121 protein-coding genes and 4 tRNA genes (1 of these 125 running past the window's edge) are annotated in these 115343 nt (G+C 57.0%); 41 read left to right on the forward strand and 84 right to left on the reverse strand.

All coding sequences use genetic code 11. The features are described from left to right. Window positions 1-30: 30 nt before the first annotated feature. Entirely contained in the window at window positions 31-1008 is a 978-nt protein-coding gene (locus G411_RS0113270; protein ID WP_022959703.1) for an IS1595 family transposase, read from the reverse strand. 408 nt (window positions 1009-1416) lie between these two features. On the opposite strand from G411_RS0113270, the gene G411_RS21550 reads away from it, so the two are divergent. The 20 genes from G411_RS21550 to G411_RS0113380 all read left to right on the forward strand — a co-directional run bounded on the left by G411_RS21550 (window position 1417) and on the right by G411_RS0113380 (window position 11899). Next, window positions 1417-2133: a hypothetical protein gene (locus tag G411_RS21550; protein WP_157581321.1), complete on the forward strand. Its 717-nt coding sequence runs from the start codon at window positions 1417-1419 to the stop codon at window positions 2131-2133. Further along, on the forward strand, window positions 2133-2663 hold the full coding sequence (locus G411_RS0113285) for a PIN domain-containing protein (RefSeq protein ID WP_022959706.1): 531 nt from the start codon (window positions 2133-2135) through the stop codon (window positions 2661-2663). The genes G411_RS21550 and G411_RS0113285 overlap by 1 nt, the downstream gene beginning before the upstream one ends. 325 nt (window positions 2664-2988) lie before the next feature. Beyond that, entirely contained in the window at window positions 2989-3456 is a 468-nt protein-coding gene (locus G411_RS0113290; protein ID WP_022959707.1) for a response regulator transcription factor, read from the forward strand. A gap of 2 nt (window positions 3457-3458) precedes the next feature. Then, window positions 3459-3680 carry a hypothetical protein gene (locus tag G411_RS0113295; RefSeq protein ID WP_022959708.1) on the forward strand — a complete coding sequence of 74 codons (222 nt, stop codon included), beginning with the start codon at window positions 3459-3461 and terminating at the stop codon, window positions 3678-3680. Then, on the forward strand, window positions 3677-3859 hold the full coding sequence (locus G411_RS0113300; protein ID WP_022959709.1) for a hypothetical protein: 183 nt from the start codon (window positions 3677-3679) through the stop codon (window positions 3857-3859). The genes G411_RS0113295 and G411_RS0113300 overlap by 4 nt, the downstream gene beginning before the upstream one ends. Next, a complete protein-coding gene (locus G411_RS0113305; RefSeq protein ID WP_022959710.1) occupies window positions 3856-4134 on the forward strand; it encodes a hypothetical protein in 279 nt (92 codons plus the stop codon). Before G411_RS0113300 ends, G411_RS0113305 begins: the two co-directional genes overlap by 4 nt. After that, a complete protein-coding gene (locus G411_RS22155; protein ID WP_157581323.1) occupies window positions 4100-4405 on the forward strand; it encodes a hypothetical protein in 306 nt (101 codons plus the stop codon). The genes G411_RS0113305 and G411_RS22155 overlap by 35 nt, the downstream gene beginning before the upstream one ends. Next, window positions 4402-4929: a transglycosylase SLT domain-containing protein gene (locus G411_RS20455; protein WP_022959712.1), complete on the forward strand. Its 528-nt coding sequence runs from the start codon at window positions 4402-4404 to the stop codon at window positions 4927-4929. Before G411_RS22155 ends, G411_RS20455 begins: the two co-directional genes overlap by 4 nt. Then, the gene (locus tag G411_RS0113320) at window positions 4926-5183 is read left to right on the forward strand and encodes a hypothetical protein (RefSeq protein ID WP_022959713.1); all 258 of its coding nucleotides are present in this window, start codon (window positions 4926-4928) and stop codon (window positions 5181-5183) included. Before G411_RS20455 ends, G411_RS0113320 begins: the two co-directional genes overlap by 4 nt. Window positions 5184-5197: 14 nt before the next feature. Then, a complete protein-coding gene (locus G411_RS0113325) occupies window positions 5198-5563 on the forward strand; it encodes a hypothetical protein (RefSeq protein WP_022959714.1) in 366 nt (121 codons plus the stop codon). 13 nt (window positions 5564-5576) lie between these two features. Then, window positions 5577-5954: a hypothetical protein gene (locus tag G411_RS0113330; protein ID WP_022959715.1), complete on the forward strand. Its 378-nt coding sequence runs from the start codon at window positions 5577-5579 to the stop codon at window positions 5952-5954. 5 nt (window positions 5955-5959) lie between these two features. After that, entirely contained in the window at window positions 5960-6145 is a 186-nt protein-coding gene (gene csrA / locus G411_RS0113335; protein ID WP_022959716.1) for a carbon storage regulator CsrA, read from the forward strand. Between the two features lie 94 nt (window positions 6146-6239). Further along, window positions 6240-6521 carry a hypothetical protein gene (locus G411_RS0113345; protein WP_022959718.1) on the forward strand — a complete coding sequence of 94 codons (282 nt, stop codon included), beginning with the start codon at window positions 6240-6242 and terminating at the stop codon, window positions 6519-6521. Window position 6522: 1 nt separating this feature from the next. Continuing rightward, entirely contained in the window at window positions 6523-6777 is a 255-nt protein-coding gene (locus G411_RS0113350; protein ID WP_022959719.1) for a hypothetical protein, read from the forward strand. A gap of 673 nt (window positions 6778-7450) precedes the next feature. Further along, window positions 7451-7954, forward strand: coding sequence for a RadC family protein (gene radC, locus G411_RS0113355; RefSeq protein WP_022959720.1), 504 nt, complete (start codon window positions 7451-7453; stop codon window positions 7952-7954). A gap of 11 nt (window positions 7955-7965) precedes the next feature. Continuing rightward, window positions 7966-8691: a phage antirepressor KilAC domain-containing protein gene (locus G411_RS21555; protein ID WP_022959721.1), complete on the forward strand. Its 726-nt coding sequence runs from the start codon at window positions 7966-7968 to the stop codon at window positions 8689-8691. A gap of 357 nt (window positions 8692-9048) precedes the next feature. Continuing rightward, window positions 9049-9315, forward strand: a complete 267-nt coding sequence (locus tag G411_RS20465) for a hypothetical protein (RefSeq protein ID WP_022959722.1) — start codon at window positions 9049-9051, stop codon at window positions 9313-9315. 84 nt (window positions 9316-9399) lie between these two features. Next, complete coding sequence (locus G411_RS0113370) at window positions 9400-9582, forward strand: hypothetical protein (RefSeq protein WP_022959723.1); 183 nt, start codon at window positions 9400-9402, stop codon at window positions 9580-9582. A 48-nt stretch (window positions 9583-9630) separates the two neighbouring features. Further along, window positions 9631-10590: an integron integrase gene (locus G411_RS0113375; protein ID WP_022959724.1), complete on the forward strand. Its 960-nt coding sequence runs from the start codon at window positions 9631-9633 to the stop codon at window positions 10588-10590. A gap of 70 nt (window positions 10591-10660) precedes the next feature. Beyond that, window positions 10661-11899 carry a site-specific integrase gene (locus G411_RS0113380; RefSeq protein WP_169530701.1) on the forward strand — a complete coding sequence of 413 codons (1239 nt, stop codon included), beginning with the start codon at window positions 10661-10663 and terminating at the stop codon, window positions 11897-11899. A gap of 95 nt (window positions 11900-11994) precedes the next feature. Here G411_RS0113380 and G411_RS0113385 read toward each other — a convergent pair. Together G411_RS0113385 and uvrB are read right to left on the reverse strand one after the other, a co-directional pair. After that, window positions 11995-12071, reverse strand: a tRNA-Val gene (locus tag G411_RS0113385). A gap of 58 nt (window positions 12072-12129) precedes the next feature. After that, on the reverse strand, window positions 12130-14157 hold the full coding sequence (gene uvrB, locus G411_RS0113390) for an excinuclease ABC subunit UvrB (protein WP_022959726.1): 2028 nt from the start codon (window positions 14155-14157) through the stop codon (window positions 12130-12132). A gap of 197 nt (window positions 14158-14354) precedes the next feature. Between uvrB and G411_RS0113395 the strand changes: the two genes are divergently transcribed. Further along, a tRNA-Asn gene (locus G411_RS0113395) sits at window positions 14355-14430 on the forward strand. A gap of 125 nt (window positions 14431-14555) precedes the next feature. Continuing rightward, window positions 14556-14885, forward strand: coding sequence for a hypothetical protein (locus G411_RS0113400; RefSeq protein ID WP_022959727.1), 330 nt, complete (start codon window positions 14556-14558; stop codon window positions 14883-14885). A 26-nt stretch (window positions 14886-14911) separates the two neighbouring features. Here the strand turns inward: G411_RS0113400 and G411_RS0113405 are convergent, their stop codons facing one another. The 14 genes from G411_RS0113405 to gyrA all read right to left on the reverse strand — a co-directional run bounded on the left by G411_RS0113405 (window position 14912) and on the right by gyrA (window position 31143). Then, window positions 14912-16684 carry an SLC13 family permease gene (locus G411_RS0113405; protein ID WP_022959728.1) on the reverse strand — a complete coding sequence of 591 codons (1773 nt, stop codon included), beginning with the start codon at window positions 16682-16684 and terminating at the stop codon, window positions 14912-14914. A gap of 2 nt (window positions 16685-16686) precedes the next feature. Continuing rightward, window positions 16687-17658 (reverse strand): hypothetical protein, encoded by a 972-nt coding sequence (locus G411_RS0113410; protein WP_022959729.1) that lies wholly within the window; start codon window positions 17656-17658, stop codon window positions 16687-16689. Window positions 17659-17698: 40 nt separating this feature from the next. Then, the gene (gene pyrF, locus G411_RS0113415; protein ID WP_028968435.1) at window positions 17699-18400 is read right to left on the reverse strand and encodes an orotidine-5'-phosphate decarboxylase; all 702 of its coding nucleotides are present in this window, start codon (window positions 18398-18400) and stop codon (window positions 17699-17701) included. Window positions 18401-18407: 7 nt separating this feature from the next. Continuing rightward, complete coding sequence (locus G411_RS0113420) at window positions 18408-19568, reverse strand: hypothetical protein (RefSeq protein WP_022959731.1); 1161 nt, start codon at window positions 19566-19568, stop codon at window positions 18408-18410. Between the two features lie 5 nt (window positions 19569-19573). Next, window positions 19574-19849, reverse strand: coding sequence for a lipopolysaccharide assembly protein LapA domain-containing protein (locus G411_RS20470; RefSeq protein WP_022959732.1), 276 nt, complete (start codon window positions 19847-19849; stop codon window positions 19574-19576). 84 nt (window positions 19850-19933) lie between these two features. Next, window positions 19934-20227, reverse strand: coding sequence for an integration host factor subunit beta (locus G411_RS0113430; RefSeq protein ID WP_022959733.1), 294 nt, complete (start codon window positions 20225-20227; stop codon window positions 19934-19936). A gap of 103 nt (window positions 20228-20330) precedes the next feature. Beyond that, window positions 20331-22010, reverse strand: a complete 1680-nt coding sequence (rpsA, locus tag G411_RS0113435; RefSeq protein WP_022959734.1) for a 30S ribosomal protein S1 — start codon at window positions 22008-22010, stop codon at window positions 20331-20333. Between the two features lie 144 nt (window positions 22011-22154). Then, the gene (cmk, locus tag G411_RS0113440) at window positions 22155-22841 is read right to left on the reverse strand and encodes a (d)CMP kinase (RefSeq protein WP_022959735.1); all 687 of its coding nucleotides are present in this window, start codon (window positions 22839-22841) and stop codon (window positions 22155-22157) included. Then, entirely contained in the window at window positions 22841-24139 is a 1299-nt protein-coding gene (gene aroA, locus G411_RS22355) for a 3-phosphoshikimate 1-carboxyvinyltransferase (protein ID WP_028968436.1), read from the reverse strand. Before aroA ends, cmk begins: the two co-directional genes overlap by 1 nt. 23 nt (window positions 24140-24162) lie before the next feature. Then, the gene (locus G411_RS22360) at window positions 24163-25056 is read right to left on the reverse strand and encodes a prephenate dehydrogenase/arogenate dehydrogenase family protein (RefSeq protein WP_037509472.1); all 894 of its coding nucleotides are present in this window, start codon (window positions 25054-25056) and stop codon (window positions 24163-24165) included. After that, window positions 25053-26162, reverse strand: a complete 1110-nt coding sequence (hisC, locus tag G411_RS0113455) for a histidinol-phosphate transaminase (RefSeq protein WP_022959736.1) — start codon at window positions 26160-26162, stop codon at window positions 25053-25055. Before hisC ends, G411_RS22360 begins: the two co-directional genes overlap by 4 nt. 53 nt (window positions 26163-26215) lie before the next feature. Next, window positions 26216-27358 carry a prephenate dehydratase gene (gene pheA / locus G411_RS0113460; protein ID WP_022959737.1) on the reverse strand — a complete coding sequence of 381 codons (1143 nt, stop codon included), beginning with the start codon at window positions 27356-27358 and terminating at the stop codon, window positions 26216-26218. A gap of 3 nt (window positions 27359-27361) precedes the next feature. Next, window positions 27362-28441 carry a 3-phosphoserine/phosphohydroxythreonine transaminase gene (gene serC, locus G411_RS0113465; protein WP_022959738.1) on the reverse strand — a complete coding sequence of 360 codons (1080 nt, stop codon included), beginning with the start codon at window positions 28439-28441 and terminating at the stop codon, window positions 27362-27364. Between the two features lie 62 nt (window positions 28442-28503). Continuing rightward, window positions 28504-31143 (reverse strand): DNA gyrase subunit A, encoded by a 2640-nt coding sequence (gene gyrA / locus G411_RS0113470; protein ID WP_022959739.1) that lies wholly within the window; start codon window positions 31141-31143, stop codon window positions 28504-28506. Between the two features lie 281 nt (window positions 31144-31424). On the opposite strand from gyrA, the gene G411_RS0113475 reads away from it, so the two are divergent. Genes G411_RS0113475 through G411_RS0113490 form a run of 4 tightly spaced genes read left to right on the forward strand, consistent with a single transcriptional unit; the run spans window position 31425 to window position 34912 of the window. Continuing rightward, entirely contained in the window at window positions 31425-32753 is a 1329-nt protein-coding gene (locus G411_RS0113475) for a TRZ/ATZ family hydrolase (protein WP_022959740.1), read from the forward strand. A gap of 1 nt (window position 32754) precedes the next feature. Next, the gene (ubiG, locus tag G411_RS0113480; RefSeq protein WP_022959741.1) at window positions 32755-33474 is read left to right on the forward strand and encodes a bifunctional 2-polyprenyl-6-hydroxyphenol methylase/3-demethylubiquinol 3-O-methyltransferase UbiG; all 720 of its coding nucleotides are present in this window, start codon (window positions 32755-32757) and stop codon (window positions 33472-33474) included. Beyond that, on the forward strand, window positions 33474-34145 hold the full coding sequence (locus G411_RS20480; protein ID WP_022959742.1) for an HAD-IA family hydrolase: 672 nt from the start codon (window positions 33474-33476) through the stop codon (window positions 34143-34145). Before ubiG ends, G411_RS20480 begins: the two co-directional genes overlap by 1 nt. Before the next feature lie 2 nt (window positions 34146-34147). Then, entirely contained in the window at window positions 34148-34912 is a 765-nt protein-coding gene (locus tag G411_RS0113490) for a YciK family oxidoreductase (protein ID WP_022959743.1), read from the forward strand. Between the two features lie 5 nt (window positions 34913-34917). Here the strand turns inward: G411_RS0113490 and G411_RS0113495 are convergent, their stop codons facing one another. The 3 genes from G411_RS0113495 to G411_RS0113505 form a co-directional block, all read right to left on the reverse strand. After that, entirely contained in the window at window positions 34918-35763 is an 846-nt protein-coding gene (locus tag G411_RS0113495) for an HDOD domain-containing protein (protein WP_022959744.1), read from the reverse strand. A 134-nt stretch (window positions 35764-35897) separates the two neighbouring features. After that, window positions 35898-37076, reverse strand: a complete 1179-nt coding sequence (locus G411_RS0113500) for a pyridoxal-phosphate-dependent aminotransferase family protein (protein ID WP_022959745.1) — start codon at window positions 37074-37076, stop codon at window positions 35898-35900. Between the two features lie 95 nt (window positions 37077-37171). After that, complete coding sequence (locus tag G411_RS0113505; RefSeq protein WP_022959746.1) at window positions 37172-38569, reverse strand: 3'-5' exonuclease family protein; 1398 nt, start codon at window positions 38567-38569, stop codon at window positions 37172-37174. A 332-nt stretch (window positions 38570-38901) separates the two neighbouring features. On the opposite strand from G411_RS0113505, the gene G411_RS0113510 reads away from it, so the two are divergent. Then, on the forward strand, window positions 38902-39426 hold the full coding sequence (locus G411_RS0113510) for a glutathione peroxidase (protein ID WP_211218351.1): 525 nt from the start codon (window positions 38902-38904) through the stop codon (window positions 39424-39426). Next, complete coding sequence (locus tag G411_RS21560; protein WP_022959748.1) at window positions 39423-40472, forward strand: DUF3080 family protein; 1050 nt, start codon at window positions 39423-39425, stop codon at window positions 40470-40472. Before G411_RS0113510 ends, G411_RS21560 begins: the two co-directional genes overlap by 4 nt. On the opposite strand, the gene gspN is transcribed toward G411_RS21560, so the two are convergent. The 15 genes from gspN to G411_RS0113590 all read right to left on the reverse strand — a co-directional run bounded on the left by gspN (window position 40469) and on the right by G411_RS0113590 (window position 53115). Beyond that, complete coding sequence (gene gspN / locus G411_RS0113520; protein WP_022959749.1) at window positions 40469-41191, reverse strand: type II secretion system protein N; 723 nt, start codon at window positions 41189-41191, stop codon at window positions 40469-40471. The genes G411_RS21560 and gspN overlap by 4 nt on opposite strands. Next, on the reverse strand, window positions 41188-41670 hold the full coding sequence (gspM, locus tag G411_RS21565; protein ID WP_022959750.1) for a type II secretion system protein GspM: 483 nt from the start codon (window positions 41668-41670) through the stop codon (window positions 41188-41190). Before gspM ends, gspN begins: the two co-directional genes overlap by 4 nt. Beyond that, complete coding sequence (gspL, locus tag G411_RS0113530; protein WP_157581325.1) at window positions 41667-42845, reverse strand: type II secretion system protein GspL; 1179 nt, start codon at window positions 42843-42845, stop codon at window positions 41667-41669. Before gspL ends, gspM begins: the two co-directional genes overlap by 4 nt. Further along, on the reverse strand, window positions 42842-43825 hold the full coding sequence (gene gspK / locus G411_RS0113535; protein WP_022959752.1) for a type II secretion system minor pseudopilin GspK: 984 nt from the start codon (window positions 43823-43825) through the stop codon (window positions 42842-42844). Before gspK ends, gspL begins: the two co-directional genes overlap by 4 nt. Beyond that, on the reverse strand, window positions 43822-44436 hold the full coding sequence (gspJ, locus tag G411_RS0113540) for a type II secretion system minor pseudopilin GspJ (RefSeq protein ID WP_022959753.1): 615 nt from the start codon (window positions 44434-44436) through the stop codon (window positions 43822-43824). Before gspJ ends, gspK begins: the two co-directional genes overlap by 4 nt. 35 nt (window positions 44437-44471) lie before the next feature. Then, the gene (gene gspI / locus G411_RS20495) at window positions 44472-44822 is read right to left on the reverse strand and encodes a type II secretion system minor pseudopilin GspI (RefSeq protein WP_022959754.1); all 351 of its coding nucleotides are present in this window, start codon (window positions 44820-44822) and stop codon (window positions 44472-44474) included. Next, a complete protein-coding gene (gene gspH, locus G411_RS21570) occupies window positions 44822-45325 on the reverse strand; it encodes a type II secretion system minor pseudopilin GspH (protein ID WP_022959755.1) in 504 nt (167 codons plus the stop codon). Before gspH ends, gspI begins: the two co-directional genes overlap by 1 nt. Next, window positions 45300-45743: a type II secretion system major pseudopilin GspG gene (gspG, locus tag G411_RS0113555; protein WP_022959756.1), complete on the reverse strand. Its 444-nt coding sequence runs from the start codon at window positions 45741-45743 to the stop codon at window positions 45300-45302. Before gspG ends, gspH begins: the two co-directional genes overlap by 26 nt. A 9-nt stretch (window positions 45744-45752) precedes the next feature. Then, window positions 45753-46973 carry a type II secretion system inner membrane protein GspF gene (gspF, locus tag G411_RS0113560; RefSeq protein ID WP_022959757.1) on the reverse strand — a complete coding sequence of 407 codons (1221 nt, stop codon included), beginning with the start codon at window positions 46971-46973 and terminating at the stop codon, window positions 45753-45755. Beyond that, the gene (gene gspE / locus G411_RS0113565; protein WP_022959758.1) at window positions 46960-48444 is read right to left on the reverse strand and encodes a type II secretion system ATPase GspE; all 1485 of its coding nucleotides are present in this window, start codon (window positions 48442-48444) and stop codon (window positions 46960-46962) included. Before gspE ends, gspF begins: the two co-directional genes overlap by 14 nt. A gap of 1 nt (window position 48445) precedes the next feature. Next, entirely contained in the window at window positions 48446-50572 is a 2127-nt protein-coding gene (gene gspD / locus G411_RS20505) for a type II secretion system secretin GspD (RefSeq protein ID WP_022959759.1), read from the reverse strand. Then, complete coding sequence (gene gspC, locus G411_RS0113575; protein ID WP_022959760.1) at window positions 50569-51453, reverse strand: type II secretion system protein GspC; 885 nt, start codon at window positions 51451-51453, stop codon at window positions 50569-50571. The genes gspD and gspC overlap by 4 nt, the downstream gene beginning before the upstream one ends. A 176-nt stretch (window positions 51454-51629) precedes the next feature. Next, window positions 51630-51752 (reverse strand): DUF3012 domain-containing protein, encoded by a 123-nt coding sequence (locus tag G411_RS21895; protein ID WP_245542392.1) that lies wholly within the window; start codon window positions 51750-51752, stop codon window positions 51630-51632. Window positions 51753-51953: 201 nt separating this feature from the next. After that, complete coding sequence (locus G411_RS0113585) at window positions 51954-52127, reverse strand: rubredoxin (RefSeq protein WP_022959762.1); 174 nt, start codon at window positions 52125-52127, stop codon at window positions 51954-51956. A 163-nt stretch (window positions 52128-52290) separates the two neighbouring features. Continuing rightward, entirely contained in the window at window positions 52291-53115 is an 825-nt protein-coding gene (locus G411_RS0113590; protein WP_022959763.1) for a hypothetical protein, read from the reverse strand. A 71-nt stretch (window positions 53116-53186) separates the two neighbouring features. On the opposite strand from G411_RS0113590, the gene G411_RS0113595 reads away from it, so the two are divergent. After that, the gene (locus tag G411_RS0113595; RefSeq protein WP_028968439.1) at window positions 53187-54170 is read left to right on the forward strand and encodes a tRNA-dihydrouridine synthase; all 984 of its coding nucleotides are present in this window, start codon (window positions 53187-53189) and stop codon (window positions 54168-54170) included. Here the strand turns inward: G411_RS0113595 and G411_RS0113600 are convergent. The 9 genes from G411_RS0113600 to G411_RS0113640 all read right to left on the reverse strand — a co-directional run bounded on the left by G411_RS0113600 (window position 54167) and on the right by G411_RS0113640 (window position 64405). Next, complete coding sequence (locus G411_RS0113600) at window positions 54167-54640, reverse strand: DUF2505 domain-containing protein (protein WP_022959765.1); 474 nt, start codon at window positions 54638-54640, stop codon at window positions 54167-54169. The genes G411_RS0113595 and G411_RS0113600 overlap by 4 nt on opposite strands. 144 nt (window positions 54641-54784) lie before the next feature. Beyond that, the gene (locus G411_RS0113605; RefSeq protein ID WP_022959766.1) at window positions 54785-55195 is read right to left on the reverse strand and encodes a YeeE/YedE family protein; all 411 of its coding nucleotides are present in this window, start codon (window positions 55193-55195) and stop codon (window positions 54785-54787) included. Then, window positions 55192-55632 carry a YeeE/YedE family protein gene (locus tag G411_RS0113610; RefSeq protein ID WP_022959767.1) on the reverse strand — a complete coding sequence of 147 codons (441 nt, stop codon included), beginning with the start codon at window positions 55630-55632 and terminating at the stop codon, window positions 55192-55194. Before G411_RS0113610 ends, G411_RS0113605 begins: the two co-directional genes overlap by 4 nt. 114 nt (window positions 55633-55746) lie before the next feature. Then, the gene (locus G411_RS0113615) at window positions 55747-57240 is read right to left on the reverse strand and encodes a DUF3336 domain-containing protein (protein ID WP_022959768.1); all 1494 of its coding nucleotides are present in this window, start codon (window positions 57238-57240) and stop codon (window positions 55747-55749) included. A gap of 133 nt (window positions 57241-57373) precedes the next feature. Further along, entirely contained in the window at window positions 57374-58687 is a 1314-nt protein-coding gene (locus G411_RS20510) for a serine hydrolase domain-containing protein (RefSeq protein WP_022959769.1), read from the reverse strand. Between the two features lie 128 nt (window positions 58688-58815). Next, window positions 58816-60456 carry a putative bifunctional diguanylate cyclase/phosphodiesterase gene (locus G411_RS20515; protein WP_022959770.1) on the reverse strand — a complete coding sequence of 547 codons (1641 nt, stop codon included), beginning with the start codon at window positions 60454-60456 and terminating at the stop codon, window positions 58816-58818. Window positions 60457-60467: 11 nt separating this feature from the next. Continuing rightward, window positions 60468-61652, reverse strand: a complete 1185-nt coding sequence (locus tag G411_RS21575) for a sensor histidine kinase (RefSeq protein ID WP_028968441.1) — start codon at window positions 61650-61652, stop codon at window positions 60468-60470. Between the two features lie 30 nt (window positions 61653-61682). Further along, entirely contained in the window at window positions 61683-62912 is a 1230-nt protein-coding gene (locus G411_RS20525) for a sensor histidine kinase (protein ID WP_157581327.1), read from the reverse strand. A gap of 164 nt (window positions 62913-63076) precedes the next feature. Continuing rightward, complete coding sequence (locus tag G411_RS0113640) at window positions 63077-64405, reverse strand: ABC1 kinase family protein (RefSeq protein ID WP_084495547.1); 1329 nt, start codon at window positions 64403-64405, stop codon at window positions 63077-63079. A 157-nt stretch (window positions 64406-64562) separates the two neighbouring features. Between G411_RS0113640 and G411_RS0113645 the strand changes: the two genes are divergently transcribed. After that, window positions 64563-65393, forward strand: a complete 831-nt coding sequence (locus G411_RS0113645; protein ID WP_022959773.1) for an acetoacetate decarboxylase family protein — start codon at window positions 64563-64565, stop codon at window positions 65391-65393. On the opposite strand, the gene G411_RS20530 is transcribed toward G411_RS0113645, so the two are convergent. The 8 genes from G411_RS20530 to G411_RS0113685 form a co-directional block, all read right to left on the reverse strand. Then, entirely contained in the window at window positions 65383-66066 is a 684-nt protein-coding gene (locus G411_RS20530; RefSeq protein ID WP_022959774.1) for a MarC family protein, read from the reverse strand. The two genes, G411_RS0113645 and G411_RS20530, sit on opposite strands and share 11 nt — an antisense overlap. Beyond that, window positions 66059-67093 (reverse strand): quinone-dependent dihydroorotate dehydrogenase, encoded by a 1035-nt coding sequence (locus tag G411_RS0113655; RefSeq protein ID WP_022959775.1) that lies wholly within the window; start codon window positions 67091-67093, stop codon window positions 66059-66061. Before G411_RS0113655 ends, G411_RS20530 begins: the two co-directional genes overlap by 8 nt. Window positions 67094-67202: 109 nt before the next feature. Beyond that, window positions 67203-67832, reverse strand: a complete 630-nt coding sequence (locus G411_RS0113660; RefSeq protein WP_022959776.1) for a phosphoadenosine phosphosulfate reductase domain-containing protein — start codon at window positions 67830-67832, stop codon at window positions 67203-67205. Between the two features lie 137 nt (window positions 67833-67969). Continuing rightward, window positions 67970-70618 carry an aminopeptidase N gene (gene pepN, locus G411_RS0113665; RefSeq protein ID WP_022959777.1) on the reverse strand — a complete coding sequence of 883 codons (2649 nt, stop codon included), beginning with the start codon at window positions 70616-70618 and terminating at the stop codon, window positions 67970-67972. Between the two features lie 23 nt (window positions 70619-70641). Beyond that, window positions 70642-71484 (reverse strand): DUF2797 domain-containing protein, encoded by an 843-nt coding sequence (locus tag G411_RS0113670; RefSeq protein WP_022959778.1) that lies wholly within the window; start codon window positions 71482-71484, stop codon window positions 70642-70644. Next, window positions 71484-71756: a YeaC family protein gene (locus G411_RS0113675; protein WP_022959779.1), complete on the reverse strand. Its 273-nt coding sequence runs from the start codon at window positions 71754-71756 to the stop codon at window positions 71484-71486. The genes G411_RS0113670 and G411_RS0113675 overlap by 1 nt, the downstream gene beginning before the upstream one ends. Before the next feature lie 69 nt (window positions 71757-71825). After that, window positions 71826-72665, reverse strand: a complete 840-nt coding sequence (locus G411_RS0113680; RefSeq protein WP_022959780.1) for a rhomboid family intramembrane serine protease — start codon at window positions 72663-72665, stop codon at window positions 71826-71828. Beyond that, window positions 72658-73551: an NAD(+) kinase gene (locus G411_RS0113685; protein WP_028968445.1), complete on the reverse strand. Its 894-nt coding sequence runs from the start codon at window positions 73549-73551 to the stop codon at window positions 72658-72660. Before G411_RS0113685 ends, G411_RS0113680 begins: the two co-directional genes overlap by 8 nt. A gap of 162 nt (window positions 73552-73713) precedes the next feature. Between G411_RS0113685 and G411_RS21580 the strand changes: the two genes are divergently transcribed. Next, window positions 73714-74580: a DUF1853 family protein gene (locus G411_RS21580; RefSeq protein WP_022959782.1), complete on the forward strand. Its 867-nt coding sequence runs from the start codon at window positions 73714-73716 to the stop codon at window positions 74578-74580. On the opposite strand, the gene G411_RS20540 is transcribed toward G411_RS21580, so the two are convergent. The 4 genes from G411_RS20540 to G411_RS0113710 form a co-directional block, all read right to left on the reverse strand. Next, entirely contained in the window at window positions 74577-75470 is an 894-nt protein-coding gene (locus tag G411_RS20540; RefSeq protein ID WP_245542393.1) for a 1-aminocyclopropane-1-carboxylate deaminase/D-cysteine desulfhydrase, read from the reverse strand. The two genes, G411_RS21580 and G411_RS20540, sit on opposite strands and share 4 nt — an antisense overlap. A 1-nt stretch (window position 75471) precedes the next feature. Beyond that, complete coding sequence (locus tag G411_RS0113700) at window positions 75472-76800, reverse strand: hypothetical protein (RefSeq protein WP_022959784.1); 1329 nt, start codon at window positions 76798-76800, stop codon at window positions 75472-75474. A gap of 200 nt (window positions 76801-77000) precedes the next feature. Next, window positions 77001-77077: transfer RNA gene (locus tag G411_RS0113705), tRNA-Asp, on the reverse strand. 24 nt (window positions 77078-77101) lie between these two features. Next, window positions 77102-77177 (reverse strand) — tRNA-Val (locus G411_RS0113710). A 245-nt stretch (window positions 77178-77422) separates the two neighbouring features. Between G411_RS0113710 and queD the strand changes: the two genes are divergently transcribed. After that, window positions 77423-77785 (forward strand): 6-carboxytetrahydropterin synthase QueD, encoded by a 363-nt coding sequence (gene queD, locus G411_RS0113715; protein WP_022959785.1) that lies wholly within the window; start codon window positions 77423-77425, stop codon window positions 77783-77785. Window positions 77786-78289: 504 nt separating this feature from the next. Here the strand turns inward: queD and G411_RS0113720 are convergent. The 7 genes from G411_RS0113720 to G411_RS0113750 form a co-directional block, all read right to left on the reverse strand. After that, window positions 78290-80446, reverse strand: a complete 2157-nt coding sequence (locus G411_RS0113720; RefSeq protein WP_022959786.1) for a PQQ-dependent dehydrogenase, methanol/ethanol family — start codon at window positions 80444-80446, stop codon at window positions 78290-78292. A 75-nt stretch (window positions 80447-80521) separates the two neighbouring features. Continuing rightward, entirely contained in the window at window positions 80522-81097 is a 576-nt protein-coding gene (locus G411_RS0113725) for a lysophospholipid acyltransferase family protein (protein WP_022959787.1), read from the reverse strand. A gap of 125 nt (window positions 81098-81222) precedes the next feature. After that, entirely contained in the window at window positions 81223-82053 is an 831-nt protein-coding gene (locus tag G411_RS0113730) for a crotonase/enoyl-CoA hydratase family protein (protein WP_022959788.1), read from the reverse strand. Then, window positions 82050-82613 (reverse strand): nitroreductase family protein, encoded by a 564-nt coding sequence (locus tag G411_RS0113735; protein ID WP_022959789.1) that lies wholly within the window; start codon window positions 82611-82613, stop codon window positions 82050-82052. The genes G411_RS0113730 and G411_RS0113735 overlap by 4 nt, the downstream gene beginning before the upstream one ends. A gap of 2 nt (window positions 82614-82615) precedes the next feature. Beyond that, complete coding sequence (locus G411_RS20545; protein ID WP_022959790.1) at window positions 82616-83113, reverse strand: SRPBCC family protein; 498 nt, start codon at window positions 83111-83113, stop codon at window positions 82616-82618. Between the two features lie 103 nt (window positions 83114-83216). After that, complete coding sequence (locus G411_RS0113745; protein ID WP_157581331.1) at window positions 83217-83627, reverse strand: hypothetical protein; 411 nt, start codon at window positions 83625-83627, stop codon at window positions 83217-83219. Window positions 83628-83766: 139 nt separating this feature from the next. After that, on the reverse strand, window positions 83767-85638 hold the full coding sequence (locus G411_RS0113750; protein ID WP_022959792.1) for a beta-ketoacyl synthase: 1872 nt from the start codon (window positions 85636-85638) through the stop codon (window positions 83767-83769). Between the two features lie 106 nt (window positions 85639-85744). Between G411_RS0113750 and G411_RS0113755 the strand changes: the two genes are divergently transcribed. The 3 genes from G411_RS0113755 to G411_RS0113765 all read left to right on the forward strand — a co-directional run bounded on the left by G411_RS0113755 (window position 85745) and on the right by G411_RS0113765 (window position 88213). Beyond that, window positions 85745-86779 (forward strand): GlxA family transcriptional regulator, encoded by a 1035-nt coding sequence (locus G411_RS0113755; RefSeq protein ID WP_169530703.1) that lies wholly within the window; start codon window positions 85745-85747, stop codon window positions 86777-86779. A 158-nt stretch (window positions 86780-86937) separates the two neighbouring features. Beyond that, window positions 86938-87765, forward strand: coding sequence for a CvfB family protein (locus G411_RS0113760; protein ID WP_022959794.1), 828 nt, complete (start codon window positions 86938-86940; stop codon window positions 87763-87765). Window positions 87766-87796: 31 nt separating this feature from the next. Further along, the gene (locus tag G411_RS0113765) at window positions 87797-88213 is read left to right on the forward strand and encodes a pyridoxamine 5'-phosphate oxidase family protein (RefSeq protein WP_022959795.1); all 417 of its coding nucleotides are present in this window, start codon (window positions 87797-87799) and stop codon (window positions 88211-88213) included. A gap of 22 nt (window positions 88214-88235) precedes the next feature. On the opposite strand, the gene G411_RS0113770 is transcribed toward G411_RS0113765, so the two are convergent. Together G411_RS0113770 and G411_RS20550 are read right to left on the reverse strand one after the other, a co-directional pair. Continuing rightward, a complete protein-coding gene (locus tag G411_RS0113770) occupies window positions 88236-91355 on the reverse strand; it encodes an efflux RND transporter permease subunit (protein WP_022959796.1) in 3120 nt (1039 codons plus the stop codon). Then, window positions 91352-92617 carry an efflux RND transporter periplasmic adaptor subunit gene (locus G411_RS20550; protein ID WP_022959797.1) on the reverse strand — a complete coding sequence of 422 codons (1266 nt, stop codon included), beginning with the start codon at window positions 92615-92617 and terminating at the stop codon, window positions 91352-91354. The genes G411_RS0113770 and G411_RS20550 overlap by 4 nt, the downstream gene beginning before the upstream one ends. A gap of 107 nt (window positions 92618-92724) precedes the next feature. On the opposite strand from G411_RS20550, the gene G411_RS21585 reads away from it, so the two are divergent. Further along, a complete protein-coding gene (locus tag G411_RS21585; RefSeq protein WP_022959798.1) occupies window positions 92725-93348 on the forward strand; it encodes a TetR family transcriptional regulator in 624 nt (207 codons plus the stop codon). Between the two features lie 8 nt (window positions 93349-93356). Here G411_RS21585 and G411_RS0113785 read toward each other — a convergent pair whose 3' ends face one another. Beyond that, window positions 93357-95747: a CHASE domain-containing protein gene (locus tag G411_RS0113785; RefSeq protein ID WP_022959799.1), complete on the reverse strand. Its 2391-nt coding sequence runs from the start codon at window positions 95745-95747 to the stop codon at window positions 93357-93359. A 352-nt stretch (window positions 95748-96099) separates the two neighbouring features. Between G411_RS0113785 and G411_RS0113790 the strand changes: the two genes are divergently transcribed. The 3 genes from G411_RS0113790 to G411_RS0113800 are packed head-to-tail and all read left to right on the forward strand — an operon-like array spanning window position 96100 to window position 98900. After that, the gene (locus tag G411_RS0113790) at window positions 96100-97233 is read left to right on the forward strand and encodes an NAD(P) transhydrogenase subunit alpha (RefSeq protein WP_028968447.1); all 1134 of its coding nucleotides are present in this window, start codon (window positions 96100-96102) and stop codon (window positions 97231-97233) included. 9 nt (window positions 97234-97242) lie between these two features. Continuing rightward, window positions 97243-97533: an NAD(P) transhydrogenase subunit alpha part 2 gene (locus tag G411_RS0113795; protein ID WP_022959801.1), complete on the forward strand. Its 291-nt coding sequence runs from the start codon at window positions 97243-97245 to the stop codon at window positions 97531-97533. Beyond that, window positions 97533-98900 carry an NAD(P)(+) transhydrogenase (Re/Si-specific) subunit beta gene (locus tag G411_RS0113800; protein WP_022959802.1) on the forward strand — a complete coding sequence of 456 codons (1368 nt, stop codon included), beginning with the start codon at window positions 97533-97535 and terminating at the stop codon, window positions 98898-98900. The genes G411_RS0113795 and G411_RS0113800 overlap by 1 nt, the downstream gene beginning before the upstream one ends. A gap of 94 nt (window positions 98901-98994) precedes the next feature. On the opposite strand, the gene G411_RS0113805 is transcribed toward G411_RS0113800, so the two are convergent. Next, a complete protein-coding gene (locus G411_RS0113805; RefSeq protein ID WP_022959803.1) occupies window positions 98995-99462 on the reverse strand; it encodes a MarR family winged helix-turn-helix transcriptional regulator in 468 nt (155 codons plus the stop codon). A gap of 17 nt (window positions 99463-99479) precedes the next feature. Then, window positions 99480-99962 carry a glutathione peroxidase gene (locus G411_RS0113810; protein ID WP_022959804.1) on the reverse strand — a complete coding sequence of 161 codons (483 nt, stop codon included), beginning with the start codon at window positions 99960-99962 and terminating at the stop codon, window positions 99480-99482. Window positions 99963-100164: 202 nt separating this feature from the next. On the opposite strand from G411_RS0113810, the gene fliK reads away from it, so the two are divergent. Both fliK and G411_RS20560 read left to right on the forward strand, forming a co-directional pair. Then, window positions 100165-101478, forward strand: a complete 1314-nt coding sequence (fliK, locus tag G411_RS0113815; protein ID WP_022959805.1) for a flagellar hook-length control protein FliK — start codon at window positions 100165-100167, stop codon at window positions 101476-101478. Next, window positions 101475-101855 (forward strand): EscU/YscU/HrcU family type III secretion system export apparatus switch protein, encoded by a 381-nt coding sequence (locus G411_RS20560; protein ID WP_022959806.1) that lies wholly within the window; start codon window positions 101475-101477, stop codon window positions 101853-101855. Before fliK ends, G411_RS20560 begins: the two co-directional genes overlap by 4 nt. On the opposite strand, the gene G411_RS0113825 is transcribed toward G411_RS20560, so the two are convergent. From G411_RS0113825 to fliI, 16 genes are all read right to left on the reverse strand, one after another. Then, a complete protein-coding gene (locus G411_RS0113825; RefSeq protein WP_022959807.1) occupies window positions 101852-102274 on the reverse strand; it encodes a DUF2802 domain-containing protein in 423 nt (140 codons plus the stop codon). The two genes, G411_RS20560 and G411_RS0113825, sit on opposite strands and share 4 nt — an antisense overlap. A gap of 29 nt (window positions 102275-102303) precedes the next feature. After that, window positions 102304-103026, reverse strand: a complete 723-nt coding sequence (locus G411_RS0113830; RefSeq protein ID WP_022959808.1) for an RNA polymerase sigma factor FliA — start codon at window positions 103024-103026, stop codon at window positions 102304-102306. Continuing rightward, window positions 103023-103850, reverse strand: a complete 828-nt coding sequence (locus G411_RS0113835) for a MinD/ParA family protein (protein ID WP_022959809.1) — start codon at window positions 103848-103850, stop codon at window positions 103023-103025. Before G411_RS0113835 ends, G411_RS0113830 begins: the two co-directional genes overlap by 4 nt. Window positions 103851-103911: 61 nt before the next feature. Further along, window positions 103912-105153, reverse strand: coding sequence for a flagellar biosynthesis GTPase FlhF (flhF, locus tag G411_RS0113840; RefSeq protein WP_022959810.1), 1242 nt, complete (start codon window positions 105151-105153; stop codon window positions 103912-103914). A gap of 26 nt (window positions 105154-105179) precedes the next feature. Continuing rightward, window positions 105180-107285 (reverse strand): flagellar biosynthesis protein FlhA, encoded by a 2106-nt coding sequence (gene flhA / locus G411_RS0113845; protein WP_211218352.1) that lies wholly within the window; start codon window positions 107283-107285, stop codon window positions 105180-105182. A gap of 28 nt (window positions 107286-107313) precedes the next feature. Further along, a complete protein-coding gene (gene flhB / locus G411_RS0113850; RefSeq protein WP_022959812.1) occupies window positions 107314-108438 on the reverse strand; it encodes a flagellar biosynthesis protein FlhB in 1125 nt (374 codons plus the stop codon). Between the two features lies 1 nt (window position 108439). Continuing rightward, window positions 108440-109216 carry a flagellar biosynthetic protein FliR gene (fliR, locus tag G411_RS0113855; protein ID WP_022959813.1) on the reverse strand — a complete coding sequence of 259 codons (777 nt, stop codon included), beginning with the start codon at window positions 109214-109216 and terminating at the stop codon, window positions 108440-108442. 8 nt (window positions 109217-109224) lie between these two features. Continuing rightward, the gene (fliQ, locus tag G411_RS0113860; RefSeq protein WP_022959814.1) at window positions 109225-109494 is read right to left on the reverse strand and encodes a flagellar biosynthesis protein FliQ; all 270 of its coding nucleotides are present in this window, start codon (window positions 109492-109494) and stop codon (window positions 109225-109227) included. Window positions 109495-109501: 7 nt separating this feature from the next. Beyond that, complete coding sequence (gene fliP, locus G411_RS0113865) at window positions 109502-110248, reverse strand: flagellar type III secretion system pore protein FliP (RefSeq protein WP_022959815.1); 747 nt, start codon at window positions 110246-110248, stop codon at window positions 109502-109504. Then, on the reverse strand, window positions 110245-110697 hold the full coding sequence (locus tag G411_RS0113870; RefSeq protein WP_022959816.1) for a flagellar biosynthetic protein FliO: 453 nt from the start codon (window positions 110695-110697) through the stop codon (window positions 110245-110247). The genes fliP and G411_RS0113870 overlap by 4 nt, the downstream gene beginning before the upstream one ends. After that, on the reverse strand, window positions 110697-110960 hold the full coding sequence (gene fliN, locus G411_RS20565; protein ID WP_084495552.1) for a flagellar motor switch protein FliN: 264 nt from the start codon (window positions 110958-110960) through the stop codon (window positions 110697-110699). The genes G411_RS0113870 and fliN overlap by 1 nt, the downstream gene beginning before the upstream one ends. Before the next feature lie 5 nt (window positions 110961-110965). Continuing rightward, window positions 110966-111919, reverse strand: a complete 954-nt coding sequence (locus tag G411_RS0113880) for a flagellar motor switch protein FliM (RefSeq protein ID WP_028968449.1) — start codon at window positions 111917-111919, stop codon at window positions 110966-110968. Between the two features lie 9 nt (window positions 111920-111928). Further along, window positions 111929-112390 carry a flagellar basal body-associated FliL family protein gene (locus tag G411_RS0113885; RefSeq protein WP_169530705.1) on the reverse strand — a complete coding sequence of 154 codons (462 nt, stop codon included), beginning with the start codon at window positions 112388-112390 and terminating at the stop codon, window positions 111929-111931. 239 nt (window positions 112391-112629) lie between these two features. Then, on the reverse strand, window positions 112630-113844 hold the full coding sequence (locus tag G411_RS0113890; RefSeq protein ID WP_169530707.1) for a flagellar hook-length control protein FliK: 1215 nt from the start codon (window positions 113842-113844) through the stop codon (window positions 112630-112632). Window positions 113845-113980: 136 nt separating this feature from the next. Next, complete coding sequence (gene fliJ, locus G411_RS0113895; protein WP_022959819.1) at window positions 113981-114442, reverse strand: flagellar export protein FliJ; 462 nt, start codon at window positions 114440-114442, stop codon at window positions 113981-113983. 47 nt (window positions 114443-114489) lie between these two features. Next, on the reverse strand, window positions 114490-115343 hold the 3' portion of the coding sequence (gene fliI / locus G411_RS20570; protein WP_022959820.1) for a flagellar protein export ATPase FliI. It continues 526 nt past the right edge of the window; 854 of the gene's 1380 nt are visible here — the last part of the coding sequence; the start codon falls outside the window, past its right edge; its stop codon occupies window positions 114490-114492.

The raw sequence follows: 115343 nt of genomic DNA on the forward strand, positions 1-115343 counted from the left end.
AAGGGGTATCCATTTAGCTCCACCTCTCATTTATTCCTCCTTAGCCTTCCTCACAACGACGTTCTCGTAAGTCACCGGTTCAGTTGCAACAGCCTGCTGCAACAATCGGTAAAACAACATCCCTCGCGATCTTGAAGAACGGCGATTAAATCGGAACACGAACTCATCAAGGTAAGCGTCAAGTTGTTCGGGCCGAACAGCCCCATGATGGGTGCCAAGTAGCCAGCGTTTAATCAGTGAAGCGACACGGTGTACGCCCGGCATTGAGGTATGTGCAGGCGTTTCCGAACCCAGCATGACTTTTCGATCATGCTGGTAACCGAGCTCATGTAGCTTCACATACATACCCGCGCCATCGGTGCGGACATGGCTGCCGGTTTCTATTGAGTTCTGGATAAAGGGCAGGACATTACCCTTCGTGTCATCATCAATGCGACGCAAGCGAATCCGACCGAAGCCTTGGGGCTCCTTTATCTCCACCGCAAGAATGATAAGTACGCGCTGTGTATGGCTTTTCCGCTTGCTTCTATCCCCCGGCCGGCCATCAGTCATATCCAGATAGGTCTCATCGACCTCGACCAAACCGTGCAGTTTTTCTCTACCCGGCCTGATCATCGCCCGGCGATACCGATGCAGAATCATCCAGGCTGTCTGGTAGCTTCCCAAGCCTAATACCCGCTGCAAGCCAAGCGCGCTTACACCTTGCTTCTGATTGGTCAGATACCATGCTGCCGCCAGCCACACTCGGAGTGGTGTTCTCGTCTTGCTAAAAATCGTACCGGCAGTAACAGAGCTTTGATAACGACAGTGGCGACAAATCAATCGACCGCGATTCGCTCTATGCGGCTTCCCCGCCAGGGCACAGGATGGACACACGAAGCCTTCTGGCCAACGGAGTTTTTCGAGATAAGCAAGACAGGCATCCTCAGTGGAAAACCAGTCCAGGAATGCATTCCAATTTTGGGGGTAGTCTTTGCCGGCAATCGGGGATAAAGTATGGATATCCATCCAGTAGTTATACGCTATGTGGAGCTAAATGGATACCCCTTATAGATAACCAGTATTCAACAATAAAACAGCCCAATGCAAATACGCTCAGGAGGAGCCGCCATGCATCAAGACCCCGCCACCGTCTCAGCCAGAATCAACGCCGCCATGCGCCAAACCCGCAACATCAGCGAACTGGTCGGCCTCTGCAAAGGCATTTTTGCCGACGGCACACTATCTTGAGCGCGCGCCCAGAACGCCCAACCGAGAGCACAAACCGTAGTATGCATTTCAGACCAATGAGACATAGTTCGCGGCCGATTCGCTGATTGATTTGAATCTGGGGATAGCATGAACATTTGCTTATTGGACTGGATTGAGCTGAGAATAGGTAAAGATCCATACAGCATCCCTAGAAGAGGGGGCATCATGGCCAGATACGACAAAACAACCTACACACTAAGAATTCTAGGCTGCACACCGGAAACACTCCCCATGTCGCAGCTGGCAAAATATTTGTCCGAGCTTTCGAATCTGCTGGAAGGGCTAGAGAACGTTCATTTTGAATCCGTTACACCAGGTAGCGCGTGCCTCAACTTTGCCGTGGAAGGCGATTCGAAGTCAAAGGCAAGAGCTCGCTTGGTAAGCGTGGCATCAGACCCGAAAAGCACAACCAAGAGCAATATTAGAAAGCTACTTCGCAACAATGGCCACTCAGGCGCCAAGCTGTACCAAGGCAAAATGCCAGTATGGTCTGTGCACCGGGAATTCAATCGGAAAAACCAAGTAACGGTTAAGAAGACAGACAAAATTCAGGGACGTCTTTTTGACCTTGGAGGGAAGCAGGAGCGCGTCCGCGCGCTCATACAAGGCGCGGACTCCCGAGCCTATAAATGCCATTTGAATATACAACTGGCCGAAAAGCTCAAGCCCTATTTATGGACAAATATTCAAGTGACTGGTGATGCCGAATGGAGCAAGGACGCCATGAGAAACGAGTGGATACTGACAAATTTTGTCATAAAAGACTTCACGCCGCTATCGAGTGAGTCGCTGAGGGATATATTCAGCGAGCTTTCGCAGTTACCTTCCCAATGGACTGGCGACAGCGACCCCCATGGGGACATACTAAAAGCGAGACACTAATGCGCATCGCTTTAGACACAAATGTCGTTCTTGTCCTGCTAGGGGAAAAGGATAAGCCATTGCGCGACCCTGACACAGGGCGAGAAGTAGAGCGACTGACTGACCGAATGCAACGAATGCTTGATTATCTCCAAGCAGCCAGAGGAACCCTAATTATCCCGACACCCGTTCTGGCTGAAGCCTTTATGAAGTATTCCCCAGAAGCCCGCCAGATAATCGAAACCAGACTGCAATCGTCAGCCAACATCGAAATAGTAGATTTTGACGCAATCGCAGCCCACGAGTGCGCAGACCTACTTTCAGAGGCAGAGGTAAAGGCGATCCTTAGTGACCCAGATGACAACCAAACCAAGGCGAAGCTTAAGTTCGACCGTCAGATTTTAGCAATCTGTAAGGCGCGGAATTGTGCTGAAATAATAAGTCACGACAAACAGCTACTCACCAAGGCTCGATCGATGGGAATCATCGCAAAGAGCCTCTCGGATTTTGAACCTGTTCCTGAACAACAAGGGCTATGGAGCTCCGGATAGGTAACAAAGCGAAACCAAAAAGCCGCCCACTGAGGCGGCTTTTTTGTGCCCGCAAAAACCCTCCACGACCACCCCTCCAAAAATATTAGCGTTTTACTATTGACAATCAAATTAGCAAAACACTAATATCACCAACAGCAAAACACTATTGGCAACGCACCCCTGGCAGATGGGGCGCACCGGCAGCCGATGCAGAGTCGCGCCTCCTTTGCGGCGTTTTAACGGTCGGCCCAGCCAATAATCTGCAAGCCGGGAATTACGGTAATCCATAGCCGGTAGCCCCGCCGGTGGCGAGAAAGGGGCCAACCTTACGGAGGAGATGGCAATGCAACAGGCACAACCCCAACACGAACACCTGCGCGCCAAGCCCGGCCTGCTGGGCCAGCGCGAAGCTGAAGCATTGGTGTTGATCAATCTGGGGCACGGCACCAAAAGCGCCGCCCGCGCAATGGGCATTTCGCCGGCCACCGTAAAAGCCCACCTCGACCGGGCACGCCAAAAGCTCAACGCCCGCACCGTGGCGCAGGCCGTGGGCATGGCGTGGGAGCTGGGAATCATCACCAGCAAACACCTGGTATTGGCCGCCCTTATTGTCACCTCGACCACCAGCGGCATGAGCGACACAGGCGACCTGCGCACCCACGGCCGCATTGCCCGCACCGTGCGCGGCGGGCGCCGCCGCGAAACCGAGCTGGCCTTTCTGCCACCGATTATCGACCCCGAAAACACCCCTGCCCCGCTGCCCACCGCGCGGCAGTTTTTCGGGGCACTCATTGGCCGCGAGGCAGCGTAGCCGTGAATGCCCAGCGCATTATCAACGCCGCCCGCGCCGGAATACTCGCCGCCGGACTGGAAATGTCATCGGTGACCAACGGCCCGCTCACCACCGTGGGCGTGCGCGGCAAAACACGCTACCAGTTTTTTACCGGCCGCCCGCTGGCGTGCTGGACACAGGCCTACGAATACGCCACCGGCAACCCGTGGCCGCAACTGCTGAAACAGTGGAGACAATCATGAGCCAGCCCCTGCCCCTGCCGCAGCAACGCCGCGGTGAACTCATCACCCTTACCGGCACCGCCAAAGAGATTGAGCAGCAACTGGCGCTAATGGAGTGCAACTGCCAACTGGTCAGCGCCATTTACACGCGCAAAAACGGGCAGCACACCACCAAGGTATACGCCGAGGTAATGCAGTGACGCCCGACGAGCTGACCCAAACCCTCAGCACGCTGCGCCAGCAGGTGCGCAGCCTGACGCGCATTGTTACCCGGCTGAACAACGAGCAGTTGCGGCAAGACCGCCGCATAGAAGCCGTAAACCGTCGGCTGTCGCGCAACAGCAACAGCCGCAACGAACTCAGCGCCGTGCGCCAGCAAGTCGCCACGCTGAGCGAAACCGTCGAATTATTTTGCGACCAACACGTCGAGGCCCAAAGCCATGACATCACTGCCAACACTACAAAACGTCTGTGAGCAATACGGCCTGCGTTACCGGGCCGTGTGGAATCGCTTAAAGAAACTGGGCTACCTGCGCAGCAACGACCAGTACGACGGCATGCTGCCCGACTACCGCAACAACGCCACGGCAGACCAGTTCAGATCGTTCAACCGGCAGTACTACGTGCCCTCGCCCACGGGTCGCATACCCAAATGGCGCAGCGTCATTACCTGCACCCCAAAAGGCACAGAGGTCGTGCTGCGCACCTGCGGCGACCTCACCCAACAACAGGAGCAACGCGCATGAGCGCAGCACTTAAACCCCACCCGCTGGCGCCCTATGCCGAGCAAATTAAACGCTCGGTCGAGCACTTCATGCCGCGCCTCGACTGGCGCTACGTGGCCGCGCAAATGCAGCAAGAAAGCGCCTTTAACCCGCAGGCCGTCAGCCACGCTGGCGCGCAGGGCCTGATGCAAATCATGCCCGCCACCTGGGAAGAATGCGTGCGCGAACTCAAAGCAGGCAGCATGGACCCATTCAACCCCGCCGACAGCATTTGCGTGGGCGTGTACTACCTGCGCGAGCAATACAACCTGTGGTCGTGGCCCCGACCCGAGGCCGACCGCCTCTGCCTTGCCCTTGCCAGCTACAACGCAGGCGCAGGCCACCTGCTCAACGCACAGCGCGTCGCCAACAATGCCAGCGACTACGCCAGCATCATCGCCGCCCTGCCACGCATAACCGGCATCCACGCGCAGGAAACCACGCTCTACGTGCAACTTATCCTGCGCAACTACGCGCGCCTTGTTACCGAAGGCTGGCAGCCATGAGCAAACAGGCCCGCCAACCCATGCAAGACCGCGAAGCCGCCGTGCTGCGCACCGTAGGCCGAAACCCGCGCTGCGACGTGAACCACATCGCCATCGCCACCGGCCTGGGCAAAGGCTACGCCACCCACATCTGCCAAAAACTGGTGAGCGAAAGCCGCCTCACCATCAAAGAGTGCCCCCAAAGCGGCCAGCACCTCTACTCACTACCCCCAACCCAAGGCGCCCGGCGCATCGCCAACGCCGCCTGGGTGTAAGCAAGGAGAGCGATATGCAATTTGCGACACTTGATACATGGCAGCACCTGAAATCAGAGGCACTCACCGAGAGCAATCCATTGCTGGATTGCCCCCTGTGCGGCGGCGAAGGCTATTTCTGCGAAGAATGCGCTCACGATGCGCCAGATGACGAATGCGAACATGACGACGCAGAGCCCTGCGAAGAGTGCAGCGGCGAAGGCCAACTGCACTACAACGATATCAACGAAGGCGTATGGCTCCTCGCCGGCCACTTTAGCTGGCAGCAATACTTCCGGGAACTCATTCAAACAGCCCGCGACGTGACCGAATTCTACGCGCTCGACTTTCTCGGCATTGCCGGGCAAGCCATTAAAGCCAGCCAGCGCGCACAACACTAACCACGAGGCCACCATGAAACCCATCACCACACTACTTATCGGCATCGTCGCCCTGCTCGCCACTGGCGTTGCCAATGCGCGCGGCAGCAGCTCATTCGTTGTGCCAACCGCCACCGCCATAGCCATGACGGCGGCCATCAACGCCAACGCCAGCGAAAAAGCCGCCAAGGCCAGCAACGACCCGCTGGTGGTCATCTGCACCGCCGCGCAAATCGAACAAGCCTACCAATGGCAGCGCCGCTGCGAAGCCGACACCACCATAAGTTGCGCGTATTGCCCAATCATCTCCTACCATAAGTACTGCACCTCAGCGACGAGGGCAGACACAGCAGGGCTTAACCCCGTTAAGCCGCACTACCAAAACGTGTTTTTCTCAACCAACGGAAGGTAAATACCATGCTCATACTCACCCGAAGAATTGGCGAAACCCTCATGGTCGGCGACGACATCACCGTCACCGTGCTAGGCGTCAAAGGTAACCAAGTACGCCTGGGCGTTAACGCACCCAAGCACGTTGCCGTGCACCGCGAGGAGATCTACGCCCGCATCCAAACCGAAACCCAAGAGGACAGCAACGAGTGATCGTCGCGGCCAGCCTCACAGCCCTTGTCTGGCTCTTCGCCTGGCAAGCCTGTCGGCTGGCCGCCACCACCGATCGCGCGCTGGAGAACGAGCAGTGAAGCCTATAGCAGTCTTTCGCGGTACCACCAAAGACGACGGCAAATTCGTCGGCCCCATCCAGCACCCGGGTAAGCGCCGGTACCGGTACCGCGTAGACCTTTGGATAAAAACCGGCAACAGCGCCCTGCTGCGCGACGAAATCAGCACCAAAGAGCCCGTGCGCCTAAACGACCTGCTCCAACACCAAGTGCTACCCAACATCGACAGCCTCATTGCCGAAGCCGACCAAGAAGGCGGCACCCAGCAATACGGCTTTGAAATTTATAAGTGGGGTTAAAATGAGCCGCCTCGTGCCTGCCAGCAAATGGATAAACGAAACCTTTGAAGCCGGCGTATCCACCAAAACCGTCTACAACTGGGTAGCCAATCGCGTCATACCTGGCGTCATCCTCGACGGCAGACCCTTTGTGGACGCCGACAAAGCCGCCGTACTGCTGGATACCCACACCATCATCACCGCACCCAGCGTCACACCCGTCGACGGCGGCAACGCCACCGTTGCACAGCTGGTGCAGGGCGGGCTAACCCAATGACCCACTGCAACCGCATACGATGCAGCGCCGAAACCTACCACCAAGCCCTTGGCGACGCCTTGAAAAACACGCACGGCACAGATGACGGCTCGTGGAATAAAGATTTTAAGGCATCGCTAATTCAGCGCGGCCTATGGCTCACCACCCAGCCACCGGCGCGCAGCACCGCCCTGTACCCCAACGGAATGCCCAACCTAGCACCCCGTTGCTATGGCGCAAGAAACGGCTGGCCGAGAATCACCTACATCGTATGGATGGTGGATGCCAGCAAAGAGTCGCCACCAGCCTGGGCAACAGCAACGCGAATAGCCTGCGCTGTCGGACTACTTGCAGCAGTGATAACTCACATGATGGCTGCGTAACCCGTTGTTCTAGCGCACCGCACAGGCTTAAAGACGAGAATTTGACAATGACAAACAACAGACACTATGCTTGCCTCGTTACTGCAAAATCAGTAACCGGGTTTGGCGACCCGGAATTACAAGGCGGACACCCCGCCCATCGAGCGGGTTTTTTGTGTCTGCAATATGGCAAGTCCTGTAATGGGCGGGCCATACGGGAGGCCTTCGGGCCTGCCGGTTCCCTTGTAGCCGGTTCGCCAACCTGTATGGTTCCGTCCACCCTTTTGGCGAGGGGTGCGCGGAAAATCAAACCGCATACAAGGACTTACATCATGCCTATATCAATCCCCAATTTCGCCCTGTGCGAAGCCACCGGCAAATACCAAGCCCGCCGCGCCCTCACTGAAGACCAGATCATCAAAGCCGCCAAGCGGCTGCTGGATGGCCGTGTTTGCCGAGGCGCAACCATTACCAGCTCGGCAATGGTCAAGGACTACTTAACAGCGCAATTTGCCAAATACCCCAGCGAGGCATTTATCTGCCTGTTTCTCGACAGTCAGCACCGCCTGCTAAAAAGCGAAGTGATGTTCACTGGCACCATCGACAGCGCAGCGGTTTACCCCCGCGAAGTCGTTCGGCGCTGCCTGGAGCTGAACGCCGCCGCCGTAATATTTGCCCACAACCACCCGAGCGGCACCACCAAGCCCAGCTTTGCCGACAAGCGCATTACCCAGCGCCTGAAAGAAGCCCTCGCCTTAATCGACGCCCGCGCCCTAGACCACATCATTGTGGGCGCAGGTAAAACCCTCAGCTTTGCCGATGCCGGACTGATATAGGAGCCACAACCATGAGCAATGTAATTCAATTCCCCGTAATCGCTGGCGTCGAAATCACCACCGATGCCGAAGGCCGCTTTAATTTGAACGCGCTTCACCGCGCCAGCGGCGAAGGTGACCACAAAAAACCGAGCAAATGGCTAAGGACAGAAATGGCCTTAGAGCTGGCGAAAGAGTTAGAAGGCCAGATCAGCCCTTCTAAACCAACCAGCACAATCAAGGGCCGCGGAATTACCGGCACATTCGCCCACGAGCTGCTCGCGGTTAGCTACGCGGGCTGGATTAGCCCAGCCTTTCAATTGCGGGTTAACCAGACCTTCATTGACTACCGCGCCGGAAAGCTCCAGCAACCTGCCATACCCCAAAGCCTGCCCGAAGCCCTGCGACTCGCCGCAGAGCTGGCGGAAGCCAACGAGGCGATGAAGCCCAAGGTTGAAGCATACGACCGAATTGCCACCAGCGATGGCGGAATCTGCATTACCAATGCCGCCAAAGACCTACAAATGCGTCCGAAAGACCTGTTTGCATGGCTCAGCAGCCACCAATGGATATACCGGCGAGCAGGTGGAAGCGGCTGGATAGCCTACCAAGACAAGCTGCAAACCGGCTATCTGGAGCACAAAGTCACGGTGGTGTACCGAAATGACGGCAGCGAAAAGACCACCGAGCAGGTGCTGGTCACCCCCAAGGGGCTGGCAAAGCTCGCCAGCAAGATTGAGCGGCAGACTGCTGCTTGAGACTACGCGCACCTGCCAAGGTGGGTGCGCGGCTATAACCCATGGATTTGCGGCCCGCGATTAATTAAACAGGAATTATGGCTATGACAGACTTAAACAAACAAACAGAAATAGCAGCAAGATCAGATGTTAGCGGGTCGCGCCAAGAGCCAGTTGTTATGGTGCCGTACTTGAAAAACCGAGCTGACGCTGTTGACGGGCATTACTGCATTGCACGATTACACCCGCGAGGATACCACGAATTTTGGAATGAGAAACAGAAGGAGTGGTGCAGTGCTGGGTCGGTGTTTGAATTGGGCAAGGCACCATAACCCTTGGTTTACGGGCTTGCGATAGCCCGCACTGGAGACATTGAAAATGAGCGAACACACCGAAACCGAAACACGCGCCGAGGCCAGCAAGTCCGCCGTAGAACCTGTTGTTAGTAGGCCAACTGCGTGGTGGACGGTAGAGCTGAATTGTGATTGCCCCGACTGCAAAGCGCACGTTGACCTGCTCGACTACCCTGATTTCTGGGATGGCAGGCAATTGGATATACCGGAGCACGACACCGAGCGTAGTACGGCAACAGAAGTGGTATGCCCGGAATGCGGCCATGATTTCGAAGTTGATTTGGCCTACTAACCCATGCGGTAAGTGGCGCACGCCTTTTGTGCGTCCCGCCCGAAGGGCATACTTGACCGACTTGTTATAAATGCGGAGAACGCCATGACCACGCTAGAAAAAATTTGGATCAACACTATCGAAGAGCGCCACGAATTGCGCATCGACTGGAGCAATGACCGACATCATGCGATACAACTCCAAGGGCTTGATGCTGAGAGCGTGGAAAAAGGATTGCTCGAAGCGAGCCTGCTAGTACAGAAAGAACGGTACGGCGAGCATTTATAACACACGCTATCAACCCAACAGGCTTATATTTCCGGAGGACACAGGAAAATGAAGACCAAGGAAGCTGCAGAGCAATTGCGCAATACCTGCCGGTTTAAACACCTGAGCCTGCAGACCGAAAAAGCCTACCTGCATTGGTACTGGCGTTACGCCCATTTTGCCGCCACCCGGATAGATGCCGACCGCGAAACCAAGGTGCGCGGCTTTTTAACCCACCTCGCCCGCGATCGCCAGGTATCACCCAGCACCCAAGCGCAAGCCCTTAACGCCATCGCATTCTTTTACAAACACGTGGTGAGCGAGCCCCTGGGCGACATTGGCGACTTTGCCCGGCCTCGCAAAAAACAGTACCTGCCGACCGTGCTAAGCAAAGAAGAAATGGCCGCCCTGCTATTTCAGCTGCCCGGCGTGTACAAAATCATCGGCTCATTGCTATACGGCTCAGGCCTGCGCCTTGCCGAATGCTTGAGCCTGCGGGTTAAAGATGTGGACCTGCACCGGGGCACGCTCACTGTGCGCAGCGGCAAGGGCGGCAAAGACCGGCAAACCCCTCTACCCAGCACGCTGACAGCCGACCTGGGGCGCCAGTTGGCCGAGGTTAAACGCCGACACACCATCGAGCTGGCTGCAGGCCGGGGCGACGTGTACATGCCCAACGCGCTGGCTCGCAAATACCCCAAGGCAGAATACTCGCTCGACTGGCAATTTTTATTCCCCAGCAGCAAGCCCGGAGCCTGCCCACGCACCGGTGTCTATCGGCTCCACCACCTACACCAAACCGCCGTCAGCAAAGCCCTGCGCAAAGCCAAATTGGCCGCAGGCATTAACAAAAAAGTCAGCGCCCACACCCTGCGCCACTCATTCGCCACCCACCTACTCGAGTCCGGCACCGATATCCGTACCGTGCAAGAGCTGCTGGGCCACAAAGACGTGTCGACCACAATGATCTACACCCACGTGATGCAAAAGCACCACGTACGCAGCCCACTTGAAGCCCTGAGCGCATAGACAAATTTGACAGCAAAAGCGCCCCGCGCCCAATATCGAGCGAGTATCAACACCCATGGACGCCGACAGCATGGCCAAAATACGCACCGTCGACGGGCTGGAATTGCCCGAAAACCTCTACCAAACCCCGCGCAAAGAGCCGGGCAAATGGCGCTACAAGCGGCCGGATGGCAGCTTTTACACCTTCGCCGCGACCACGCAAGACGCCATCGCAGCCGCGCAAGGCCTGAATGCACAGTTCGCCGCGGGCGCCAAAGTCACCCCAGCCACCAATCCGCAATACGGCCGCCTCAGCATTCGCCGGCACGTCGAAGACTTTATCGACGAGCGCGAAAAGCGCGAACCCAGCCTGCGCAACAAAACCAGTTGGGCCAACCGCAAAGCCTACCTGCGCGGCTATGCCACCCTGAACGCCGGAAAATCCGTCTCACAAATCACCTTGCTCGATGTGCAAGCCTGGTGGGACACCCTCACCGGCCACGCCCAGCGCAGCCGCCAGCCCGAGTTTCGCCGCTTCTTCAACCATCTGCTAGCACGCGGGCTTTGCCCCAAACTCGACGCCAACCCCTTCAGCAGCAGCGACGCCGCCCCGCGAGTGGAGATGTCAGCCAAGCCCGCCAAACAGCGCCTGCGCCTCTCCCAAGAGCAATTCTGGCTTATCTACAACCAGGCGGGCGACAAATACCCCTTCCTGCAGATCGCCATGGCCATCAGCCTGATCACCACCCTGCGACGGGGCGACATCTGCGACCTGCAGTTTGACGAACACATCGTCGGCAACCTGCTGCGCAAGCAAATCAACAAAAGCCACGCCCAGCTCAGCAAAGAATTTGAGCGCCGAGGCGGCCACGCCGACCCAGCCAACCTGAGCTGGAACCTCGACAAACACCCCTTACTGCGCCAGGTCATCAACCGCGCCCGCGAACTGAGCCTGATCCACCAGCGATGCCCCAGCCTACTCAGCCACAAATACCAGCGCCGCTACAAAAGCCAGCACCGTAGCCACGCCTACCAGGTACTACCCAAATTCCTGAGCGACGCCTTCGCCGAGATCCGCGACGAAACCACCGACACCACCGGCAAAAAACTCTTCGCCGACATACAAGCCAAACACCGCCCCACCTTCCACGAAGTCCGCAGCCTCGCTGGCGACATCTACGCCAACGCAGGCTACACCAAAGCCCAAATCCGAGAGCTATACGCCCACACAGACGAAAGCACCACCGAGCGATACCTCAGCGGACACAGCGAAAAATGGCAGGAAATGGACCTCATCATGCCCACAGACGCACTACGCGGGCAATTCTGATCAAAAAAGGGCTTTGTTCAAAACGAGAAAATCAGTGTTCACTTTTGTTCATCGCCATAGCAGGCGCTCGCAACACACTGATTTAAAAAGAGAATTGGTACGACCGAGTGGACTCGAACCACCGACCCCCACCATGTCAAGGTGGTGCTCTAACCAACTGAGCTACGGTCGTACGAAAGAGCGGCGCATTATAAGCAGGCTGCCGGGCGATGACAAGCCTGCCCGACACATCAATTAATAAACATCCGTTCCTTGATTTCATGCAGTCGGTCACGCAGTTTGGCGGCCTCTTCAAACTCGAGATTTTTCGCGTGTTGCTGCATCTGCTGCTCCATGCTCTTCAGCAATTTCGCCTGTTCGGCCGGCGACATGGCTTCGGCATCCAGCAGGTAATCGCCCACGGGCTCTGCCACCTTGCGTTGCTCCCTGCCCCGCCTTCCTGACTTCGAGCCGGGCGCTGCGGCGGCCTCGAGAATATCTTCCACAGATTTGGTGACCCCCTTGGGCACAATCCCGTGCTCCTCGTTGAAGGCCATCTGTTTTTCCCGGCGGCGGTTGGTTTCGTCCAGGGCTCTCCGCATAGAGCCGGTAATATTGTCAGCGTAGAGAATCGCCTTGCCGTTCAGGTTTCTTGCGGCACGACCGATGGTCTGAATCAGCGAACGCTCGGAGCGCAGAAAACCCTCTTTGTCCGCATCGAGAATCGCCACCAGAGAAACCTCCGGCATATCCAAACCTTCCCGAAGGAGGTTAATCCCCACCAGCACATCGAATTTACCCAACCGGAGATCGCGGATAATCTCCACCCGTTCAACCGTATCGATGTCGGAGTGCAGGTAGCGACAGCGCACATGGTGCTCGTCCAGATACTCGGACAAATCCTCAGCCATGCGCTTGGTCAGCGTGGTGACCAACACCCGTTCGCCTTTCTCTACCCGCAGATTGACTTCCGACAACAAGTCATCGACCTGCGTTGTTGCCGGTCGTACTTCCACCACCGGATCAACCAGTCCGGTAGGACGCACCACCTGCTCAACGACCCGAGCAGAATGTTCTTCTTCGTAGGGACCAGGGGTCGCGGAAACCAAAATAAGTTGCGGAACCAGTCGCTCCCATTCCTCAAAGCGCATCGGCCGGTTATCCAACGCCGACGGCAAGCGAAAACCGTACTGCACCAGCGTTTCCTTTCGGGAGCGATCACCTTTGTACATCGCGCCAATCTGCGGGATGGTCACGTGGGACTCGTCGATCACCACCAGTGCATCCGGTGGCAGGTAGTCAAACAAGGTCGGCGGCGGCTCGCCGGGGTCGCGGCCCGACAGGTAGCGCGAGTAGTTTTCGATGCCGTTGCAGTAACCCAGCTCGCGAATCATTTCCACATCGTAGCGGGTGCGCTGCTCCAGCCGTTGCGCCTCCACCAGCAAATCATTACCGCGCAACTGCTCAAGACGTTCCTTGAGCTCGTCCTCAATGTGGTCGACCGCCGCCAACAGCGTTTCGCGAGGCGTTACATAATGGCTTTTGGGATAGATCGTCACGCGGGGCAGCTTGCCGTAAGACTCGCCCGTCAGCGGGTCAAAACCGCCGATGGAATCGATCTCATCATCGAACAGCTCGACGCGGATGGCATCTTTCTCGCTCTCCGCCGGGAAAATATCAATAACATCCCCTCGCACGCGATAGGTGCCGCGCTGAAACGCGATATCGTTGCGGGTGTATTGCAGCTCAGCCAGACGGCGCAGCAGCTTGCGCTGATCGATACGATCTCCGCGCACCAGATGCAGCACCATTTTGAAATACTGCTCGGGATCACCCAGACCGTAGATCGATGACACCGACGCCACGATGATCGCATCCGAGCGCTCCATCAGCGCCTTGGTCGCCGACAGTCGCATCTGCTCAATGTGATCGTTGATCGACGCATCTTTCTCGATGAAGGTATCCGACGCGGGAACGTAGGCCTCGGGCTGATAGTAGTCGTAGTAGGAAACGAAATACTCTACCGCGTTATTGGGGAAAAACTCTTTGAACTCGCCATAGAGCTGCGCGGCCAAGGTCTTGTTCGGTGCCATCACAATGGTGGGACGCTGCAGGGCCTCAACCACATTGGCAATGGTGAAGGTTTTCCCCGATCCGGTGACCCCGAGCAGCGTCTGCGCATGCAGCCCCGCATTCACCCCTTCGACCAGCGCCTGAATGGCGCGAGGTTGGTCACCAGCAGCTTCGAATTTAGATACCACCTGAAACGGCTTGCCCATGACTCTCCCCGGCCCGAATTCCGAATGAAAACGCCCAGTTTACACCAGTCTCTGGGCTACGCGGAAAAGCCCCGCCTCGATGCGCTAAGCTCAGGAAAAACCTGAAAAAAAGCCCTTTCAAAATTTTCTGGCCGAAAGGCTTGACGCCCCCCGCAATGCCCTTTAATATGCGCGGCCTCAGCTGTTGAGACAGCTATTCCGCCTTAGCTCAGTTGGTAGAGCAAATGACTGTTAATCATTGGGTCGCTGGTTCGAGCCCAGCAGGCGGAGCCAAATTCGAAAGGGCTACACCGAAAGGTGTGGCCCTTTTTTGTTGCCCCATGTAAATCCTTGATCCCCTCTCCCAAGCAAACCCGCTACACTGTGGCTGTTACAACTCTGCTGCGAGAAACCCTCTGATGATTCGCTGGTTCGCCGCTGGGCTGTTGGCGATAAGCAGCGCCACAATGGCTGCGCCCTCCTTCAGTCCGGCCCACGAAAAAATGCTGAAGTATTTTGAAGCTCACCCACAAGACGGCATCCAAAAGGCGCTGTGGCTTCGCCACAATGTCTTGGTGCTCAGCGTTGATACTCAGCAGCACGATGCTGAAGCCCTAGCCAAGGCGGCCTGCAAGCGCTTACTGGAGAGTGGTTTCGCTGGCATGCAGGTGTCCGTCGACGTGATTGAGCACCGCGTGTTATTGCAGGCGAATCGCTTTGAGGAAGCCGAGCATCTCGACTGCGAGTAAGCTTCCTCCAGTGCCGCCAAATGCGATTAAAACGACCAGACTTGCGGTACGATCAGCACCGTAGCGACCCCCACCAGCAGCGTCAGGGGCACACCCATTTTGAAGAAATCCGAGAAGCGGTAGTTACCCGGGCCGTAGACCATGAGATTGGTCTGGTAGCCAATCGGCGTGGCAAAACTGGCGGATGCTGCCATCATCAGGGTTACCGCAAAGGGCAGCATGTTGACGCCGAGCTGCTGACTGGCGGCCAATGCGATCGGGAAGACGATGACTGCCGCGGCAAGATTGGAAATGACCGCAGAGAACAAGGCGGTAACCACGAAAATCGCTGCCAGCGTTGCCATCGGTGAACCCGCTGCAATACTGACGACACCATCGGCAATGACCGACGCTGCACCGGTTTTTTCCAGTGCCGAGCCCAAGGCGATCGACGCCGCAATAACCAGAAGCACTTGCCAGTCGACACAGCGCCGCGCATCGCTGATGCGAATGCAGCGGGTAATCACCATCAATCCAGCGGCCAGAAAAGCGGCTTTCAGCATGGACAGCCAGCCAAACGCAACGCTCAACACCATACCCAGCATAATCAGTGACGCGCGCAGCCTATGCTCGTGACGAACAGGGCGCGAGTTCTCAATCGCACTAACCAGCAGGAAGTCTTTTGAGTAGCGCTGATTGCGCACAAAGTCTTCATGGGTTTCCAGAAGCAGGGTATCACCGGCCTCCAGCTCGATATCACCGAGTTTGCCTTTAATCTGCTTACCGTTCCGCGACACTGCAATAACAACCGCGCCATAGTGGTTCCTGAAGCGCATCTCCCGAACACGACGGCCGATTTGGGGGAAATTATGGGAGATCACCACTTCCACCAAACAACGGTTTAGGCTACCCGCTTCGAGCTTAAACACCTGTTTTTCGGCAAGTTTGAGGCCGTGTATATTTTTCAGGTCCACCACTGAACGTACATCACCGGCAAATACCAGTTGGTCGTTATCACGCAATCGCTCGTTGGGTGACACCACGGTCATAACCTGTTGGTCGCGCACAATCTCGACCAGGAACATGCCAGGCAACTGACGAAGCCCCGCTTCTTCAATCGTCTGCCCTGCGACCGCGCTGCCCGGTTCAACTTTCATTTCCACAATATACTGACGGGTGTCTTCAAAACGCTCTTCTGTACCGCTGTGATTGGGCAACAGCCAACGCGAGAACAACACCACGAAGACAATCACCATCAATGCGCAGGGAATGCCGACCCAGGCAAGATCGAACATCCCCAGCCCCTGGTCAGGCAGGTATTGCAGCAACATCCCGTTAACCACAAGGTTGGTACTGGTACCGACCAAGGTACAGGTACCACCAATGATTGCCGCATAGCTCAGCGGTATCATCAACTGCGAGGCGGACAGCTTGTTGCGCTTAGCCCAATCCCGCACGGCGGGAATCAGCATCGCCACTACAGGTGTGTTGTTGAGAATGCTGCTGAACAGGGCTACCGGCGCCATCAAGCGCAGCTGAGCAGAGTGAGGCGACTTTGGCCTACCGAGCAGGTTATTGGAGATCCAACTGACAACGCCCGTTTCCGACAACGCCTGAGCAACGACGAACAACACACCCACCGTTATCATGCCCTCATTAGACATTCCCGCCAGCGCTTCTTTCGGCGTCAGGATGTCCAGCAATAGCAGGATAACCACGCCGCCGCACAAAACCATATCCGCAGGTCGCCGACTGAATACCAGAGCTAACAGGCAGCCGACGATCACGGCCAGCGTGATCCATGCATCGATGGTTAACATGTTCAGCGATTGAGCTCCCGATAGAAGGCTTCAAACTGCGCACTGAACTGCTCCAGACTGCCACCGGCCAGGTCGTTGATCCCTGCCGCCGCCGCACGACCACCGCCCGTCGGGAACTGGCGACAGAATTCATCAGCACCGCGTTTGTTATTAAGGGGAGCCCGAATGCTGACCAGGTAGTTGCCGTTAGCCTTTTCCGTCAACACGGCGTGAGCACGATCGGGGTAGGCGTTGGCCAGATCGTTTCCGTACACACCGCTGACACGTCGAGCCCAGCGCTCATTGGGCAGAACATAGACCGCCACGGTATCCGAAGCGTGAACCGGCGGCAGTTTAGCCGCCGAACGCATATCGTTCTGATAACCGGCTTGAAGGGCCTCGAAGGTTTCAGCAGCCTCTTCCATGAACGTGAAGGGACTATCGAAATGCCGCATTTTTTCGAACAATTCTGTCGGCGTGAAATGCAGATCGTCCAGGCTGGCCCCATAGCCATTGTAGTTCAGGTAGATACCCAGATTTTCCAGCCGGGATATTTCGGACGCATCTAGGTCGCATTGCTTTGCGACGGTCTCCGCACTGGCACGTAAATTGTCACCAAATGCACCCACGATGGCCCACTCGGCATAAGCCCCTTGCAAATGGCCATTCACCAACAGGCTGGTGCACACATCAGCAGCGGTATTTATACGACTGGTGAGCAAGGGATGGTCAGGGATATCACCGGCAAAATGGTGATCGACATAAAAGACTTCTGCGCCCGCCGCCAGAATACGGTTCAACGGCTCCGTATTTTTATCCATGGAGACATCCAGTACCGTAACAACATCTCCCGATGCCGCCTGCACACGCTCAAGCAACGCGATATCGCGTTTTACACCACTGACCAGTTCGCTGTCCTGAGGGCTAGCCAGGCGCAGTTGTATCAGCGCGCAAAGGCCATCCGCATCGCCATTGAACACATCAATAAATGCCATGCATAAATCCTTATCTGTTATTCCTGATAGGCAGTGAGGGCTAACAACCCAATGCCCGGTTAATACGATTCAGTGCCTCAAGCGGCTGCTCGGCACGACTAATGGGTCGCCCGATGACCAGATAGCTGCTACCCAATGCCATCGCCTGCTCGGGCGTTGCAATACGCTGCTGGTCGTCCTGCGCACTGTCTGCGGGGCGAATACCCGGAGTAACTAATAGAAAATTCTTACCGCGCTCAGCCCGGAGCACGGGGGCTTCCTGTGCAGAGCAAACCACACCATCCATGCCACTTTCTTCAGCCAGATGGGCGAGGTGGGATACCTGCTCGGCGGCGCTGCGCTGAATGCCCTGCTCGACAAGATCACTGTCCTGCATCGATGTCAGTACAGTCACCGCAATCAAGAGTGGCGCCTTGTCACCGAAAGGCCGCAGCGCCTCTCTGGCTGCACGCATCATTTTTGAGCCGCCGCTGGCGTGAACATTCACCATCCACACGCCCTTTTCAGCCGCTACGCGAACCGCCGCTGCCACCGTGTTAGGAATGTCATGAAATTTGAGATCCAGAAAGACCTCGAAACCGCGCGCGTGCAACTGATCCAGCACTTGCGGGCCGAACAAGGTAAATAATTCCTTGCCGACTTTGACTCGACATGCCGCCGGGTCGAGCTGGTCCAGGAGTTGTGTCAATTCTTGCTGGGTGGCTACATCCAGGGCAACCACGACGGGAGAAGTCACAGACATCGGGTAATCAATCACCTTGTGTACTACGGATGGGCGCAATAGTACCCCACTGCTCACAGCTCGGACACAGCCAATGCAGTTTGCGGCCGGAAAAACCGCAGTGTCGGCAGTGATAGGTGGGGCGCTCGTCCCGCAATGTCGCCAGCGCGTCAACCAATGGCTGCAGTGAAGACTGTGTCGACTCCAGCTTCAAGGCCGCTACCAGCAATCGCAATGTAGACCGACGCGATATGGCCTCTCTGAGAACAACTTTGGCCGCCTCGGCATCGCGAACGGCGAGTTTTTCCGCCAAGGCAATTTCTGCAGTAGAACTTTGGGTATGCTCCGCCAAGTCCTTGAGGATTGCTATGTGGTCAATAGATTCGGGTAGCGCATCAAACACCTCGCCGAGCAAGGGCAGGATTTCCATTGTAAAAGCGGGCTGAGCTTTAGACAGACTTACCAGCATATTCAGACTGTAATCGGGTTGCTCAGCAAGATATCGTCGCGCCACTAACATCACTGCACGAAGATTTTCCGCATCCAACTCAACAGCCTTATGAAGCCAATCATCAACAGCCGTCGCCGCGCCTTGCCGAATAGCGTCTTCAGCCATGGCGCAGTAATAGTGGCTCAGCGCACGACTGATTTGCCCAACCTCTTCTGCTGAGTCACGACCACTAAGGGCCTTCAAGCGCTTGCGGGCCACAGCCGCCGCTTTTTCCCAGTCCTTCTCTGCCTGATAAATTTGCTGCAACAGCGCCAGCGCCTCCGCATTGCTGTTGTCACTGATCATATCGCGGAGCATTGCTTCTGCGCGGTCATGCAGGCCCGCCGCTATATAATCTTTTACCAGTTCCAGATGCGCCTTCTGCCGACTTTTTTCAGGCAAGCCAGACCACGCCAACAAGTGTTGATGAATACGCGTGGCCGCCTCAAAATCGCCTTTGCCGCGCATCAGTCTGGCAAGACTGAGGTAAGTATCCAGCGTATCTTCGCCGACCGGTATCAACTCGATAACATGATCGAGCTCTGTGCCGGGCTGGTCTCCGAGCAGAACACTCAGCCCCTGATAATAGACCGGCGATTCCGAGCTGGATAAAACCTCCTCACCACGGCTTCTCCTCCCCAGCCACCAACCGAGCGCGATGGCAAGAATGAAGGTGCTGTAAGGTAGAAGATGCTCCATGGAAATCAGGCTTGCCGCTCCGGCGAAGCGCGCTTCACGTTGCGCAACAGTCTGAGCCGGGAAGCCTGGAGACGAATAAGAACGAAAGACGCGGAAAGCATGCCACAGAGGCCACCCACAAAAAATGACAGGATGACCCAAGTGGACAAACGCTGCTCAGGAAGCTCCGCAACAAGGACATTGAGGGACACCAAAGTGGTGTTTTCCATACTGAACAACAGCCCGAGCATGACAACTGCCATAACCAATAGCAGCAACAGCAGAGACTTCAACACGCGCATCCAGAAATCCTATCCATAAAAAAACGGCATGATCGAAGACCATACCGTTCTTGTTCGATAAAGACCAGCTACTGAGCAGGGTCTTTAATCGGTATTGAGACTCAGGTTCACTCGCTCGCGCAGCTCTTTACCAGGCTTAAAATGAGGAACGTACTTTCCGGGCAACTGAACTGTATCGCCAGTTTTGGGATTACGCCCCATACGCGGCTCGCGATAGTGCAGGGAAAAACTGCCAAATCCACGGATTTCGATGCGGCTACCCGTCGCCAAGACTTGAGACATATGCTCAATCATGGTTTTGACAGCTAACTCGATATCCTTGTGCGACAACTGCGGCTGACGTTCAGCCATCAGCTCAATCAACTCAGACTTGGTCATTGCTTAACCCCATCGACTCCAGCAACAAGCCTAGCTTAGCACTTTTTTGCTTGCAAGCCAGTTAGTTACGAACGCCCGCTTGAGCGCTCGTAACCGGCGAGTCTCAGTCTTTGTTTTCCATCTGAGCTTTGATCAGGTCACCGATGGTCGCCGGAGCGGCCGCTTCAGATTCCTTCTCGCGAAGGGCTTTCACCGCTTCTTTCTCGTCTTCCATGTCCTTGGCTTTGATAGACAGGCTCAGGCTGCGGTTTTTGCGATCAACGCTGATCACTTTGACCTCAACTTCTTCGCCTTCTTTCAGCACATTGCGCGCGTCTTCAACGCGGTCACGGCTGATTTCAGAAGCCTTCAGAACACCTTCAACTTCGTCAGCAAGCGTAATGATCGCTGCTTTGGCATCCACTTCCTTCACAACACCCGTTACGATGCTGCCGCGATCATTGACGGCCACATAGTCAGAGAACGGGTCTTCTTCCAGTTGTTTGATACCCAGAGAGATGCGCTCACGCTCGGGATCGATAGACAGGATGACGGTTTCAATTTCGTCGCCTTTCTTGAATTTGCGAACAGCATCTTCGCCGCTTTCATTCCAAGAAATGTCTGACAGGTGAACCAGACCGTCGATATTGCCGTCCAGGCCGATGAAGATACCGAAGTCAGTGATCGACTTGATCGCACCGCTGATCTTGTCGCCCTTGGTGAACTGAGAACCGAAGGCATCCCAAGGATTCTGCTGGCACTGTTTGATACCCAGAGAAATACGACGACGCTCTTCGTCGATATCCAGAATCATCACTTCCACTTCGTCGCCAACTTGCACGACTTTAGAGGGGTGGATGTTCTTGTTGGTCCAATCCATTTCGGATACGTGTACCAGACCTTCAACACCTTCTTCGATCTCAGCGAAGCAGCCGTAGTCAGTCAGGTTAGTCACTTTGGCTTTTACGCGGCTGTTCTCGGGGTAACGGGTTTTGATTGCCACCCAGGGATCTTCGCCCAGTTGCTTCAGACCCAGTGAAACACGGTTGCGCTCACGGTCGAACTTCAGAATACGAACGTCGATTTCGTCGCCAACATTCACAATTTCGCTCGGGTGCTTGATGCGCTTCCACGCCATGTCAGTGATGTGCAGCAGGCCATCAATGCCGCCGAGGTCTACGAATGCACCGTAGTCGGTCAGGTTCTTAACGATACCTTTAACAACCATGCCTTCTTGCAGAGATTCCAGCAGTGCTTCGCGCTCTTCGCTGTTAACACTTTCCAGAACCGCACGACGAGAAACAACAACGTTGTTGCGCTTCTGGTCCAGCTTGATCACTTTAAATTCGAGTTCTTTGCCTTCCAGGTGAGCAGTGTCACGTACCGGACGTACATCAACCAGCGAGCCGGGCAGGAACGCGCGAATGCTGTTGATATCGACGGTGAAACCACCCTTGACTTTGCCATTGATAATACCGGTAACGGTCTCTTCTGCCTCGTAGGCAGCTTCCAGAGCCGTCCAGGCTTCGGCGCGCTTTGCTTTCTCGCGAGACAGACGGGTTTCACCGAAACCGTCTTCAACAGACTCCAGGGCAACCTGAACTTCGTCGCCAACTTGCAGAGAGAATTCGCCACCTTCGGTGACAAACTGATCGCGGGGAATTACGCCTTCCGACTTCAGACCGGCGTGAACCGTCACCCAGTCGCTGTCGATGTCGATAACCACACCGGTCACAATTGAACCGGGCTTCATATCGATGGTTTTTAAACTTTCTTCAAACAGTTCAGCAAAGCTTTCGCTCATTAGTCATTACCTGAGAGTAGTAGTGGCGTTGCCACTATATCGCCGCATTACCAGCTAACGCGGGTCAGTTTTTTAAAGCCTCCCCCATGGCTAGCTGGTGTTGACACCATTCGGGGAAACCCTTTGAAAATCAATAACGTCGCTTCAGGACGCAACAAAGCGGGCCTTGGCTTGCGCCATTACCCGTTCAAACACATCTTGTATCCCGAGGTCGCTGCTGTCGATCAGCAGGGCATCGTCCGCTGCCTTTAACGGCGCGTGCTGCCGCTCCGAATCACGCTTGTCGCGGGCCCGGATCTCCTCTAAAAGGGCCGCGAGGTTAACACTATCGCCCTTTTCTTTCAACTGCATGAAACGACGACGGGCCCGCTCTTCGGCGCTGGCGGTCAAAAACACCTTTAGGGGCGCGTCAGGAAAAACCACCGTACCCATGTCGCGACCGTCGGCCACAAGGCCCGGTAATTGGGCAAAATCGCGCTGGCGCTGCAACAGCGCTTCGCGTACCGCTGGCAGAACTGCCACCCGCGATGCCAACATGCCGGTTGTTTCAGTGCGCAGTTCACCACTCACATCAACGCCATCCAGCATTACTCGACTGGGTTCGCCCTGCTGACCGGGCAGAAAGGCCACATCGAGGTCAGCAGCCAGCGCCGCCACTGCCGCCTCGTCGCCAAAATCCAGCCGGCGCTTATCGGCGGCCATGCCTACTAATCGGTACAGTGCGCCACTGTCCAGAAGATGCCAGCCCAGCTCAAGGGCCAGCATCTGACAGAGGGTGCCCTTACCTGAACCACTGGGGCCATCAATACAGATGACGGGAGCCACAGCCATCAGCGAACCTCCAGGCGCATGCCTGCGTGCTGGGCCAGCTCCACAAAATTGGGAAATGAGGTAGCGACATTGTCGCAATCTTCAATATGGATACTGTCTGTCGCGCGTAGCGCCGCCACAGCAAAGGACATCGCAATGCGGTGATCGTGGTGGCTGTTAACGCGACCGCCGGTTATCTGGCCACCATCAATGATGATGCCGTCTTCCGTCGCCTCGGCCTGAATACCCATGCCAGCCAAGCCATCGGCCATTACCTGAATACGATCACTTTCTTTAACACGCAGCTCTTCTGCGCCACGCAGCACAGTACGCCCTTCGGCGCAGGCCGCCGCCACAAATAACACCGGAAATTCATCAATCGCCAGAGGCACCTGATTTTCGGGGATATCAATGCCCTTCAGCGGCGCATAGCGTATGCGAATGTCCGCCACGGGCTCACCACCTACATCGCGCTCGTTCAGCAGCTCAATGCTGCCGCCCATCGCGCGCAGAATATTGACCACACCAATGCGTGTGGGGTTGATACCCACATGTTCCAGAGTCAGGTCGGCACCCGGCGTGATGCTGGCCGCCACCATGAAAAAAGCCGCCGAAGAAATATCTGCCGGCACATCGATGTGAACCGCCGTCATGCGGTGGCCACCCTCAAGGCTGGCAGTCGCGCCATCCACCTTAACGGGATACCCAAAGCCTCTTAACATACGCTCACTGTGGTCGCGGGTAGGTGCAGGTTCGGTAGTACGCGTTTGCCCCTCAGCATAGAGCCCCGCCAGCAGTACACAGGACTTGACCTGTGCACTGGCCATCGGCAGCACATAGTCAATGCCGTGCAAAGCTTGGCCGCCGCGAATAATCATCGGCGGGCGACCGCCCTCTTGAGTTTCAACCTTCGCACCCATTGCCCGCAGGGGCACGGCTACGCGCTCCATCGGCCGCTTGCTGAGAGACACGTCACCTGTAAGTACCGTATCAAAGGCCTGTCCGGCCAACAGTCCCGCCAGCAGGCGCATAGACGTGCCGGAGTTGCCGACGTACAACTCCCCGGCCGGGGCTTTCAAGCCGCCGCGACCGACGCCGTGGATACTGACCTTGCCATTATCTGGACCATCGATTTGCACCCCCATGGCACGAAATGCTTTGATGGTCGACAGTGCATCTTCCCCTTCGAGAAAGCCTTCAACGGTGGTAACACCATCGGCAATCGCCCCAAACATAATACAGCGATGAGAAATCGACTTATCGCCAGGAACACGCAACGTGCCACAAACGCTGCCACCAGGCTGAGCTATAAATTCCACGTTTTACTCTCTATATCCGTAATTCAGTCAGATGACGGTTTACGTCCCGCTTTATATTGTCCAAGAAAATGCTCGTCCCTCGCCTGCTTCGCGCGGGCAAACACTTGCTTGATGGCCGGCCCATCACCATCGGCAATTAGCTGCCGTACGGTCTGCAGGTGTCCGGCGAAATTATCCAGCCCATCCAGAATAGCTTGCTGGTTGGCCAGTACGATGTCATGCCACATGGTCGGATCACTGGAGGCAATCCGGGTAAAATCCCGAAAGCCACCCGCCGCAAAGCGGAAAATATCCGCCGCCCGGCCATTAGCAGCCAGCGCATCGACCAACGTATAGGCCAATACATGAGGGAGGTGACTGGTGGCCGCCAACACGGCGTCGTGCTCATCGACCGCCATATCCACGACCTCGGCACCAGCCGCTTCCCACATTTGGCGCACAGTATTTACCGCTTCGACATCATTCCCTGGCAGGGGAGTAAGGATCACACGGTGATCCACAAACAGATCAGTCTTGGCGGCCTCGACGCCACTCTGCTCAGAGCCCGCAATAGGATGCCCTAACACCAGTCTCGGGGGCAGTACGTCAAAAACCGATTCGGCTGCGCGCAGCATATTCCCTTTTACACTGGCCACATCCGTAACAATCATCCGCTCATCAATCAACGGAGCAAGATCCGCCAAAACCTGCTCGGCCACCAGCGTTGGGGTGGCAACCAGCACAATATCTGCGCCAGCGACCGCCTCGGCAAGATCCAGCGTCCAGTTGTCGATAACTCCCAGCGCCAAGCCCTTTTCCAAGGAGGCACTGCGGCGACCGGTGGCCCACACTTCGCCCACCGCCGACTTGGCTTTGAGCGCCTTGGCCAGCGACCCGCCCATCAAGCCGAGACCGATAATCGTCAATTTGCCAATCATGACAGTTCGTCCAATACCTCTCTCAGGGCACGAAGAAAGCGCTGATTTTCCGCTTCCAGACCAATCGTCACCCGCAGATGACGCGGCATCCCATATACCCCGATAGGCCTCACGATAATGCCCTTGCGCAGCAGGCTATCGTAGTACGGCATAGCCTCACCGGGCATTTCCACCGTCAGGAAATTACCTGCCGATTCAATATACGGCAGCCCGAGTTCGTCAAAGCCCCGACGCAATTGCAGCATACCCGAGGTATTTACCTCGCGACTGCGACGCAGATAGACCTCGTCGCCCAACGCAGCGATGGCCGCTGTCATCGCAGGCATACTCACGTTGAATGGTGCACGCACGCGGTTGAGCAGATCGGCTATATCCGGATGACTGACCGAGTAGCCGATACGCAGACCGGCCAGACCGTAAGCCTTGGAGAAGGTGCGCGTCACCACCAGATTCGGGTAATCCGCCAGCATGGCAATGCTGTCCGGGTAGCCAGGCTCGGCGGCGTATTCGGCATAGGCTTCATCCAGCACCACGACAACGCTTTCGGGCACTCTGGCCATAAAGCTGCGCAGCGCCGACTCGCTCAACCAGGTTCCGGTAGGATTGTTGGGATTGGCAATAAAAACCAGGCGCGTACTGTCCTCGATCGCCGCCGCCATGGCATCCAGATCATTACCCCAGTCTTTGGCAGGCGTCACGATGGCTCGTGCACCGGCGGTCTGCACCGCAATGGGATACACCACAAAGGCGTACTGGGAAAACACGGCACTGCTGTCGGAATCAAGAAATACCCGGCCCAGCAGGTCCAGCACGTCATTGGAGCCATTACCCAGCGTCAACTGCCCCGCCTCAACACCCAGCACATTACTCAGTGCGTCTTTCAGAGCAAAGCCACCCGCGTCTGGATAGAGGTGCAATTGCTTGGCGGCTGCCTGATATGCCGCCAGCGCGGAAGCCGGCGGCCCCAGCGGGTTTTCATTACTCGCCAGCTTGACCACATCGCTCAAGCCCAGCTCACGCTCCAGCTCTTCAATGGGTTTACCCGCCTGATATGGCTGTAAGCCCTGAATGCCCTCATTGGCCAGAGCTATAAAATCGCACGTCATGTTTGCCTCTCAAAATAACAGCAGAAACGGCTCCGGCGTCCGCCTGTCACGCCTTACAGCGCGGCCTTGGGATAGGAGCCGAGAATCTTGCACATCACGGTCTGCTGAGAAATGGTGTCGAGAATCGACGCTATCTTGGCATCCTGCTGGTGCCCTTCAAATTCAATGAAGAACACATACGTCCAGGTTTCTGTTCGGGAAGGCCGGGTATCGATGCGAGTCAGCATGACGTTGTTCTGCTCGAAGGGCTCCAGCAACTTGAACAACGCACCGGGACGGTTGTGAGCCGAGACCACAATAGAGGTCTTATCGCGACCACTGGGCGCCACGTCCTCACGACCGATAACCAGGAAGCGGGTGGTGTTATCTGGCTGATCTTCAATATCCACCGCCAGTTTATTCAGTCCGTACTGCTGCGCCGCCAAATCCCCCGCGATGGCCGCGACGCCGGGATCGGTGCTCGCCATGCGTGCGGCTTCACCATTGCTGCTGACCGCGACCCGCTCCACATTGGGGAAATTGGCATCCAGCCAGCGGCGGCTCTGGGCCAGTGCCTGCTGGTGCGCACAGATTCGCTTGATATCTCCAGCCTCGCCATTGGCGACCAAAAGATTCAAGCGCACCCGAAGTTCCACTTCGCCGCAGATTTTCAGCGACGAGTTCATAAAGGCATCGAGGGTGTGGGACACCATACCCTCAGTGGAATTTTCCACCGGCACCACACCGTAATGGCACTGACCGGACTCCACCTGAGCAAAGACGCTATCGATGGTAGTCTGCGGCACACTGATCACCGCGTGGCCAAAATGCTTAAGCGCCGCTGCTTGGGTGAACGTCCCCTCAGGCCCTAGGTAAGCGACCTCCATGGGCTTCTCAAGCGCCAGGCAGGCAGACATGATCTCTCGAAAGATATAGGCGACGGTGTCGTCGGCCAGCGGCCCTTGATTCGCCGCCTTAACCCGCGCCAACACCTGTGCTTCGCGTTCCGGACGGTAGAACAGCAGTTGCTGAGCACTGCTGTTACCTTCACCCGACTCAAACTTCTGCGCCTCTTCAAACTCCCGGAGCTTGACCTCGGCAACCTGCTGGGCGCAGCGGGCACGACGATTCAACAGCTCGTGAATCTGGCTGTCGATACTGTCGATCGCCTGCCGTAAATCGCTCAGATTTACCGGCTTATCGCTTGAATCGCTCATCGCTTAGCCATTGCCCTTCGCGAAATCTTTCATGTAATCGATCAGCGCATCCACCGCGGCCTCAGGCACGGCGTTGTAGATGCTGGCACGCATACCACCCACGGAGCGGTGACCTTTGAGGTTCAGCAGGCCTGCCTCATCGGCGCCCGCCAAAAAAGCTTTATCCAAACTGCTATCGGCCAGCACGAAAGGAATATTCATCAGCGAGCGGCTGGCCACTTCAACGGGGTTGCTGTAGAAACCGCTGGCATCAATATAGCCGTACAGTTTTTCCGCTTTGCGACGGTTGATCTGCTCCACCGCATCCAGACCACCCTGCGCTTTCAGCCACTTAAACACCAAACCTGACAAGTACCAGGCCAGCGTTGGCGGCGTGTTGTACATGGAGTCATTATCCGCGGCGGTCTTGTAGTCGAGCATCGTCGGCGTGGCCGCTCGCGCTTTGCCCAACAGATCTTTGCGAACGATGACGATGGTCAGCCCCGCAGGTCCAATGTTTTTCTGGGCGCCGGCATAGATCACGCCGAACTTATTTACATCAATCGGGCGCGACAGGATGGTAGAGGACATGTCGGCCACCAGCGGCGCATTCACCTCAGGCGTCCAGAAAAACTCAACGCCGCCAATGGTTTCATTGGGGGTGTAGTGCAGATAGGCCGCATTGTCACTGAGCTGCCAGCTGTCAAAAGCCGGAATGCTGGAAAAGTTGCTGTCCTCGGAACTGGCCACCACATTTACATTGGCGTAGCGCCCGGCTTCTTTGATCGCCTTTTTCGACCATTGCCCGGTATTGACGTAGTCCACAACATCGCCGTCTTCGGCCAGATTCAGCGGCACTGACGCAAACTGCGTACTGGCGCCACCCTGCAGAAACAGAACGGCATAGTCATCGCTGATACCCAGCAGCTCACGCAGATCCGCTTCAGCTTCATTGGCAATGCCCACCATCTCGTCGGAACGATGGCTCATCTCCATCACTGACAGGCCACGGCCCCGCCAATCCAGCAGTTCTTCCTGAGCCTGACGAAGTACGGCTTCGGGAATCGCTGCCGGTCCTGCGCAAAAATTGTAGACACGCGCCATGATCTGTTCTGCTCCAATCCTGTTGTTTCAATTACGGTGTATAAAATAATGACCGGTCACATTTACTCTGCGACCGGGCTGTCTCCGGCTTCGCCAGCACTATCAGTGTCTGTCGGCGCAACGGTATCTGCCGCTAGAGCGTCGTCCCCGTCCTCGCCAACCACACTGTCGGCATCCTGCTCAGCGACCCGCTGAACACCTACCAGGCGCTCATCTTCGCGCAGGCGAATGACTTTAACGCCCTGAGTGTTGCGGCTCAGCAGCGAAATCTCATCGGTGCGCGTGCGCACCAGGGTGCCCTGATCCGTAATCAGCATCAGGTCGTCGCCATCGAATACCTGCACCGCACCGATCAGTGCGCCGTTGCGTTCACTCATGGTCATGGCGATAACGCCGCGGTTGCCGCGCCCTTTACAGGGATACTCTTCAACATCTGTGCGCTTGCCGTAGCCATTTTCCGACACGGTCAGCACCCGGCCATTTTCCTGAGGGATGATCATCGAGATGACCTGCTGATCGTCGTCCATGCGTACACCGCGCACACCGCGAGCAGTACGACCCATAGCACGTACATCACCCTCGGCAAAGCGCGCCGCTTTACCACCGCTGGTCAGCAGCATAACGTCGTTGCCACCGTCAGTAATCGCGGTACCGATCAGCACATCACCTTCATCCAGGTCCAGTGCTATCAGCCCTACGCTGCGCGGCCGCGAGAAGGCCTCCAGCGGCGTCTTCTTCACCGTGCCATTGGCCGTCGCCATGAAGATGAAGTAGCCCTCGGTGTACTCATGTACCGTCAAAATTGAGGTAATGCGTTCGTCTTCACCCAGTGGCAGCAGGTTGACCATGGGGCGTCCGCGGGAGTTACGCCCCGCTACCGGAATCTGATACACCTTCAACCAATACACTTTGCCGATGTTGCTGAAGCACAGAATCGTGTCGTGGGTATTGGCAACCAGCAGGTGCTCAACAAAGTCCTCTTCTTTTACTGCGGTCGCGGATTTACCCATACCACCGCGACGCTGGGCCGCGTAGGCATCCAGCGGCTGCGACTTGGCATACCCGCTGTGAGAAATGGTGACGACACGCTCTTCTTCGGGAATCAGGTCTTCGTGGGTCAGGTCCAGCTGCGACGCCACAATTTCAGTGCGACGGTCATCACCGAAGTCTGCAACCACCTGATTCAGCTCACCGCGAATTACGTCCAGCAGCACATCCGGGTTAGCCAGAATATTCAGGTACTCGGCGATTTCAGCCAGTTTTTCCTGATACTCGGCCAGCAGTTTCTCATGCTCGAGTCCGGTCAACTTTTGCAGACGCAGATCCAGAATTGCCTGAACCTGGGCCGGTGACAGCCAGTACTTGCCATCGCGCACGCCGAACTGGGCTTCCAGATCGTCCGGGCGGCAGGCATCCTCGCCCGCTCGCTCCAGCATGCCGCTGACTTCGCCAAGACCCCAGCCTCGTGAAATCAGATTATCTTTGGCTTCCTGAGTCGTCGCCGACGCCTTGATGGTGGCAATCACCTCATCAATGTTGGAAATGGCAACTGCCAGACCTTCCAGCACGTGGCCGCGCTCGCGGGCCTTGCGCAGCAGGTAAACGGTACGGCGAGTCACTACCTCACGGCGGTGACGGATAAAGTATTCCAGTAGTTCTTTGAGATTGAGGATACGCGGCTGATTATCAACCAGCGCGACAATATTGATACCGAAGACGTTTTGAAGTTGCGTCTGGGCGTAGAGGTTATTGAGCACCACTTCGCCTGATTCACCGCGCTTCATCTCGATCACCACACGCAAGCCATCTTTGTCAGACTCGTCGCGCAGCTCAGCAATACCTTCTATCTTCTTGTCTTTCACCAGCTCGGCGATCTTTTCGATCAGCCGGGCCTTGTTCACCTGATACGGCAGTTCGGTAACAACAATGGTGTCTTTGTTGGTCTTTTCATTGCTGATGACCTCGGCGCGGGCGCGAACATAAATGCGGCCACGGCCTGTCTTATAGGCCTCAACAATACCGGCGCGACCATTGATAATCGCTGCCGTGGGGAAGTCCGGCCCTGGAATATGCTCCATCAATTCTTCGACGGTGATATCCGAATTATCCAGCAGCGCCAGACAGCCGTTCACCACTTCCGTCAGGTTGTGGGGTGGCACATTGGTGGCCATGCCTACGGCGATACCGGAAGAACCATTTACCAACAAGCTGGGAATTTTAGTAGGCAGCACGGCCGGAATTTTCTCGGTGCCATCGTAGTTGGGCACCCAGTCGACCGTTTCCTTGTCGAGGTCCGCCAGCATCTCGTGGGAGATTTTCTGCATGCGAATCTCGGTGTAACGCATGGCCGCCGCGTTGTCACCATCGATGGAGCCAAAGTTACCCTGACCATCAACCAACATGTAGCGCATGGAGAAAGGCTGAGCCATACGAACAATGGTGTCGTAAACCGCTGAATCACCATGCGGGTGATATTTACCGATAACATCACCGACAACACGCGCCGACTTCTTGTACGCCTTGTTCCAGTCATTACTCAGTTCGCTCATGGCAAACAGAACCCGGCGGTGAACCGGCTTGAGGCCGTCGCGCACATCGGGCAGCGCCCGACCGACGATAACGCTCATGGCGTAATCCAGATAGGACTGCTTCAGTTCGTCCTCAATATTGACCGGCAGTATTTCTTTTGCGTTGTCAGCCATGAATAGCAAGCATCCTTATTTTATGCGCCTGCGGCCAACACCTGTGCTGACCTGTCCCGGCGCTTTTTTCCACCACAATCACACCACCCGAGAGAGGCGACAGGGAGCGGGAACAAAGCGGCAATATTAGCATATTTCAATGACGCATAGACAGCTCGATATCGCCGAAAATCCTTGCACTATCCCGACAACAGCCTTGCAGAACAGGTATACTTGCGCCGCTGTCCGGCCGATATCCAGGCCCCGCGCAACAACTGACCGACAACCACGACGGGATACGCATGAACCGCGCTGATCATACCGATATCGACACACTGCTCTTTCCCCGCTGGATACTGCCGATGACCGAAGGCTGCCCGGTACTGGAAGGCCACGCCCTTGCTATTCGCGACGGCATGATCGACGCCATCCTGCCAGCTGATGAGGCCCGAAGGCTCAACACAAAGGAGCACGTCGAGCTCCCCGAACACGCGCTTATGCCCGGCCTGATCAATGCCCACGGCCACTCTGCCATGAGTCTGTTTCGCGGCATGGCCGATGACCAACCGCTGCACACCTGGCTGAATGACCACATCTGGCCCGCAGAAGGCCGCTGGGTGAGCGAAGAATTTGTGCGCGATGGCAGCGCACTGGCCATTGCTGAAATGCTGCGTGGCGGCACCACGACCTTCAGCGATATGTACTTCTTCCCGGAAGTCACCGCCGACATCGCCCGTCGCGCCGGCATTCGCGCCCAGCTCAGCTTTCCTATTTTTGATTTCCCCAGCGCCTGGGGCAGTGGTCCGGAGGAGTATTTCCGCAAGGGCCTCGCTCTGCGCGACACCTACAAGCACAGCGATACAATTTTCGTTGCCTTCGGCCCTCACGCCCCCTACACGGTCGGCGACGACGCCTTGGGTAAAGTGGCGATGTTTGCCGAGGAGCTGGATGCGCCGATTCAGATTCACCTGCAGGAAACCGCCCAGGAAGTCGACGACGCGGTAAAACAGACCGGCCTCCGCCCCATTGAGCGCCTTGCCAAGCTGGGCATTCTCGGGCCGCGTACCCAGTGCGTCCACCTGGCCTGCTTGAGTGAGGACGATATCGCTTTATTGGCGCAGCACCGCAGCCACGCCATCCATTGTCCGGAGTCCAATCTGAAACTTGCGAGCGGGTTTTCGCCTGTCGAAGCCATGCGTGCCGCGGGGGTCAATGTGGCACTGGGCACTGATGGCGCCGCGAGCAATAACGATCTGGACCTATTCGGCGAGTTACGTACTGCTGCTCTGTTGGGCAAGGCCGTTGCCAGTAATGCCGGCGCCGTGCCCGACCACTACGCCTTGAGCATGGCGACAATCAATGGCGCCCGGGCGCTGGGCATCGACCACCTGGTCGGCAGTCTCGAAGCGGGCAAACAGGCCGATGTCATTGCCATCGACTTATCCGATCTCGCCCAGCAGCCCGTATACACACCGGTATCGCAACTGGTGTACACCCAAATCAGCCACCGCGTGCAGCACAGCTGGATCAAGGGCCGACGAATACTGGATAATGGCGCGCTGACCACGCTGGACAGCCGCGAACTTATTGAAAAAGCGCAGTACTGGCGCCGCAAAATCAGTGGAGAGTAAGATGCAGACATCCCCGCAACACGGCAATGTCGACCCCGCAGAAATCGCCAAGTTTGAAGAGCTGGCCCATCGCTGGTGGGACCGCAACAGCGAATTCAAACCCCTGCACGACATCAACCCCCTGCGCGTGAACTACATCGACGAGCGCTCGCCACTCGCAGAAAAACGTGTCGTCGATATCGGCTGCGGCGGCGGTATTCTGTCTGAAGCCATGGCCCTGCGCGGCGCCAAGGTCACCGGCATCGACATGGGCGAGGAGCCGCTCAATGTGGCTCGCCTGCATCAACTGGAGTCAGGCGCCAAGGTCGACTACTTCCAGACCACCGCCGAGGAGCTGGCCGACGATCAGCCGGGCTACTACGACGTGGTCACCTGCCTGGAAATGCTGGAACACGTCCCAAACCCGGCGTCCGTCATTCGCGCCTGCGCTAAACTCTGCAAACCCGGCGGCCACCTGTATTTTTCCACCATCAACCGCAATCCCAAGGCTTTTGCCCTGAGCATCGTTGGCGCCGAATATATCCTGGGCCTGCTGCCAAAAGGCACCCACGAATACGGCAAATTTATCCGCCCGGCAGAATTGGCAGAGTGGCTGCGCGAAAACGAGCTGCAGCTGCAGCATATGACCGGTCTGACTTACAACCCGCTGTTCAAACGTTACCGCCTGAACGAGCGCGATGTGGATGTGAACTACATGGTTCATGTCACCAAGCCGCTGTGATGCTGAAAGCGGTTCTTTTCGATCTGGACGGCACGCTGCTGGACACAGCCGCTGACTTCACGCGAGTACTGAACAGCCTGCTGAGCGAGCACGGCCTGCCGCTGCAACACTATGACGCCGTTCGCCACCGGGTATCGGACGGCGCCCGCGCGGTGGTCAACCTCGGTTTTTCACTGACGCCGGAACATCCTGACTTTGACGGCCTGTTGAACGCCTTCCTTGATCGCTACGAACAGGCACTGTCAGAACAGACCTCGCTGTTCCCCGGCATGGATGAGCAGTTACAGGCGCTGGAAGCCCGCGATATTGCCTGGGGCATTGTTACCAACAAACCCGAGCGCTTTACCACTCCCCTGCTGGAGCAACTCGGCCTGACCGAACGCTGTGCCACCGCGATCTGCCCCGACCACGTGCGGGAACGCAAACCCGCCGCCGAGCCAATACTGCTGGCCTGCGCCCAGCTTGGCATCCGCGCCGACGAAGCCGTTTACGTGGGCGACCACCGTCGCGATATCGAGGCAGGACAAAATGCACAGATGCCCACCATTGCCTGTCGCTACGGCTATGTGTCGGAGGGCGAAACCCCCGAAGACTGGAACCCCGATCGTATTATCGACACCCCGCAGGGGCTGCTTGCCGCCCTTCGCGATCTCCAACTGCTAGAGGACTGACCGTGCCACAACGCCTGCCCGCTGACTTTCATGCCAACCCGGATTGTCTGAAAAACAAGGTCATTCTGGTTACCGGCGCCGGCGACGGTATCGGCCGCGCTGCCGCCATCAGCTTTGCCCGGCACGGCGCGACAGTTATCTTGCTCGGCCGCACGACCGAAAAGCTGGAAGCGGTGTACGATGAAATCGTCGCCGCAGGCGATCCCGAGCCCGCCATTTTCCCGATGAATATGCAGGGCGCCAGTCAGGCCGATTACGAGCAGTTGGCCGAGGCACTGGAAAATGCATTTGGCAAACTCGACGGCTTGCTGCACAACGCCAGCCTTCTGGGGCAGCGCCGCACACTGGCACAAACCACGCTGGATAGCTGGCAGGACGTGCTGCAGGTCAACGTGACCGGCGCGTTTTTGATGACACAGGCGTTACTGCCACTGTTGGCGGCCGCGGACGGTGCATCGCTGGTTTTCACCTCATCCAGCGTTGGTCGCAAAGGCCGCGCATTTTGGGGAGCCTACTCAGTATCGAAGTTTGCCACCGAGGCAATGATGGACATTTTTGCCGATGAAGAATTTGAACTGAACAAGGTGCGAGTCAACAGCATCAATCCCGGTGCCACCAACACCGTTATGCGCCGCACGGCCTACCCCGGCGAAGACCCCGGCAGCAACCCCGATCCCGAGGCCATTATGCCGCTTTATCTATACCTGATGAGCGATGTCAGCAAGGCGGTGAACGGTCAACAATTCGATGCTCAGCCCAAAGACTGAGCCTCTCAGGCCCGCAGCAGCTCTTGCATCTGCTCGATCTGCTGATGATAGCTTTCGTCCATACCGTCCGGGCTGAGCGGCAAACCCAGCCGTGCAAAGGCGGTCACATTGGACCAGTCGACAGACGCCAGAGGGTGGTCAGTACCCACGTAACTGTGGAGATTGGCAACGGTCACCAGATCAGCGTAATCCGAGCGCTCGCACTGACGGGTAAAATCCAGGTGAGCCTGGGGCACCTTCACCAGCTCCTCGGGAAAGCCCCAAGACTCAAGGATCGTACGCCCCAATTCCGGCGTTAGCGAAATCAGCGCTTGGTCCAGCATTTCAGGATGATCCCGAAGAAAGCCGCGCCCCACTGCATAGGACAGGACCGGCAGCGCCCCGATTTGATGAACGACTCCTGCCAGTGTTGCCAACTCCGGCTTTAGGTGTCGCTGCCCGCGCGCCAAGGTGTGGCAGATTGCGCCTACGTCCGCGCTGTGCATCCACAGTGCCCGCATTCGTTTATTGAGCACTTCTTTGCTCGAGAGAAAAATTTGCTGCATGGCCAAGGTGGTGACCATAGTTGAGGTGTATCCCAAGCCAATTCGGGAGATGGCACCTTTAACATCATAGGTCGGTTCCAGTCCACGCATCAGCGAACTGTTCGCCACCCTTATCAGTCTGGCGGCAATAGAACTGTCGTGCTCAATGATCGCTGCCAGGGCCGCAATCTCGATATCGGGATCATTGGCAGCCTCACGGATTTCCAGAGCGACTTCAGGCAAGGTCGGTAGACTGATGGCGTCGTCCTCAATGCTTTTCAGCAAGTCCGAACGAATCTGCTCAATAAACTGAACCGAAATACTCACGCTTTGTATCCTTCTTATATCGCGGCGCTAAACAGAAAGACCGCCATCGCAGCTTAGCAGAGTCTCGGCGCTGAACCATCGGCATAAACCGAAACAGCAAACCGGGGCATAGCGCCCCGGCAACATGAGAGATGTCAGCCCTGAGCAGCTTCTGCCGCCGCAATAGCTGCAGCCGCATCACAATCATAGCCCTGCGCCTGCATGGCTTCGGCCAACGCCGACAGTAATAAGCGAATATTTTCCATCCTTGCGCTGTAGCCCATCAGACCAATCCGCCAGACTTTGCCGGCGAAATCGCCAAGTCCAGCGCCGATCTCAAGATTGTGTTTTTCCAACAGTTGCTGGCGAACAGCGGCATCATCCACCCCGTCAGGGATGTAAACACTGTTGAGTTGTGGCAATCGGCTGTCGGCATCCACCACGAAGCGAATACCCAAACTTTCCAGACCGGCGGCGAGACAACGATGCATGGCCGCATGGCGGGCCCAGGCATTCTCAAGCCCCTCGTCCTGCAAGATCACCAGAGACTCGTGCAAACCGTACAAAGCATTGACCGGTGCCGTGTGGTGGTAGGCGCGTTTGCCGCCTTCTCCCCAATAACCGAGAATCAGATTCATATCCAGAAACCAGCTCTGCACCGGGTGTTTACGCGCTTTAATCGCCTCAACGGCAGCGTGGCTGAAACTGACCGGCGACAGTCCCGGCGTACACGACAGGCATTTCTGGCTGCCGGAATAAATAGCATCGATACCCCATTCGTCCACACGCAGCTCCACGCCACCCAGTGACGTCACCGCATCGACCAGGCTCAAGCAACCGTGCTGTTTCGCCAGCGCACACAGCGCTTTGGCATCACTTACCGCTCCGGTCGATGTTTCAGCGTGAACAAAGGCCAGCACCTTGGCATCGGGATTGGCCTGGAGCGCCGCCTCCACTTTCGCATCGTCTACCGGCTTGCCCCACTCACTGTCCACAATCACCGGTACGCCGCCGGTACGGGTGACGTTTTCAAGCATCCGCTTACCGAACACACCGTTGATACACACTACAACCTTGTCACCCGGTTCCACGAGATTAACGAAGCAGGCTTCCATCCCCGCTGACCCCGGCGCCGAGATAGGCAGAGTCAGTTCGTTTTCCGTCTTGAAGGCGTATTTCAGCAGGCTTTTCAGCTCATCCATCATGCCGATGAACAGTGGATCCAAATGACCCAGTGTGGGCCTGCCCAACGCGTCGAGAATACGCTGGGGCACATCGGAGGGGCCGGGGCCCATCAGGGTACGTTTCGGGGGGTGAAATGATGAAATGCTCATACGCGGCCTATATAGCTGGACAGTCGATATCGTCGGGCTTGCAACACGGCAAGTTCCAATCCGGGCGCGTATTGTAGGACATTCCCCGCCGCGCTTCACGACTTGGTGACGGGCAGCGGCAGCCACTCCCGGGATTTGCGGAATTCGAGCAAAATACAGTAGAGATCGAAATCAAACGCCGGAGCTTGCGACAGCGCTTCATGACAGCGTTTCTGGCTGGGGCGACGCCCCCTAAAACAACCGAAGATGCGCCAGTGATCCACCAAAAACCAGTCAGTGCGGCGCCTGTCGGCACGCTGCTCACGAATCAGCACAGGGCCGGAGAACGGCCAGCTCTCCAGCTTACGCGTCGCCAATTGAGACAGCAGCCGCGCATTGTACTCGGCCGCACCCTGTTCGCCGCAACAGGCCCCGGCACAGCGTTTGAGCTGGTAGGCAAAGCAGTTGCCACGTCCACTCTCAAGCCCCAACCTGCGCAGACACAACTGCTGCTCGCGAGCGATACGCAAGAACAAGGCTGTCGCCTGCTTCCGGTGCCGAAAAAGAAAAATCCCCTCTACCGAATCCAGTGCTTCGTCGCCGATAAACACGGGGTGTAAATAACCCTGTTCATCGGGCTGTAATTGCACCACACACAGTTCGCGCTGACGGCGCAACTGGCGATTGTAAAGCGGGCTCAGGGTTTTGATCTGCTGGCTTTCCAGCAACAGTGCACCGAGTTCTCCAGCGGTTTCAGTGACCTCAATGCGCGTGAGTCGGCGAAGCATTTTCTGCGCCTTGCTGGAATGCATGTCACTGCGAAAATGCGACAGCACCCGTTTGCGCATAGACACACTTTTGCCGACATACAAAAGCGCATCGCCCTCGCCATAAAAGCGATAAACACCCGGACGATCCGGAACGGCACTGAGCTGCTCAGGAGGAAGTTGTGGCGGAAGGCTGGGGCGCTGTAGCTGCGCCTCAAACTGGGCCATGACCTCCGCTTCACCAACATCCGCGATGGCGTAATCCAGAAAGGCCTTCATCGCCAACACATCGGCCATTGCACGGTGACGGGTATCCCGATGATAGGCAATCTGCTCGCAGAGGGCGTCGAGACCGTGCTTGGGCCAGTGTGGATAAAGTGCGCGGGCCAGCTTGAGAGTACAAAGAATTCGCGGACGGTAATCATAGCCGCTCGCCGTAAAACTCTGCTTGAGGAAGCCCGCGTCAAAACGGGCATTGTGCGCGACTAGTATCGCGCCATCGAGCAGCTGAAAAAGCTCGGCCGCGCGATCACTGAAACGGGGTGCGCCCGCCAGCATCTCGGCTGAAATACCGGTGAGTTGCTGAACAAAAGCAGGGATAGCAACGTCCACATTGAACAGCGATTCCCAGCGCTGCTCTTCGCCGTTCTCCAGACGTAGCACCGCCGCCTCAGTAATACGGTCTGCAGACGGCCTCGGCCCGGTTGTTTCCAGGTCTACCAGCGCCAGCAACTGCTTCAACAACATCACTTCTCCAGGTTTCTCGCGACTGATCGGTCCACCGCGACAACGCGTATAGTACTACGCAGCTTTGCTGTGCGAGGATGTCTATGCAAAGATGGCGTTACTGCCGCAACGGAGGCCGACACACCATGATCGAAAAATGCTATGCCGCTCTGGTTTCACTCTGGCAAACCATAACACTACCTCCTCTTGCGCCCATTCCGGTGCGCAGCGACGAGAAAGAATCATCGCAGCCGACACCTCGCAATTGTCACCGCTCTCTCTACGAAGACAGCGAGTTCTGAACAGGCGGTTCTCCAATGCGCATCGCTCTCTCGCTGCTGCTAGGTTTGCTTATGGCTGGCCAAGCGGCGGCGTCCAGTCAAGCTGACTGGCAATGTCCCGACTATCTCAACAGCGAGCTTCCCACTCTGGAATCAGGGTCATTACCCCTGTGCAAAACCCTGCAGCAGGCACACGCGGTGTTGATTGTGAACACCGCCAGCCTCTGCGGCTATACCTCGCAATTTGATGGCCTGGAGGCATTGTATCAACGCTATCGCGATCAGGGCCTACTGATACTGGGTATTCCCACCGGCGACTTCGGCGGGCAGGAATATGAAGACAGTGAGCGGACAGCCAAAGTTTGTCACGCCAACTACGGTGTCACCTTTCCGGTATTCCGCCGCGGCTGTGTACGCTGCGAAGAGCCCCAACCGCTGCTGAAACTGGCTGTGTCGCAAAGCGGCGTCGCGCCGAAATGGAATTTTTACAAATACCTGTTCAACCCCCGCTCAGGCGAAGCCACGGCGTTTCCCTCGAAAACCAAACCCACTGATCCGGAACTGATTGACGCGATCGTCACCACTCTGACACCGTGACCCGCATTGTTTGCTACCTGCTGTTCAGCTCACTGCTGGTGTCCTGCGGTGACAGACCTGATGCCTATGAGGCCCTTTGGCAGCGATATACCCAATCACTGAGCCGTACGCTCGACAGGCAAGCTCCCGTTCCTGCCCCAGCCGCCCTCCCCGCATTGCCAAGCGCAGCGGCAATAACATTCCCCGTCGACAGCGAGCAGATCAATCTGCTGGAGTTTTTGCGCCTGCGCCGCTGCGCGCTGGGCCAGACCCTCGCAGAGAAGAACAGTATATTGGGCCGTCACGGCGATAATGCGTCAGCGTTACTCTTTGCCTTGCGATTTTTGGATGAGGTGGACGCCTGTATTGAGATACTGGACGACAGTGAAGCCGAGTTGAAAGCCAGCCTGCTGTCAGCCAAACGCCAGAAGCGCAAACAACTCCCCGCACTGATTTTCAATGCCTTGATTGCCGGCCCGGAGTTTCGCGAGCTATGGCAGGCCCCCGCTCAGCACCGTCAGCCCTACCCACCCGAACAGCGGGATGTTGCAGTCACCGCACTGGCACACTGGCGGGTATTACAACAGCAGTGGCTGGCAGGCCTCGACTATCATCGCTATCGCGAGTTGATCCCCATACTCGCGGATATCCGCCGGGGTCTTGGAGGGGAATGGTTACGCTTTCAGCGCCAGTCGAATAGTGGATTGAAACAGGCTAACGCGCTGCTCGAACAGCGCCTTAACGGCAGACAGCTGTGCCTGACCGGAAGCGCCAATGAAAATGCCAGGATATTCGCTCAGGTACTGCACAAGCTCTTTATTGCCGGCATCCAGGCCGAGGCCAGCCTCGCCAACCGGCATCAACAGGCACTGCTCACTGAGCTGGAGGGGCTGAGCGGAGAGCTGGCAGTACAGCTTGCCCTGCCCTCCGCGTATCAGGCATGGCAGAAACAGCTGACAGAACGCGGCGAGCAGTTCCTCAAGGCGTTCCAGCGTCATGTACAACTCAGCGGTGAACTACTCGAACAATGCGGACTGAGCCCGTCGTCGACGCAGGACTCGCGTTAAAAGCGCAGCACGAAGTCCTTGCCGTTCCGCGGCTTGCCAAAAAATTGGCTGAGACTGTTGTACAGCGCGCTGCCCTCAGGCGGACTCAACTGTATCTGCCCGCGCGGCATACCATTCATCGCAATACGCAGGTTGCCCCGGACTTTCATCGGGTTATCGGGATCGATACTCACCACAATCTGTCCACCGCTGCAGCTCAGTGTTGACTGGATACTGCCCAGAGCATCAAGCCCATCTACATCGCCGCTGAGCTGATCAATACTGACTTTACCCTGCAGTTCGCTGCACCCTTTCGCCGTCAGCTGGGCTTGTTCGAGTCGGGCAATAAACTGCCCATCGAAGCCCATACTGGGTACATCCACTGCGTCTAACAGGGGCGCAATCTGCCCTCTTGCCTGAACATCCGACGCGATCAGTGTTTCTGCATCAGCCAGTCCCAACTCAGCAGAGACGTCCACTGGCGCGGAAGTCGTCACATGCAGCAGCCGCTGATTCCAAAGGCCAGACGGCTGAACACGCCAATGAATCTCGTCGAGCTGCAAGCCCTGCACCACAACGTGGCTGAGTCGCCCCTGCCAAAGCCCGCCCGAGGCCGCCCCCAGCTCTACACCCTGCAAACGGTCTCGCAAGGTATCGGTCAACAGCCAGGCCGGGGCTTGCCAGACCAGACTGCCAAGTAAAACAACAATGGCGAGAAGTGCGACACCCAAGCGTTTCACGATGCGCCTCCCAGAGTCGCTCGCAGCGACACCCGGCCAGGCACATCCAGCCGCCCCATCGACAGAGAATCCAGCGGCATACCGGCCATCAGCAAGGCATCGATAAACCGCACGGCGCTGTTGTAATCCGTCATCGCCACTTGCACGAGGAAACGACCGTTACTTTGCGGTTCAATGCGGCTGATATTCACACCAAACTGGCGGGCAGCACTGGTTATCTGCTGCTGCGGAGAGCCACTGACGGTGCCGAGTGACTGCCCGCGCCCGCGCGCGGCGGTCACTTGCGCAGCGGCGCCTTGCATCCAACTATAAATCTGCTGGCGTTGGGCCAGACGCTCCTCAGCGCTGGCGCGCGCATCCAGCAACGGCTGCCACAGCAGTAACCACACCAGTAGCGGGATACCCGCAAAAATGCCGCCCAGCAAAATCCAGCGCTCGCGTTCCGAGCGTCCATCCAACAAAGCATTGAGTGACTTCATTTGCCGCCCTCCCGCAATACCAGCTGGCCAGTGATTCCTGTTTGCTCCTGACCAAACGCACCGCGTTCAACCTCAAAGCCCTGTGACAACAAGGCCGCTACCCAACGGTCTACCTGCTCGTAGCCATCGGCAGCGATCAGCACTTTAACGGCATTTTTCTCGTAGTTGAGCTGCTGCAGGCGGATACCACTGTCTCCTATACTGGCGCGGGCAATGCGGTCCAACCAAGGCATGAACGCCGACTGCTCAACACCCCCGCCCTCCAACGCCGCCAACTGGCTACGCATCTGACTGCGTGCATTGACAATACGCGCACCGGGGAAAGTGTCTCGATAAATATCGTCAATGCCTTGTTCATAGAGCGCAATCTGGCGACGGCTGTCGGCAATTTCCAGGCCCAGACTGAGCCAGTGCAGTGCTAACAGCAGCCCCGCGAGTACCACCGGCCAGCGCAGCCGCTGCCAGAGGACATTACTCTCTTCTTTCAGGCGATAATCGCCACTGAGAAGATTCATCGGCCAGGGCGAAAACAGCCTGGCAATCTGCTCCAGCCGCTGTTCATAGGTTTGCGTGCTTTCTGCGGGTAAGCTCACGGCAATCGCCGCCCCCTGCTCGCTGTAACAACGCGGGCTTACATCACCTCCGGCGACCTGCCACCAAGCTGACAGATTATCGGTGCTCAAGCTGGCCGCCGCTGCAGGCAAGCGCACGGTCGCCCTGCGCTCGTCCAGCAGCACCACGTTTTCCGGCAAAACAGCATAGTCAGGCAGCAGGCTTTTTACTTTTAAACCGCTGTCTTTTAACAGGGCAAACCACTCGTCCATGCGCTGGCGATCAACCACCAGCACATCGCTGGGCTGATTCGCCACAATGTTGCCGCAGACCAGATGCAGCGAATCCAGATCACTGCAAAGCTGTTCTTCCAATTGAAAAGGCAGCGCAGCGAGACCCACACGCCCCCCTTTGGGCAGAACAACCTGCTGCCAGCTCACCCATTCACCGGGCACAATGACGTAGCACGGCACCCCGGCAAACCGTTCACCGAGATCGTCCAGTGAACCGCCAGCCTCTATGCTGCCGGTATCCAGACGTTGCTGAGTGCTGTCGCTCCAGTGCAGCCAGTGAATACGAAGATCACCGTCTGCGGGCATGGATAGCAATAGTCGTTCGCTCAAAAAACTTCTCCATATTCACGCGCATAGGCGTAAACCTTGCCATTGTTCAACACCAAGCGGCTGTACAAACGCAGGCGTCGCTGCTCGTACAACACATCGGCAAGGCCGCGAAAATATCGCGACTTGACCGTCAGCCCGGCCTGCAACTCTGCCGGAATGGGCTGCCCCTCTGACAGCCCCAGCATCACGACAAAATCTTCAACCGTCGCCCAGCCTTCTTCCGGGCGTTCTTCAATAATCTGCTGCACCACGGGCACCGCCAGAATATTACCAATCGCAGCCGCCAGCAGTGGCGCGTCTTCCGGGCTGAGGGTATTGATATTCAGCCCCGTTTCAATCTCCGGCAACGCACATAGATACGGTCGCAGTGCCGCTTCTTCATCCTCTTCGAACTCAGCAAACAAGCTCATTTCGCTCAGCGAGTCGAGAGGCTGGTTGGGCGGCAAATAAGGATAGTCTGCCGCCGTGTAGGTCAAATCTTCCGCGCCGTACGTCCCCTCGGGAGAAAAGTCGGCATCGACCCAGTCGCTCAGCCGCTGAGTAATAAAGGCTGCGCGCTGAGGATTCAGCTCCAGGTTCAGCAGCAAGCCTTCCAGCACCTGCTGGGCGGGGCTGCGACTGCCACTTTGGGCGGCTTCATCCGACAAATACAGGCGATTGACGTTAAAACAGGCCTGCTCGTCCTCAACCAGCCCGGCGATAGAGCCACCGTCTACCGGAAACACAATATCCTTGCGCGCCCAATTCTGATTCAGTGTCACCACCGACTCACCGGCAATGTCTTCCAGCGCAAATACCGCAATGCGCTCTCCACCCAGCGCATACCAGTAGGCCTGATCCATCAATCGCTGATTGAACAGGCGCTGACTGTTGTAGCGCACGGCGTCGATCAGGTTTACCGACAGCACCAGCATGATGGCGACCATCAGCAGTACCATCATCAGCGCGGCGCCACGCTGCTTGGCTGGAGGCGCCCTCATTGCACCAGCTCCGGCAGTAGCACGTTCATTTCAATATCAGGCCAGGGACCAACATCCAGTTCAATGCGCAAACCCGTCGGTTGCAGCGCATTGAGCTGCGTGCTGGGCGGCCAGAAACTTGTCCAGCGGCTGCCGTCGTAAAAGCTCACAACAAAACGCCCCACGTCCTCCAGCAGTTCGCGGCGCTGCCGAGGGCTGTTTTCAGTGGGATCGGCAACCGCCGCGCTATAACGCAGCAATACACCGTCTTCCACCTCGTAGCGCACGCGCTCCAAGCTGCTGTTCAGCACCTGCCCCGGCAGTAACCGCCGTCCGCCGTGCACAAACTCCAGCTCGCTGTTCTCGCCGATCTGCTCGGCCACCAATCGGGCCGGTAATGGGTCACCCTGCTCGTCACGGGGAATCCGCGGCGTCAGCTGCTCCAGATCGCGACGCATCATTTGCAAGGCCAGCGCCACGCGCTCCAGTTGCTGTTGCCGCTCGGCCACATGGTCCTGATTCTGTAGCGCCCCGTTTAACAGCGCACTGGCCATTACCCCGAGCAGTGCCATAATGCCGATGGCAATCAGCAGTTCGACCAGGGTAAAGCCCCGCTGCCCCGGGCACCGCATTTGGTTAAACGCACAAGGCTTCTGCGGGGTTCTACTCATTTCTTGAGAAAGGCCATGCGTGTCGCCAGGGTGTCCTTCTCGCCCTCCATACGCACCGTCAGTTCCACGCGACGCATGGAGGGATGGGGCGTATCAGCCACACTGCGCTGCCAGACGAAGTCGTAACCCGCCAGCGAGGCTTTGCCTGTATTGCGATTGCCAAAACCCTCGCGAAGAATATCAACCACCAGGTTTTGCGCGACCAGGTCGGCAAACTGGCGCTTTTCCAGCTCACCCGTGCTCAGCGTGGCCTCACTGAGACTTTTACTCAGGGCAACCGCAGCGGTCGCAAAAATCATCAGCGCGACCATAATTTCCAGCAGTGTAAAACCCCGCTGCCGTCCCATTAATCCTTCACCTTCAGACTGTCGTCAAACACCAGCGTGTCGCCATCTATTGAACGCAGGCGCCACTCGAAGGGACTGATCTGACCATCGCCCAGAAACTGTATCTGTGGCGTCATCTGGCGGCGACCCTCTTCCTCTTCGGGCATTTTCAGCGGCTCACCCGCAATGGAGATTTCAGCGCGCACACTGCTGTCCAGTTCAAGTTGTCGAGACAGCGGCCCAACGGTAATCGGCTGCCAGCCGCTTTCTGTCAGCGTAACGTAGCGGCCACTGCTGCCATTCCACAGCAGCCCAAGGCTTCGGCCGCTGAACACCGCCTCTGAGCGTGCACTGCGCAGACTGGTCATCAGCTCCGCCCGCTCTTCACGCAGCATCGCCTCGCCGTCTTTGCCCGGCAAGGTCAGCACAGCCACCCCGCTCATCAGGCCGATAATAAAAATGACGACCAGCAGTTCGAGCAGGGAGAATCCGCGTTGTTTACTCCTGCCAGTTGACGATATCACTGGCCAGCTCCTCGCCGCCCTCTTCACCGTCGGCACCCAGCGAATACAGGTCATAAGGACCGTGCTCACCCGGCTGAATGTACTGGTAGGGGTTGCCCCAGGGATCGTCGGGCAGGCGTTTGATGTAACCGTTACTGCGATAGTTTTTCGGCTGGGGGCCGGTTTGCGGAGCCTTCACCAGAGCCATCAACCCTTGGTCAGTGGTCGGATAAACGTGATTGTCGAGCTTGTACATGTCCAGCGACTGCTCCAGCACCGCAATATCGGCGCGGGCTTTCTCCACCATGGCGCGGTCCTGATTCTGCAGTACATTCGGGGCCACGACGGCGACAAGCAAACCGAGAATGACGATGACCACCATGATCTCCAGCAGTGTGAAACCCTGTTGACGGCGGTGGTTAAATGCAAGCGACTCCACGTCGACCTCCTAGAATTGTGTCAAGTTATTCAATTGCAGTATCGGCAGCAGGATGGCCAGCACGATGGACAAGACTACCAGCCCGAGAACCACGATCAACAAGGGTTCAAACAGGCTGATAAACATTTGTACGCGGGCCTGCAGCTCGCGCTCCAGATTTGCCGCGGCGCGCTGCACCATTTGCTCCAGCTCACCACTGGACTCACCGCTGGCAATCATATACACCGCCATCGGCGGTAATTCCGCCTCATCCTGCAGACAGCGACTGAAGCTCTTCCCCTCGCGGACTTCCTCACGTACGCGATCCATACTTTGCTTCAGGTGTTCGTTGCTGAGCGTGGCACAGGCCACTTTCAGCGTTTCCAAAAACGGCACACCAGAAGACAGCAGAATGGCCAGCGTTCGCAACATCCGCGCCGAATCGAGCTCACGCACTAACGGCCCCCACATAGGCAGGCGCAGCTGCAGGCGGTGGGCACGCAATTTCCGCTCGGGGTCGCGCAGCCACCATTGGGCACCGAGCACGACGGCAATAACAGCGATGACCACGGTATACCAATAGCTGGCCATACCATCGCTGATAGCGATAAGAATTCGCGTCAGCAGCGGCAGGACCTGATCGTAGTGATCGAACTGCGCCGTCACTTTGGGCACCACGTAAGTCATCAGCGCGGTAATCACCCCAAGGGCTACAAAGCACAACACCAGCGGATACAACGCGGCCTGCACTATCACGCCGCGCAGCTTTTGACTGTCTTCGGTGTATTCAGCCAATTGGTTGAGGACTTCCGCCAGATCTCCGGACTTCTCGCCCGAACTGACCAGTGCACGATAAACGGAATTGAAAACATTGGGGTGGTCGTTGAGCCCATCGGCGAGCGAGTGGCCCTCCAACACACGGGAGCGCAGCTCAAGCACAATGCCTTTGAGGTAGGCCTTTCGCGTGTGCTTGGCCGTCGCGGCCAGCGCCTCTTCAACTGGAATGCCCGACTGGATCAGCGTCGCCAGGTGCCGGGTAAACAGCGCCAGATCGGCGATATTGACTTTGGGACGGGACAGCGAGAATCCACTGCCGCCGCCACGACGTTTATCCCGGCTGGCATTAATTTCTACGGGAAACAGTTGCTTTTCACGTAACGCCTGACGGGCAAGACGGCTGGAGTCCGCCTCGATTACGCCACGCTTGCTGTTTCCCTTGGCATCCAGGGCACGATATTCAAAGGCTGGCATCCGTTCCCTCGCGAACACTGCGCAGCAGTTCGTCCAGACTGGTCTGTCCTTCCAGAACCAGTCTGCGCCCTTCCGACATCAGGGTATTCATCGTCCCGGCAACATGGCGCTGTATTTCCTGCTCACCGGCGCGATTGTGGACCATCTCACCCACTTCACGATCGATCACCAGCAGTTCATACACACCTTGTCGGCCGCGATAGCCCGTGTGCTGGCAGGCGTCACAGCCCGCCGCATTGTAGGCTTGTTTACCTTCAAGGCTGCTGTCACCGAGCAAGCGCGCCTCTGTTGCATCCAGCTGAATGGGCTCACGGCACTCGTGGCAGAGTCGCCGCACCAGGCGCTGCGCAAGCACCCCCTTCAGGCTCGACGCAATCAGATAAGGCTCTACACCGATATCTACAAGACGGGTAATCGCGCCAATGGCGGTATTGGTGTGCAACGTCGACAATACCAAGTGGCCTGTCAACGAGGCCTGTACCGCAATTTCGGCGGTTTCCTGGTCGCGGATTTCACCGACCATCACCACATCCGGGTCTTGGCGAAGAATCGCGCGCAGGCCGCGAGCAAAGGTCATTCCCACCTTGGCGTGAACCTGGGTCTGACCGATACCTTCGATATCGTACTCCACCGGATCTTCAACGGTAAGAATATTGCGCTTGCGATCGTTGAGCGCCATCAAACCCGCATAAAGCGTTGTCGTCTTACCAGAACCGGTGGGGCCGGTGACCAGAATAATGCCATTGGGCTGGTGCAACAGGTCGGTTAACGTTGTCAGCGTCTTGGCGGGCATACCCAACTGGCTCAGGTCAATGCGGGCGGCCTGCTTGTCGAGCAAACGCATGACCACGCGCTCGCCGTAGTTTGACGGGATAGTCGACACCCGCACATCCACCGAGCGACCCGCGATACGCAGCGATACCCGTCCGTCCTGGGGCACGCGTTTCTCGGCAATATCCAGTCGCGACATGACTTTGATACGCGACACCAGCAGCGGCGCCAGTCGGCGGTTAGGGGTGAGCACTTCCTGCAAAATGCCATCGACACGCAGGCGCACCGACATGCTCTTTTCGTAGGTTTCGATATGAATATCAGAGGCGTCACGTTTCAGGGCTTCGCCAAACAGCGCGTTAATCAGGCGGATAACCGGCGCATCGTCCTGGGCATCCAGCAAATCCTGCGACTCGGGAATTTCCTCGGCGAGGCGATCCAGATCCACCTCGTCGCTGATATCTCCCATCGCCGACATGGCATCGCCCTGCTGTCGCTGGAAGGCCTCATTAATTTTGTCCTGCAACTCGGCCTCATCACACAGTGTCAGTGTGAAGGGCGCAGACAGCGCCCGCTGCACTTCGGCCAGTGCAGCCGGGGGAGTTGACGCGCAGCACAGCAGCTCGAGGTGATCGCCATCAACCTCTTGTACCAGCAGCCCATTGTTGCGCGCAAAGGCGTAACTCAGCGTTCGCGACATATCAGTTCTGCTCGGACTCTTCGATCAGCTGCGGCTCGTCAATGGAGATGGGCTCCTCAACCGCCTCACTCTGAGGCCGGGGTTGGAACATCTCTTTGCGCTCCGCTTCTGACTCCAGCGCTTCGACTTCCTGCTCGCGTGCTTTTTCTGCGGGCGCCATCGGTGGCGGCACTGGTTTGCGCGGCAACAGATCAACCGGCGAAGGAGCCATGCCCGCCCACTCCGGCAGTACCGCCAGATCAGTGAACGGGAACAGGCTGATGCCCTCGGCCGCCTTCGCCAACTGCTCGGCGCGGATATAGTTGTACTTGCGACCACTGATCTCTGACAGAGTCGCCTGGTCGCGAACGATCGTCGGGCGAATAAAGACCATCAGATTACGTTTAGACGTGCTGGTATTGTCCGCACGGAACAGGCGGCCCAACAGGGGAATATCGCCGAGCAGGGGGATTTTGGCACTTTGCTCATTAACCTGATCGTCAATCAGGCCACCCAGCACAATGGTGGCACCGTCATTGACCAGCACGGTCGTTTTAATCGTGCGCTTGTTGGTGATGACGTCGGCAGCCGAGGTCGATGGGCTGAGCGAGGATACTTCCTGTTCGATGCTCAACTGGACCGCGTCGCCGTCATTAATTTGCGGAGTCAGCAACAGCTTGGTACCCACCTCTTGGCGCTCGATGGTTTGGAAGGGGTTGGTGTTGGTCGAACTGGCGGTAGATCCGGTTAACACGGGAATTTCCTGACCAACCAGAATAGAGGCCTCTTCGTTATCCAGCGTCAGCAGGCTTGGTGTCGACAGGATATTGGACTCCGAATCACTGGCCAGCGCGGATACCAGGGTCGCAAAGCTGAAGCCGTCTGAAATTTTGCCGAAACCGATGGCGGCACCACGCAAACCACTCAGAGCCGTCGCAGCCGCCTCTTCACCAGCCAGCAAACTGATGATTCCCGGTGAACTGCCAGTCCCCGAGGCGCCACCACTGAAGTTGATCCCACCAACAGGTACCGTGCCGTCATCCGCACCGCGGAACAGCCATTGCACCCCCAGCTCCTTTGCCTTGTTGTCGGTAACTTCAATAATAATCGCCTCTACCAAGACCTGAGCGCGACGGATATCCAGGTCGCGAATCACCTTCTCCAGGTCATTAATAATATGCGGACTACCTGACAGCACAACGGAGTTGGTCTGTTCGTGGGCTTCAATATTGATCGACAGCGCATTGCCGCCACCGGCGGTGGTACGCCCGGCACTTTGCTCATCTTTAACAATGGTATCGCTGATGCTTTTCAGCACCGTCACCAGCTCTTCGGCTTTGGCATACTTGAGGTATTTGACACGAATATTCGACTGGCTGCTGACTTCACTGTCGAGGTCTTTAACCAGGCGGCGCAAGTAACTGCGCGCCTCATCATCGCCAAACAGGATCAGCGTATTGGTGCGCGGATCGGCGGCAACAACGGGCTTTGAAGAACCGCGCTTGCGGGTCTGCTGTGACAGCACCTTGTTGAGAACACGTTCAACTTCTTCCGCTGAAGAGTTTTGCAGCACCACCGTTTCCATCAACTGCGCATCAACGGAATTCACCGCGTCGATAATCGACATCAGGCGGCGTACGTTAGATTCCCGGTCAGTAATCAGGATGATGTTGGAATCGGAATAACTGGTGATAACGCCGACTTTGTTGTCGACCAGCGGGCGCAACGACTTCACCAGCTCGTCGGCATCGGCATTCTGCAGCTGGGCAATACGCGTGATAATGGATTCGCTGCGCCCCAGCGATGAGGCCGAGCGCTGCACTTCAATACCCTCGATTTTTGCCGCCTGGTTGGGGATGACTTTGAGGATGCCGTCACCGGCTTCTACCGCCGAGTACCCCTCCACGCCTAACTGGAGCAGAAAAATCTGATACAACTCGTCGGCGTCCAGTTTGCGATGGCTTTGAACACTGATTTTTCCCTTCACCCGGCTGTCGACCACAATGGTTTTGCCAGTGAGCTTGGCAACCGTATCGATGAACTCGCCAATGTCGACATTCTGCATGTCCAGGTCGAAGCGCTCCGCGCTGGCTTGCAGTGGCAAAACCAGTACCAGCAGCAGTGACATGCTCAGAAAAAGTGTTTTCATAAATCCAGTCTTTTGCTCAGAATCGAATCGTTGCGCTGCACCAGCAGCTCGAAGGATTGCGTGTTTTCCATTAATTTCATCAGCTCGGTTGCTGGCAGATCCGCCAGCGACTGTCCGTTCACGGACAGCACCACATCACCCGGTTCAATACCCAACAGCTTGAACAGACGCGGATCCCGCCCCGGTGACAGGGCATAGCCCTTGACCTGACCATTCTCGGTAACCGGACTGGCAGAGAAGAACCGTACCAGTTTCAGCGGGCTATTCTGCACCGTATCCATGGGGTCTTCGCCAATCAGCTCTTTGATCTCCGGCCGATCCAGGCTAATCACTTCGTCGTCTGCCGGCTGGGCGCTCGCCGACGGGGCCGCCGTAATGCCACCGCTGAGTTGACGTTTCTCCAGCTCGATTTTTTCCTGACGACGATTGTTTTCAATGATGATGTGGTCAGACATGACCGCCAAAAGCGTCACCGAGCCCGCCACCTCTATTTTTTCACCAACGGAATAGGCTTTGGTCTTGCTGCCGTGACGCAGTATGGCAACACCGCTCTCGTCGCTGCCCGATACCAGTCCCAGCACCGAAATTTTCAGGCGACTGCGTTGTACATCCTGCTGGATGATTTTTTCACTGTCGTCTTGCGGAGCCTCGCCAAACAAAGGCACCGCAAGCAAACTTTGTACATTGTATTGGGGTCCGCCAGCAGACTGTGCGACAGCCGCAACGGGCCTGGACACCGGCAGAGTGACATCGCGACTGAAGGCAGCGGCTGACCAGAACACGCTGGCGAGCACCATCATCAGCAGCAACAGTAATATCAGACTGACACTGGCACTGACGCGAGGGCTGAGTACCTGCTTAATTACCGCCGACTTATCCACCTCGTCGTACTACCTCAAATTCGCCCCACGAGCGCCGCATACTAGAGAAACTGTATGACATTTTTCTTACCAAACCGATCCATCTCCGACCACACTGTCACAATTGGCCGTCATCCTTCAGCATCCTAACGAATACAACGGCATCGAAACCGACGCCGGTGTATTGGCAGAACCGCTTATTTAAACACGCAGTGTTTGGCGTAATCGGCAGCTTCATTCGCCGACCAGTCACCTTTCGGCTTTTCTTTCATCGCGGCGCACCAGGCTTCTGAACCCACTTCAGGGGCGCAGGCTGCCATCAGAACCAACAGGGAACACAGCAGACTTGTTTTTATCTTTCGCATAATTACCTCGTCAAAAGCTCGGGTCACCAGAACATTAAACCGACTTAGTGTAACAGAGGCTTAGCAGAAGGCGCATAGCAGGGAGGGATTTTTGCCGACCGTTACCGGAAGAGCGAAATCGGCCCCGCCAGAGCAGGCGGGGCGCGAAGGTACAGGTCAGGACTCGACCATATCAAAATCGAATTTACTGATACCACAATCCGGGCATTCCCAGTCTTCGGGGACATCATCCCAGCGGGTGCCTGCAGGAATGCCATCATCGGGCAGACCTTCTGCCTCGTCATAGATGAAACCGCAAATAACACATTCCCACTTTTTAAAATCGCTCATCATGCTCTCCATTCACTTGCTTTGTCGGCGAGCGCCTTTGAGCAGTGCACAGCCACTGCAACAAGCCGCCTAGGCCATTTTTTGCCAAGTATACTACCCATGACGACTGCGAAATATTAAGGAATTTCAATGATTTTTCTTTTGCCGCGCGCAAGCGAGGCGGCTAGGGCTGAGACAGCCCTGCGAGCTTGCCACGGGAAGGCAGTGACAGCAGAACCACCAGCGCCTCACCATCGCGATCCAGCGTCAACGTAATATCGCGACTGCTGCCGAGCCGGTCATACAGATCATTGAGAACGTCCGGCGCGGCCAGCGCCATACCATTGATGGCGTGAAGGCGGTCGCCCCCTTTGAGGGGCAGTTGCGAGAACAGGCGTGGGTCATCGCCAGGGTAAAGATAGTAGTGGCGGCGGCCCGCTGACGTCTTGCGGCGTTGCACATCCAGACTGCCGCGCAGTGACAGCGGTGATTCATAGAGCCGCTGCAAATACTCGGCTATCAGTGCTCTGACCTGCGTATCGTTGCGGAGATCAACCACGGACGACGCCCGGGCGGCAAAATCATAATCTGCCAGCTCACTACGGTACTCAAAGCGATCGTCACCCTCGTCATCTTGTGTACCGCGAAGGGACAGCAAGCGGAACGCGCCGCAGCTATCCAGCAGTACGGATTCCGCCATCACCTCCGCCACCTTCAAACAGGGTGGCAGTAATTGCGTACCGACCTCGACAAGGCGTTCCTGACCATCTATCGCCATATTCGCGCGGGGCATCTCATCACCGGGCAGGATGGACAACAGCTCCAGAGGTTGACGCACGACCGGATCATCGCCGAACCACTGAGCGTCATCAGCGTTGAAGATCTTCTGTTCCTCTGCAACCGTCTGCTCCAACTGCTCGCGTGCGGGCGCACTGAGCCCGTACAGCCCCAATGTAGTGACCGCGGCATAAATACCCGCAACAAGAAATTTTGCTTTTACGCTCGCCATCTTACCAACCTGCAACCCATCTACAGTTACCCCTCAACACGCTATAATGCGGCCCCGCGCTCGCGCATTCAATGTCAACGGTATACCGGTTCACCATGCATATTCATCTGGCCCCAATGGAGGGCGTCGTCAACGCACGCATGCGCGCCCTGCTGACCGCCGTTGGAGGTATAGACCGCTGTATTACGGAGTTTGTTCGCGTTACCGACCAACTGTTGCCTGCCAGGGTGTTTTACCGTCTCTGCCCCGAACTGCATCACGGCGGTACGACACCAAGTGGCACACCGGTGTACGTGCAACTGCTAGGCAGTGAGCCCGGCGTCATGGCCGACAACGCGGCGCGCGCCGCTGAACTGGGCGCACCGGGCATCGATCTGAACTTCGGCTGTCCAGCCAAATGCGTCAACCGCCATCGGGGCGGCTCAATATTGCTGGACGAACCTGAGCTGATTTACGCCATTGTCAGCAGCATCCGCCGGCAGCTTCCGGATGACGTCCCCCTCACCGTAAAGATTCGACTCGGCTTCCGCGACAGTCTGCGATTCCATGACGTCGTCAATGCGGCAGAAACGGGGGGCGCGAGCTTGCTGACTATTCACGCCAGAACGCGGGAAGACGGCTACACACCGCCCGCCCACTGGCATCAGATCGCCCCGGCTCGCGAGCGCTTTGGCATTGCCATGGTTGCCAACGGGGAAATTTGGACCCCCGAGCACGCCGACCTGTGCCAGCGAGACAGCGGCTGCGAGGACATTATGCTCGGGCGCGGACTGCTGTCCCGCCCTGACCTCGCCCTGCATATCAAGCAGCAGCGACTCGGCAACAGCCACCAGCCGTGGTCTTGGGAAGCCGTTTTTCCTCTGCTCCACGCACTGTTTGAAGACAGCCTGCAAACATGCGCCCCGCGCCATGTCGGCGGCCCCAGTAAACAGTGGCTAGGATATCTGCGCCGCACATATCCGCAGGCTCAGGAGCTTTTTGAGCAGATCAAACGACTGCGCGAGCCGGCAGATTTGCAGGAGGCACTGCAACAGCACCTCCCCAAAGCCGCTTAAGCCAACGCCTTCTTGAGGTAGTCCAGCTCAGCAACGGCGCCATCGTCGGTCTGAGACAGTACAAACTTTTCCACCTTTCCGCCGACCAGCGGAATTTTTGCCTTGCAGCGATGGCTGACCCGATACTCACAGCCATCACCCTGGGGCTGCAACGCCATTTCCGCGGAAATCACTACAGGCTGGCCCTTGATCGTGATCTGCATAGTGCCACTCCAACCTTCGCCGTCGGCTTGCCACTCTTCCTGGAAATTAAGGGTCTGCTTGGGGTTGAAGACCTTCGCCAGCACGGAGGGCAGCTCACGAGTCACTTCGCGCTCCATCGCCACCGTGAGGCTGTCGCCGAAATCTTCTATTTCACAATCTGCGCTGAGTTCACCCAAGGCGAGACTGCGTTCAACCCGGAAGTCCGGATCCTGTAAACGCGCCCAAACTGTATCGAGATCCTGATCAAACTGCATTGTTACCGACATGCGCACTCCGTGCCATTATTGTTGTGAGGAGACAAGTTTACACCTGCGCCCGCATGCGCAACATCCTCTCTATTGAGAGAAGGAAAAAATATCAACCCGAGCTGCCGAAATCCGCCCCAACACCCACCAGCGGCAGGGCCGGAGTCAGCGAGCAATAAACTGCCGGTAAATCACCATGCCGGCGAGCATTGCCAGCGCAAACACCACGAATTGACCTATGCCCGTCAAAATAGCGACCAGCGCGGGAGCCGGACAAAGGCCGCTCAAGCCCCAGCCGATACCAAACAACACCGCGCCACCCACCAGTTTCCTGTCGATGTGCTTAGCGGTCGGCAAATGGAACTTTTCGCCATGCTTCGGCTTTTCCGCTTTGAACAACCAGTGGTAGGCAGGCGCCACCACGATCAGCGCAGCCCCCATGACAAACGCCAGGCTGGGATCCCACTGGCCGAATAAATCCAGAAAGTTCTGCACCTTGGCCGGATTAGCCATTCCCGACACAGCGATTCCCGCCCCGAACAAGGCGCCGGAGAGCAATACCATCAGATATTTCACAGGCCTTCTCCCAGCAAATGACGGAGAACAAACACCGTGACAAAGCCACTGGCCATAAAGGTCAGTGTTGCCACAATGGAACGCATCGACAGGCGGGAAATACCGCAAACCCCGTGACCAGAGGTACAGCCGGACCCCATCGACGTCCCCACGCCCACAACGAGGCCGGCGACGACCAGCATCGGCGTTGAAAGCACAGGGCGAACATCCTCCAGCGCCCCGGTGAGATAGGCGCCCACAAAGCCGCCCAGAAACAGCCCCAGCAAAAACACCAGGCGCCAGTTTCGCTCGCCACCGTGCTCCAGCGCAGCCCCGGCAACAATGCCGGAAATGCCGGCAATGCGGCCCACGGACCACATCAGCAAGACCGCCGACAGGCCAATCAACACACCGCCAAAGGCGGAGATATAAGGGGTAAATTCAGTGGCTTCTACCATCGCCAACTCCACTCTCTGCTATACCAATGCGGCGACGCCGCAACTTGGCAAGCAAGATAGCCAGTTGCCCAGACCTTGGCAACTGGCCGAGCTGCGACATATTCGCGCAGTAGCTCAGGCGCGCCGTCCCTGCGGGAGTTCGGCACCGAGGTGATGCTTGGAAAGGTGGGTCAATTCTTCAGCTTCATATTCTTCGAGAATATCCGCCAGTTTGCGGCTGATTTTGGTACTGGTGCGAATCATTTCAATCTTCGGCCAGCTCGCCCTTTCGCCTTCACGGATAAAGAACCGAAGCTGTTCTTCCGTCAATTCATTGAGCAGCTTTCGGGGGTCGAAAAAGCGATAGCGCGGAATAATATTGATGTCACCCGTGTACTCCTGACTCACCACCGCATTGGCCATGTTCGCCATCCGGCGAATCTTGGGCGAGGACTTGAAGTACTTCTGCACCAGCGTATTGCTGACCTTGTACCACTCTTTCAGGCTGCGCATGGTGAAGTGTCGCAAAGAACTCACCACACCGGCCTGCGACGATTTCGCATCGTGCAGCATCCACAACACAATGGGATTGGTCTGGCTGACAATGAAGTGATTAACGCCATAGAGGCGCGCCAGCCGTTTGGCAGGCAAATCATCACTGAATGAACCGTCTATCCAGCGGCGCGTCGCCAGATAAGGCTGCGGATGCCCATGAACATTCTTCGCCTCCAGCATAACCGGCGGAAACACACCGGGCACCGCACAGGAGGCCAGCACGGCCTTGCGGATGTAGACATTGGGTGACGCAATGGCATTCAGCAGGCGTGACGTCTGGTGCACATCAGAGGGAGAAATGGAGATATTGATGTGTCTGCCGGTTTTCTCGTAGGCCTCCTGGAAGGTCATATCCGGTATCAGCTTGGCAATTTTTTCCTTGAGCATGCGGTGATTGATACGCGGTGTGGCGTTGGACAGGCCGTTATTGACCAGATCCATTTCCAGCCGCAGCTCATCAATCAATCGCTCGGTATCCAGAAATTCCTTCAGCTCAGCGTCAGAGCGCGTGCCCAGCACTGCGGCAATCAGCGAGCCGGCACTGGCACCGGAAATCACGTCGGGGAGCAGATCCTGCTCTACCAGCGACTTCACCACACCGACATGGAAGTTGCCAAGAATCGCGCCACCACTCAGCATCAGCGCCGACTTGCCGTAGCATTTGCTGGCGCGACGGAAAAAATCCAGACGCTCGAGAAAATCGGGGTGATCGCTATCCAGCGTACGCAGGTGCTCCAGCGCATCCACAATCGCGTCGACATAGTCGCCGATCAGGTTTTTCGTCCCGAACTTGGCGCGGGAGTACAACACCGGCTTGCCCATGCCGCCCATATTGCCGTGAATCCCCTCATTCAGGGTGAACAGCAAGCCAATATTGTCGTTGTTTTCACGAAAATACCGCAGGCGCTCCAGTCGAGAGCGAATGGAGGCGTAGTCATACAAGCTGGTTTTGTCGATTTTCTTCCAATGCGCACGTCCTGATCCACGATCGTGCTCAATGGCAAGGGACTTCCATTCCTCGTAGCTGTTCGCTTCTTCCAGTTGCTTTTCTAGCTTCTTGATCGTTGACGGCATAATCCTGCAATTCCTAGCGTGGCCGTTTTAGTTGTACCACGTTAACAGTCGCTACTACTCAGCACCATAGGGATTGTACTCAGTCGGCAGCGATGGCTTAACGGCATGATAACAGAGTCAAGTGATAATGAAATTACCGCGTTTTCAGCGAAAATCGCGGCATTTTGCTATTCAAAGCCTGCATATTTTCACAGGACCCACAGCGCTGACTGATTCCATCAACCAGTTTCAACAAACTCACAATGTGGTTGCCAACGACAGGTTTGCCAGTATTCAGCACCGCCACCGAGAGATCGCGTTGCGGATCCGCCCAGCAAAGAATGTTGGAGAATCCCAGATGACCAAAGGCAAACGGGGTATGGCGACCGTAAACCCCAACATAGCGCCCCCCCAACATACAACCCGCGCTGTAGCGCATGGGAATGATCAGTGAGCGATCAAATTGTGGCCGCGCGGCTTCGCGAGTCAGGCGATTCACGGTCAGTGGGGAGAGAATCTGCTTGCCCTGCCACTCGCCCTGTTGTCTGAGCATTTCGAAGAACCGGGACGCTTCCTCAGCCGTGGCATACAGGTTACCTGAGGGAATTTGCGCGTTGAGAAAGGCTTCGGTGTTGGAGAGTCGTACCACCGAGTCCACATCGGCGCCCAGCACCTTTTCAAGATGATTGCCAACCGGCCCCACATTAGGCAGACCACTGACATAGTTCTGCGCTGCAACCGCATGGTCTTTGGGATCAAGGCCATAGCGGAAGTAGCGCATTCCCATGGGCTTGCGAATCACCTCATCCAGATAGCTGTTCACGTCCTTGCCGGTGCACACGCGAATCAGTTCTGCGAGCACAAAGCCCCCAGTAATCGCGTGATAGGCCACCACTCGCCCATCTTCGCAGAGTGCTTGCTCTGCGCAAATGCGCCGCAGGGCTTCTTCGGAGTCGAACAGCACTTCCGTCGGCGTGTCAGCGGCCAATCCAGGCACCCCGGCTCGGTGAGCCAGCAACTGATATATGGTAATACGCGCTTTACCGCCCTGGGCAAACGCGGGAATGTAATGACTGACCGGATTCAGCAGATCCAGCAAACCGTCTTCAGCAAGCTTGTGGACCAGTACCGCACTGATTACTTTGGACGCAGAGAACAGGCAAACGGGTGTATCGAGCGCAGCGCTAACCGGCTGGCCCTCATCTAGACCACCCGAGAACCCAATACTGCGGTGCAATATCTGTTTACCTTTTCTGCGCAGGGAGACGCTGACCATCGGGTGCATACCGCTGCGGTGAAGCGCCTCTGCATCCTGCCAGATCGCCTCAACGTCCTCTGCACTGACATCGGTTCCAGCGACACTCGCTTCCTTGGGATCGATGGTGGCGCTGGCGGCGATATCCAGGCCTCTGGCGGGGTCACGGAAGATTTTCTGGCTGACTGACTTGCAAGTTTTGGCAAACAGCATGGAGTTCTCTTATGGCTGTTCCCGGCGCCGATATCGCTCGGGTTAATGAGTAATAACCCTTTTTATAACATGCCGTCAGAGTGTGAACTAGAGCGCATTCGCTCAGAAAAGCGCAGAAATGGTCCCGATCAGCTAATTTTCTCTTCGAGGGGAACGGGGCGACCGTGGAGATAGCCCTGCGCGAAATCCACGCCTATTTCGGCAAGGTAATCAAACACCGTCTGGCGCTCGACGAATTCCGCGATGGTTTTTTTGCCGAGAACATGACTGATGTCGTTAATGGAGCGAACCATCGCCTCGTGCACCGGGTTTTTATCAATATCGTGCACAAACATGCCGTCAATCTTTACGAAATCGACCGCCAGCTCCTGAAGGTAGCCGAAAGAAGACATACCCGTGCCAAAATCGTCCAGCGCAAACTGGCCACCGAGCTCATGGACCCGGTCGATAAAACGGCTTACCGCCGAAAAGTTGGTAATCGCGACGGTTTCGGTAATCTCAAAACAGATCAAGCCGGGGTCAATATGGCTGCGTCGCAGTTGGCGATAAACAAATTCCAGAAAGGACTCTTCACACAGGGACTGCCCGGAGATATTGATCGCAAACAACGGCCGACTGGCCACGACCTCAGGGTTGCTCTGTAAATAGTCGAATACCGCCTTTACGACCCAGCGGTCGATCTGCGGCATCAGACCAAACCGCTCAGCGGCCGGCATGAACTGCCCGGGACTCAGCAGCTCGCCCTGATAGCGCATTCGTACCAGCAGTTCGTTGTACTCCCGCGCCGCGCCCTGCTCATCGCACAGCGGCACGATGCGCTCCCGCATCAGACAGAATGCGCCGCTGCCCAGTGCATCGTTAATGCGGTGCACCCAGTCCATTTCGTCCTGCAGGCGGCTGAGTTTTTTGTCATGAACATCATAAACATGCAAACGCCCACGACCGTTTTCTTTCGCGGAATACATCGCCACATCCGCCTGACTCATCACCGCCTGCCGCTCCTGCGACTGGTCGTTAATAATCACCACGCCAATACTGATAGAGACACGATGGGCAATACCACTCCAGGTAAAGCTCATGCGTTTGACAGATTTGATCAATCGAGTCGCAATCGACCGCGCTTCATAGTGGTCAACGTTACTTAGCAAAATGCCAAACTCATCGCCGCCCAGACGGTACAGTAAGTCACCGGCAAACAGCTCGCTTTGCAAACAGTCCGCGACGGCTTTTATCAGATTATCGCCGGCACCATGACCACTGGTGTCGTTGATCAGTTTGAACTGATCGATATCGATATACAGCAAGGCATGAGTACGCGAGCTGACCGCGGCATCATTAACCAGGTTATCGATGCGACGCTCAAATTCGCGGCGCCCCATGAGAGAAGTCAGCGGATCGAGCGCCTGATCACTGTCCCCGCTTGCCTCCAGCCCACTCAGCAGCAGGCTGTAACCGACACAATGCCCATCCCCGTCATTGACGGTATTCACCCGTAGGATCAGTTGTTGCTCACTGTTGTCGCCCTGACCAGCCTGCAGGCGGATAGCTGCTTCATTGCCCGACGCTGCCAGTGCCGCTACAGCGTCGGCCGTCAACACGACCCCACCTGCGCCGCGGACAGGCAACGAACACATCGGCGCGTCAATAAGACTGTCGTGATTACAGAAAAGCAGGCGCTCGGCTGCCGAGTTGATGTAGCGAATATGGCCTTTTATGTCGACACAGACGACCGCTGAAGGAATTCCGGCCAGCACCCACTCTGCCTGCATATCGACTCCGCTTACTCGCTCAGAGGAATAGTGAAGTAGAACGTTGAGCCCTTACCGAGCTCTGACTCCAGCCAAATTTTGCCGCCGTGCCAGCGCACAATCTTTTCACAGATCGCCAGGCCCACACCGGACTCCTGAGAAACACCACCGGAACTGTCTCGGTGAAAAAGATTGAACAAGCCGCTGTGCTCCTCGGGACTGATCCCCACCCCGGTATCAGAAACCGAAAACAGCCAGTTTCGCTCGTGGGTAACCGCGTTGATATGGATTTCCGGCGCATGGCCCGTGGTAAAGCGAATAGCGTTACCAATGAGATTCTGGAACAGCTGGACCAGCTGCCGTCGGCAGGCGAGTATGGTTGGCAGCGTTTCACAGAACAGGTTGGCGTGGGTCAGTCGGAATTCCTCTTCCAGATTCACCAACACATCGTGAATCACGGCGTTGCAATCCACCATTTCCCGACTTTCGTTAAAGCGCCCTACCGACGTTAACGCAACGAGTTTGTTCAAGGCGGACTGCATCGCATAGACATTTTCGCGGAGATACAGCACTTCTTCAGCCAGCGGCTCGGGTAGCGGCGTATCGCCGGGCGCCGCCAACTTGCGAATACTCGCTACCGCCTCATTCAACGGCACCTGCAGATCTCTGGCGACAAGGTGCGAAACCTGCTCCACCTCGTTAACCAGACCAATGAGCTGATGCCGGCTGCGTGCCAAGGAGATCAAATCCCGGTATGACGACAGCGCCGTGTAGATTACCGAAAACAGCCGATCCTGAGTCAGTTCCGTTTTCGCCCGGTAATCGTTGATATCGTAGACTTTCAGTACCCGCCGCTCCGGTGCCAGTCCCGGCTGGCCGGTGCGAAGAATGATGCGGACAAAGTGATTGCCCACCTCCTGGCGGATGTATTGCGCCACATCAAGACCGGCATTGTCGGTCTCCATAACGACGTCGAGCAGAATAATCGCGATATCGGGGTTGTCGCGGATCAGCTCTTTCGCCTCCGATGCGGAGTACGCACTCATAAATTCAAGATGGCGGCCGCCAAAGCTGAAGTCGTGCAGCGCCAGGCGAGTTACCACGTGGATTTCTTCCTCATCATCCACAATGAGGACTTTCCACCCTTTGCTCGGCAGTGTGCCATCGGCATTAGACGCATGGTCTTTGGCGAGCATCAACTGGTCATCAATCGCCACGATTTACTCCTCGACATCCATATTCGTTTGCTATTCAACCACATCGCGACTGCTATCTACTAAAGGCTTTTCACCGCCAAGGTCCGCAGGAAATATCAGCTCCACACATAGCCCCTGGCCCGGCTCACTCTGCAGGGTAATCTCGCCCTGAAGGCGTTGCGTAGCAAGGTTGTACACGATGTACATCCCCAGACCACTGCCACCAGCCCCCCGCTTCGTGGTGAAAAAAGGATCAAACACACTGTCCAGGTGTTCCGGGGCCACGCCATCACCGTCATCGCAATAGCGCATACACACCATATCCCCACGGCGCTGAAGCGACAGGGAGAGCGTGCCGGCCACCCCCGATGCATACCCATGCATCAATGAATTCATCACCAGATTCGTCAATATCTGGGAAATGGCGCCAGCGTAGCCCCTCACCGCCATATCGCCCTTGCACTCCAGCGCATAGCTTAGCGAGGTTCCCTTCAACTGAGGGCTCAGACTGCACCAAACCTCTTCAGTATAGGCCTGCAGATCAAAGTGACTCAGGTCATCGGCCGTCTGATTTACCGCTACCTGCTTAAAGCTATGTACTAATTCTGCCGCGCGTTTCAGGTTGCTCATCAGCAACTGGCAGTATTGTTCGGCACTGTCGAAAAGCCCGCAGAGCTCCCGGTGACCCAACTCACCTCGCTCGTATTTGTCGCTCACGGTCTGCACGAGTGTCTGCATGGACGAGGCTGCCGTCACCCCGATACCGACCGGAGTATTAATCTCATGGGCAACCCCCGCCACCAGACTCCCCAGTGACGCCATTCTCTCGCTGCTCTCCATATGCTCTTGCGCAGCACGCAAACGACGCAGCGCCGCATTCAGCTCTGTGTTACTGATGGCGACTTCACTGACTCGCAACTCCAACTCGTTCTGCGTGGCCATCAGGGCCGCTTCGCGCTCTGCCATAGAACGTAACAATCCCTGCAGAGCCCGGGACAAGCCGGTCAAGTCCAGATCTACTGTTTCTGCATGAGATTCAAGCCAGTCACCACGCTCCTCGCTCTGTTCCAGCAGCCCGACCAGTGCTGACAGCTCGTCGAAAAAGGGGCGGCTGCTCAACCAAAGCAGGCCACAAACCGCAGCAATACACAGAGCCAAGAAAAGGAACTGAACACTCAGCAACACATTCAGGTTCGCAATCAACCATCCTGCAACGACAGCCACCGCGCCCAGTAGCAGCATATTTTGGCGGAGGGAAAAAGGGGTCTGGAATCGCAGCAAATCCTCCCCCTCTCAATAAGCGATGACGATCTTAGGATGGTTTACGGCTGCTATTTACTCAGGCCGCACTCATGTGCCGCAGTAAACCGCACAGCAGAAAACAGCTGTATCGTGTGTACTACCTACTCCTGCATCACCAACGATTTCGCCTGCCCCAGCCTTGCTCAGCGACCCAGCATCAGGTCAATACGCTCATCGTGAAACAGGTCGACCCCCGGTGCCAATAATTCGACATAGCGATCAAAATATAGGAACTGCTTTAACAACATGGTGAATGCGCGAGGAAATCGAATACCGTAGTTACGAGCGATATTACCGAGGTCATTCATCAGTCCATTGATACCGTCCCCGCCACGATTCTCCAGTACCTGCGCCGGATCCATGGCATTAAGACCATCAAACAAGGCCGCAATATCGCGGGTCAAGGCGTCGATATCCACTGCCTCCCGAGTAATACCTACCGTCACCATGGCTTCGGCCATCATTCGATAGTTTTGCTGACTCACCCCAGCAAACAGGCTGAACATGGCCTGCCAGGCTTCCGGCTGAATCCGCCCGACCATGCCAAAATCGATAAAGCCGACCCGGCCGTCTTTCAGAAGCAGCAAATTACCGCTATGCAAGTCCGCATGAAAGAAAGGACACTGGGTCAAGCTCGCAAACCAGGTATTCAAGGCGTGAAACAGGCTCTCACCCGGATCAATACCCACGCTGTCAATGACCGCAGTATCCGTCAATGCCGAGCCATAGAGGCGCTCCATCGTCAGCACGCGCGCCGACGATGCCTGGAGATAGGGTTTAGGCGCGATCACCTGCTGATTGCCACTGGCTGCCAGAAACTCCCTGAACACACGGAGGTTCTCGGCCTCCTTGATGAAATCGCATTCATCAATCATCGACTGATACATCTCTGCAACTAGTCCCGCCACTGCATCGCGGTCCATATTCGGTGTAATCAGTTCGACCAGACGCGTCAGCAGATACACGGTATTCATGTCTGTAGTCAGCACTTCACGCACACCCGGCTTCTGCACCTTGACCACGACATCTTCGCCGCTCGCCAGCCGGGCAGCATGAACCTGCGCGATGGACGCCGACGCCAAGGCCGTTGTTTCGAATGATGCAAAAACGGCTTCCAGGGGGTTCCCCAGCTCCTTCTCCACAATCTGTCTCACCGTGGTAAAAGGAATGGGCGGCGTCTGGTCCAGACAGGATTGGAACTCTTCAACATACTCACTGGGAAATAACGACGGCGAGCTGGCAATAAACTGTCCGAACTTGATATACGTCGCCCCCAAGGCCTCAAACAGTTCGCGCAACTCCGCCGGCGTTGGCTGACGCCATTGCAGCAACCACTTCAGCGCCCGGGGGTACACCGTCGCAACGGTTTGCAGCAAGCGTCTCGACCCCCTCAACCCCAATTCGGCAAGCCCCACGTCACGCCCGGCCGACAGACTGGGCAAAAGCGGTTTGAATTTGGGAAAGGCGGGCATAGCAATGTCCTCGGGGATCGGTGAGTACAACAATCACTATTATCCCCCAGCGCAGGCCAGCGGCATAGCGGCTGACCAGGGAATTACTGCATGATATTTTCCAACTGAGAAAGTAGAGTTACAATCCCATAACCACAAACAATAAAATAGGTGCCTCATGCAAGACACAGCCATACTGGCTCAGGAAGAGCTGGTGAGTGGAAAGCAAACCGACCAGACCTGCAAAGCGCTTGGCGATGGCCGCTATTTGATTGATGGACAGGAAATCACCCTGCCCGTCCATGTCAACGCCGCCTCCATGTTGATGAACGTCTTCACGGTCGACAGTCGCGTTGCGCAGCAGCTTATTGCCGACAGCGGCTTCCGCGTCGTTGAGATATGGCCGGGAAAAGCGCTAATGCAGCTGCTCGCGGTGGATTACCGCGAAAATGATCTGGGCGACTACAATGAGGCCGCTATCTCCTTCCCCGTCACCACACCGGGACAGTCGCGCCCGTTACCGTTGATCGGTGCCATGTGGCGAATGATGCGTGGCAAGCTGTGTAACTATATCTACCGTATGCCGGTAAACCAGGACTTCACAACCCACGCCGGACGCTTTATCTGGGGTTTTCCCAAATGGGTGACCGATGTGGATATTCAATTTGGCGAGGAGCGGGCCGAGGGCTGCTTCCGCGATGATGGGCAGCTCGTGTTTAAAATTGCCGCCAAGGCTGGCGGCAATAGCAAAGCTGCGGCGCAGGAAGCTCCCTCTCTGGCGATTCGCAACCATCAGGCATGGAAAACCGTCGGCATTACTGAGGGCGAGGGACTGACATTCAGCATGGGGGGCGATATTCCAGAGATTGGCGACCAGCACCCGCTGGCCCGTCAACTGCGCGCGCTGGGACTCCCCAAAAAGCCGATGTGCAGCATCTCTATCAAAGAGGCAAAAATGGTGTTTGAAGGCCCCGAGGCTGTTGCACTGGGGGAACGCTTTAGCCGTTAAGCGCGGCCCCTGCCCCCTCAGTACTGATGGCACCGAGCAGGCCGCTTTGAGCGATACCATCAAACAGGAACTGCATCGCCAACGCACAGAGCAGCACGCCGAATACGCGACTGATCATATGCATACCGGTCACGCCCAGCAGGTTTTGCAGGCGACTGGCCAGCAACAATGACAGCAGCGTAATCAGCAACACCAACAGCAGGCTGCTTATCACCGCGGCCTGCTCAACCAGATTGCCCTCGGCGTGAGCCATTAGCAGAATAACAGCGCCTATGGCGCCGGGCCCGGCTATCAGTGGCGTAGCCAGCGGGAACACGGCGATGTCCGCGCGCAGCTCCGCCTCACGGTTTTCCTCTCGGGTCGTCGTCGTCGCGCCGCTGCCCTTGGCCGAGACCATCTCGATACCAATCAGCAGCAGCAATATGCCGCCCGCAGCCCGCAGCGCCGCCAGCGAAATGCCCAGCATGGTCAGAATCCATTCCCCCAGCAGGGCAAACATCAGCAACAAGGCGGTGGCAATAGCGACACCTCGAAAGGCCGTGCGGCGACGTTCACTATCGCTCAAACCGCCAGAGAAAACGGCAAACATCGCAGCGACATCAATTGGCCCAATCGTGGCAAAAAAGGTCGTCAACGCGACGCTGAAGGCCTCCAGCACGCTGGCATCAGCCACGCTTGCGCTCCAGTGCTCGAGCCGCGCCGCGAACCGCATCTTTAATGAGTGCGGGACCGCGGTAAATGAAGCCAGTATATACCTGCAGCAATTCGGCGCCCGCCGCGATTTTTTCTTCCGCCGCCTGTTCACTATCAATCCCGCCGACACCGATGACCGGCATCGCTCCGGCCAGTTCATCCGCCAGAATCCGGATGACTTCCGTCGACGCATCGCGCACGGGTGCGCCGCTCAAGCCACCGGTTTCTTCTGAGTACGGCAGCCCTTTCACGACCTCACGGGAGATCGTGGTATTGGTGGCGATAACCGCGTCGATACCTGCGGCAACAAACGCCCTGGCGACACCGCGCACGTCGTCTTCGACCATATCCGGTGCAATTTTTACCGCCAGTGGCACGTAGCGCCCATGCTCCTCCGCCAACGCTTTCTGAGCCGACTTCAAGGCCGCGAGCAGTTGTTTCAGCGGCTCACCAAACTGCAGGTCTCTCAGCCCAGGGGTGTTGGGCGACGACAAGTTGACTGTGACGTAATTGGCGAGCGGATAGACCTTGCGCAAACAATGCAGGTAATCGTCGACGGCCTGCTCTGCAGGCGTATCCTTGTTCTTACCGATATTGATACCGAGAATCCCGTCGTAACGACTCGCCTTCACCGCTGTCAGCAAGGCATCGACCCCGTCATTGTTAAAGCCCATACGGTTAATAATGGCGTCTGCGGCGGGAAGGCGGAATAGCCGTGGCAAGGGGTTTCCGGGCTGCGCTCTGGGCGTCACCGTTCCCACTTCGATAAAGCCAAACCCCAACGCGGCCAGCGCGTCGATATGCCGGGCATTTTTGTCCAAACCTGCGGCCAGTCCCACGGGGTTGGGGAACCGCAGCCCCATCACTTCAACCGGACAGTCCGGTGGGCGGCGCGCCAGCAGTGGCGTCAATCCCAGACGATGGCAGACAGACAGGGCATTCAGCGACAAATGATGCGCGCGCTCCGCTGAAAAACGGAACAAGAAGGGGCGAATAAGGGAGTACATAGTCGGACCAATAGCTACAATGCCGCCAGCATAGCGAAATGCGGCGGCCGGAAAAAGTCAGCAGGGAGAAAAGCGAGCGGTCCAAAACCGTTGAACCGCCAAACCGCACTTACGCAGAAGTGTGTAGGCCACACTCGCGGTTTTCAGCAACCTTGGTGGGATCGAAGTAGTGCTTGCAGCTCGGCAATGCGTGCTCATCCATAAACGCCTGCACGTCGTCTTCGCTCCAATAGAAAATCGGTGCCACCTTCAAAATGCCACGCCCATCCCAGGACAGCACGTCCAGGCTTTGACGAAAAGCGGTCTCTTCCTTGCGAATACCGGTGATCCATATCTTGGGCTTCAGCTCATCGAAGGCGCGGTTAAACGGTTCCAGTTTCACCTGCCGAGTGAACTCACTGTGCAAATCGGGATTGTCATCAGGATGGGGAATGCCGCCCATGATGGCATTGCGGCGCTCGGCGGTCATTTCCGGGATATACACTTTGAGGTTGGGCTGGAGCAACTGAATCAGCTTCTCAGCCACCCGGTAGGTATCGGGCACGTTGTATCCGCTATCAGCCCAGACGACCGGCATCTCTGGCGCAACGTCAGTAACGAGTTTGAGCATAACAGCGGCATTCGGCGAAAAACTGGTAGACGCCATCGCCGGCTCGCCCAGCGAAACCGCCCAGCGAATAATATCTTGTGCCGATTTATTCCGCAGCTCTGCGTTGAGCGCGTCGAGATCCAAGTCCATGATGCCTGTCACTGCCTATTTAACGGGCTCCAACTTTATCACAGCCCGCCAAACAATCAATAAAAATCCTTAAAAATCATACAGTTATAACAAACTAGAATATTGTTATAACAGAATTGATTTTTATACCCATGCGATTAACTCAAGCTTTTCGACACAACCTCGTACACATCACTGCTCAATTCCGGTTCCGCCAGAATACGCTCCAGCTCCGCCTTCATTTTTGTTTGTACCTCGGGTAAATACTTGCGCCACTTGCTCAGCGGCCCCAGCAGTCGAGAAGCAATCTGTGGATTGCGGCGATTCAGGCCGAGTACCTGATCGGCAAGAAACGCGTAGCCCGCACCGTCTTCACGATGGAAGTTCACCGCGTTTTGACCGCAGAACGCCCCGATCAAGGCACGCACTTTATTCGGATTGCCGATATCAAACGCGGGGTGCTGCATCAGCTCCTTCACACGATCCAGCGTGCCCGGCAGGCTGCACATCGCCTGCACCTGGAACCACTGGTTAATCACCAGCGGTTCGTGTTGCCAGTCCTGATAGAACGTCTGCAACGCCTGCGATTTATAGGTCATCTCGCTGTTCACGATTGCCGTCAGCGCCGCCAGTCGATCCGTCATATTGCGGCTGTCTTCAAACTGCGCCTGAGCCAGAGCCGCGCCCTCGCCAGTCAGCATCAGATAGGCCAGAGCCGTATTTTTCAGGCTGCGGCGGGCGATCTGTTCCGCACTGGCCTGATACACCTCGTTGCTCTCACAGCGGCGGTACACTGCCAACAGCGAATCCGTCAATGCAGCCGCAAGACAGCGGCGTACCGCTTCGCGAGCAGCGTGGATCGCCTGAACATCCACCGGCGAAATCAATTCGGCCAGATAGGCTTCCGAGGGCAGACGCAGCATCAATGCCACCATGGCCGGATCAAGGCTCTCGTCGCCAAGCAGACCTCGACAGGCATCGACATAGTCATCACCCACCGCAACCGCTTGTCCCGCTGAGAGCGCCTGCATCGCCGCGCGAATTTCCATCAGTCCCAGTTGCTGGCTGGCATCCCAGCGGCAGAAACCATCGCCATCCACCCGCATAATGCGCAGCAGGTCTTCGCGACGATAATCCATCTCCAGCTTCACCGGGGCTGAAAAGCCCCGCAACAGGCTCGGCACGGGCTCCTCGATGACCTTCTCAAACACAAACTGTTGCCGCGCTTCCGTGACATTTAATACCTGTTCGGTGTTATCACTGCGTTCAACATTGGCAGCTTCGCCCTGTAATTGCAGCGGCAATTGCCCCGCGTCCCCCAGCAGCGCCATCGCCAGCGGAATATGCAGCGGCAGCTTTTCCGGCTGACCGGGCGTTGGCGGGCAGTATTGCTCTACGGTGAGCGTGTAGGTCTGGGCCTGCTCATCGTAGGTTCCCGCCACCGTTAATCGCGGCGTACCCGCCTGAGAGTACCAGCGACGGAACTGTCCTAGATCGACGCCACTCGCGTCTTCCATCGCCACGACAAAGTCCTCGCAGGTGACGGCCTGCCCGTCGTGGCGGTCGAAATACAGATCACTGCCCGCCCGAAAGCGTTCCGGCCCGAGCAGGGTGTGGATCATGCGCACGACTTCCGCACCCTTCTCATAAATGGTCACGGTGTAGAAGTTGGAGATTTCGATGAAGGAGTCCGGCCGCACCGGATGCGCCATAGGTCCGGCATCTTCGGCAAACTGGGCGGTGCGCAGCAGCGTGACATCTTCTACCCGCTTTACAGTGGGCGACCCCATATCGGCCGAGAAAGCCGCATCGCGGAATACCGTAAATCCTTCTTTCAGGCTCAACTGGAACCAGTCACGGCAGGTGACCCGGTTCCCCGACCAGTTGTGGAAATACTCGTGGGCAACCACTCCTTCCACGCGTTGAAAGCCGGCGTCAGTCGTCGTCTCCGGCTTGGCGAGCACACAGGAGGTATTGAAGATATTGAGACTCTTGTTCTCCATCGCCCCCATATTAAAATCGTCAACAGCGACAATATTGAACAATTCCAGGTCGTACTCGCGGCCGTAGACCTCTTCGTCCCAACGCATGGCATTTTTCAACGAGGCCATGGCGTGATCGCATTTATCGAGGTCCTTGTCCTCGACGTAGATATGCAAATCAACGTCCCGACCACTCATGGTGGTATAGCGATCGCTGATTCGCGACAGCTTGCCCGCGACCAATGCAAACAGATAGGCGGGTTTCGGGAAGGGGTCGTGCCAAACGCTGCGATGGCGGCCATCCGCCAGGGTTTCGGTGAGCACGCAGTTACCGTTCGACAGCAGTACCGGGTAGTGACCTTTATCGGCAAGAATTTCTACCTCGAACTCGGCCATGACATCGGGGCGGTCCAGATAGTAGGTAATCTTGCGGAAACCCTCGGCTTCGCACTGAGTACAAAACATGCCACTGGATTTATACAGGCCTTCCAACGAGGTATTGTTCTGGGGAAAAATGCGCGTCACACAGTGCAGGGAGAACTGCTCCGGCACCTCGGCAATCACCAGCTCCTCGCCTTCCTGACGCCAGTCCCCTTCAGCCAGCACCCGGCCATCAATAGACAGCGACAACAACTCCAGCTCAGTACCATGCAAGCGAAGCGGCGGCGAACCCGGTACCGCATCGGGATTACGACGCAGGCTCAGTGTTGCACTGACCTCGGTATGCGCCTCGCCAAGCTCAAAGCGTAGGGCCGTCTTGTCGATCAGGTAATCGGGAACTTGGTAATCTTTCAGGTAGATAGTGCTGGGCTGCGCGTCGCGCATACTGCTCTCCTCAATGCGGCGGCTTACAGCGCTGGGCTGCTCAGCTCCAGGTGGTAACCGCCGTATTTGCGAATATTGATCACGCCGGTATCAAAAATCAGGTACTGACCTTTAATACCCATCAGGGTGCCCTCGGCCAGGGCATTTTTGTCGAGATTAAATGATTTGACCTTGGTCGGATATTCCGCCACGGGGTACTCAATATGCAAGACGTCAACATCACTAATGGGCTGAATCGCTTGCAAACCAAAGCGTTCCTGCAGCGCAGCAATCTCAGACTGGCATTCCCCCGCCAAGTCATCGCGACGCGCTGCCAGATCCATGGTATCCGGGCTACCCTTCAACATGGCCTGCCAGCTCGTTTTATCGGCGACGTGATTTTTGTACACCGTTTCGACGAGCCCCGACTGCAGGCGGTTGCTGACGCGAAAAATCGGCAGAGCTGCCACCGCACCTTGATCAATCCAGCGCGTCGGAAGCTGTGTGTTGCGGGTAATGCCGACTTTCACACCGGATGAATTCGCCAAATACACAATGTGGTCGATCATGCAGTGGGTTTCGCCCCACTCCGGCTCCCGGCAGGTCCCCTCAAAATAATGGCATTTCTCCGGGCTGACAATGCAACTGTCGCACTGCGCCAGCCGCTGAAAACAGGGGTAACAGTAACCTTGATTGAAGCTCTTTTTGGTCAGACGACCACAGTGCACGCAGTTGATCTGATGGATATATTCCAGCCGCAGCGGATGGCCGATCAGGCGGTTCATATCTACCTTATGTTCACCCAGCGGCAACTGATAATGCGCCAGTTGATTGTCCAGGTGCGTATGCATTTTCGAAGCCGCACCGGCAACACTCGACAAAGCCATCAGCTCTCCGTCCATTTGATGGGTTTTTCAGCATCGGTATCGCCGTGACCGCTGCAGCTTTCGCCCTCGGCTTTGCTGCCCAGATCCACGTAGCCAACACGCTGCTGCTCCGGCTTGCGACGGAAATCGTAGGCAATCACCGCCTCCATACAGCTCTCGCGCTGCTCGGGTGTAAGCGTGCGACCATCCGGCCACTTACCAATTTCCACCGCTCGCTTGAGCGATTCATAGATGCTGGGATCGAGGTTATCGATCAGCTTTTCAAAATCCATGGTGCCCTCCGCAGACGGCTGAAACAAAAGCTTGAGATTATACCAGAGACAGGGCGAACCCCGCGGCGGTTATACGGGGCGACGGCGCAGAAAAGCTGCTGCCACTCCCAGCAACAATCCCATAACCAGACCGCTGAAATGGGCCGTGTTGGCAATTTCGCCAAGCCCCAACAGGCGGGTGAAGCCCGCCATGCACACCAACAGCCAGATCAGCATGACCGTTGCCACACCGCGTACCAACGGGAAAGCCTCCACCGGGCGCAGGCGGTTCCAGGCAAGAATGTAACCGAGCAGTCCGTAGATAACGCCGGACATACCGCCGAACAACGACACGGTCATCATTGCCTGCGCCATATTTGACGCCGCGGCGACCAGCAGCACCAGCCCCAGCAACGCCATGCCACCCTGGCGGCGCTCGATCATGCCACCCAGTTCCCACAACCAAAGACCGTTAAAGGCAATGTGCATCAAACCAAAGTGCAGAAACATCGGCGTCAGCAAACGCCAGGGCTCGCCCACTGGCCATTGAGCGAGCAGCTGGCCGCTTTCAAGGTCTAGCGGGTAAAACGTCAACAGCGCCACAGACTCAAAACTGCGATCAAGCTGCGGCAGCAACGCCCCGGCAATACTCAGCAGCAACAACACCCATACCACGGGACCACTTCGACGTTGCAACACGGGCGCCGAACGCGTTGGTGCCGAGCGGCGCTCTATGTGCAGCTCACCAGTCTTCAGGCGTGAGTACAAGGCGCGTACCTGTTCCTGCTGCTGGGCGTCCCCGACTCGCAGCAACTGGCGATTACCTTCTTCGGCAATATGATGGGCAACGCCCTGTTGCCACAGCAGTGCGGAGAAATCTGCCAGATCCTCATCCAACGGCAGATCCAGCGCAATAAAGTACTCAGTCATCGTCATCCCCGGCAGGCAAATGCGCCCCCCAACCGAGCTTGTCACGACAACTGGCGTAAAAGGAGTGGTCCAGTGGATGGATGAGCTTCATACGGTGAGGTTTCTTGCGAACGGTGATGATATCTCCCGGCTCGCTGGTCATGCGCAGCTGACCATCGCAAGTCACTGGCGGCTTCGCCGTATTGCGTTCGCTGACCACCATGGTGATTTCACTTTTGCCATCGATCACAATCGGCCGACTGCTCAACGTATGAGGAAACATCGGCACGATAACAATGGCATCCAGGCGCGGATGCATAATCGGGCCACCCGCCGAGAGGGAATACGCCGTAGAACCAGTCGGAGTGGAAATGATTAAGCCATCTGAGCGCTGACGGTAGACAAACTCCCCGTCGACAAACAGCTCGAATTCCATCATGTGGCCAGAGGTCCCGGAGTTGAGGACCACGTCATTGAGGGCATCGCCCTTGCCCACCCGCTCACCGTTGCGGATCAACTCCACATCGAGCAGGAAGCGCTTTTCAAGACGGTAATGCCCGTCAAGCACTGCGCCCACCTGGGCCTCAATATCGTCAGGCGAGATATCCGTCAGGAAACCGAGGCGGCCGCGGTTGACCCCCAGCACCGGCGCATTGTGCCGAGCCAGTGTTCTCGCCGCCCCCAGCAGGCTGCCGTCGCCGCCCACCACAATAATCAAATCGCAAATCTCGCCAATCATCCGGCGACTGCAAACTCGCAGTGCATGGCTGTCCATCAGCCCGGCAATCTGCTCATCGAGAACGGCACTCAGGCCACGCTGCTGGAGAAAATCCAACAGACGACGAAGGGTTTCGGCAACGCCATTACCTTCACGGCCGATCACCCCAATATTGCGGAACTGTTCCATAACACCTGCTGCCATGCGCTGGGCGCTCATTATAACCGCCCAGCGGGAAGGCAATGCAAACACCGATTGCGCTCCCGGCGACGACCTCATCCTGAAAAGTAAAATTACGACGCAATTTCTGTCTACAATGGCGGAAACATTTGATCGAGCAACGACCCGCAGATGATGGCAAATGCCTTCCCACATAGCCTCCCCCAGCTGAACTCGCCCCCTGTGCGCGCCTTGGCATGGAGCTGCTTTGCCCCCCCACTTCTCAACGAGACGACAGGGATTGCCGCTCCGGATCTCCCGCTGACGAGCCAACGACGGGAATGGCTGGAGCAGCTGGACCGGAATGATCGCCGCCTGCGCGATTACCTCGAGCAGCACTGCCGGAGTCCAAGGCTGGGCCTCGTGTTCGAATCACTCTGGCATTTTTTTCTGATTGAAGACCCACATACCGAACTGCTGGCCCACAACCTGCCAGTCAGGCAGGACGGACGAACACTGGGCGAGTTCGACGTGCTTTATCACGACATGTTGAAAGGCCACACATTTCACTTAGAACTGGCCGTGAAGTTCTTCCTTGCTCGGCACGCAGGCGAGCTGCCCTTTCGAGAATGGCTCGGCCCCAACAGCGCCGACCGTCTTGACCGCAAACTGGAACGACTGCTCTCGCACCAGCTAGAGCTGTCGCAGACCCCAGCCGGCCAACAAGCGCTGAAAACTGCGGGGATTGTTAAATGCGAGCCCCAACTGCGCGTGGCGGGGATGCTGTTCTATCCGGAACAACAAAAAGCCTGGAGTCACGGCCTGAACCCAGATCACCCCGTCGGGGACTGGTTCCACGTCGGGAAATTCCGCCAACGGTCAGATGAACACTGGCAGTGGCGATTGCTGGAAAAGCCCTATTGGTTAGATGCTGATTACGAAAATGCCCGGCCGCTCGATGAGCGTCAGCTCGATCGAGCAGAACAGCGTCCCGTCATGCTGATCAATAAGCACCTCGAACGCTGCTTTGTCGTTCCCGATGACTGGCCTCGCGACTAACTGCAGCCAAACACCTCGGGATAGCCTCGCCTTCCTTGTAAACCACCGGTGTGCACCGCCAGTATCCGCGAGTACGCGTTGAGCTCCCCCGACAACTTCAAGGTTTCCACTGCGTAGAAAAGCTTAGCGGTGTACACCGGGTCGAGAGGGATACCACTGCGCTGCTCAAACGTCTTAATAAACTCAATCAGTCCTGGCGTCAGTTGCCCGAACCCCTTGCCAATAAAGCGGTAGTCCAAAGACCAGTTATTTCTGAAGTGACCGATCTTGGTCAACAGGCGTTGAATATCGGCGGGCATGAACTGCTCAGCCTTTTTCACTACCGGCACACCACGCACAGCCACGCCGTCAGCAACGGCGCAAGCCAAGCCAGCAAGGGTACTGCCCGTACCGCAGGCCAGCATCACCAGGTCATACGCCGCAGCCCGATCTGGCAGCAACGCTGCAATATCCGCACAACCCTGCACCCCCAGGACATTCGCCGCACCCTCCGGAATCACATAAGGCTTTGGAAGCTCGTGCACTAAGGAGGCAACAAACTCCGGATCATGGCGGCGCCGATAATCGCTCCGACTGAGGGGAATAATCGTCGCCCCCCAGCGCGCCGCATCTAGCAGGCAGGGCGTTTGCTGCCCCGCATCTGCGCGCACAAACAGATAGCACGGAAAGGCCGCTTCCCGAGCAACCGCCGCCAAAGCATGAAGGTGATTGGAGTGAGCACCACCGAAACTAACCAGACAGTGGGCATCAAGGCGCCGCGCTTCGCTCAGATTGGTCTTGAGTTTGAACCATTTATTGCCAGGCGCCAGCGCGTGCTGACGATCCAAGCGCAATACATCCACGCAGGGAGTGTCCGTATATAAGGCATCAATCAGTGAGGTGACTGCCACCTCAGCCAAGCTTGTGCGCCTCGCAGCGGTCGCTGTCTCCCGAGCGGAATAACTTCGGCTTCATCACCTTATCCAGCGGTTGACCGCAGTATTCCCCGCGCTCGTCCTGATAACAGCACACCGGCAGGCGGTAGTGGACCAACCATCGCTGATACTGCTCCAAGCTGACCTCACAGCGCTCGGCGGCATAGGCTTGCGGATCACGCAGATAGGCGGGCATGTCATGACGATCGATCACCAGATGCTCAATGCCGGGGTGATAGGCAACAAACACCACTCCCTTCTCCGCCATTTCGGTCAGAATCGCATTATCGTCCTTGAGCATGAGCTCGTTGTTCTGCTCGCGCAGGCGCCCCAGCTCATCACGCAATCCGACGATTTCAGTGGCGCGCTGATACAATTCTGTCTCACGCTTTCGCAGGCGCTCCTCGTAATCGGCAGCGTGGCGTTCCAGCTCTCTCTGCAGGCGCTCCTGGTAGCCAGTTTTCAGCGCGTCAAGCTCACTCTGCGCGGCCTCTCCGCCTTTTTCCAGCAACGCCTCATATTCGGCATTTCGACTCTCCAGCTCAGCCTGCTGCTTGGTCATTTGTGTCTGCAATTGCCGACAGCGAGCCTCCAGCTCAGCCCCGTTCTTTGTGGCCCGTGCCAGCGCCTTTTCAGTCGCCGCCAATTTTTCAGCGAATTGTTCGGCCTGCTTTTCGGCGAGCGTTTCAAAGCGTTCAGCCTGGGTCGCCAGCCGAAGCTGCTCAGCTTGTCGCAGCGCTTTCAATCTCGCGCGGTAAGCCCGGTGAAATATCGGTTGATCGGCATCGACAGAATCGGCACGAGCGGCAGGCGGTGCCGGAGGCGCGCTCTCCTGAAAAAATGGCGATACTGCCGCCGCGGTCGGTGCCGACGCTTCATCACTGACAATACCCAGTCGATTGCGCTGCACCGCCACACTGATGGCTGAGAATGTTTGGTTGTTCTCCATCTCCGGGTCCCAGAGTTGCTGGCGATACCAGGACACCGGACAGGCACTGCGGCAGGCGACCCGAATCATGCCCGCACCTAAGTCAGGACCAAAGTTCGCGTGGTCTAACAAATGGCGAAGGGGGATATTCCAGCTGCCGGCAATACGGCCTCGCTTGTCAAAGCTGATCGTAAAGAAAACCGCACCCGTGACCTTCAATGCGCCATTTATCTGTACGAACACAGCCTGTAACTGCTCGCCGGCGAAGTCCGGCACACCGACGACGTCGTCGAGAACAGCTTCAAACTCAGAGAAATACATTTCTTTGACGATGTCATCGTCGCGAAAAAAAAGAATGGCTTCTGTCAGTGATGACATAGGGCACTCGCCTTCCAGCTTTTATAGTAGAAGCAGATGATAGCGCGATTTGACGCACAAATACGGCGTGGCAATCACATTCATTCAAGTGGCGCAGACGCGTGCAGCGGAAATTCGACGCACTGACAAAGCAGGTAAAAATAAAGGAATATTAAAAACAGAAAGGAGGTCAGGAAATCACTGCAAGCAGTGGTAAAAGTTGGCGGACCGGACGGGACTCGAACCCGCGACCTCCGGCGTGACAGGCCGGCATTCTAACCAACTGAACTACCGGTCCGCATACTCTTACACTCGATCGATTTGGTGGGTGATGACGGGATCGAACCGCCGACCCTCTGCTTGTAAGGCAGATGCTCTCCCAGCTGAGCTAATCACCCCTCAATCGAGTGAGGCGCATTCTACAGTAATGACCTTGCTTGTCAAACCTTCCAGGGGATTTTTTTTAAAAAACTGTAAAAAAAGCCTATCCAACTGATTTTGCTCATTTTTTGTACTACATGAAGCCCAATAATTCGCCACTTTGTGCAGCCTTTGAGCACCCTGCGAAGCACGCTGTTCTGTACAGCTTTAGTAAGGCTGATTACCATAGCTCGCCCTAACTTCAGGCTCAGGTCCTTTATCCGTGGAAATTTTCAAAGAGTTCAGTTTCGAAGCCGCCCATCGCCTACCCAACGTCCCCGAGGGCCACAAATGCGCCCGCCTGCACGGCCACAGCTTCCAGCTACGGGTCGTTGTTGGTGGCGAGCCCGACTCTCACACAGGCTGGATCATGGATTTTGGCGATATCAAGCAGGCGATAGCGCCTATTCTGGACCAGCTTGACCACTACTACCTGAATGACATCCCTGGCCTTGAAAACCCCACCAGCGAAAACCTGTCGATATGGATTTGGCAAGCGCTGAAGCCATCCCTGCCTGCACTAAAACGTATCGAAATGCGTGAAACCTGCACCAGCGGCTGTAGCTATAGCGGCCCCGAGAACTGACACGCGCACCATCTTGATGCCCGCCAAAGCCCCAGAATTATGCAGCGTTGCAATTGGTAACACGTTACATAAGTCAACTCTTGACGTAACACTTATTCACAGATAGGGCCCAATAACCCAAAGTTCATCGTTTAGCGGCAAAAAATCACAGATAAAATCAAGAAAACATCATAACTATATGTTTTTTATAGAATTTAATATAATGATTAAAATTTGACCAATTTGTTACAACCCCGAGTCTATCGCGCTTAGCGGGCCAAACTGACAACTTACCCACCAACTTATCCACAGATTATGTGGAAAACCCGTAACCCCAGTGTAAAACTCCTGCCGTTACCATAGGGAATACGTTAGCAGGCAGTCTAACTAACTGAACCCCGACACCAAATACACAAACACATATTCATGGGGCGCACCGCTTATGCTAGCCAGCTTCCACTAACACCCGCTTTCTATACACAAAAAAAGGGGCCAGCGGCCCCTTCAAAATCACAGATTGTTTTTCTAGCTAATTAAGCCTATCAACCAAGCGAGTCCGCTATATACCCAAGCTTTAAAGCTGCGCCACCACTCGGGTAGCTCACGGGACTCTTTGTCCTTGTTTGCTTCATCAAGGATATAAGCGTGAATGGCGTAGGCCTGATCTTCATCAATCACCTGCTTGAAGCCGACCATACCCAGCTTGCTCATGATGCCGTCCAGCACGATAGCGTTAAAGTTATCGTGAAACGCGCGCGGCAAATGACGCAAATCAGGGATGGCGCCGTTGGAAATCACTTCAGTACCATGACAGGCCGCGCAGTAGGCGTAATACAGCTTGCGCCCCTGCTCCAGCACAGCCTCATCCTCAGTCAAACGCGGCGGCGGCTCGTGCAGCTGCTTTTCGGGATTTGGCGGCAATTGGCCATTGCCCCCCAATTTAAAGGTCAGAACCCGGCTCGGCGGTGGCGTGTACTCACGCTCCAGACCCGCGACCAAGCCAAAAGCACCACCCCAACCGACCAGCAGAGTCACGTATTGCTCGCCGTCAAGACTATAGGTCACTGGCGCCGCCATGGCGCCCGTGCGGACATCATGGCTCCAGAGTTTTTCACCGGTCTTGTCATTCACAGCAATGAATTGCCCATCCGCCGTTCCCTGAAAGACCAGCCCTCCCGCCGTCGCCAGCAGACCGCCATTCCAGGTCAGTTTATGCGGAATTTCCCAGGCAGCGCTCTGTGTTTTCGGATCCCAGGCCAGCAATGAGCCTCGAGTCATCGTCGTCGTCAGCAACTGCGCCAGAATCGGGTCGGGCAATGCAGGCTGCTCCAGAGGCACGCCCAGATTCCACTGCCCCCAGCGGTGCAGGTATTCCTCGACATCCGCGTACTGGAACAGGGCTTCAATGGCGGGAATATAGACATAGCCGGTATCGGGGCTGTGCGCCATCGGGTGCCAGTTGTGCGCGCCCATGGACGATGGCCGAATCAGCTCCGGCTTGCCTTCATAACGCGCGATATCGGTTTCAACCGGCCGACCGGTCGCCATATCGTAGTGGCTTGCCCAGTTCACCTTGGCGTAGGGTTCAGCCGACAGCAACTTGCCGTTCTCGCGATCGATGATAAAGAAGAAGCCGTTTTTCGGCGCATGCCAGATAACCTTCTTATGTTCACCATCGATTTCCATGTCGGCCAGCATAATATGCTGCGTGGCGGTAAAGTCCCAAGTCTCGGCAGGGGTCTCCTGATAGTGCCAAAGGTAGTCACCGGTATCGGGGTTCAGCGCGACAATCGACGACAGATAGAGGTTGTCACCACCTTCAGGACTTCTAATACGCTGGTTCCAGGGAGAGCCGTTACCGACACCGATGTACAACTGGTCCAACTCGTCGTCGTAGACGATTGAGTCCCAGACGGTGCCGCCACCACCGAACTCCCACCATTTACCCGTCCAGGTTTCAGCGGCTCGCGCCATGGCATCATTCTCGAACCCGTCGGCCGGGTTGCCGGGGACGGTGTAGAAGCGCCAGCGCATCTCGCCGGTATTCACATCAAAGGCGCTGACAAAGCCTCGAACACCGTATTCTGCGCCACCATTCCCAATGAATACCAAACCTTTGGCGACACGGGGAGCCCCGGTAATGGTGTACGGATATTTCTCAATATCAGCACTTTGTACGGACCAGATGACCTCACCACTCTCGGCATCCAGGGCGATCAGGCGGGCATCGAGCGTGCCGACAATCACTTTACCTTCGTAGACAGCGACACCCCGGTTTACGACATCGCAGCAGGCCATCTTGGCCCACTCCCGGGGAACCTTGGGATCGTACTTCCACAGCAGCTCACCACTGCGGGCATCCAAGGCATACACCACACTCCAGTTGCCGGTGACATACATCACGCCATCAACCACTATCGGGGTTGCTTCAAGGCCGCGATTGAAATCAGTGTCAAAGGACCAGGCCAGGCCCAGCTCAGTCACCGACTCGCGATTGATCTGCTTGAGCTCGCTGTAGCGCTGCTCGCGGTAATCTTTACCGTGAGCAAGCCAGTTGTCAGAGGGATTGTCTGCGATCGTGCCGGTATTAACATCGGCGGCGCGCATGGCGCTGGCGGAATGCGCCAGAATCAGGCTGGCGATGGTCAACAGGGTGGTCGACCAGCGGTTTCTTACGCTCATAAATTGCCCCGGTATAAGGTGTCTTCGTTTTTTTGTTATTTATCTACGAAGAAACGCCGACCCGGAGCACTCGCACTAGCGTTTCTTCAGGCCCTGCATATTCTCGTAGAACGCCATAATTTCTTTCAGGTCAGCCTCGTAATCCCCGGTGGGATAAAAGGTTGGCCCCAGCCCTGTGGTCTTTGTCTTGGCATCGACAAAGCCCAACACGATGGGCACATTTGCCGCACAGGCAATGTGATAAAAACCGCCTTTCCAGCGATCAACTTCACTCCGTGTTCCCTCCGGCGTAATGACCACCAACAGTTCGTCACGGCGACGATATTCCTCAGCCATCTGCTCTACCGTGTTATGACGCTTGCGGCGGTCGATAGCGATGCCACCAAACCAGCGCATAATGGCGCCCAAAGGCCCTTTGGGAAACAAGGTATGCTTACCCATCCAGTGCACATCCAGGCCCAGCACGAAAGCAATCACCATCATGGTGGGAAAGTCCCAGTTACTGGTATGTGGCGCCGCTATCAATACACACTTTTTCTGTTCCGGCTTTTGCCCCAGCACTTTCCAGCCAATCAGCCGGGAGGTAAACAGGAACAGTGGACGAAGCAGGAAAGTCAGCAGTGAATTTTTGAATATCGTATTTTTTTGCATATCACTATGGCACCAACACTGCACAGGGTGCAGCAATTGGTTACAGGTAGTTTACCAACACCAAGTCAGGGAACAAGCGCAGTAAGACGCTTACCCCCATTCCTGAACGATTATTAATATTGAGATCAGTCTTTGAAGTCTGGAGACTCACCCGGCGCAGACGAAATTGCCAACATGGCGTCTTCCTGGCTAAGCATGCCAGCATTCCATGTCGCGACATAATTCAGCGCGTCTTCTACGCTGTGGTCGCGTGAATAGCGGATCATTTCCTTGGTTCCGCGAACAGCCAGCGGTGACTTGCGGGCAATACTTTGAGCCAGCTCAGACACCGCATCGACCATCTCCTCATAGGAATTGTAAGCGCGGTTAATCAGGCCAATCCGTTCCGCTTCCGATGCATCGACATTGCGCCCGCTCAGCGCCAGCTCGCTGACCAGCCCCGGAGAAATCAGTTTGGGCAGGCGCTGTAATGTACCCACATCAGCCACGATGCCAATATCAATTTCCTTGATAGAGAAATTGGCGCCCTGCGCACAAAAACGCATATCGCAGGTGGAAATCATATCGATACCACCACCCACACAGTTGCCCTGAATAGCCGCAATAACGGGCTTACGGCACTGCTCTATAGCAGTGAGATTGCCCTGCAACATTTTAATGTGGCGACGGAACCACTCGATACGTCGCCCCAGCTCCGGCTGCTGGGACATCAGGTCTGCCAATCCGGCAAACATGCCCAGATCAATACCCGCACAGAAATTCTTGCCCTCACCGCAAAGCACAACTACGCGCACACAGGGCTCGGCATCGAGCCACTCAAAACACTGTTGCAGCTCTGCCCACATGGCCTCATTCATGGCGTTAGCTTTGTCGGGGCGGTTAAGGGCTACCCATGCGACATGCTGCTCCATACGCAGCGCCAATGTTTCAAATACTGGGGGTTTGACCGTATTCATAGTCCCGTCCATGTCTCAACAAAATCTGACGTCGCCACCTCAGGCAGGGGCTTGGCACTGCCATCGCGACTTCCGATATAAAGAAAGCCTATTATTTCTTCGTTATCTGACATTCCGATGGCTGACATAACACCGCGGTCGAAGGCGTGATCCCCGGTTCGCCAGATTCCCGCATACCCCTGGGCCTCCAGCGCCAGCAGAAAACCGTAGGCGGCACAGCCAGTCGCCAACCGCTGCTCTACAGCCGGCACCTTTGGATGCTCCTGAATCACCGCCGACACAATCAGAATCATCGGCGCACGCAGCGGTTGTTTTCGGAATTTCTCCAGTTCGGCCTCTGTGCTCTCAGGGCGCCGCACCACAGCGGCGTCGGCGTAGATATCGCCAAGGCGGGAGCGGGCCTCCCCTTCTACGAGGCGAAACCGCCAGGGTCTCAGCCTCGCATGATCCGGCGCTCGTGCTGCGGCGGCAAACGCCTCGTCCAGCACCTCACTACCCGGCGCTGGCTCACAGAGTTTACTTGCAGAATTTCGCTGCTGAAGCAGGCGCAGTGCATCCATCGTCAATCCAGTTTTCTCACAGCCTCAGAGGGCGCATCGGCCCGAGATTCATAGAAGTCTTTCATGCCCGCCGCCACATCGCGAATCATGCGATTGACCGGGCCACGCATGACACGTTTATACAACCATGCACCTATCCTCCCCCAGCGCATGGAGAAGCTCAAGCGGGCAGTAAATGCCGTCTGACTATTGCCGGCATCATCTATCTGATAGCGAAATTGCGCCTGACGGAAGGGAGCCGGAGCGCCTTTGTCTTTGCGATGCAAGCGCAGCACAAATCCTCGCCCTTCATTCCATTCCACGACGCTCTCATCCAGCCAGCGGCCAAATTTCTGGTAGACACGACGACTGGCACCGACACCGGATGCCGGGCCTTCATGCAGTTCACAGCGCTGTACACCGGGGACATAGTGATGAGCCAGGGTCAAATCCTGCAACATCGCCCACACTCGGTCTTTGGGCAAATCAATCACCACGCGCGCGCTGGCTTCATAGTTCATTCACGGACTCCTTTCACGCCCCAAGGTTGTCAGGGGGGAGTATTCAACCATGAAAGCGTACGGCTGTCTTGCTCATAAATGCGGGGATATTCTGCGAAAAGCACTAACTCATCGCAAAATACTGATCGAAGTCCGCCGCGTAACGAGATATCCACTCGGCGGCGGCTTGCTCGGCATTGAGTTGTCGCCCCTGATGCTCGGACACACAGTGCCGATAGGCTTCAATTTGACAGAGCTGCTCCACCATACGCAGATGATAGAGCGCTTGCTCAGAGGAAAGGGAAATTCTGGCCAGCCAGCTGTCGCCGTGGCGGCAACAGCAGCTGATTCGCCCGATGCCGGTGAAATCAACAGGCATCGATGGAAGGGTAAATCGTACCGCACTGCCGCGAGCGAAAGGACGCTCCACCTTACAACACAGACCCGGCAGTTCCGCACTGTCTGGCAGCATATCGTTGTCGACCGGCACAACCTCTACTGGAATGGCATCTGGGTGTCGGATATATCCTCGCATAGCCAGGACCCCTGCGACGTGAATTGCGGTTAGGGCTATTGCGCCACATTTGCAATTTGTCACCTATCCGTAATTGCCGCCCCGTCGCTAGCCGCTATCCGAGGGGCAGCTAGCGCCGAGCGCAATGGCCGCTCGCGACTCAGCCCTTGGACAGCCAGTCTGCGTAGGGGGACTCCAGCTCCAGGCTGACGCGCTCAGCCCAACCGGCAATACCGATACTTCCCCGCTGAATATCGAGGTCATCCTCGTTTAACACACCTTCACCAAATTGATAACGAACGCTTAAGTCACCGCGCAGTGCCGCCTCGTCATAAGCGCGGGCCTGAGCGACAACTGCCTCCCGACGATCACAGTAGGCAGACCAGGCTTCGCTTCCGTGACGTCCCTTGACGAGGCGCTCCGCCACCGAGGGGGAGAGCAGACAGGCACTGGCATTGTTGCCGCCAAAGCCCTTGGCATTGAGAATGGCGATGTCCATGCTGTCCGGCTCCAGTGCCAGATGCTGCATGGGCAGCATCAAATTACTGCGCTGCACGTCGTCAGCGATGTGGTCGATGGTGGAAATACCGGGCAGTACGTGATCCTGCCAAACGCCGAGACTGGCCATTAGCTGATCGCCCGAAGCCGCACCGATACTGTGGCCAAGATAAGCTTTAATCGCCGCTACCGGCCAACGTTCTATCCCAAATGCTTTCGCGGTTTCGTTCAGGATATGCGATTCCGTCACCCTGTTCTGCGGTGTGCTGGTCCCGTGGGCCTGAACAAAAGACCGGCGCCGTACCGCCTCTTCACCCAGAATCGCCGACGCTGCCGCAACAGCCTTGCCAACGGTCAGATAGTTGCCAACGCCCGGCGACGAGATCGACTTCTTATAGCCGTCAGCATTCACGAAGACATCCGGCACCGCTGCATGAATCTGTGCCCCCAGCTCCAGCGCCAGTTCGTCATCAAACAGCACAATAAACTGACTGGCCTCAGAGATGGTGAAGCCGCAGTTGCTGCTGAAAGGACGGCTGGCACGTCGATAATCCGGCTCGGTAAGCCCGCGGGCTTCGTCCAGTTTCAGCAGTTCTGCGTCGCTTGCCAGCGCCCCCATCGTGGCGTAGCCATCCATGACCCGAGGCTCAACACCGGCATCAGCCGCGCCGACAATCGCCACTCGCACATGCCCGCTGCGAATATCCTGGACCGCCTGCCGAAGGTTATAAAAGAAGGTGGCACAAGCGCCCAGGCTGGGCCCGGTTCCACCAACATTGCCCAGTACATAGGCACTGACAAAGTCGGCCGGCATATCGGCCAAGCCTAGCGCCAATTGCTTGGACGTCACTCGCCCGCCGTTGGCTCTGGCACCAAGCAACCCACCGAAGCCCGCGTCGTCCAGTTGCGCCATGGCCGAACTGGCGTAAACGGAAATCTCATCGGGGCGAACCCGGTTGCGAACAACGTCCCAGTCGATACCCACCGACTGCAATGCATCCGATGCGCCGAACACCGACATCTGCAAACCACGCGGGTGATTGCGAGCCGGGTAATAGGCGGCGGGATCAAAGCCGGTCGGCAACTGCCCCGCAGAAGACACTTCAAAACGACGGTGGGTCGGCAGCAGCACATCTACCGACTCAGTGACCGTCACAGCAACTCGATCATCACCCAGATCGCGAAGCTGCCAGTTGGCTGGCAGCGCCTCAGGAAGCTGTTTGCGTCGCAGTACAAATTCAACGGCACCACGCTCGCCCTGTAGCTGCATACGCCGGTTCCAGGGCACCTGCTCCACATCAAACGCGGAGCGCTCGATTTTTCTGATCAGCGTGTGGGCCAGAATGTAGTCACGCCGAGCCTGTCCCTGCAACTCATCTCCCACCTTCATCAAGGCTGCCAGGCTCTGCAAGGTACGATCCGCCACCGCAGTTGGCAGCGCGTCGATGACCAGCCGACGGTAGGCGTGATGAAAAGAGCTGCGACCGGCGGGATTAACCCCCCCAAATCCGACAATTAACGGCAGACGGCTCAAAATACTGATTCCTTAACGAGTTACCACAGATGGGCAGGCAGTTTACTCCTGCCGCCCTGCACCTATAATGTCATTTACGCCAATAAACATGGTATTTACGACAACAGTGTCAACATTCTCGCACATCGCCCTTCTCGGCTTTCGCCAGGCGCTAACAACCAGCCTTAGCCTTCCGATTGAACTGCTGGAAGCCTGTAACCAGCAGTTCACTAGGCGGCGGCAACGCCCTCCGATCAAGCTGGAATTATTGAGTTTGGACCCTCCACCACTGGCGACATCCGGAGGCCTGGTGCTACAGGCAGATCAGTGGCTCTATGCAGAGCCGGAAAGCGCCCCCTGGCCCGTACCGGATATCCTGATTATCGCCAGTCGCTGGCGTCATCCCCTCCGCGGAGGCGCTCAACGCCCGGAGGTCAAACAGTGGCTTCAACAGTTGGCATCTCATGGCTGCGAGCTGTGCGCGGTCGGAACCGGCAGTTACTTTCTCGCGGAGGCAGGTTTGCTCGATGGGCGCGCAGCGACGACCCACTGGCACTATTTCGACGACTTCGAAAATCGCTACCCGAGAATAAAGCTGCAGCGCGATCACCTGATTACTGAGGCAGGCAAGCTGTACTGTACGGGCAGTGTTAACAGCGCGGCCGACCTGGTTATTCACCTAATCGACCGCCACTGGGGGGCCGACATCGCTCATCAGGTAACCCAGCAATTCTCCCCTGAAAGCCGTCGCCCCTTCGCCAATCAGGCCTATCGCAGTGAGCACAATCTCCGCCACGGCGATGAAGTCATTGCCCTCGCACAAAGCTGGATGCATCGACACTTCGGCGACCCGATCCGTATGGACGATCTGGCACAGCGCAGCGGACTGAGCCAGCGCAGTTTCCAGCGCCGCTTCCAGAGGGCCTGCGGACAATCCCCCCTTCAGTACCTACAGCAGATACGCCTCGATTCAGCGAGGGAATTGCTGCAAAACAGCAACTTGCCCGTTGAGGAAATCAGCGCTCTGTGTGGCTACAGTGATGCCAGCTATTTCAGCAAGCTTTTCAAGCAGATGAATGCCATTGCACCCGGCCAGTTTCGCCACAATGTTCGGCGCAAGTTGTTTTCTGCCGACGATCGTTTTTACGAAGGTCGGGATTAACACCTAGCGTTCACACAGCCGCCAATGCCTGAAAACAGTGAAAAACCACGGATGCGAGAATCACTGCCCCTCTTCGCCCTCAACGGGGGAATCACTGCTGGCAGCAATCGCAGGCAGCGGGCATACTCCCCACTTTCTGAATACCCTTGGACTCCATCATGCTTCGTATTGGACGCGTCAATCGCTTGAGCGTCAGCCGCAAAACGACGGCGGGCTTTTATCTGGACGGCGGCGATGCCGGAGATATTTTTTTACCGCCTCGCCAGGCGCCGGAGAATATAGCCGTTGGCGATACGCTCGACGTCTTCATACTGCACGATAATGACGGCAGCCTGATCGCCAGCAGCCAGCGCCCCACATTACAATGCGGCGATGCCGGACAACTTCCGGTGAGCGCCATTGCCGATGTGGGCGCATTCCTGGACTGGGGGCTGGATAAAGAACTGCTGCTGCCTTTCAGCGAACAGCTCGGTGAGCTTCGCGTCGGGCAAAATGTGCTGGTAACGGTATACACGGATCTGCGCGGACGACTGGTCGCCAGTATGCGACTGGACCGACACATTTCAGATCAGGCCGATGGCTTTAAAGCCGGTCAGGAAGTCGGCTTGATGGTCGCGGGAAAAACCACGCTGGGCTACAAATGTATTGTCGACCAACGCGTTTGGGGACTGCTTTACGACAGCGAGCTCAGCCATCCGCTGAAGCGCGGAGATCAACTGAGCGGCTGGATACGGCGCGTGCGTCCGGACAAACGTCTGGATCTGACATTGAATACGCCGGCCAAACAGCGCGCACCCGATGTCGCAGAACAGATTCTGAAACAGCTCGATGCCAACGACGGTTTTCTTGCACTCGGTGATAAAAGCCCACCGGAAGCCATCAAACGTATCTTCGGCGTCAGTAAAAAAGCCTTTAAACAGGGGCTGAGCAAGCTCTATAAAGAACGCAAAATCCGCATTAGTGATCGAGGCATCGAGAAGCTTTGACCGCCGGCGATATGACTTTCAGGAGGCACCTATGGACCACAGCCCGTTTTTGCGCGACAGCCTGATTCCACTGCGACTGTCCGCCATTGATCAGGACGGCTTCCCGGTAATCTGTTCGCTGTGGTATCTCTATCACGACGACGCGTTGTATTGCGTCTCTCACCGCAACGCCAAAATTATCCGCCTGCTGAAAGCACGCCCCGAGTGCGGCTTTGAAATTGCTGTTAACGGCATTCCCTATCGCGGCGTTCGCGGCAAAGCCGTTGCCAGCCTTTCCAGCGACAGCGAGGGTGTGTTGCTGAGCAAGCTGATTGATCGCTACCTCGGCGGCAGCAACCAATCACTGGCAGACTGGCTGATGAGTCGCAAAGCGGATGAAATTGCCATCTGCCTGCGCCCCAAAACCCTGTCCAGCTGGGACTTCAGCGAGCGCATGTCCGACGGCTAAAGCGAATCGGCCTCCAGCGCTACTACGACGATTTTTTCGAAAAACGCTCGCTCAAGGTCGCCATCAGCACATAGAACAAGGGCACGAATACGGTGGCAACGAAGGTTGCCATCAACATACCACCGATCACACTGGTACCCAGTGCAGTCCGGCTGGCGGCACCGGCGCCAGTGGACAGCGCCAGCGGCAGACAACCCAGTGTAAATGCCAATGAGGTCATGACAATCGGCCGGAAGCGCAGGCGCAGCGCCTCCAGCGCCGCATCGACAATCGACAGGCCTTTCTCGCGCTCCTGCATGGCGAATTCGACGATTAGAATCGCGTTCTTACTAGCGAGACCGATCAGACACACCAGGCCGATCTGGAAATAAATATCGTTGTCCAGCCCCCGCAGCCATGCCGCAATCACCGCACCCAGCAACGCAAAAGGCACCGCCATCACCACGGCCGCCGGCATCAGCCAACGCTCATACTGCGCCGCCAGAATCAGGAATACGATCAGGATCGCCAAAATAAAGGCTTTACTGCTATTCCCCGATGATGACTTCTCTTGATAGGCGCTGCCGACCCAGCCAATGCTGAAGTCGCGCCCCAGCACATCGGCGGCCACCCGCTCAATGGCGGCGATGGCCTCACCGGAGCTGTAGCCCGGCGCGGGCGAACCCAGAACCTTCGCCGCATTGAAGCCGTTGAACCGGGTCACCGCATCCGGCCCCACCACACGCTCGACGTTGACGAGTGAGCGCAGCGGTATCAGGCTGCCCGTTGAGGAGCGCACGAAAACTTTGCTGAGGTCATCTGGGGAGCGACGGAAGGACTCCTCCGACTGCAAATTTACCTGAAAGCTGCGGCCGAACAGCGTGAAGTCGTTGACATACAGACTGCCGAACGTCGCCTGCATCGTGCTGAACACGTCCTCAACCGGCACACCCAGACTCATGGTTTTCTCACGGTCCAACGTCAATTTGTACTGCGGCGTATTCATCTGAAACGTGCTGTATACCCGGCTGAGTTCCGGCTGTTTATTCGCCTCGGCAACCAGTTTCCAAACGGCCTCATTCAAATCAGACAGGCGGGCCTCACCTCGGCTTTGCAGGTAAAACTCAAAGCCGCCAGTGCTGCTGAGGCCGATAATCGGTGGCGGATTAAAGGCAATCATGCTGCCATCCAGCAAGTCGTTGCCCAGCGCTGGCACGCGGTGAGCCAACGAAATGGAATCCAGGCCCGGCGACGCACGCTCATCCCAATCGTCCAGCATGATGAACGACACACCGGCGTTGGTTTTCAGTGACGAAGAAAGAATGTCGAAGCCCGCAAAGGTAATCAGCGAACTGACACCGTCAGTCTCCATCAGTCGCCCGGCCATGGCATCAGTTACCGTCGCCGTCCGCGACAGAGACGCCGCCGGCGGCGTGTTGTAGGCCATCATGATATAACCCTGGTCCTCGGCGGGCACCAGGCCGGTCGGCACGCGGGTAAATACCCACAGCGCCACAACCACCAAGGCAACAAAGCCCAGCGAACTGGCGACACGGTGGCGAAGGATCATCGCGGTCACGGCCATATAGCGATCGCGAAGCCATTCAAAGCCACGGTTGAAGGCGGTCAGTGCACGGTGAGAAACGCCGCCGTGGCCATGGGGTTTGAGCATCATGGCGCACAGTGCTGGCGTCAGTGTCAGTGCAACAATCCCCGACAGCACAACAGAAATCGTCAGCGCGACGGCAAACTGCCGATACATTTCGCCGGTGAGTCCTTCAATAAATACCACCGGCAGAAAAACCGCAGACAGAACCAGTACGATTGCCACGAGCGGGCCGCTGACTTCCTGCATGGCCTGCTTGACCGCTTCGTAAGGCGTGAGATGCTGCTCTTCCATAATGCGCTCAACGTTTTCAATCACGATGATCGCATCGTCAACCACAATACCAATGGCGAGAATCAGGCCGAACAGCGTCAGCAGGTTGATGGAGTAACCGAGGATGTACAAGCCCGCGAACGTACCGACAATGGACACAGGAATCGCCAGCAGCGGAATAAAAGTGGCACGCACGTTCTGCAAAAACAGAAACATGACCAGAATCACCAACAACATCGCCTCGAAGAATGTCACGACGACTTCATTGATCGACTTCTCGACAAATACCGTGGTATCGAAAGCGAGTTCAATATCGACCCCTTCCGGCACATTGGCCTTTACCCGCTCCATAACCGCCTTGGCGGCCTCAGCGGTCTCAAGCGCATTGGCACCCGGTCGCAAGTACATTGCCACGGGCACAGCAGGCTCGCCGTTGAATGCACCGCGGAAGGCATAATCCTTGGCACCCAGTTCAACCCTCGCAATATCACCGAGGTGCAATGCCGCTGAGTTCGGCTCTGCGCGAATAATAATGTCTTCAAATTCTTCGACCGTCGCCAGACGACCCTGGGTACTTACGGCATAGGTGAACGGCTGATCTGCCGACATTGGCTCGGCACCGAAAGAGCCAACCGCAAAGTTTGAATTCTGACCTGCGATCGCCGCGGCGACATCGCTGGGTGTCAGCCCGTACTCTGCGAGGCGGTCTGGCTGCAGCCAGATTCGCATGGAATAGTCACGCGCACCGAGCAAGCGCGTACCGCCGATACCCGGCAGGCGACGCAGCTCGTCAATGATATTTAACAGCGCGTAGTTACTCAGGTAGATGGCGTCGTACTGGGGCAGCTTCGACGACAACGAGAAAATCATCAGAATATCTGTTGAGCGCTTATCGACGGTAATACCCAAACGCTTTACCGCTTCGGGGAGACGGTTTTCCGCCACCGCCACCCGGTTCGACACGTCGATCGCCGCCTGATCCGGATCTGTCCCGGTAGCAAAAATCACACTGGTACTTACATGTCCGGCAGCCGACGCCTGCGTATTCATATACAGCATACCCTCGACCCCGTTGAGCTCCTGCTCCAGCGGGGCGGCAACCGTCTCAGCCAGGGTTTCGGCATTGGCGCCGGGGTAGCTGGCGGTCACCACAATTTCAGGCGGAAGAATCTGCGGGTACAGCGACACCGGCAGTTTGCCCAAAGCGGTTGCCCCAGCAATCAGGATCAGCAGCGACAGGACAATCGACAGTACCGGGCGCTCGATGAAAAACCGGACGCTCATTGCACACGCTCCTGCGCGGTCGGCAGATCTGCCTGCACGAGCTTCATTTGCGGCGCCTCAGGCTCATCATCAAAATGGGGCTCGGGGCCGTAGTCGTAGGTAATTTCAATCACTTCCGGCTCCAGCAGTGCCCCCGGGCGCACGCGTACCAAGCCTTCAAGTACGACGGTATCACCGGGCTCCAGACCGCTATCGACGATGCGCCCGCCTTCGACCTCAAGTCCGAGGGTTACAGGGCGCACTTCCGCACGCTGCTCCGCATTTACTACGTAGACATAACTGCCCTGGGCGTTCTGCAAGACGGCACGCTCCGGCAGTACCATAGAATTTCGGCTATACAGCCCTTTCAAGCTGACCCGAACAAACTGGCCGGGCAGCAAACTGCCCTCAGGGTTGTCGACCGTCGCTCTGAACTGCACCGTACCGGTATTACGATCAATGACGCTATCGCTGAAATTAATATGACCGAGATGGGGGTGAGTCTGCTCACCGGCAGTTTCAATCTGCACGGCGCGCTGACTCTCGTCATAGCTCAATTCGCCCTCTTTCAGCAGGCGACGGAGCAGCAGCACCATTTCATCAGGCATCGAGATGTTGACCCACAAAGGGTCCAGCTGAGTGATACTGGTCAGCAAACTGTTGGCAGACGGACCGACCAAACTTCCCTCTGAAACCTGCTCCCGGCTGGTGATGCCGGAAATCGGCGCCCGCACTTTGCAATAATCAAGATTGATCTGGGCGGCGCTCACCTCAGCCTCGGCGAGCTGCAGCGTCGCCCTCGCCTCGTCCAGCTCAGATTCCGCATCATCGCGGTCACGCTGACTGATGGCATTGGTTTTAATCAATTCACTGGCGCGGCGCCAGCGACGTTCTGCGGCGGACAGGCTGGCGCGCGCCTGAGCCAACTGGGCCTTGGCACGGTTAAGCGCCACCTCGAAAGGTGCGGAATCAATTTCGAACAGAAGCTGACCCGCCTCCACCTGCTGGCCTTCTGTGTAGGTGCGTCTCAGCAGGATGCCCTCGACCCTTGCACGAACCTGCACTTCTTTGGACCCCTCCAGGCGACCGGGATACTGCCCAACCACGGGCACATCATCGCTGCGCATCACCAACACCTTCACGGGCTGCGCCTGTTCCGCAGCTACCGGGGCCTGCTCGGCGCCACAAGCCGACAGCACTGCCACCACAGCGATCATCGCTATGGCCAAGCCACGTCGTGTCTGCACGCCAAAGGTATTCAGCCGAGAATCAGCGGTGTTCATAGGGAGCTATCCGAGTTAAACAAAAGACCCAGCCACTTTACATACATGCACGTACGTATGTAAAGTATCAGTTACATTTTTTGTTACCAATTGTAACGGAAGGCATTATGAGACGCTCAAAGGCCGAGGCCGAAGCCACCAGGGAAAGCTTGCTGACTGCCGCCGAACAGCTGTTTGCAGAACAGGGAATCGGCAGCACACGACTCAGCGACGTGGCTTCAGCGGCCGGCGTCACGCGAGGCGCAATCTATTGGCACTTCAAAAATAAAGATGAACTGATCAATGCCATCATCGACCGCTTGAGCCTTCCACTGGACACGGCAATGCGCAGCCAAGTGGAAGACGCCGCCAACGGCATGCTGACATTAGACGCGTTCAAAGAGGTGTTACTGATGTCCTACCAGCGGATGCTGGAGAGTCCAACCGTGGAGCAGGTGACCCGCTTTGCCATGCGCTACAGCCTCTGCACGGAATCCCAAAATGCTCGCGAGCATCTCGACAAAAACCGCCAACACAATCTCAGCCTCATCACCCAGATCGTCAGCTATGGCCAGCAATATAAATTGATTCGCGACGACATCAGCGCGGAGGAGCTGGCGTGCTATATCCGCGCGCATATCGTTGGCATTTACCACCAGCAGCTTTCATCCGGCGATTCCTATTTCGCCGGGCTCGACGATATTCGCCGTTCGATTGACCTGATGTTTGCAGGTCTCCAACCCGGCAGATAAAGCAGAACTCAGCCTGCATCCTGCAAGTGATCATGCTGCGGCATCAGCGGTAACTGCACCGTGAAAGTACTGCCCTCCCCCGGCGTCGACACCACGGAGATTTCGCCACCCAGTTGCCGGCGAACCACGTTGTAGACCAGATGGAGCCCCAGCCCGCTGCCTGCGTGCTTACCCCCCCTGCGCGTGGTAAAGAACGGCTCGAATACCTTTTCCCTAACCTCGGGGGACATGCCGACCCCATCATCGGCAACATCCAAGACTACCCAAGGCCCATCGCGTCTTACGCGCAACTGGATTCGACCCTGACGGTCGCCGGGGAATGCATGCCCCAGACTGTTGTTGACTAAATTGACCACGACTTGCGTCAAGCCACCCGGCACGGTGTGGATATAAATATCCCGAGGGCAATCCAGGCTGACATCGTGCCCGTTGCTTCGACAGCTTGGCGCGAGGTGCAGCAAAATATCGTGCAAGTAGTCGTGTAGATTAATCTTCCTCACATCTGCCGACGCCTGATCAACTGATACTTGTTTAAAGCTGCTGATCAGATTGCCCGAACGCTGCAGACTTTCCAGCACCATACTGGAAGCCTCCATCAGCCGGGAAACAGTGCGCTCCGCCTCATCCCTCGACAGTTGATCACTTTGGGCAACCAGTGGCGCGATACGCTGAATATCTGACTTCAATGTTGAAGACGCGGTAATCGCTATACCAATCGGCGTATTCAGCTCGTGGGCAAAACCGGCCACCAGACCACCCAGCGCCGCCATTTTTTCCGATTCGACCAACTGCCCCTGCGTTTGCTGCAGACGCTCAACCATCGCCTGCAACTTCACACTGGACTCATCCGAATGGTATTTAGCGCCGGTAAGCACCAGCAGCGACATGCCCAGCAAACCGACAAACAGCATCCCTGCGGCCAGTACCCCCCAGGGCATGATCGAGCGACTGTCTGCCAGAAACCGCTGACTGCCGCTGATAGTCAATCGCCATTGCTGATCGGCAAAATGAATGGGCCAGCTCTGAACAAACAACGGGGCTTTATTCGCGTTCTGCAGCGAATCTGCTTCAAATATCAGCTCATCACCCGCCGTCAGGGTCAGCGCCAAACCGTTCAGGTTTTGATTCACCAACAGCGCATGCATCAGGTTTTCCACCCGGAAAACGCCGCTGATATAGCCGCTCAATACGCCAGCCCTAAATACAGGAAAATACACGACAACCCCCGCCTGCTGCCCCGTCTCCTGCACCAGCGTCAGCGGCGCGGTCGCCGCAGGCTGACGATGATCAGACGCCGCCAGCAGTGCCTTTCTGGCCTGCGGGTTCGAGCTGATGTCATAGCCCAATGCCGCTTCGTTCCCCACCTCGGGAGCGATATACTTGATGACAACATAGGTATCGCGCCTGTCCGCGAGCATCCTCGTGCCGTTGCCATCCGCTTCCGTAACAACTTTGGGCTCACCCATTTGCAGGCTGAGCTGCCGCTCAAAAGCCTCGCGCTGCTGATGCGGCATAACTACAGCCCAAGCCACTCCCTGAAAGCCCGGATTGCGATCCAGCAGGCCGCCAACGAACTGATAAAACTCTTCTCGGTTAACGTGCTCCGACGCCCCCAAAAATGACTGGGCGGCGTATAGCCCCTCAAAGTAGCTGTGAAGAAGAATTTCTGCCCGCAGGTATATTTGCTCCGCGTGGCGTTCGAACATCTGCTGTTGACGGGTCGATTCCCAGCGACTGGCAAAAACATACATCACCACCACGACCACCGACGCCAGGAGTAAAGCAACGGGAAGTATTTTTGCCCGGCTCCGCCAGATACCCCTTGGCTCGGCAAAAAACACAAACATCAGCGTGGCGACAAGCATAATTCCCAGCCCATCGCCGACCCACCAGGTGGCCCAGTTATAGAGATAATTATTGGACTCCAGCTTGCCCGCCAACCAGAGCGTAGAAACCGCAACAGACGCACTGATGACGCTGGCCACACCGCAGATCAGGACAATATAGATCAGCACCGAGCGTGCCGTATCCAGATTCAGCGGGTAACCAATCACCCGCTTGAGCACCCAGGCGCCCACCACGGCCTGCGTGGCAGCACCAAGCCCAATCAGCGCTGGCGCCCAGGCCTCGGCAAAGAAGGCCGCAACACCCTGATCGAGTGGCACCTCAATAGCATTGATAGAAAACGAGGCAAGCGCGACTGCGGGCCAATATCGGTACCCCGCCAGCAACATGGCGGCCAGGGCAATACCCGCAGAGGGCCATATCGCCGTTGCATAACCGGGCGGAATAGCCAACAGCATGGCCAGATAGCCGACAGAATAATAAGCAAGCAGTATAAAGAAGAATACTGACAGGTAGTTCTCGCGCAGCGCTTGCCGAGTCAGCCCTATTGGCATTTCATGACCGACAGGCAAGAGTGGTCGGATAGCAGCATATTACATATGACGGGAATACCCGGCCTCCAAATTCGCTGGAAAGATGTTTCTACACAATAGTTTAGAAAGCATCCACCCAACAAAAGAATAAGTAAATTCGCTTAGCGGGCTAACCGATGAGAACAGACATCATTGCAATAGCCCGCGGCTATAGCGTTATTTAAAGAATTAATACTCCCCTGTATATCCAACCCGGGCATGGCATTTAGCGCATTCCATGTTTGGCTTTTATCGCATCTTGCATCGCAATGTAATATCCTATGCGGCTTTTCGACCAAGCAACACTAACAATATCAACAATGGATCTTTAAAGATGCTCTTAGGAATTCCAAAAGAACTCGCCTCTGGGGAGAATCGGGTTGCGATCATTCCGAGCGATGCCAAAAAATTGGTACGCGCCGGGGCGGTCGTCCAGATTGAAGCGGGAATGGGCCTGGGCAGCGGTTACAGCGACGCCGAATACGTCGACGCCGGTGCTAGCGTAGTCGAAGATCGGGCGGCGATTTTCGCTGCCGCCGATATCGTACTGCGAATCAGCAAACCCACCCTGGAAGAAATCAAGCAACTCAAGGCCGGTAGCATTCACATCAGCTACCTCGACCCGTTCAATGAACACGACTTGATTAAAGCCTTCCGCGATCAGAACGTGACTGCAATCAGCATGGAAATGATTCCGCGCAGCACCCGTTCTCAGAAAATGGATGCCCTCAGCTCACAGGCCAGCCTTGCGGGCTACGTCATGGTATTGCTCGCGACCACACGTCTGCCGCGCATTCTGCCCATGATGATGACCCCTGCAGGTACGCTGAAACCCGCAACCGTCTTCGTTATCGGCGCAGGTGTTGCCGGTCTGCAGGCTATTGCCACCGCCAAGCGCCTCGGCGCCAAAGTGGTTGCCTTTGATACCCGCCCGGTGGTTGCCGAGCAGGTTCGCTCATTGGGCGGTAAATTCCTGGAAATCGACCTGGGCGAAACCGGCCAAACCAAAGACGGCTACGCGGTCGAGCTGACCGAAGAACAGCGCAAACTGCAGTTGGAAGGTCAGAAAAAGCAAATTGCAGATTCAGACATCGTGATCACTACCGCTCAGGTATTTGGTCGCAAACCTCCGGTACTGGTCACCAGTGACATGATTCAGGGCATGAAGCCCGGCAGTGTCATCGTGGATATGGCCGCTGAAACCGGCGGTAACGTTGAAGGCTCTGTTGCCGGTGAAACTGTCACTATCGACGGCGTTACCGTTATCGGCGACGGCAACTGGGCAAACTTCGTAAGCCGCGACGCCAGTCAAATGTACTCAGCTAACCTGTTCAACCTGGTTGACGAAGGCTGGGATAACGAAAAACAAGCGATGGTCATCGATTTCGAGAACGATATTCTGCAGGGCTGTGTGATTACCCACGGCGGCGAAATCGTTAATGACACCATCAAAAACCTGGTTAAGTAGGAGGTAAAGATGGAAATCGTATTTCTCGCGTTCATCTTGATGCTGTCGATTTTCCTCGGCTTCGAGCTCATCAATAAAGTCCCCGCCACGCTGCACACGCCGCTGATGTCGGGTTCAAATGCTATTTCTGGTATCACCCTGGTAGGTGCGTTGACGTCAGCGGGCGCCGAACACACTCAACTGGCCACCATTCTTGGTACGGCGGCTGTCGCCATGGCCACCATCAACGTGATCGGCGGCTACATGGTTACCGACCGCATGCTGGCCATGTTCAAGAAAAAACAGGGAGACACTAAGTAATGGGTATCGAATTGCTGGTCAACCTGTCCTATGTGGCAGCGGCCGTTCTGTTTATCTTTGGTCTGAAAATGCTGGGGTCACCCGCAACAGCCCGTAAAGGTAACCTCGTTTCAGCCGTCGGTATGTTCATCGCAGTAGTGATTACCCTGCTGGATCAGAGCATTATTGATTACAAATGGATTGCCGTCGGTATTGTTGCCGGTGGCGTTGTCGGCGCGATTGTAGCCCGCTCGGTTGCGATGACATCCATGCCGGAAATGGTGGCCCTGTTCAACGGCTTTGGTGGTATCGCCAGTCTGTTCGTTGGCTGGGCGGCGCTGTACGGCTTTGAGGCCAATGCCTTTGAACTGATCACCATCGTACTGTCGATTCTGATCGGTGGCGTGACCTTCACCGGCTCGCTGATTGCCTACGGTAAACTCAGCGAAAAAATGCCTGGTCGCCCGCTGGTCTTCAGCGGTCAGCGCGTTTTCAACATCCTGCTGATTCTGGCCATTATTGCCAGTGCCGTGATGTTCGTATTGAACCCAGGCGTTGCCCTGTACCTGTACCTGGTTATCGGCCTGAGCTGTCTGCTTGGCATTATGCTGGTCATCCCCATCGGTGGCGCAGATATGCCAGTGGTCATCTCGCTGCTGAACAGCTACTCCGGTCTGGCCGCCTGTGCCGCCGGTTTCGCGATCAACAACATCATTCTGATCGTGGCGGGTTCGCTGGTTGGTGCCAGCGGTATCATCCTGACCCAGATCATGTGTAAGGCGATGAACCGCTCACTGAGCAACGTCCTCTTCAGCGGCTTCTCTGCCGTTGCTGGCGGCGGCGCCGGTACCAAGATCGAAGGCGAAGCCAAAGCCATGTCGGCTGACGACGCATACTATGTTCTGGAAGCGGCCACCAGTGTGGTTATCGTTCCCGGCTACGGTATGGCCGTTGCCCAGGCACAGCACGTAGTGAAAGAGCTTCAGGAAATTCTGGAAAAGAACGGTGCCGAGGTCGTCTATGCGATTCACCCGGTTGCCGGTCGTATGCCTGGCCACATGAACGTACTGCTGGCCGAAGCCGATGTTTCCTACGACCTGCTGCTGGAAATGGACGCCGTTAACCCCCGCATGGATACCTTCGACGTGGCAATCGTTATCGGTGCCAACGACGTAGTTAACCCAGCGGCCCGCGAGATGGAAGGCAGCCCGATCTACGGTATGCCCGTCATCAACGTGGACATGGCACGCAACGTGTTCGTCATGAAGCGCTCTATGGCGTCGGGCTTTGCGGGTATCGACAACCCGCTGTTCTTCAAAGAGAACACTCGCATGCTGTTTGGCGATGCCAAGGAAATGCTGAGCAATATTATCAAAGCGTTCAGCTAATCCGGCTGGCCCTTCGGGCAAGCCAACGAAAAAGGGCGACTGCATGCAGTCGCCCTTTTTTATTACCTGACATGAACTGCCGCGACTTAACTGGTCAGCCAGCGCCCTGCTCTCGCTCCAGCGCCTGCTGCAAGACCGGCAGAACAGCGTTCAGTGAATCACGCAACGACAGCAGCGTCTCCACCGGCAACGCCGTCTCTTCCAGCAACGCGGTGGGAATACAGGCACACTGATCTCGCAGCGCCAGACCACTCTCCGTCAGAGCCAGCATCACCTGTCGCTCATCGCCCTCACAGCGCTGACGACGAATCAATCCCAACTGCTCCAGACGCTTGAGAAGGGGCGTCAGGGTGTTGGTATTGAGAATCGCCCGACGACTGACCGCCTTCACCGGACAGGGCGCCTCTTCCCACAGAATCATCAGCACAATGTACTGCGGGTAAGTCAGGCCCAGCGGGTCGAGATGAGGTTTATACAAGCGTGTGAGCAATCGCGACGCGGCATACAGCGGAAAACATAGCTGATTATCGAGCTTCAGCACTTCCGAGGCAGGCAGTGCCATATCGCCCTCCCCATCCCTCATGCGCTGAGCGCCGCCTCGATATCCGCCGCCAACTGTTCGGGCTTGGTCGTCGGCGCATAACGCTTGATCGGTTGCCCATCCTTACCCACCAAAAACTTGGTGAAGTTCCACTTCACGGCATTGGTCAAGGTACCCGGTGCGGCCTTTTTCAAATAGGCAAACAGCGGGTGCGTCCCTTTACCGTTAACCTCAATTTTCTCAGTAATGGGAAAGCTGACACCATAATTAATCAGGCACTCGCCTTGAATCGTTCCGGCATCGCCCGGTTCCTGATTGGCAAACTGATTACAGGGTGCGCCGATAATCACCAGACCGCGATCGCGGTATTGCTCGTAGAGCGCCTGCAAGCCCTCATACTGCGGAGTCAGGCCGCACTTGCTGGCAGTATTCACCACCAGCACAACCTTGCCAGCGTAATCCGCCAGACTCATGGGTTTGCCCTGCAGGCTATTAATTTCAAAGTCGTACAACTGGCTCATCTGACGCTCTCCTCACTCAAATAATGATTGGGCGGCCAGGCCAACTGCGGATAACTGACCCTGCCTTCACTGACTGTACGCTCAAAATAACAAACACGATTATATCGTGCACGATATTTTTTAACGACTTCTCAAGTTTTCCGGCTACGCTGCCGATATAACAGGCAACTGATCATTCATCACAGGCAGGGCTTTCGCGGGCATGGTTATTATCAACCCCACCATCAGCACCCAGCCCGCGGCGTTGACACGTCCAGCGGGGCCTGCGCCTGTGCTGCCGGCCGACCGGGTCCTTAATGCGGTGGTGTTAGGGGAGCGTGCTCAGCACCTCTATGAGCTGTCTTCCGGCTCATTGCGCATGATGGCGGAGAGTCAGACGCCACTGAGAGAAGGCGAGCAGTTGCAGCTGCGTGTTCTCGGCAAAGATGCACAACAGCGTCCACAACTGGAAATCCTCCAGCGCGGAACGCAGGATATTTCCCCTCAGCTGCGCAACCGCTTACCCGAGCAGCTCAGCCTCAATCAATTGTCGGCCAGCCTTAACCAGATTCGCCAGGGCGAGAATCCCACACTGCGGCAATTGATAGCGCCTCTGCTCAGCAGCCTGCCCCGCCGTCAGCAGCTCAGCGACAGCGCAGGTCTGCAAAAAGCCCTGCACAACAGCGGTCAATCGCTGGAGGCTAAACTGGCCAGCGGCGAGGCTCCCAAAGGTGATATTAAAGCGGCCTTGCTGAAGCTGCTGGCTACCGTGCAGGCGCAGTCTCCACCGCCACCCAAGGCGGGACTGGCGCGCAGCTATGGTCCATCAAATACCCCGTCACCCTCCGTACACACGGCAGGCTCTGCGCCTGCAGACATCGCAACACCCGGCACGGCGTCGACGGCCAAGTCCGCATCTGCACCACAGCCGCAAGCGGCGAGTACGGCTCCGGCCTACCAAGCACCACCCAAACCCTTGGGGTTGCCGGGCGAACTGCAGCCGCAAGGACGACTGCCGCCAAGCCCCCCAGAAATCGAGAGTACATTGCTCAGCCGTCTCGCCCACGATGTTAAGGGCGCCCTCGCCCGACAGGATGCCAACCAGCTACTGGGCTTGCACAGCCGCGAACATGGGGGCAGCTACATGATCGAGTTGCCCGTTCGCGACCGCGATGGCATTGATGTCTGGCAGTTCCAGTTTCAACCACCCCGCACCGAGCGCGATCATAGTCACAACGAACGCGGCTCCCAGCATGACACTACCCAGACCGGGTGGACGCTCTCTCTGAGTTTCGATCTGCCGGGATTGGGCGCGATTACGGCAAGAGTGACGCAACAGGAAAAACAGCTGGGTATCCGCTTCGATGCGGTGCAATCCGACGCTCTTGAACTGCTCCGGCAGCACACTCCAGAGCTACATCAACGCCTAGCGGAGAAGGGCATCGACGTTGCCGGTATCGACTGCCGACGTCGCAGTGCCCAAGCCTTAACGGAAAGCAGTTACTCGCTGTCGGCGCTGTTGAGGGATCAGGCATGAGCACGCAACACGGCAGCGTAGCGGTCTCTCTCCACTACGACGGCGAAAACGCCCCTACCGTCAGCGCCAAAGGGGAAGGCGATATTGCCCGGCGCATATTGGAAATTGCCAGCGCACACGATATTCCCATTTACCAGAATGCCGAGCTGCTGCAGTTTCTGAGCCGGGTTGATCTGGACGCCGAAATTCCGCCGGAGCTGTATGTGGCCGTGGCAGAGATTATTGCCTTTGCCTACCGTTTGAAAGACCGCGTACCGGCAAGCTACTACTATCAGAACAGCGGAGAAACCGTGTACAGCCAAGATACCGCACAGTCTGCCGCCGACGAAGATCTGCTCCGTAAGGGCGAAGACAACGAAGGCATGAATGGGGATTAATGCGTGCTGCGCACCGCTGCCAGCAGTTCGGCCTCGGAGCGACTGATACCACAGCGCTGTACCAATTCCTCGGTACCCAAGCCCTGATCCGCCAGACGAATGGCCTGTTGGTAGAAGCGCAGATCGCGTTTTTCACTGTCCAGAGCCTGTTGGCGGCTACCGACCATTTCCAGATACTCTTCCAGCGCCAGCACCCGCTCGCCCATCACCGTTAAGGCACTGCTTTGAGCTTCCAGTTTAGCTTGCTGGGCCGCCAGCTTTTGCTCCATCGCCAGCACCATCATTTCCGCTCGGGAACGACGGCTCTGCCACAGGTACAACAGCATCGCCAGCCCGGCAACACTGAGTAAGATACCCAGAATCGTCAGATCATCTAACTGACTGAACCATGCGAGAACTACACCTTGCTGCTCTGCCATTGTCCTGTTCCTGCATTCCCCGGCGCCGATCAGGCAGCCAGCCAATCCCCTAAACGCCCTTTCAGCCGCAATACTGCCTGACTGTGAATCTGGCAAACCCGCGACTCGCTCACTTCCAACACCTCGCCGATTTCCTTGAGGTTCAAGCCCTGATCGTAGTACAGCGCCATCACCAGCTTCTCACGTTCAGGCAGTGCCTCGATCTGTGTAGCCAGCGCACGCTGAAGGCCTTCGTCCTCCAACTCCCGCAGCGGCGTATCGGCGCTGTCATCTTCGTCGCTGAACTCCATACCGCTGTCGCTGGCCTGCTCCAGGCTGACCAGACGCACCGCCGCGGTGTCGCTCAGCAAATCGTAGTAGTCATTGATATCAATGCCCATTTCCTCGGCAATTTCCGCGGCCTGCGCCTCGCGCCCCAAACGGGACTCGACGCGATTGACTGCCGCCGCCAACTCCCGAAGCTGGCGACTTACCGAACGGGGAGCCCAGGCGCCCTGACGCATCTGGTCAATCATCGCGCCACGGATACGAATGCTCGCATACGTTTCAAACCCCGCACCCTGCCCCGCACGGAAATTACTGGCCGCTTCCAACAGGCCAATCATCCCGGCCTGAATCAGATCATCCACCTCCACACTGGCAGGCAGGCGGCTGAGTAAATGGTAGGCAATGCGTTTAACCAGCGGCGCGTGGCGCGTCACCAGCTCGTCGCGGTTGCCTACCTGCACATCGAGGTAAGCAGCGTGACTCACACGGCAACTCCTTTCAGACTTTCCTGTTGCAGAAGACGATCAACAAAGAATTCAAGGTGACCGCTCGGCCCCTGAGGCATTGGCCATTTATCCACCGTCTCCGCCAATTTTCGGAACGCCAGCGACGCATCCGCCCCCGGATACAGTTCGCTCACTGCCTGCTGACGGGCATCGGCTTTAACCAGAAAGCGATCGCGGGGAATAAAGCCTGCATACTCCAGCGTAACATCGAGGAAACGCTGGGCGACTTCGTTCAAGCGCTCGAAACCATCGCGGGCCTGATCCTGACTGTCGACCATATTGCGCAGAACTTTGAAACGCTTAATACCGGCATCACGGCTCATCACTTTGATCAGCGCATAGGCGTCTGCCATCGAGGTCAGCTCATCGGTGACAACGACCATGACGTAGTGACTGGCTTTACTGAAGGTAATCACACTGTCGGAAATACCGGCCGCGGTATCCACCACCATCACATCGTAATCATCATTGAGCGCGCTCAGCGCGCGGACAATGGCACCGTGCTGATCACTGCCCAGCTCCGCCATTTTCTTGATCCCCGACGCGGCGGGAATAATATCGATGCCACTGGGACCGGGCATCAGGATATCCTGGATATCGCAAGCGCCCTCCAGCACATGAGACAAGTTCCACTTGGGCCGCAAGCCCAACATGATATCGACATTGGCCAGACCCAGGTCGGCATCCATCAGCAATACCCGCTTCTGGCGGCGAGCAAGCTGGCAGGCCAGATTCACCGAAACATTGGTTTTGCCAACGCCACCTTTACCACTGCTCACTGCGATCACTTTTACCGGGTTCATAGTCTTTCCTTATTTTTCATTGCCATCGCTGATCGACAGCTCCTGTTGACGCCCGCAGGCGTCAGGCCTGTACTCCCAACCGCTGCGCAGGCGCAGGGGTCGCTACCCGGGGAGCCGGGGTAAATCCGCGCGCCATACGCATGGCAATACTGACCAGCTTCGTGGCATCAGCAGGGCTCAGGTTTTGCGGCACCTTCGGGCCATTAGCACACCACACTGCGGGCAGGCGATGCTCAATCAGGTTCGACAGCAAACCACCCAGACGCATGGCTTCATCGATACGGCTGATCACAGCGCCCTGCAAATCAAAGCGGCTGTAGGCGTCAATAATTTCACTTTGCACATAGGCTTCGACATCGGCCGGTAAGGTCAGATAGCACTGCAATCCCGGCATCACGCTCAACAGTTTTTCCATTTCGTTCAGGCCTTCGCGATCCCGAAACGACAGCCCCGACGTGTCCACCAGTACCAGCGCCTTTTTCTCCAGCAGGCGAAAGGTCCGCGCCGCTTCACTGATCGTGCCGGCGCCGTGAACCGGAATCTGCAGAATGCGGCCGTAAGCGCGCAGTTGATCCTGAGCGCCCACCCGCGCGCTGTCCGTGGTCAGCAGTGCGATATTGTCGCGGCCGTGACGCATCACATGCTGGGCAGCCAGTTTGGCAATGGTGGTCGTCTTCCCCGCCCCCTGGGGGCCAAGCAGACAAATCGCGCCACGGCTCGGCGGCGGCGCCACCGGCAAGCGTCGGCTCAGGAGAATTTTCAGGGCTTCCCGCTGCACCGCCTCGCTTTGCTCCGGCGGCAATTCCCGCTGAAGTTGCTCGGCAATCCGCGGCTCAATATCCATGGCTTCCAGCAGACCATTACTGCCCTGATGGCGTGGTTGCTCGGTGCTGAGCTGCTGCCAGTTGTGATCCTTGAGCTGTGACATCAGCATGGACTTCATTGCCGCCAGCTCCTGCTTCATCTCATGCAATTCGTCATTTTCAGACCACGCGAGCTGAGGACCTTTGCCAAAATTTTGGCGTGGCATCTCCGCCACCGGTGAAAGTTCAGTCTCGGAACGTTTTTCACGACGGGCCAACAAGGCCTCCAGCGCGGTATTTTCGCGGCTCTGAGCGGCATCTTGACGGACGGGAGCTACCACGGCCTCGCCCTCTGCCTCTGGTTCGTCCCAGCTCACCACCAGCTCCACACCACCGGGCACAGACTGGCAATCGAGAATCACCGCATCTGGACCGTGGGCAGCGCGGATCATCCGCATCGCCTGTTCACTGTCTGCTGCCCGATATTTCTTTACGTTCATCTACTCCCGCTCCTGACGGGGCCCACTCAGGTCAACCGCCCCTGCTGGCCGATGGTCGACAGCAAACGAACCTCTTTACTGTCTGGCACTTCGTTGTAGGACAAGACATGCAGATTGGGCACACTGCGCCGCGTGAAGCGCGACAACCAGGCCCGAATCGACGGTGAAACCAATACCACCGCCGGCTGCCCTGCCAATTCCTGGCGGTTGCTGAACTCTGCCAGCTCCCGCTGAATCCGTTCGGCGATTCCCGGCTCCAATCCAATGGCGCCGTTGCCGCCTCGAACCATATCCTGCAACATCTGTTCCAGATCAGCATCGAGTGCCACGACCGGCAATTCTTCCTCTAAGCCATTGATTTCCTGAACAATCATTCGACCCAGCGAAACGCGAACCCCCTCCAAAAGATCGTCAGGATTTTTGCATCGCGGCGCCTGTTCCGCCAAAGATTCGGCGATCAGACGAATGCTGCGAATGGAGATATTTTCCTTCAGCAGGTTCTGCAGAACCTTCACCACCACGCTCAACGGCAGTTGTGCGGGCACCAGTGACTCCACCAATTTCGGGTCGGAGCTGGCCAGGCGATCCAGCAACTGCTGAACTTCCTCGTGGCCGAGCAGTTCGTGGGCGTGCTGTTTGATGACCTGACTGAGATGCGTGGCAATAACGGTACAGGGATCGACCACGGTGTAGCCGAGGGTCTGCGCCTGATCACGCTGACTGGGATCGATCCAGATTGCATCCATGCCAAACGCCGGATCTTTCGTGGGCACACCCTGCAAGCCACCCTGCGCGCCGCCGGGATTAATCGCCAACTCCTTGCCGGCCTGCACTTCACCTTGGGCAACGCTGTCACCCAGCAACTGAATACGGTAGCTGCCGGGCGACAATTCAAGGTTGTCGCGGATATGAACGGACTGAACCAGAAAGCCCAGATCTTTTGACAGCTTCTTGCGCACCGCCGTGATTCGGCCGATCAACTCGCCTCCCTGATTGCGGTCGACCAGGGGAATCAGGCGGTAGCCCACTTCCAGGCTCACCACGTCCAACTGCGTGACCTCATCCCACTTCAGCTCGTTGCTCTCTGGGGCCGCAGGGACATCCGCCTCGGCAGTCTCATCGTCATCAACCAGTTGCGGTTGTTTGGCATGTCGAGAGATCAACCAGCCACCCACGCCGCAGGCAGCCGCCAGCATCAAAAACACCAGGTTGGGCATGCCGGGGATAATACCGATCAATCCCAGCACGGCCGCCGACAGATACAAGACCTCCGGCTTGGCGGCCATCTGGCCGACCATCTGCTCGCCCATATTCTGCGGGCGCGAAATCCGCGTCACGATAATCGCCACCGCGGTCGACAGCAGCAGCGATGGAAGTTGCGCCACCAGACCGTCACCGATAGTCAGCAGAGTGTAGTTGTGCATGGCCTGAGAGAAACTGAGGTTGTGCTGTCCCACACCCACACCCAGACCACCGATAACGTTAATAAACAGGATCAGGATCCCGGCAACAGCATCGCCGCGCACAAACTTGCTGGCACCGTCCATCGAACCGTAGAAGTCCGCCTCGGTGCGCACTTCCTCGCGGCGCCGGCTGGCCTCTTCCTGCGACAGAATCCCGGCGTTCAAATCCGAGTCAATGGCCATCTGCTTGCCGGGCATGGCATCCAGAGTAAAACGCGCCGTCACTTCCGATACCCGGCCTGCGCCCTTGGTAACCACCACAAAGTTGATGACCACCAGAATGACGAACACCACCATGCCCACCACGTAGTTGCCGCCAATAACAAACTCGCCAAAGGATTCAATCACCTTGCCCGCGGCACCCGGGCCGGTATGCCCTTCCAGCAATACCACGCGAGTCGAGGCTACGTTCAGCGCCAGCCGCAGCAGCGTTGCCAACAGCAGAACCGTGGGAAACACCGAAAAGTCGATGGGCCGCTCAACGTAGATCACCGCCAGAATAATGATCAGCGATAAGGCGATGTTGAAGGTAAACAGCAAATCAAGCAGAAACGGCGGCATGGGGATGACCAGCATCGCGAGACAGGCCATCATCAGCGCCAGTACGCCGATGCCACTGCCCATCACATCCCGCATCCAGTTCGGCATTGTCATTGTCTGTGTTGCCATACGCGTATCTCTGCGTTAATCGACGCTGCTACAGCAGGTCTTTCAGGTAAATATCGTCAACGTCGGGTTCCGGCGCTTCCGGATAATCGCCACCCACCGCCTGCCAGCTGCGCAGCTGGTAGACGTAAGTCAAAATCTGCGCCACCGCCAGATACAGACCGGCGGGAATTTCATCGTCCAGCTCAACACTGGCAAAAATCGCCCGCGCCAGACGCGGCGATTCGACAATGGTCACGGCGTTGTCGCTTGCCAGCTCGCGAATCCGCGCCGCAATCTGATCAGCGCCCTTGGCGACCAGCACAGGTGCCTTGGAGCGGGCTTCGTCGTAGCGTAGCGCGACCGCGAAGTGTGTGGGGTTGGTAATGACCACATCCGCCGTAGGCACTTTCTCCATCATGCGCCGACGCGCAGCGGCCTGCTGCATCTCCCGCAGCTTGGCTTTGACTTCCGGGCGACCGTCCGACTCCTTGTGTTCGTCACGCACTTCCTGACGCGTCATGCGCAGCTCTTTTTTGTAGTTCCACATCTGCCAGGGCACGTCGAGGGCAGCAATGACCACCAGCGGCAAACTCACGATCAGGAAAAACCACACCAACAGCGCACTGCTGTTGACGATGGCCTCTTTGGGATCTTCCAGTCCCAGGCCAAGAATGTCGTTCGCCATGCCTTCGAGCAGAAAAAAGGCAGCCAGCCCGATAAAGCTCATCTTGGCGATAGACTTGAACAGTTCGCCGAGGCTGCGTACCGAAAACAGCTTGGCGACGCCTTTGATCGGGTCCAGGCGCTCAAACTTGAAACTGAGATTAAAGGTCCAGCCACCGAGCACCACATTCGCAATAATTGCTGCCGCAAGCGTTGCCAGCATTAGCGGCCAGATGCTCATCAATCCGTTCACCAACAGCGCGAAAAACTGGCCGGGTAAGCGCTCGGCATCGCTCAACAGAAAATCGGGAGACAGACTGCCGCGCATGACGCCCTGCATCTGTTCAGCCACGTAGCTGCCGCTGACAATCAGCATCAGCGCACCGGCCATGGTCACCATCATCGTGGCCAGTTCTTTGGAGCGCGGCACCTGCCCTTTTTTACGGGCGTCGGCCAGCTTCTTGGCGGAGGCCTCTTCGGTGCGTTCTTGACCGTCCTGATTCTCTGCCATCTCAGCCTCCGAGGAAGACCGCCGTCTGCTCGAAAGCGCGGTTCAGCAGGCGGCTGAGTACCGGCAGCAGATTCGGAATCAGTTGATCAACAATCAGATAGCCCATCAGCATCGCTAGCGGGAAACCCACGGCAAACAGGTTGAGCGTTGGCGCGGCGCGGCTGATGACCCCGACCGCCACCTGTACCACCAGCAAAGCGATGATGGCGGGAATCGACACCCGAATCGCACCGGCAAACAGCTCTGCGCCCCAGGCCACGACACTGTCGATAGCCGCGGGCTCAACGCTGCGGCTGGCACTTGGCCAGAGTTCAAAGCTGCGGGCCATCAGCTTGATGAATTCCAGATGCCCCCCCATTGCGACAAACAGCAACATGCAGATAATCAGCAAGTACTGCGATAACACCGGCACCTGAACACCGCGCTGGGGATCCACCATCATGGCAAAGCCGAGTCCCATGCCGTTGGCGATCAGCTGGCCGGCCAGCACAATGGCGTCGAACACGAGCTGCACGATAAAGCCAATACACAGGCCAATCAGCAGCTCATTGGCGAGCAGCAGCATGCCCTCCAGACTGATAATGTTGACCGCCGGCGGCGTGGGCAGCAGCGGCAGCAAAATGACGCAGAGCACCACACTGAACAGAATTTTGGCACGAGCGGGAATGTAGGAGGCGCTGAACAGCGGCGCGGTCAACATGGCGCCACTGATCCGGGCAAAGGGCAGCCACACGGCCGCCAGCCAGGACAATATTTGCGCCTCATTCACCGCAATCATGCTGCGCCTCAGCCCACCAGCAAGGGAATCATTTCAAACAGGCTGCGGGTGTAGTCCAGCAGATGCCGCAGCATCCACGGCCCGGTCAGCCCCAGCACCGCCACCAGTACCACCAGCTTGGGAATAAAGCTGAGGGTCATATCCTGAATCTGCGTGGCCGCCTGAAACATACCGATCAGCAGGCCCGCCGCCAGCGCTGACAGCAGCAGTGGCGCCGCCAACAGCACGGTGATATTCATGCCCTGTCTGCCGAGTTCGATGACGGTATCCGGTGTCATAGGCGCCTCATCGGTAGAAGCTGGCGGCCAGCGAGCCCATCATCAGGCCCCAACCATCCACCAGCACAAACAACATGATTTTGAAGGGCAGCGAGATCATCATCGGCGACAACATCATCATCCCCATCGACATCAGCACGCTCGCCACCACCAGATCGATCACCACAAAGGGAATGAACACCAGAAAGCCGATCTGGAAAGCGGTCTTTAATTCGCTGGTGAGAAACGAAGCCATCAGTACCGAGAACGGTACGTCTTCCGGCTTTTGGTAAGCCGCGTGACCAGCGATCTCCGCAAAACGGGCGATGTCATCTTCGCGGGTCTGGCTCAGCATAAAGGCACGGAACGGTTCAAAGCCGGTGGTCATCGCCTCCTGGAAGGTCATTTCCTCGGCGATATACGGCGCGACCGCCTGGGTGTAAGCCTGCTCGCCAATCGGGTACATCACGAACAGGGTGAGGAACAATGACAGGCTCAGCAGCACCTGATTAGAGGGCGTCTGCCCGGTGCCCAGCGCCTGACGCAGAATCGACAGCACAATCATGATTCGGGTAAATGCCGTCATCCCCAGCAACAAGGCAGGCAGCAGGGTCAACGCCGTCATAATCGCCAGCAACTGCAGCGACACGCTGTACTCCTGACCACCGGCAGCATTGGCCGTAGAACTCACTGCGGGTAACGACAGCGGGTCGGCGGCCAGCGCACCCAGGGGCATCAGACACAGCAGCGGCAGCAAGCCGCGCAGTATGCTCATGGCTGTGCCTCCTCACCTTTGCCGGCCAGACGCTTCTTCAGCAGCGCGGCAAAATCACCCGTAGCGGCGATCGTCTGTTCAGGTAAAGCTTCCGCATCCCAGCGATGCAGGGTTTGCATTGAAGCCGGCGTGCACCCCACCAACAGGCGCTCCTCGCCCACCTGCAGCACCAGCAGTTTTTCCTTCATACCCAGGGGGATCTGCGATACCACCGCCACACCCGCCTGCTGGGGGCGCTGAAGGCCGCGCAGGCGGCGCAAAAACCACAGGCCGGCAAACAGCAGTGCGGCCATCAGCAACAGGCTGCCGAGCATGCCGATCACATCATCGCCAGCGCCCACCGGCAGCGCCGCCACGGCTTGCTCTGCCGATACCGCGTTAGCGGCTGGCTCCTGCGCTATTGCCAGCAAGGGCGATAGCGCCAGTGCGCACAGCGAATGACGCCACATCAGGCATCAACCTCTTCGTCCTGCCCCACCACCTCAGTGAGCATGATGCCGAATTTCTCCTTCACCACGACCACCTCACCGCGGGCGACGAGTGTGCCGTTAACCAGTACGTCCAGCGGCGTACCCGCTGCACGATCCAGCTCAATGATGGCGCCCTGATTCAGCGCCTTGATGTCGCGAATACTCATGCGGGTGCGACCGACTTCCACGGATACATCCACATTCACGTCGAGAATTTTGTCCAGATTCAAATCATTCGCCATGGGGTTTACGACTCCTGTTTCGGTCGGCTGCGACCTGCCGAACCGGTAAGCTGAACGGCCAACTGGCCCTGATGACTGCCAAAACGTCCTTTCAACAGGGGCTGCTCGCCAACACACAGCAGCACCTCATCGGCACTGGGCAGGGGAATAACATCACCGCGACGCAGATTCGCCACGCGGCTGAGGCTGAGGCGGGTTTTCGCCAATTGCGCCACCAGGTCGAGAGGCACTTCGTCTATGCGTTCAACCAGGCGACTGCGCCATTCTTCGCTTGCGGGTTTTTTGTTACTGGGCTTGGTGGTATCGGGCAGGCTGTCGCGTACCGCGTCAATCGCGCTCCAGGGCACAACCGACCACAGGCCGCCTTTGAAATCGCCGATATCCACCAGAAAGCGGGTGGCCACCAGCGAGTCCGCGTCGGTAAAGCCTTCCAGCAGACGGGGATCAGTAGACTGACTCTCAATGGCCGGGGCGGTTTTCATGACCGATTTCCAGGCCAGGGCAATGTCCGGCAGCAATGCAGACACCAGAATGTCCATAAAGCTGAGCTCCGACGCCGAAAACTGCTCGCGCGCGGCATCGGCGGCGCCGCCATAGCCGCCGAAGTAACGGTCGACGAGGTTGAACACCAGCTCCGATTCAAAGGCAATCATCAGATTGCTGCTGAGCGGCATTCCCGAAATCAATGAAATACTGCAGGGCGCGGGCAGCGTGCCTTGCAGCTCGTCGAATTTCATGACCGTAATGCGGTCAGTGGTCAGCCCTTCCACGCTGCTGACAAATTCCCGCAGCCGGGTCGAGGCCGCACTGGCAAACTGCGACTGAATCAACGACAGGGTAGGAATCAAGCGCTGTACGGCGTAGTCCTGACGGGCGAGGTTATACTTGCCAGAGCTTTGCGGGCTCTGCTCCTCAGCCATCAGCGCTTCGAGTTCTTCCGGATCAAGTAGGCCAGCCATACTGTCGCCTCACTGCATCACAAACTTGGTGAAATACACTTCCTCGACACCACCTTTCTTACCGGTCTCTTTTTCGAGCACGGCGTTAATGGTGTCGACAACGCGCTGCTGAATAAGCTGGCGCCCTTCGATACTGTTGATCTGGTCTTTGGTCAGGCTGCTGAACATCATGATCAACTCGTGCCGGATCATGACCTGGTAGTCATCCACTTGCGAAATGACACCGTCCTCCCGGCTCATCACCTCGATATCCACCTGCAGAAACCGGGTGCCACGCTCATTCAAGAGGTTCACCACGAACGATGGATCAAGACTCATGATCTGTGGCTTGGGCAACACTTCCGCCGCCGCTTTGCTTTCAGCTGCGTCAGCAGCCGGTTCGCTGCCCTTCAGGAAAAACCAGGTACCTCCTGCGGTCGCCAGCAACAGCACTACAACCAAGCCAATGAGGACAAATTTGTTTTTAAACATATGCATAAGGCCTTTTACGTTCGGCACCCGAGCGCCAAATTTCTTGCAGAAACCTGCTTTTCAAGCACTATTTTGCAAGGCCTGTGCCATATGATTTATTTTATATTTTTCAGATAGTTACGAAATATTTTCCGCTTCTCGCCAATAATTTGGCAGGGGGAATTCGCGCAATACAAGGTGGGATAACAGATACGAAAAAGGCGCCGGAAGGCGCCTCAAGAAGGTCGGAAATTCTCTGCTCATGCGTAGGCGTCGAGGGTCCCGTCGGTATTATTGCGCGGGGTCGGCGCGGCGCTTCCGCCCTCGCCGTCATGCGGGGTATCCGCGGCCGTGTGAAGTTGTGCAAAACCGCTGCCGGAACGGCCCGACGACTGCTGGCTCTGTTGCTGCGCCTGCTGTTGTGAGGCCTCTCCCCAACTCGGTTGATGACTCACTTTCACTTCTTCCAGACGCATGCCTTGCTGCTCCATGGCGTGATTCAAGCGCGGCAGCATTTTCTCTATCAAGTCACGGGTGTCCTGATGTTGGGTCTGGAACTGCACCGCCGCCTTATCGCCCTGCATGTTCAACTGCACTTGAATACCGCCCAGCTCTTCGGGATTCAGTTTCAGTGTGGCGTTCTGAACGCCGTTACCGGCCATCCAGTGAATCCGCGCGCCCACGGCCTCACTCCAGGCCGAGTCATCAACCGCGTGCTGACTGATGCTTAACTGCAGGGTGGGACTCCGACCGTCCGCGGCGCCACTGCGGGCGGCAGTCAGTCGACCGATATCCGCAATGTCATTAGCCGTGCGCTCCACGCCCTCGGCGGTCGCCTCACCCTTCGTCGCAGCGATCGTCGCCGCGAACTCACCGCGCGCGGCTTCCACAGCCAATGGCTGGCTGCGAGAAGCGGTCTGCAGTCCTGTTGCCCGATCCTCAGCCGACTCGGCGGCATTCGCCAGTTCGGCGTCACCCGCTTGCGTGGCGTTCAGTGCCACCGCAGCAACGGTGGGTTTTGTGGCGACAGCATCGTCATTGCCGACGACAGCCGTGTCGGCGGCTTCCCCGCCAGACAGTTGTCGCCAGCCAAACAGCGCAGCGGCCAAGCCACCGATTGCCGCCTGTGCCTCATCCATCTCCTGCACGTCGGCATCGGAAGAGGCCGGCAGCAACTTGCCGTCCGGCGGCAAGATCGTGCCTGCGATGTCTGCCGCTTCCAGCTCTTCTGCCAGGGCCTCAAGATCGAGTTCGCCGTCGCTACCCTGCTGCATCAGTTCTCCCAGCACCGCCGGGAGTTCACCGCCGTCGCCGGCAGCCAACAGCTGTTGCAACAGCGCCTGCTGGTTGGCCAGCAAATCCCCAAACGGCAGTAAACCCGCGGGATTGCCGCCATTCAAGGGCGTCACACTGCCACGCGCTGCGGCAGGACTTTGGAGCTGGGCACTGCTTACGTTACTGATCGGGCTGCTCATAATACGATCCTGTAAGACGGGGTTCACCAGCGCCACACGGCTGTCGTGCGGCCTCATGCTGGCGGCAAATATTCATGCTCTCAGGCACTACCTCTCAGGTACTACTCAGCAAACACTGTGCCATTCAAGAAAGGGCTTAGCTCAGGCCCTGCTGCTGGCGGCGCTGCCAGACAAAGCGCTGGCTGCTCAATTCATCGCTGACCGACTGCTCACGGCGAGCTTCATCGCGACGTTCGTCGGCCCGATAACGCTCGATAAGTTGATCCATGCTGCGACTGTGCTGGCGGGCTTTCATCCACTCCTGGCGGATTTTCCGTAACTGCTCCCGGCAGCGTTCCACCGAATCGGACTGTTGGCGAATCGCCAGGGACAGACGAGAGAGAAAGGCGCGACTTTCCTGCAAACGCTTCACGTCACACAGGCTGTCAGCCGCGGCGCGACGGTACTCCTCGTAATACTGCTTGAGTTCGTCGAGTTTCTGGCTCTGGGTCTCATACTGCTGCTGAACGGCCGCATAGCGCGTCGCCTCTTCCTGCTCCTGGCGATCTGCCAGCGCCTGAACCGGTTGCATACGCTGTGATTTTTTTTCCGTACTCACCGTTATCCTCCGTTGACGCCAGCCGCTAAGGCCGCGTCAAATTTCATTCAATCGAGTTCGACTGCTTCGCCTTCCAGCAACAGACTCAGCTTGTCCAGCGAGGCATCAAAGCCGTCAGACTCGTCGTAGGCCTGCTGCAGAAACGCCTGAATCTTCGGCCACAACGCTATCGCTTCGTCCACTCGGGCATCACTGCCTCGCTGGTAGGCGCCAATGGTCACCAAGTCGCGGTTCTGCTGATACAGCGACACCAGTTGTCGCAGTCGCCTGACCAGTTGCTGATGTCCCTTATCGGTAATGTCATTCATCGCCCGGCTGACCGAGCGCTCGATATCTATTGCCGGGTAGTGGCCCGCATCGGCGAGACTTCGCGACAGCACAATATGGCCATCGAGAATCGCCCGCGCCGCGTCGACAATCGGGTCGTTCTGATCGTCCCCTTCCGCCAGCACGGTATAAAACGCGGTGATCGAACCGCCGCCTTCTTCGCCGTTCCCGGCCCGCTCCACCAGCGCCGGCAGCCTCGCAAACACCGAGGGCGGGTAACCTTTGGTGGCAGGCGGTTCGCCTGTCGCCAGCGCGATCTCACGTTGAGCCTGCGCGAAGCGGGTCAGTGAATCCATCAGTAATAACACCTGCTGGCCCTGGTCCCGGAAGTACTCCGCCACGGCGCTGGCCAGCCACGCAGCGCGCATCCGCATCAACGGCGGCTGATCTGCCGGTGTGGCGATCACCACCGCATGGCGCATATCGTCGCCACCGAGAATATTGTCGATAAAATCTTTGACCTCGCGGCCGCGCTCGCCAATCAGAGCAACCACCACCACATCGGCCTTGGTATAGCGCGTCATCATGCCCAGCAGGACACTCTTACCGACGCCACTGCCGGCAAACAGTCCGA

Origin of the sequence: Spongiibacter tropicus DSM 19543 (assembly GCF_000420325.1) — a bacterium.
In the GTDB taxonomy this organism is placed as follows: Bacteria; Pseudomonadota; Gammaproteobacteria; order Pseudomonadales; family Spongiibacteraceae; genus Spongiibacter; species Spongiibacter tropicus.

Coding starts and splice junctions, on each gene's coding strand:
- gspK (WP_022959752.1), bottom strand. CDS start 43,825: ATGAGGGCGCCTCCAGCCAAGCAGCGTGGCGCCGCGCTGATGATGGTA.
- rpsA (WP_022959734.1), bottom strand. CDS start 22,010: ATGAGCGAAAGCTTTGCTGAACTGTTTGAAGAAAGTTTAAAAACCATC.
- G411_RS0113810 (WP_022959804.1), bottom strand. CDS start 99,962: ATGAGCCAGTTGTACGACTTTGAAATTAATAGCCTGCAGGGCAAACCC.
- G411_RS21555 (WP_022959721.1), top strand. CDS start 7,966: ATGAGCAATGTAATTCAATTCCCCGTAATCGCTGGCGTCGAAATCACC.
- G411_RS0113700 (WP_022959784.1), bottom strand. CDS start 76,800: ATGTCATCACTGACAGAAGCCATTCTTTTTTTTCGCGACGATGACATC.
- G411_RS0113405 (WP_022959728.1), bottom strand. CDS start 16,684: ATGTTAACCATCGATGCATGGATCACGCTGGCCGTGATCGTCGGCTGC.
- G411_RS0113375 (WP_022959724.1), top strand. CDS start 9,631: ATGAAGACCAAGGAAGCTGCAGAGCAATTGCGCAATACCTGCCGGTTT.
- G411_RS20545 (WP_022959790.1), bottom strand. CDS start 83,113: ATGAACTATGAAGCCAGCGCGCGCGTGGTGATTGATTTGCCCAAAGAC.
- G411_RS21580 (WP_022959782.1), top strand. CDS start 73,714: ATGATGGCAAATGCCTTCCCACATAGCCTCCCCCAGCTGAACTCGCCC.
- fliN (WP_084495552.1), bottom strand. CDS start 110,960: ATGGCGAATGATTTGAATCTGGACAAAATTCTCGACGTGAATGTGGAT.
- G411_RS0113610 (WP_022959767.1), bottom strand. CDS start 55,632: ATGGTAGAAGCCACTGAATTTACCCCTTATATCTCCGCCTTTGGCGGT.
- G411_RS0113670 (WP_022959778.1), bottom strand. CDS start 71,484: ATGGCTTTGTCGAGTGTTGCCGGTGCGGCTTCGAAAATGCATACGCAC.
- G411_RS0113600 (WP_022959765.1), bottom strand. CDS start 54,640: ATGTCGGTAACAATGCAGTTTGATCAGGATCTCGATACAGTTTGGGCG.
- G411_RS0113680 (WP_022959780.1), bottom strand. CDS start 72,665: ATGACTGAGTACTTTATTGCGCTGGATCTGCCGTTGGATGAGGATCTG.
- serC (WP_022959738.1), bottom strand. CDS start 28,441: ATGGCGCGTGTCTACAATTTTTGCGCAGGACCGGCAGCGATTCCCGAA.
- cmk (WP_022959735.1), bottom strand. CDS start 22,841: ATGGCTGTGGCTCCCGTCATCTGTATTGATGGCCCCAGTGGTTCAGGT.
- gspI (WP_022959754.1), bottom strand. CDS start 44,822: ATGGGACGGCAGCGGGGTTTTACACTGCTGGAAATTATGGTCGCGCTG.
- G411_RS0113330 (WP_022959715.1), top strand. CDS start 5,577: ATGAAACCCATCACCACACTACTTATCGGCATCGTCGCCCTGCTCGCC.
- gspD (WP_022959759.1), bottom strand. CDS start 50,572: ATGAAAACACTTTTTCTGAGCATGTCACTGCTGCTGGTACTGGTTTTG.
- G411_RS20465 (WP_022959722.1), top strand. CDS start 9,049: ATGAGCGAACACACCGAAACCGAAACACGCGCCGAGGCCAGCAAGTCC.
- G411_RS21585 (WP_022959798.1), top strand. CDS start 92,725: ATGAGACGCTCAAAGGCCGAGGCCGAAGCCACCAGGGAAAGCTTGCTG.
- G411_RS0113770 (WP_022959796.1), bottom strand. CDS start 91,355: ATGAGCGTCCGGTTTTTCATCGAGCGCCCGGTACTGTCGATTGTCCTG.
- G411_RS0113590 (WP_022959763.1), bottom strand. CDS start 53,115: ATGGCGAGCGTAAAAGCAAAATTTCTTGTTGCGGGTATTTATGCCGCG.
- G411_RS0113655 (WP_022959775.1), bottom strand. CDS start 67,093: ATGTACTCCCTTATTCGCCCCTTCTTGTTCCGTTTTTCAGCGGAGCGC.
- pepN (WP_022959777.1), bottom strand. CDS start 70,618: ATGCGCGACGCGCAGCCCAGCACTATCTACCTGAAAGATTACCAAGTT.
- flhA (WP_211218352.1), bottom strand. CDS start 107,285: ATGGCAACACAGACAATGACAATGCCGAACTGGATGCGGGATGTGATG.
- G411_RS0113585 (WP_022959762.1), bottom strand. CDS start 52,127: ATGAGCGATTTTAAAAAGTGGGAATGTGTTATTTGCGGTTTCATCTAT.
- G411_RS0113400 (WP_022959727.1), top strand. CDS start 14,556: ATGATTCGCTGGTTCGCCGCTGGGCTGTTGGCGATAAGCAGCGCCACA.
- gspF (WP_022959757.1), bottom strand. CDS start 46,973: ATGCCAGCCTTTGAATATCGTGCCCTGGATGCCAAGGGAAACAGCAAG.
- G411_RS0113725 (WP_022959787.1), bottom strand. CDS start 81,097: ATGCAAAAAAATACGATATTCAAAAATTCACTGCTGACTTTCCTGCTT.
- G411_RS0113380 (WP_169530701.1), top strand. CDS start 10,661: ATGGCCAAAATACGCACCGTCGACGGGCTGGAATTGCCCGAAAACCTC.
- G411_RS0113420 (WP_022959731.1), bottom strand. CDS start 19,568: ATGGAGCATCTTCTACCTTACAGCACCTTCATTCTTGCCATCGCGCTC.
- csrA (WP_022959716.1), top strand. CDS start 5,960: ATGCTCATACTCACCCGAAGAATTGGCGAAACCCTCATGGTCGGCGAC.
- G411_RS20510 (WP_022959769.1), bottom strand. CDS start 58,687: ATGCTGTTTGCCAAAACTTGCAAGTCAGTCAGCCAGAAAATCTTCCGT.
- G411_RS20455 (WP_022959712.1), top strand. CDS start 4,402: ATGAGCGCAGCACTTAAACCCCACCCGCTGGCGCCCTATGCCGAGCAA.
- G411_RS0113890 (WP_169530707.1), bottom strand. CDS start 113,844: ATGAGCAGCCCGATCAGTAACGTAAGCAGTGCCCAGCTCCAAAGTCCT.
- G411_RS0113475 (WP_022959740.1), top strand. CDS start 31,425: ATGAACCGCGCTGATCATACCGATATCGACACACTGCTCTTTCCCCGC.
- G411_RS0113735 (WP_022959789.1), bottom strand. CDS start 82,613: ATGGATGCACTGCGCCTGCTTCAGCAGCGAAATTCTGCAAGTAAACTC.
- G411_RS21550 (WP_157581321.1), top strand. CDS start 1,417: ATGGCCAGATACGACAAAACAACCTACACACTAAGAATTCTAGGCTGC.
- G411_RS0113410 (WP_022959729.1), bottom strand. CDS start 17,658: ATGGCATTTATTGATGTGTTCAATGGCGATGCGGATGGCCTTTGCGCG.
- G411_RS0113505 (WP_022959746.1), bottom strand. CDS start 38,569: ATGTTGTTGAAGCAGTTGCTGGCGCTGGTAGACCTGGAAACAACCGGG.
- G411_RS20480 (WP_022959742.1), top strand. CDS start 33,474: ATGCTGAAAGCGGTTCTTTTCGATCTGGACGGCACGCTGCTGGACACA.
- G411_RS0113730 (WP_022959788.1), bottom strand. CDS start 82,053: ATGAATACGGTCAAACCCCCAGTATTTGAAACATTGGCGCTGCGTATG.
- G411_RS20470 (WP_022959732.1), bottom strand. CDS start 19,849: ATGCGCGTGTTGAAGTCTCTGCTGTTGCTGCTATTGGTTATGGCAGTT.
- G411_RS0113660 (WP_022959776.1), bottom strand. CDS start 67,832: ATGGACTTGGATCTCGACGCGCTCAACGCAGAGCTGCGGAATAAATCG.
- G411_RS0113745 (WP_157581331.1), bottom strand. CDS start 83,627: ATGCGAGGATATATCCGACACCCAGATGCCATTCCAGTAGAGGTTGTG.
- G411_RS0113430 (WP_022959733.1), bottom strand. CDS start 20,227: ATGACCAAGTCTGAGTTGATTGAGCTGATGGCTGAACGTCAGCCGCAG.
- G411_RS0113720 (WP_022959786.1), bottom strand. CDS start 80,446: ATGAGCGTAAGAAACCGCTGGTCGACCACCCTGTTGACCATCGCCAGC.
- G411_RS0113290 (WP_022959707.1), top strand. CDS start 2,989: ATGCAACAGGCACAACCCCAACACGAACACCTGCGCGCCAAGCCCGGC.
- G411_RS22360 (WP_037509472.1), bottom strand. CDS start 25,056: ATGATTGGCAAATTGACGATTATCGGTCTCGGCTTGATGGGCGGGTCG.
- gspM (WP_022959750.1), bottom strand. CDS start 41,670: ATGAAGTCACTCAATGCTTTGTTGGATGGACGCTCGGAACGCGAGCGC.
- G411_RS0113880 (WP_028968449.1), bottom strand. CDS start 111,919: ATGGCTGGCCTACTTGATCCGGAAGAACTCGAAGCGCTGATGGCTGAG.
- G411_RS0113835 (WP_022959809.1), bottom strand. CDS start 103,850: ATGAACCCGGTAAAAGTGATCGCAGTGAGCAGTGGTAAAGGTGGCGTT.
- G411_RS0113510 (WP_211218351.1), top strand. CDS start 38,902: ATGGCTGGCCAAGCGGCGGCGTCCAGTCAAGCTGACTGGCAATGTCCC.
- G411_RS0113350 (WP_022959719.1), top strand. CDS start 6,523: ATGAGCCGCCTCGTGCCTGCCAGCAAATGGATAAACGAAACCTTTGAA.
- G411_RS0113870 (WP_022959816.1), bottom strand. CDS start 110,697: ATGTGGCGTCATTCGCTGTGCGCACTGGCGCTATCGCCCTTGCTGGCA.
- pyrF (WP_028968435.1), bottom strand. CDS start 18,400: ATGTCTGTGACTTCTCCCGTCGTGGTTGCCCTGGATGTAGCCACCCAG.
- G411_RS0113825 (WP_022959807.1), bottom strand. CDS start 102,274: ATGGCAGAGCAGCAAGGTGTAGTTCTCGCATGGTTCAGTCAGTTAGAT.
- G411_RS0113885 (WP_169530705.1), bottom strand. CDS start 112,390: ATGTTTAAAAACAAATTTGTCCTCATTGGCTTGGTTGTAGTGCTGTTG.
- G411_RS0113320 (WP_022959713.1), top strand. CDS start 4,926: ATGAGCAAACAGGCCCGCCAACCCATGCAAGACCGCGAAGCCGCCGTG.
- G411_RS0113785 (WP_022959799.1), bottom strand. CDS start 95,747: ATGCCAATAGGGCTGACTCGGCAAGCGCTGCGCGAGAACTACCTGTCA.
- G411_RS21895 (WP_245542392.1), bottom strand. CDS start 51,752: ATGGCAGCCTGCGCCCCTGAAGTGGGTTCAGAAGCCTGGTGCGCCGCG.
- fliQ (WP_022959814.1), bottom strand. CDS start 109,494: ATGACACCGGATACCGTCATCGAACTCGGCAGACAGGGCATGAATATC.
- G411_RS0113760 (WP_022959794.1), top strand. CDS start 86,938: ATGCTTCGTATTGGACGCGTCAATCGCTTGAGCGTCAGCCGCAAAACG.
- pheA (WP_022959737.1), bottom strand. CDS start 27,358: ATGAGCGATTCAAGCGATAAGCCGGTAAATCTGAGCGATTTACGGCAG.
- G411_RS0113640 (WP_084495547.1), bottom strand. CDS start 64,405: ATGCCCGCCTTTCCCAAATTCAAACCGCTTTTGCCCAGTCTGTCGGCC.
- G411_RS0113285 (WP_022959706.1), top strand. CDS start 2,133: ATGCGCATCGCTTTAGACACAAATGTCGTTCTTGTCCTGCTAGGGGAA.
- G411_RS0113500 (WP_022959745.1), bottom strand. CDS start 37,076: ATGAGCATTTCATCATTTCACCCCCCGAAACGTACCCTGATGGGCCCC.
- G411_RS20560 (WP_022959806.1), top strand. CDS start 101,475: ATGAGCACGCAACACGGCAGCGTAGCGGTCTCTCTCCACTACGACGGC.
- hisC (WP_022959736.1), bottom strand. CDS start 26,162: ATGACGTGCGATTTTATAGCTCTGGCCAATGAGGGCATTCAGGGCTTA.
- fliK (WP_022959805.1), top strand. CDS start 100,165: ATGGTTATTATCAACCCCACCATCAGCACCCAGCCCGCGGCGTTGACA.
- G411_RS0113800 (WP_022959802.1), top strand. CDS start 97,533: ATGGGTATCGAATTGCTGGTCAACCTGTCCTATGTGGCAGCGGCCGTT.
- gspJ (WP_022959753.1), bottom strand. CDS start 44,436: ATGCGGTGCCCGGGGCAGCGGGGCTTTACCCTGGTCGAACTGCTGATT.
- G411_RS0113615 (WP_022959768.1), bottom strand. CDS start 57,240: ATGCCGTCAACGATCAAGAAGCTAGAAAAGCAACTGGAAGAAGCGAAC.
- G411_RS0113675 (WP_022959779.1), bottom strand. CDS start 71,756: ATGGATTTTGAAAAGCTGATCGATAACCTCGATCCCAGCATCTATGAA.
- uvrB (WP_022959726.1), bottom strand. CDS start 14,157: ATGGGCAAGCCGTTTCAGGTGGTATCTAAATTCGAAGCTGCTGGTGAC.
- G411_RS0113685 (WP_028968445.1), bottom strand. CDS start 73,551: ATGGAACAGTTCCGCAATATTGGGGTGATCGGCCGTGAAGGTAATGGC.
- G411_RS0113370 (WP_022959723.1), top strand. CDS start 9,400: ATGACCACGCTAGAAAAAATTTGGATCAACACTATCGAAGAGCGCCAC.
- G411_RS0113795 (WP_022959801.1), top strand. CDS start 97,243: ATGGAAATCGTATTTCTCGCGTTCATCTTGATGCTGTCGATTTTCCTC.
- G411_RS0113300 (WP_022959709.1), top strand. CDS start 3,677: ATGAGCCAGCCCCTGCCCCTGCCGCAGCAACGCCGCGGTGAACTCATC.
- gspE (WP_022959758.1), bottom strand. CDS start 48,444: ATGTCGCGAACGCTGAGTTACGCCTTTGCGCGCAACAATGGGCTGCTG.
- radC (WP_022959720.1), top strand. CDS start 7,451: ATGCCTATATCAATCCCCAATTTCGCCCTGTGCGAAGCCACCGGCAAA.
- fliR (WP_022959813.1), bottom strand. CDS start 109,216: ATGATTGCGGTGAATGAGGCGCAAATATTGTCCTGGCTGGCGGCCGTG.
- G411_RS0113805 (WP_022959803.1), bottom strand. CDS start 99,462: ATGGCACTGCCTGCCTCGGAAGTGCTGAAGCTCGATAATCAGCTATGT.
- flhF (WP_022959810.1), bottom strand. CDS start 105,153: ATGAACGTAAAGAAATATCGGGCAGCAGACAGTGAACAGGCGATGCGG.
- G411_RS0113325 (WP_022959714.1), top strand. CDS start 5,198: ATGCAATTTGCGACACTTGATACATGGCAGCACCTGAAATCAGAGGCA.
- G411_RS0113270 (WP_022959703.1), bottom strand. CDS start 1,008: ATGGATATCCATACTTTATCCCCGATTGCCGGCAAAGACTACCCCCAA.
- fliP (WP_022959815.1), bottom strand. CDS start 110,248: ATGAGCATACTGCGCGGCTTGCTGCCGCTGCTGTGTCTGATGCCCCTG.
- G411_RS20550 (WP_022959797.1), bottom strand. CDS start 92,617: ATGAACACCGCTGATTCTCGGCTGAATACCTTTGGCGTGCAGACACGA.
- G411_RS0113765 (WP_022959795.1), top strand. CDS start 87,797: ATGGACCACAGCCCGTTTTTGCGCGACAGCCTGATTCCACTGCGACTG.
- flhB (WP_022959812.1), bottom strand. CDS start 108,438: ATGGCAGAGAATCAGGACGGTCAAGAACGCACCGAAGAGGCCTCCGCC.
- G411_RS0113790 (WP_028968447.1), top strand. CDS start 96,100: ATGCTCTTAGGAATTCCAAAAGAACTCGCCTCTGGGGAGAATCGGGTT.
- G411_RS0113645 (WP_022959773.1), top strand. CDS start 64,563: ATGCAAGACACAGCCATACTGGCTCAGGAAGAGCTGGTGAGTGGAAAG.
- G411_RS22155 (WP_157581323.1), top strand. CDS start 4,100: ATGACATCACTGCCAACACTACAAAACGTCTGTGAGCAATACGGCCTG.
- G411_RS20515 (WP_022959770.1), bottom strand. CDS start 60,456: ATGCAGGCAGAGTGGGTGCTGGCCGGAATTCCTTCAGCGGTCGTCTGT.
- ubiG (WP_022959741.1), top strand. CDS start 32,755: ATGCAGACATCCCCGCAACACGGCAATGTCGACCCCGCAGAAATCGCC.
- G411_RS0113595 (WP_028968439.1), top strand. CDS start 53,187: ATGTCAACGGTATACCGGTTCACCATGCATATTCATCTGGCCCCAATG.
- gyrA (WP_022959739.1), bottom strand. CDS start 31,143: ATGGCTGACAACGCAAAAGAAATACTGCCGGTCAATATTGAGGACGAA.